This window comes from Paenibacillus sp. MCAF9 (assembly GCF_052114265.1).
Classification (GTDB): Bacteria; Bacillota; Bacilli; order Paenibacillales; family Paenibacillaceae; genus Pristimantibacillus.
The window spans coordinates 1-96,050 of sequence record NZ_JBFREL010000021.1 but is presented as its reverse complement, the minus strand read 5'-3'; the positions used below and the strand labels follow the sequence as shown (position 1 = coordinate 96,050).

Genomic DNA, 96,050 nt, shown 5'->3' with positions numbered 1-96,050 from the left:
TATATTGAATGTACATAGAAACCTTCCTTTCGAAGATGGTTGGGTGGTACCTCCATTTTACCAAAGGTTGGTTTCTTTGTTTTTTACAGATTTCAAAACTTTGAAGAGGGTGCCTCTAAAGCCTATGGCTTTTGGGACACCCTCATTTTACTTTTCTGATCTATCGTTCCCATCATTTCTCCAATTACACTTTTCCATTCAATCATCCACCGACCACAAGTTAGTAGTTGTATCTACTTTCGAGACTGACCCTTATTTTCACTTATGATTTCGAAATTGTCTTCTATAATCAGTCGGTCCAAATTCAGCATATTTTTTAAATTCTTCTTTTAAATAGAGAACATTCGAATATCCAATACATGACGAAAGTGAACTCATAGGGATGTTCCTCTCAGAAAATTGTACTATTGTATCGGGGTTTTTGTACATTTCTTTCAAAATAGTTTGAATATAGTGGAATGGTAGTAGATTTCAACTGAAAGGAGATGTCTGAATGTGAAGGTGTAACGGTTGTTGTACCTATCATCATAATCGGACAAGTCATTAAGGCTAGTATCATAATAAAGGAGATGTCGCTCATGTTAAATATCCTTGATTTTGAATTTGAAGAGGTCCCTATCGGAGGAGGGTCTTTGCCCTTGGCTGTAAATGCAGGGGCTTTCGAACTGCCACTAACTGAAATTTGGCTTAGTGTCACCGGCTCTAATCAGTATATCTTCATGTACTCTACCATTGGATGGCAAGCACAAATCACCACTACGTCTATTGCTCCCGAGCTTGTCTTCCGCATTCGGCGCGGCGGATTTGGAACGAATTCTCCGATTGTGTTTCAAACATCGGATTCTGCTTTGCTAATTGGAAACACGGCTATCAGTATGAATATTGGAATGACTACAGCATTTGATCACACGGAGCTCCCACCAACGTCAGTAATAGGAGTAGCACAACAATATTTCTTAACCGTTCAGAATATAGGAGTTGGCAATGCTTCCATTGTCGGTCCTGTAAATTTAACAGGGTTTGTATTAGGATAATTGAAGAATACAGCCAATGAAACCACCATAGTCTACAATAGAGGAGTTGTGATTTAAATGCTCAATATCCTTGACTTCGACAAGGAAGAAATTCCAATTGGTTCAGGGTCGCTCCCTTTAAATTTAACCCCAGGCCCCGAACTTGCCTTGACTTCAATATTTCTCAATATTTCCAGCACAAACGTCAACTTATTAATATCTGCTACCGTAGGATGGGAAGTACAGCTGCTGAATCAAACCATCATACCTGAACTCATCTTCCGAATTCGCAGTGGAGGTTCGGGATCGAGCTCCCCCATCGTCTTTCAGATACAAGATTCTCAGTATTTACCGGACTTCCAACAATTCATTATGCCTATCAACTTTAATACTTCATTTGATCATTCTGAGAATCCTAGCCCATCAATCGTAGGTAGTTATCAACAGTATTATTTGACTGTTCAACAAATTGGCATCGGAAATGTATCAATTATTGGTCCTGTCAATTTAACTGGCATGATTCTCGGTTAAAAGCAGGTTCACCGATGTAATCTGAAAAAAGTGAGGAATAGACCTATGCCAAGTATTTTGCAATATGCTACACAGGAAGTTCCCGCAGGCGGCGGATCGTTGCCCCTAGGACTAACGCAGGGGGTTGAGATTCATTTAACGTCAATATGGTTAACAGCCACAAGCTCAACGAACCAGCTTCAATTCTGGGGAAATGTCGGTTGGGCGTTACAACTTCTCAATCAGGCTGTATCTCCCCAACTAACTTTCCGTATTCGTACGGGAGGATTCAGCCCAACAGATCCTATCGTATTTCAAACCACGGACTCCGAGCTATTTCCTGGTAACATGGGCTTTATAACTCAGGTATCATTTAACACTTCCTTCACTCATACGCAAGTACCAAATCCAACGTTAATTGGTGTCGCTGTACCCTACTTTTTGACCGTTTCCTATTTTGGCCTCGGAAACGTGGCCATTACCGGACCAATAAACCTTACAGGGCAAGTTCTAGGATAATAGAAGAAAACAACTTGTTCCTACAGTTTGTAGGTGACAAGTTGTTTTTCTCCATATATAAAATCTACCATGAGGAGGACATCTATTTGACGAACATACCGGTTACTATGGGTGCGCAATCACAGCAAGAGCCTTCCATAACCGTTAATACTTTGAACAACTTAACCGTCATTGTTACATCTAGCAGCATTTCTACAGGAACTTCCAGAATCAATGTATATGTGTCGCAGGATGGCGGGAATACGTACCCCTCCACTTTGACGCTGCCATTGCCCCCTGGTTTTACTACCCAAGGCAATGCTATTGGCACCTATGGATATCGTAATACTTTTATGATAGCCTGTACCGAGCTGAACCTTAATCCGGTCATGGATTCCTCCATCGCCGTCTATACTTCTAAAGATAATGGCGTTACTTTCTCCGCCCCGGTCATTACATGTGAAGGCTTTGGCCAGCAAATATATAATGATAAACCCTTCATTCAACTCGATAACTCTAACGGAAGTCCTTATCTCGGTCTGGCACATGTTGGCTTTACACGATATTATGACAATTTCGCCACCTCAGGCACTTTTTATCAACGTTCTCTCGATCTAGGACAAACGTGGTCGATTCCCATTCTCTTGTCAAATCAAACGACAGGAACCGCCGTATTCGGCACGAATGTAGCAATAGGACCAACGGGACAGGTCTATGTAGCATGGGCGCAGTATGCACCAGGTAATCCTCAATTCCTCATTCGACGATCCGATGATGGAGGTGCGACCTTTAATCCGATTGTTGTAGTATCGAATATTTCCCTCGTCCCAAGTCCCCTTCCCGTACCCGGATTCGCTTTCCGCGTCTTGACCAGCGCCTTTCTTGCGGTAGATATTTCGGCCAATCTCGGCCAAGGAATACTATACGCCGTTTGGCAAGGTTATCAGACTGGTTTTTCGCACATCTACTTATCGAGGTCAACCGATCAAGGAAATACTTGGTCGACACCGATTCAAGTGGATGACAGCCCCACTGGTACGCAAAATTTTTATCCGAATATTGCGGTTTCTCATAGTACGGGACTCATCCAAATTGTGTATTACACTAATCGCGTCGACTCCAGTATGCTTGATGTTTATGGCACAACTTCAGGAGATGCAGGCGCCACTTTTGCTGTTAATACCCGCCTATCAGACACTTCATTTGATCCTAACGCAGATCCGAGCTATGGGGAGCCTTGTACGTCTTTAGGCGACTATATTGATGTTGCATTCTCATATCCCGACAGACAGATTACGGTATGGACAGGCATGATCAACAACATACAAAATATTATTTCAAACCTATAACCTAAATAAGCTATTTGCATTAGCTGGAATCTTGGTACCCGGAGCAACGTTCATAATACCGGCAGGTTTGTCATCCACATGGAGGGGCGTAATATATGCCGCTCCATTATTATTTCTGCTGTCAAATTGGCTATAACCTAAGGTATGAATACATATTCCAATCCCTTTTTTATGCATATGATGAATCAAAACGTCATAGTGGGGAGTTGTGTTATGAAAGCTTTGGTTACAGGAGGTGCAGGTTTTATTGGTTCCCATCTTACAGATATGCTTATCGATAATGGTGATGAGGTACACATTATCGACAATCTTACAACTGGATCAATAAAAAATGTAAATCCTGCAGCAACATTGCATATTGAAGATATAAACAGCGATTCATCTTCTCAAATCATTCAAACAGTTAAGCCGGATGTTGTGTTTCATATGGCAGCTCAGGTTGATGTTCAACGGTCGATAGCCGACCCTGCATTCGACGCTAACGTAAATATCGTTGGTACCGTGCGGCTTATTCATGCTTGCAAGCAAGCTGGCACAGGTAAAATCATTTTCTCCTCTACTTCGGCCGTATATGGTGTCTCAAAAAAAGAACGTGCATCGGAGGATGCATTACCTTCTCCGATTTCCTATTATGGTTTATCCAAACATGCAAGCGAGTGCTATATTCGACTGTTTCATGAATTGAACGGCATTAACTACACGATATTACGTTATAGCAACGTATACGGTCCTCGTCAAACTGCAAAAGGTGAAGGTGGCGTTATTGCCATATTTATGAGCAACCTGCATAAGGGGCTTCCACTTTTTGTGCATGGCAGCGGCAATCAGAATCGCGATTTTATTTATGTGCAAGATGTTGTCGAGGCAAATATAGCTGCGAGCCGTCAAGGGAATCAAGAAACGATCAACATAAGTACAGCCTTGCCTACTTCGATTAATAACTTAGTGCATAGGTTAAATATGATTCACGGCTCAGCCATAGATGTTGCACATGGCCCAGAGCGGCCAGGTGATATTATGGACAGCTGTCTCGATAATTTGAAAGCTGAACAACTATTGGGTTGGCGGCCGAAAGTTAGCTTAATCGAAGGATTAACACAAACATATGAGTATTACCGTAAATAATAGGCTAAAGCGGCGATCGTTTCTCGGCATTCAGCCAAGAATCGATCGCCTCTTTTTTATTCATTTCATGGCAACAAGAACCGTTGTAAAACCATCCTCACGGCCTATAATAAGCTCATACGTCTCATTATCTTGTGTACATACCTGTACAATACGAAAACCACAATCCGTCAACAAGCTAGACAATTCATTAGGTCGATAATGGCGATAATGGTGAGGATTCACACCTCCAAGAAAGTATGGGTTATTCAAATGTGGAATAACCTTTTCATTAGGCGCTGAGATAAGAAGAATGCCGTTTACGTTAAGAGAATCATAAAGCTTCAGAACAAATGATCGATCATCCTTCATATGCTCAACGGTTTCGAAGCAGGTAATGACATCGAACTTTTGGATAGGAAGTTCTTCCCGAAACGATCCAGACAAGTCGCTTTTCACATAGACAGTATTGTCGCAGTAGAAATGGTCAATCGCCCAATTTAATGCATGATCCGATCGATCCACCCCAACAGCAAGTATACAAGCTGAGTTTTTAGCCACGTAATGAGTGCCATACCCCGAGCCGCAAGCAGCATCCAATACAAAATCTCCACTGCGAATAAAGTTCAATGCAAAATGATATCGATAATGATGATCCATCATAACATCATTAAAAGAAGTCGCATACATTCGTTCCATCTTCGTAATTTCGTCATCCATATCCTTTCCTCCAATAACCAAAAGAATCGAACCTGCTAGTCTATTTAATTACTCCGCTTGAGAGTATTGTTTCACTGCTATTAAAATCAAACTTTTGAACAGGTACATCTATCCGTGTCAGCAATTCGAAACTATGAATCTACTATAATGTATTATTCAATTGAACGAGAAAGGAGATACGCAAATGGCTCAATTGATTGATTTTGCTTCGCAAGAAGTTCTTATCGGCCAAATGTCGCTTCCTCTTAATTTACCAGTTGGTACAGAAGTTCTGCTCACTTCAATCTTTCTTAATATCGCCAATGCCAATGTGCAAGTAGAACTGACTGCTACGGTCGGCTGGGAAGCTCAACTATCTCTGCTGCCCCTTGTTCCTGAAGTCACCTTCCGTATCCGGCGTGGTGGATCCACCCCAGCTAGCACACTCATCTTTCAGACTACAGATTCTGTTTTTCTCGGAGCTGGCAATTTAATACCGATATTGACTTCAGACTTGACTACATCCTTTCAGCGTTCCAACACTCCTGATACTCCTGCAATTGCGGGAACTTATCAACAGTATTTTTTAACGGCACAACTGAGCGGCACGGGCGGGGCGACAATTAATGGACCCGTTACATTATTAGGAACAATTATCGGGTAAATAACGATTAAAAAGGAGTTGATAGTATGGCATTTTTGGTGGATTTTGCATCTCAAGAAGTGCAGCAAAACACACAGTCATTACCTTTATTGCTTGCTGCCGGTACCGAAACGTTATTAACATCCGTATTTCTTAATGTCACGAGCACAAGCAATAAATTAGTATTACAAGCTACGGTCGGTTGGCAAGCTGAATTACTTTTGCTTCCGATTGTACCTAAACTCACATTCCGCATCCGACGCGGGGGGTCTACGGTGGCATTCCCTGAGGTCTATCAAACAACAGATTCGGAATTTTTAGGCACAGGCGGGTTAACCACGAACATCATAACAACAACATTAAATCACGTAGAATCACCTGATCAAAGCCTTGTCGGCACGTTTCAACAATACTTTTTAACTGTACAAAGCAATGGGATAGGAACAATTACAGTTGTTGGTCCGGTTACGTTAATTGGTTCAACGATTGGCTTCTAAATATCAGGATTATTTATTATGCACATGGAAAGGAGTTGATAGCTATGGCTGTAATCATTAACGACTATCAGTATCAAGAAGTTCCGGCTGGAACGGGGTCTCTTCCCCTTACCATTTCTCCCGGTTCGGAGTTACTGCTCACTTCTATCTTTCTTCAAATTACGAGTATAAACAACCGGATCGAATTAAAAGCAACCATCGGCTGGGAGGCGCAATTGCTCATCCTGAATATCGTACCGAAACTGCTCTTTCGCATTCGACGCGGTGGAACGAGTGCCCCTGCGACGGTTGTCTTCCAAACGACTGATTCCGCATTTTTAGGAACCGCAAGTGAAGGTCCTTGGGTACCGCTCGATTTTACGACTTCGTTCCAACACACCGAGACGGCTATTCCTGCTATCGTTGGCACATTCCAGCAATATGCATTGACCGTTGAACATATCGGTCAAAACGTTGCTACTATTACCGGTCCAGTTCATCTGGACGGTACAGTCCTTCTATAAACCAATAGGTTGATACCCTTTCGTTTCGATATTAAGCAGCATGGCGAATTGATTTTCGGTGAGCTGAAAATCAATTCGCTATTTTTAAATATCTTCAAAAATGTTCTGTGATCCCGTTCGCGTGTCCATCCAGACAATGATTGATGAGCCAGTTGCTTTTACAATTAGGTCGTTATAATCACCTATCGACGGTGTCGGGGTTCCTATTGACGGATCCGCATTCGGATCGAAGGAGACGCTTGTCACGCGAAGGTTAGGCGCAAACGAAGAGCCGGCATTGTTTGACTCCGCTAAAAAAACATCCAATAATGAGCTGCTGACACGGTTCGTATAGTACATCACCTTCACCCCGCCATTATCACGCGATACCGTTAAATTGGGTAAAAAGTTTTGCGTTCCTGCCGGGCTATCATCTACTTGAATTGGCGTTGACCATGACATGCCTTTGTCAGTCGACCGAGAGAGGAATATGTGTGAAGAACCGGTGCGGTTGTCTTGCCAGACGGCATAGACGATGCCTTCTCCGTTAAATGGCGAGATATCGACGGCCAAGTAAGCAATTGTCAATACACGAAAACCAAAGGTTGGTACTGGGAGAGGGGTAGGGACTAGTGAGACTGTCGATATGGAAATAATAGGGCCGTACGTCACTCCCCCATCGTCTGATCTGCGCATAAGAAATTGCGGCGTACCAGGCCCATATTGCATCCACCCGGCATAAATTTCACCTGCAGGTCCAATGGCGACACTCGCGCCAAAATTCGATACATTTTGAACTTGATTTGTTAATAGAAAGGGTGTAGACCAAGTCAGCCCTTGATCAAGTGATCGAGTAATCATAGTTTCCGAGCTTTTAAAATTGTTGAAATAACGTGTAAATGCAATATATGCTTGACCCAGATACGGACTACCATTCGACGTATCCATGCATATCAAAGGCTTATCGTTATATACAGCAGTACCAAATCCTCGATTTACAATAATTGGACTTGAAAAAGAGGCACCATTGTCTGTCGAGCGGTACACGATAATGGACGAGTCCTGTACCGGGTTCACATTTAAAGCTGTTGCAGCAACAAGAAACAGATTAGGATAACCGAATGCAGCTACAGCATCACCTGATGCCGCGAACCCGATTGGAGGAGCCATCAGCATCTGGGTGTATGAAGTCCCGCCATTGATGGATTGGTAGATCGTCGTCATGTTATTTCCCGATCGCAAATCATTCGTTGTCACGATGACTGTAGATTGATCCAGTGAATTCAGAGCGATGGAAGGTTCTTGTTGCGGGCCTGATGGAGTTATTTGTATATTTGCCATGAAATCTCTCCTTTCAATTCGTTATTTTTATTTTTCTTGATACAGAACGGAACCAACAATATGATCATCAACAATTGAAAAGGAATGAGGGATATGCATATTGTACGTTTCTCGCAGCGTAGCGCTTATCCACGCACCATGCCTTCCAGCATGCTTTGGAGGATGGCTTATTTTTCGCACACGCTTCTTATTTAAAAGCTCTTTATAGAGACGTGTGGTCAACTGCTCCATTGTTTTAAGGGACCAATGCTTCATTCCCCACTTGTAGCCGTTAGCAGCCAGCTTACTGCGAAGCTTATGATCCTCAAGCAGTACATTCAAGCAATATGACAATTCGTCACTATTCCCTGCTTTTGCTACTAGACCCGTATGATAATGCTTCACCATTTCTGGAATGCCGCCAGCATTGGAAACAACGAGCGGCTTTTGAGCAATTTGCGCTTCCATGACCGTAAACGGATGATTATCATTCAAGCTTGCGAGCACGACGATATCAGATTGATTAATCAATGACGGGACGTCGTTTCTGCTGCCCGTAAATATAACGTGACTAACTAAGCCCAAGCGGTTTGCTTTCAACTCTAACTCTGACCGAAGGTTTCCGTCACCAATGAATAAGCATATCCAATCATTTCTTATTTGTTTGAGTTTATAAAGAGCATCTAGTAAACAGCTGTGCCCTTTCACTTTATCGAACCGCGCCGGACAAACGATGACATTCTCAGCATCAGGTATCATTAAGCTGGAGATTTCATTCATTCGTTGCAAATAAAGCTCTACGTTCATCCCATACGGGATAACCTCCATATGCTGGGAAGGTACCACATATCCAACGAGCGTATCATGAAGCCATTTGGTCGGAACAATAGCCAAATCGCTTGAGGTTGCTCCATAATATTCCCGAGCGCATGCATATTTCCAAATCGAATCGGACGGCATTTTTCCTTCGAGCGATATCGAGAAGTCCGTTGCAAGGCACCCATGGATTGTACTTATTAAAGGTATCTCTTCCGGTTTAATTTGCCATATTGCCCGGGAAGAAATAACATCCTGCGTATGAATCAAATCATATTTTCCTAGTCCAAAATAAGCTGCGGCAATCGCATAAGAGCAGAATTCAATTTCCTCTTCAACGATCCAAGGATCAATTTGCGATTGATAAGGAGCATAAATCGCTCTTATTTCTCCTTCGATGAGTTGCTTGAAGAGCCCTTTCTCTACCCGCTGGCCAGTATTAACCATATAATAGCTTTGCTCATCCGGATGCCTAGCGAACACATCCACCTCGTGGCCCAGTTGCTCCAAGCTCGTTTTTAAATCTTGAATATAGACCCAAACTCCTCCGACATGCGGGAGCAACCAGTACGTAGCAAGCAGTATTTTCAATTTACACCACCTCGCTTAACTTGAAGTGCCTTTGCGTACAGCCGCACAGTCCGATCGCTCATCGTATCCAAAGACCACTCTTTTAGTCCATAAGATCTGGCTTTATTGGCCAGTCGTTTCCCAAGAGAATGATCATTGAATAATTCGGAAATTTGTCTGCATAACAAATCCGCTCTTCCAGCTGGAACTAATAAACCGTTCTTTCCATGAGATATCATTTCCGGAATTCCTCCTACTGCTGAAGCAATGATCGGTTTTCCGGCTACTTGGGATTCCATGACTGTAAAAGGCAAATTATCATGAATACTTGGCACTACAACATAATCCGCTTCCTTTAGCAGAGCCGACATATCGTTCCGATGCCCAAGAAACTGGACATGCTGCTGAAGATTATACTGGATCTTCGCTTGTTCAAGGCTTTCGCGCAGAGGTCCGTCTCCGATCAACCAACAAACCCAATCCGAACGCTCCTGTAGAAGCAATGAAAGTGCATGCAATAAAACGTCATGGCCCTTCACCTGATCTAAGCGTGCCGGACAGGCCAGAAGCTTCACCCTGTCCGGTTTAGAGACAGTCAATCCATTTGTGGATTTACGCAAAAAAGATAACGTATCGAATCCGTATGGGATGACATCCATTTGTTTATCATGCATATGCCCAGTCGACTCATACTGTTGCTTAAGCCATTTTGAAGGGAAAATATTCCAATCCGCTACCATGCTTCCATAATAATCAAGTGCATTGCCCCATTGCTCTGCCTTAGTATCGTCAGAAATAATACCTTGATGTTTCCACTCAACCGCCAATTTCCCGTGAAGGGTTACAATGAGGGGAGTACTACGCGGTTTTATTTCAGATACACCGATTGCAGAGATGACATCTTGCGCATGAATTAGATCATAATCTTTTAATGAAAACTCGGATAATGCTTGCCTGAAAGCGATTCGCTCACCTTCCATTGCTGCCAGCCATGAATTGTAGTTCAGTGATTTCTCATTGAACCGAATTCCGATTTGCTGCATGATCGGAGCCAAAACCGCTTGCTTATCAATTGACTTACCTTTATCTACAATGTGGTAATTGAGTCCAGTTTCATTATGCGAGAGGATATCGACCTCATATCCCCTTGCTTCGAGTCCTTTCCTGAGTGCCAATACATAAGTGGATACTCCGCCTGTATAGGGTACACACCAATAGGATACAAGTGCAATTTTCATCCGTCACTCCTCTTTCGACCAAATGGAATTGTACTCACATATGATTTCGATACCAGTCTATTGTTTTCAAAAGACCTTCTTCCAGCTTCATGGAAGGTTTGTAGCTGAGCAAAGTTTGTGAGCGTGTCAAATCCGGTTCTCTTGCCGGTATATCCTCATAACCCGATCCATATGCTTCATCATACGTTTTGGACACAATCGAAGATGTCGAATCGCTAAGCTTAACAATGAGTGTTGCAAGCTCACCAATCGTAATAGAGCGGTTCGTACCGATATTGAATGCAAGTCCGTTAGCTTCCGGCTTGAGTGCTGCTAAAGTCCCAGAGATCGTATCCTCTACATAAGTGAAACAACGTTTTTGAAACCCATCTCCATAAACCTCAAGTAGCTCTCCCTTCAAAGCTGCCTTAATGAATTGTGCTACAACACCGCCATATTGCGAATTTGTTTGCCTAGGTCCGTATGCGTTGAAATACCGAAGCACGGTAACTGGCAGTCCCTTTTGGGCATAAGCAAAGCACATATGCTCATCCAGCGACTTCGCCGTTGCATAGCACCAACGATGAACAGATGGGGCACCATAGATACGTCCGGACATTTCGTGAAAAGGCAGCTCCTCATTTTTTCCATATATTTCGGATGTTGAAGCAAAAATGACTTTGACATGGCGCGGATATGCTAATTCAAGTACATTGCGTGTACCGTCAATGTTGCCTTCTATAACTTTAATGGGATCATCTACCGTATTTTTAACGCCTAGAACAGCCGCTAAGTGGTAAACAACATCAGCTTTGGCAATCAATTTCTTCATCACCACTCGATCCATTACTGAGCCTTGGATAAGTGTGTGACGTTTATGGTTTTGGAGATGAGATAAAAATTCCGGCCGCCCATTCGAGAAATCATCTATTGTCCAAACGGTGTGGCCTTCCTCCAGCAAACGCTCAACTAAATGTGAGCCGATAAAACCTGCGCCACCAGTTACTACTATTTTCATTGAAATCCCCCCCTTTTAAAGTAAGATGACGTTTTTACGGTCTGCGACTTTGCTTGTAGCATTGCGTGTATCTATAACAACAGGTGTGTGTTTCACAAATAGCTCGTAAGGAATATTCGAATGATCCGTTAAAATTAACGTACAATCAATATTTCTCATATTTCGTGCCGTAAGCGGGACTGCATGAAGCACCGTTTCGCCAATTTTCAGTTCATTTACATACGGGTCAAAATAATCTACCTTAACTCCTGATTCTAGCAGTTGCTCTATAATGTGCAGCGCGATGGACTCTCGCATATCATTTACATCTTTCTTATACGTAACCCCGATGACAAGCACATTGCATTCGTTTAGCTCTTTAGGACGCAATGTCTTTGCAACTCGTTCTACTATTAAACTAGGCATATCCTCATTTACCTGACGGCAAAGCTCAATAAAAGGCAGATCAATATGGTGTTCCCTCGACTTCCACAACAAGTATAATGGGTCAACCGGTATACAATGTCCGCCAACGCCAGGACCTGGATAATATTTCGTAAAACCATATGGCTTTGTACCTGCTGCCTCGATCACTTCCCATAGGCTTATATCCAGCTCCTCGCATATCTTCAACAGACTGTTCATAAAGGAGATATTCAAATAACGCTGACTGTTCTCGAGCAGCTTCGTCATTTCGGCAACGCGCGGTGAAGACACAACGACCATGCGTTTAAACACTGCTTCATATACTTCCTTGGCATACGATGTGCATGATGGCGTTACGCCTCCGACAACTTTGGGGATATGCTCCAATTCCCATTTCGAACCGGGATCAATTCGTTCTGGTGAATATGCGAGCGAAATTTCTCTGCCTACTAGGAGACCAGTGGATTCTAAAATCGGCTTAAGCAGCTCCTCACAAGTTCCCGGGTACGTAGAACTTTCCAATACAATGAGTTGCCCTCTTCGCAAATGTGGAAGCAAATTTTGTGCAGCTCCAATCACATATTTCAAATCAGGTTGATCATGATCATCTAGCGGCGTAGGCACACAAATGATTATGACATCGACTTTCTCGATGACATTGAAGGTAGTCCCAACATGAAAACTATTTTTACTGAAAAGATTTCGAATTTCGTTTTTTTTATAGTCAGACAAATAGGATTGACGCTTGTTTAACATATTGATTTTTCGTTCATCAGTATCAATGCCATAAACCGTATTTCCTTTCTCAAGAAACAACTCAGCCAATGGCAATCCAACGTACCCTAGCCCAATAATACCAATTTTATAATTAGTAGCATGCTCTTTCACTCTCTCAACTCCTTTGACTAATCTTCTAGCATCATACGAAAATTAATCAAAATCGCATTAGATAAAAGTCTATATTTTACAGAAATAGTAGAATGTCACGAAGTTTATAAGATTTTGAGGATATTGAATTATACCGATTGGATGCAATTATTGATTGACAATCGCCTGTAATGATACGAGAGAAAAATAGGTGGATGTGCGTTAACATTATTGTAATAGACTCATATGATAGTGGAATGACAGACAAATTGACCGGAGGGGAACAAATGCGAATACTAATCGCCTGCAGCTGGTCTCTACCTCATGCAGGTGGCGTAAATACGTATGTCAATCAGTTGTCAAAAGGATTACAGCTCGCAGGGCATCACGTAGATATATTCTCCCCGACGCCGGATGGACAGGGATTCCATGTCCCAGGAAAAAGCTTTTTCATTGATAAAAGCAAACTAACATCTCTTATTGCCGATCAGACTAGTCTCTATATGAATCATTATTTGCCCGGAACTGATCCATGGATAACTAGCACCGAAATTGAGCGGTATTGTATTGAAGCAGCTGCCTTGTACTTCGACTTATCCGATTATGACATTATCCATGCACAGGACATTGTTAGCGCACATGCGTTGTCACGTGTTAAATCTCCTAAAACTCCTTTAGTAACGACAATTCATGGCTGTCTCACCAAAGAGTGGTTTGTTAAGTTGAAAGAATTGGGGTTACTGGAACAAGACACAAATACCCCGCTTTGGCACTATTCGGCCATACGTGAAAATTTGGGTGCAACCGTCAGTGATGTAACAATCTCGCCCTCGCAGTGGTTAAAAGATGTTTTAGTAAATGAATTTTCTGTTCCAGAACATAGTATTACAGTCAGCCATTATGGTTTTGACATTGACGAGTTTCTTCAAAACATGAATCGAGAATCAAATGTTACAAGACCTGCTGAAAAGAAAGTATTTATGTGCCCTGCTCGCTTTGATGTTGTGAAAGGTCAAATCCATCTCATCTATGCACTAGCCAAACTAAAAGAAGAACGTACGGATTGGATTTTTTGGTTCGTAGGAGATGGTTTTCTTCGTGAAGAAATAACGCAAACTGCCAATAATCTCGGTCTTACTGATCACGTTATCTTTATGGGAAACCGCGAGGATGTTCCTGAATTGCTTCGACAAGCTGATTTTGTCGTCCTGCCCAGCATGCAGGATAACCAGCCATTTGCCATTATCGAAGCACAAATTGCAGGCAAGCCAGTCATCACCTCAGACGCTGGAGGTATTCCAGAAATGGTAACCCACTCATCGACTGGACTTGTATTTCATGCTGGAGATAGAGATCAGCTGTTTCATTGCTTAAGATCAGCCTTAGATGAAGATGATTCAACATCACTGATTGAGCTGGCAAATCATGCAAAGAGATGGGGAGAGGAACATTGGTCATTGCATGCGATGACTGAACGTGTCGTCGATTTGTATAATCTCGCGAAAAGCAAGCATCCAGAAATCGATAACGGAATTAGTTTGCAACCTTTACAACCTACACAAATTATACAACCTATACAACCTGTTCAACGGAAGAAAAAGAAAGGAAGAAGTAAATGGCGCATCTTACGAAGAAGAAGATATCTAATCGCATTAAAAATAAGAAAACGAAAAAACAGAAAAAGAAGACTCGCAAAAAGAAGATAATTAAACGAGTGCTTAAAAAAGCACGTCGAAAATCAATACTTTTTAACCTGAGAACACCAGAATTGCTAACTGCTCATAATTTACAGCAGATGATCGATTCCAAATTCTCATCAGCCCATGATATTGAACAAAAAAACATTTGGAATCGTATTCTTCAATTAATGCCTATTGGATACACAATTCCCGATATGAGCATTGTGCAACCGCTTATGAATAAGCGTATAAATTAAGATTCTAAATATAAGTAATTTCTTATTAGAATTAAGAATAGTTGCTGATAGATCGTATGAGCAGACTGCCCTTTAGCTTAATAGAAACAAGGAGCAGCTACCGTAGTAGCTGCTCCTTGCTCTATTTAACCCGTGTAGTTTGGCAACCATTCCGTACAAGTATCTGCACGTAATTGCAGCTCATTATACAGCAACCCGGCATGGTAACCGTCGCAAATATTTATTTCCGAACGAAAAACTCTCCTGTTAGCGGAACGTCGCCCGAGTTTGGTCCGACCATTACCTCAAATTTACCCGGTTCCACAACCCAATCATGGCTTCTAGTAAGTGTACGGAGTTGTCTGTATCCCAGTGTAAGCGTGATGCGCTTTGTTTCGCCTATTTCAAGATGAATTCGCTTAAACCCTGCAAGCTCCTTGACTGGTCTGACCGTACTGCTGAATTCATCCCTAATATAAAGCTGAGCAACTTCCTCACCTGCGACATTTCCCGTATTAGTTACGTTAAACGATACATCCACTGTTCCATCCGGAGCAATTTTCCTTGCTGAAATGTCAAGATCCGAATACGCAAATGTTGTGTAGCTCAGACCAAACCCGAATGGGTACAGTGGGAGCCAGTCCATTTCAACATATTTATGTCCATAGAATGGTGTGCGGTTATAGTATACAGGTAGCTGACCAACCGATCTTGGGAAAGACATCGGAATACGACCAGCAGGATTGACATCTCCGAAAATAACTTCTGCAATAGCATTTCCGCCCTGCTCTCCAACAAACCATGCCTCTATAATCGCGTGCAGATGCTCTGCCTCCCATGTGATCGACATCGGACGTCCGTTTTGGAGGACAAGAACAACAGGCGTTCCTGTTTCATAAATTCTCTTGACGAGTTCAAGTTGTCTGCCTGGAAGATTAAGGTCCGCTCTGTCCAGGTTCTCTCCACTAGTCTGATCGTTGTCACCCACCGCTACAATAGCAACATCCGCCTCTTGTGCTGCTTTAACCGCAGCGTCCATATAATCGTTGCCGAGGCTGTAACCGAGGATTACCCTTACCCCACGTGAATCATTGAGATACTCAACCTTAACATCGTACTCTTCGCCTTCGACAAATTTGAACGCAACCATCTGATTGGAGTCAAGGTCGCCCCAACCGTCAACAAGCAGCGTGCCGTCGATCCACAAACGCATGCTGTCCATGCTGCTGAGTCCAATGTAACCATCCACAGTATCGCACGGTTTAATTTTGCCTGTCCAACGAACGGTGAAGTTATCTGCGTTTACACCGTCAGCAGGTTTTGTGTAAATCCAGTTGAAGTTTATCTGTTTGTCATTTCGCACACAAACAGGATCTCCCTCAAAAGAAAGAGAATTGTAGTACTCACCTACAAGTCCGTCGTTGCCATCATTGTCCTTGAGCCATTTGCCCGGTATAGTCATTAAGTCGGACTCCAGAATTTCGCAGCCCTTGGCGTAGATAACTTCGGTCTTTTCCGAAACAATGTTTTGGATGCCTTTCAAAAGCGTAACCGCATGCTCAGGCACAACTGGGCTGCTGTAATCTCCGTAACGGGGAACATCCGCGCTTGGTCCAATCACTGCAATCTTGCCAATGTTTCTTTTGAGAGGAAGCGTATTTTTGTTGTTTTTCAACAGGCAGATCGACTTTCTTGCAACTTCGAGAGCCATCTGTACGTGCTCCTCACTGTGCACAACTTTCGAAGAAAGTTCGATATCTGTATATGGATTTTCAAAGATTCCAACTGTAAATTTAACTGTAAGTACACGTCCAGCAGCTGTGTCTACTACTTTCTCGTCCACCTCACCTGATTTTACAAGGTCAATAATGCTGTCCTGGTATATATCATGCGGGAAGTCGTAAAGCTGCATGTCAACGCCGGCTTCAAGACCCATTTTGATAGCTTCCCGATTGTTTTCAGCAACAAAGTGCATGGTATGCAGCATGGAGACAGCCGTCATATCCGCTCGTACGAAGCCCTTCATGCCCCACTTATCGCGAAGTACACCAGTAAGCAGCGAATGGTCGCTAGCTACAGGAGTGCCGTCAATAGAGTTATAGGAACACATTGTGTTCATTGCACCCGCTTGAAAAGCAGCCTCAAATACAGGCAGACAGTAAAATGCATTATCATGATGCCCCATCATGGCCGGAGCACAATTGTGTCCTCCCCTAGGAGCACCGTATCCTGTAAAGTGTTTGGGTTCCGACACTACGGCATCGGGTCTTGTAAGGTCATCCGTTTGAAGCCCTCTTACCATGTTCTCCGCGAACATAGACCCTAGATAAGGATCCTCTCCGTATCCTTCTTCCACTCGTCCCCATCGGATTTCCCTAGCTAGATCGAGAACAGGTGCCCAAACCTCATGTATACCAAAGCTGCGCGCTTCGGAAGCGATGACTCTCGCTTGTTTATACCCGAGTTCTGGCTCAAATGTTGATGCGAGTGCTACCTGCTGAGGGAGCACTGTACAGCCTTTCCACCCAAAACCGTGAAGTCCCTCTTCACTAAAGAGTACCGGAATCCCCCATCTTGAATTTTGGATGATATACTCCTGAATTTTATTAGCAGTCTCCGCTTTGGAATTTCGGTTTTGGATGCATCCGATTCCAATTCCAGCAGATACCTTTTCCATCTTTTCGTAGTTAAGCAAATCTGCATTTAAGCCTTCTACTGAATCGGAAATTTCATTTCCAGAATAAATATCAAGCTGTCTTACCTTTTCTTCAAGTGACATTCTCGATATAAGGTCCGCAACTCTTTCTTCAATAGGCAAGCTTGCATTCATATAAGGGTAATGTTGTAAGTCTTTTCTTGTGCTCATTGTTTTCTCCTTTTAGCTCTCTGAGTGCTTGATTCTTTCATTTGTTGGCTAAAGTATCTGTCAAACTTTAAATGAACAAGATCACAAGCCTGAATGGCCATATTGCCCAGCCTGGAATAAGATCATAGCTGTATACCGAATTTCATAATTAAGGTTTTATTCGTAGTCCTGAAGTTGAAACAACTTCTCCAGACTCTAAACTATTAGTCTATTAGTAAAAGCATATTCTTAGATGATAAACTCCCAAACCATATTAGTATTTGAACTAACAAGACTTAATTTTGCACTATGTGGACATGAATGGATAATCGGAGATACAGAAGCAATAGCGAACCATTAGAGTTTCGAAAATCGGCGTACTCAGAAAAAACAACCGTTCCCCTACTAAGTATAGGAAAACGGTCGCCGCTTATTTTACTACTTCTTCTCCTTCTCCCCATGTCGTCACTCGGACGCTAACTAGAGGCTTCGGAGCGCCTTCGAACTTGCAACTAAAAGATAGCGGTTGTCCACCTGTCCTTACGATTGGCGCATCGGCGAAAGCATGAACGGTTTTCAGCAGATTCCAGTTCTGATCATAAATTTTACCGATTCTGTCACCTTCACAAACGAGATATTGGTTCACGAAAACTTCTGTATCAAATGTCATATAAACACCGTTCGTATAAAAAGTTGGACGTTTAATCGAAGCATCTTCGTTACAATATGAAGGAATGACACGCAGCGTAAATTTTAGCGGTTGATCCGCATATCGGTTGAAATGCGTCCAATCTGCTCCCCCTGGCTGGCCTGGCTGCAGCTCCGCCGGGTTGCATACGAGCGGTTTTGAGATATGAACAGGGTATAAATTCCACTTTCCTTCACCTGAAGCTTCCAAATGCCAGTCGCTTTTAAGGTCCTTCAACCGTTCCCGTTGTTCGGATGTGAAGGCGCCGGCTTGTCTTGCTGTCTCCCACTCGCGCACGGATGTAAATACCGACTCGATGTTACCGTTTCGCCCAAGCACCTGCATATCGACAACTAAAGCAAAACCAGCGTTAAAAACACCAGAGTTAGCCATATAGCCATTTGCAAAAACTAACGCTGCTTCACAGTTTTGCCAATCAGCTAGTTCTTCTTCTAGACAACCATAAGGTAATCGGTTGCCTGTCACATGGCGTGATGCACCTGGACTAGCTCCTTCAGTAAGCAAGGTCTCACGCATCGCTTCAAGTATGGCAGGATGCTGGGCGAGTCCAAGATAGTCATTAGAGGACAAATTGAGCAATGTTCGTTCTCCGCGCATCTTATAACCAGGTGATCTGAATACAGAGCTAGTTATACGCAAAGAACGCTCCCTCGAAGCATCAGCCAATAATTCTAGTTCTTCTTCCATCCATTTCATAGTCGGCACCGCCTTAAAGGGCATTTAACTCAATCTCAAAGCCCAAATCCTCAATAATTTGATGATCAGCTGATATGTCTTGGCCTGCTGTCGTTAAATAATCCCCCACAAAGAGTGAATTCACGGCAAAAAGAGATAAAGGCTGCAGCGTACGAAGGTTGACCTCTCGGCCGCCTGCCGCGCGGATTTCTTTAGAAGGGCATATGAAACGAAACAGTGCTAGTACCTTCAACGCTTTCATCGATGGCGTGCGACCTGCGTGTTCTAGTGGTGTTCCCGGTATTGCATTCAGAAAATTGATTGGAATTGAATCCGCATCTAGTTCGCGCAGCGCATAAGCCATTTCGACAATTTCCTGATCTGTCTCACCCATGCCAATAATGACGCCAGAGCAAGGAGACATGCCGTATGTCTTTACTTTTTCCACCGTTTCAACGCGTTGATCATAAGTATGGGTCGTCGTGATGGAAGGGTAGTTGGCTTTACTGGTGTTCAAGTTGTGGTTGTATCGATGTACGCCTGCTTCAGCAAGTCGCCTAGCTTGATCATCCCCTAGAATACCCAAACATGCGCAAATTTTTAGAGGCATCGTTTGACGAATTTCTTTTACTGCAGCCACCACTTGGTCTAGCTCCCTGTTTGTTGGGCCTTTCCCGGACGCAACAATACAATAGGTTCCAGCTTTACGCGCCATCGCTTCACGTGCACCTGAAAGCAATGTGTCTTTATCAAGCAGGGAGTATTTTTTAACTGGAGCCGTCGAAACGATCGATTGCGAGCAATAGCCGCAATCCTCTGGGCAAAGACCGCTTTTGGCGTTGATGATCATATTCAGCTTCACTTTTTTACCGTAAAAATGTTTTCTCACCGTAAACGCTGCTTGCATGAGCAGCAGCAGCTCGTCTTCGGCAGCTTCAAGCACAGCGAGCCCCTCTTCTAACGTTAAGCATTCTCCATGCAATGCTTTTCGGGCAAGCGATTGCCAATCCATCTCTACTTTAATTGTTTTCATCTCTATTATCCTCCCATGGGTTTAACTGCAAGTCCTTATCGCGAACGAGCTCTATTCCGATCATTAGTCCCTTTTGCATGACTTCACCGACATGCTGGCAATCCTTTAGCACTGCGAGCTTTTGCTGGACAAATAACGCCTTTGCTCTTACTCCTTCGATCATATTGCGCTCTTCAAACAGCTTTAGGCTTGCCAAAGCAACGGCACATCCAAGCGGGTTGCCGGTATAGGAATGACCGTGGAAAAATGTTTTCTGCTCTTCGTAATCAGCATAAAACGCTTCATACACTTCGTCAGTTGCAAGTGTCGCTGCTACAGGCAAATACCCACCGGTCAGCCCTTTGCCTATCACCATCAAATCAGGCGAAACATCTTCTAGATCACAAGCGAACATCTCGCCTGTCCGACCGAAACCAGTCGCCACCTCGTCAGCGATGAGCAGTACGCCATACTCACGGCACAGCGCAGCCATCTGGCGTAAACAGCCTGAAGGCATAACGATGATCCCCCCAGCCCCTTGCACGATCGGCTCCACAATAAGTGCCGCAATTTCATCCGACTTAGTCTCAAGCAAATGACGCAATGCCGCTAACGTCTCTTCCATTGCCTGCGCCTCACCGCCTGCATGATGATAAGCATAGGGATATGGAATGGTATAAGAAGAAAATAACATGGGGAGAAAAGTGTCATGATACAGAGGAATGGCACCGACGCTCACCGCGCCAATTGTATCGCCATGGTATGCTTGGTTCATCGTTACAAACTTCGTCTTACCTCGTATCCCCTTGTTATGCCATTATTGAAACGCCATTTTGATCGCGATCTCGACACCGGTTGCTCCTGAATCGGAGTAAAACACTTTGTTTAGTCCTTCCGGTGTAATTTCCACCAATTTTTCTGCAAGCTCAATTGCAGGAACATTAGCCAATGATCACCATCCATTATTTTTAATTGTTAACCTTAAATTTAGAAATTTGGTTAACAAACGGATTTTGCTATTCTAGCAGACCTGCACTCCCCTGTAAAGAGAATTCAAAATGAAAGATTAAAGATTAACTCCGTAAGGAATCAACCGAAAGCCTCATGAATAATAACAAAATATAGAATTATACTTTTGTTCAGCTACTCCAAAAAACACTAAAATAGAAACAACAAAAACCCTTCTGCTCGGATCACAAAAGGGTCGATCTTTTAAATTATGAAATATGATTTATTGTTTTTTTAGCTTGCACATGTGTATGAATAATAAATATTTTCAAGCCCTGTTATAGTTGTCGAACAGACATTTTCCCTCGATCATATGCAAGGATGATCATCGTCGCACTTAAGCCAGCACAGATCATATACATCATAGAATAAGAGGTGAAATCAGATATTGGCCCCATAATAACGCCGCCCAGAGAAATTCCTAAATCAGCCATAGCAATAAAAAGTCCGATTAACATATTGCGGCTCTTCTGCGGCAAAACAAATGTTAAATAGGTTGTTAACGTAGGATAGATGAGAGCCTGAGCCGTTCCCATTAAAATGGAACCCGCATAGAAAAAAACAGCTCCTCCCGTTACAGAAAAGCTCACGCATTGCGCCGCCAATGTCAAAAGGAGCATATTCCCCATCATAAACGATGAATGCCATTTTCCGTCCGATGGAATCTTTTTTCTTAAAGCAAAACGGGCCAAAACAACGGTACCCGCTTGAAGCATTAGATAGATTCCTGCATTGCCGTTTTTTAATTCCGAAGCGTATAAAGGAATAAAGGTGGTAACGGCTCCAAATACCATTGAAGCTACTAACATCAACATGCTGCACTTAAACAAAAATGGATTAGTTACTAACTGACCGAAGGATTTAAACATACTTTCTGACTGCCCTGTCTGATTTGCAGCAGTCTGATCGCTTCCTTGATCCATTTTGGTGCCATAGCCGAACACCCCCGTAAAGATCGCAATCGCAATCATGACCATCGTAAAATAACTCATATCCCCCGTTTGCCAAATGCCCAAAGCCAGAACAGGGCCAAGGATACCCGGCATATACGTAAATAAAGAATAAAGTGAAATGCCTTGGGAGCGATCCTTCTCTGGCAGTGAATCAATGATGCCGATCTGCAATGCCATTGAGAAAAAAGCAGTTGAAACTCCTTGTAAAATACGGGCAATTAAATAACCCTCTAAACCCGTAATCGTATAGAGGATTAGAGCAAAACCATTGACGATAAGAATAATGCGCAGCACTTTTATCGGTCCGTGCATTTGAATAATTCGGCCTGCCCACGGTCGAAAAAACATGGTAGTGAACAAATACGCCCCCATGATTAAACCGATCGTTGTGTTGCTGGCTCCGAGTGACTCTCCACGCAAAGGTATAATGACATTTAATATGGAATTGCCGCTGAAATAAAGAAGAGCCAGCATATACAATCGTATAAAAGGCCAAGATAATGCTCCACTCACAACTTCCCTTCCTCCTAACTTCTGCATGCAAATATCCTATTCTCCAAAACTCATTCAGCTAAAAAGTGATAAGCATCTGCAGCAATTTTTTCGCATATTCCGACTTGACGTCTTTTAATTGTTCGATTCTCACTATTTCTTCAATTTGACCATCTCTAAAAATAAGGACTCTATCGCAAATGTAGGCTGCAGCCTGTATATCATGTGTGATAAATACATAACTCATGTTGTACATTTTTTTTAAATCTTTTAATAAATCAAGCACTTGGGTTTGAACAGATACGTCTAATGAGCTGATTGCTTCATCTAACACAATGCATTTTGGTTCTGTGGAGATGGCTCTTGCAATACATACCCTCTGTACCTCTCCGCCCGATAGTTCATGTGGATATTTATTTCTATAGGATGGATGTAATCCAACTTGATTTAACAGCGTATCAACCATACTATGTTTTTTTTTATACCTTTTTATTGGCTCCATAATGGCTTCTTCGACCGTAAAAAAAGGGTTAATGGACGACTTATAGTCTTGAAATACCGCGCTAATTTTGCCCAAGCGCACTTTTCTATCCCCTACACTCTTGCCATCAAATAAAACACTGCCTCGGTCAGGCTTTTCAATGCCTAATAACAAACGCCCTAAGGTTGATTTTCCGCTGCCGCTCTCTCCAATAATACCGAGACATTCACCCGCTCCACATTCAAAACTAATATCATTCAACACTTTTTGTTTCTTTTTCGAAAAAAATCCGCCTTTTTCATACGATTTATCCACATGATCAATTTTCAGCATGGATCAACCCTCCCCCATGATCAGCTTAAAGTGATTACTCAACGCCATTCTAGTAGACAACAAATATTTTGTATATTCATGCACTGGTTCTGAAAAAACAGCTCGGATGCTCCCTTGTTCGACAATCTCTCCATCCTTCATAACCAAAACGTCATCAGCCATTTTTTTTACAACGCCGAGGTCATGAGAAATAAAGATCATCGAGCAGCCCATTCGCTCACGCAATTGCATAAATTGTTCAATCACTTCAAATTGTGAAATGGTATCCAGACCCGTTGTTGGCTCGTCTGCGATAATAATGTCGGGCTCCAGTACTATTGCGAGCACAATCATAACTCGCTGCAGCATGCCACCCGATAGCTGATGCGGATACTTATTCATCATTTCGATCGGATTGTTCAACATCACGCTTGCCATAGCTTTGTTCATTTTTTCTACAATTTCGTTCGTACTCCAGCCGAAATGTTCATAAAGGGTTTCCTTCAAATGAATGCCGATTACACATGAAGGGTCAAATGCACTCATCCCGTTTTGCATAATCATACATAGCTGCTTTCCCCTTTTTTTCCTCATTTCATGTTCAGAAAGATGATTTAGATGTTCACCTTTAAATACGATTTCGCCGGATTGGCGCAGCCAGGCTTTATTCAACCCCATAATCGACCTGCTGGTGACAGACTTGCCGCTCCCGCTTTCCCCTACTATAGCAAGGCAGCTGCCTTGCTTTAACTCGAATGAGCTGTTATGAATGATCACATGATCCGTTTTCATATCCCATACTTTTAAGTTTTTCACCGCTAATACATTCATGGCTTTAATCTGCCACCTCTTTTTCGCAAAATCTTTTTTTGGTCACGATTCGTTTCTCTTGAAGCATAGAATTAGAGCTCATTAACTGAGGATCGAGTGCAATCTGAAGGGCATCCGACAAGAAATTAAATGCCGAAACGATAATAATAATAGCTATGCCTGGGGCTAACATGAGCTCAGGTCTTGTAAACATAACTTCCCGCGCTTCATTCAGCATCATTCCCCATTCCGCGTCGGGCGCCTGAATGCCTAATCCTAGAAACGAAAACCCTGATATTTGCAAAATCATCGAACCGATCGCGCTGCTAGAGATGACTGTTATGTCCGCAAATGTAACCGGAATCATGTGCTTATAAATAATTTTTACATTGCTGATGCCAGATGCTTTAGAAAATTTGACATAATTAAGTTCGGAATACTGCATCACAGACGTTCTGATTACCCGAGCAAACCATGCCCATTTCATAACAACAAACGCTATCAAAATGTTTTCAAGACCTACGCCTAGAATGCCGACTAACGCCAGTGTCATAACATATAGCGGGAAAGAAAGCATGATATCGCAAATTCTCATAATAAAGGCATCTACTTTTCCTCTAAAGTAACCCGCGATAAAGCCTAATAGAGCGCCTATCCCTATCGATATCGCTAATGCAGCCAATACCCATAAGACACTGGGACGAATGCCATAAATTAATCGGGATAGAATACATCTCCCCAAGTGATCGTTCCCGAGCAGGTATTCCCAGGACGAAGATGCATATCTTACGCTCATCTTGACTTCGTTAGGATCATGCGGGGCAAAAAAAGAGGGGAATAATCCGACAATAAGCGTTGCAGCAATAACGATTAAGGATATGCTGCCTATTTTATCTTCGCTTATGTTTTTTAATCGTTTCATCTAGATCTCCTTCCTCATTTTAGGATTCAAAGCGGCATTTACGATGTCCGAAACGGTATTAAATAATACAAATGCGACTGCCACTATCAGAACATAGGCTTGGATCACAGGGAAATCTCTGCTTAGAATCGATCTTATACTTAAACTGCCTAACCCTGGCCACGCAAAAACATTTTCAACAACGACGGTGCCTCCTAAAATAATCGGGATAGCCATACCGAATATCGTAATAGCAACCTGCAAGGAATTTCTTAATATATGCATCGTAATTTTCTTCTCAGACAAGCCAGATGCCCTGCCATATAGAACATAATCTTCATTTAGATTGCTTATCATCGAGCTTCTGACGTTTCGAAAATAAATCCCTGCATAACTTATCGCAATCATAGTTACCGGCAAAATATAGCTTTTATACGAATCCATTCCGCTCGTAGGCAGCAAATCCAATTTAACGGATATATACCAAATTAAAATAGCTGCAAGCCAGTATGACGGCATGGATGTTAGTAAAAATGAGATGCCCCTTACTGATTTGTCTATCATTTTCCCTTCATTTATTGCACTAAGCACCCCCAATAGGATGGACAAAACAATAACAACGATAGATGAAACCAGCGTTAGCTTTAACGTATTCAGAAAAGCTGGTCCAACTAATGACCAAATCGGTTTTCCTGTAACGTACGAATCTCCAAAGTCTAGATGCAAGCAGGCAGCGACCCAATGTAAATAACGAATGATAAATGGCTGGTTCAAGCCAAGCTCTTCGTTCGTTTGAGCAATTAAAGCATCTGTTATATTGGGTATGCCTTGCGCTTGCAATATCAATTCAGCCGGATCTTGCGGTGAGAGATTAATCAATACAAACGTTATAAACGAAATAATTAATAGAAGAGGGATTGCTAACAATAGCCTTCTGATGATGTACCTTGCCATAAAAAATCTCCTTTCCAAAGAAAATATCAAATGACTCTATCCTTCTTTGCTCAAAATAAAAAGGGAGAAATCCCCCTTTTCATTTTTGAGTTCTATTCAAAGCTCATTCGCTCGAATGGCAGCTCAAATTGTGTTTGTTTAAACGTGATGTTCTTTAAGTCTTTTGGCGCCACAATCGTGACACTGCCATTCGAGATTGGAATAAAGACAGCTTCATCATGAACGATAGTCATAATCTCAGCGTATAATGATTCCCGTGCAGCCTCATCCGTGGATACCATGACCTCATCAATTTTCTTGTAAAGCTCACTTGCTTCCGCAATTCCGCTTGTTGTATGCAAATAAGCATTCTCAGAAGTAAAAGCAGAGATAGTGCTTTGCGGATCATAAGCGAGTCCCCATGTTTGATTGAATAATAAATCATAATCTCCAGTTGATCTTCTTTTGGCAATTGAGGTTGATTCCTCACCGATAATCTCCAATTGAATACCTATCTCCTTCAAAGAGCTTTGAATAAATTCAGCCTGCGTTTTTTGGGAAGAAGAATTACTGTCATAATATAATTGGATTGCTAATGTTTTGTTTTCCTTTACTCTAGCTGCAGCGCCTTTCTCCAGTTTCCATCCTGCACCTTCCAATAGTTGCTTCGCTGCTTCCAAATCATAGTCTCGTTTCTTCAAATCGACATTCGCATAATTGACGTTAGCTGAAAATAGGGAATGGGCTGCTGATTCAGTTCCGTTAAAAATATCCTTACTAATCGTATCTCTATCAATAGAGTGCCAGATGGCTTCACGAACAGCTTTTTCACTTACGGGATGATTGGATTTACTGCTGTTGGCCACGATCATTTTTGTGTTCATCGCTTCACTTCTAACAAGCTGATAATTGCCTGTTTTGATTAATTGTTCCATCGCTTCAACATCGATACTGTCTGCACCACGATCGTCAGTGAACACAAAGTTCACTTCACCCTTTTGCAAAGCTAGGAATGTCGTCTCCCCCGCTGGGAGAACTTTAGAAGTAATTTTTTTAATGTTAGGTGCGCCGCCCCAGTATGCGTCATTTGCTTCAAACGAAGCATACTCATCGGTTTTATGTTCCGTAAGCTTATATGGCCCTGTGCCGTTGTAGCCGTTTACGCCATTTTTCGTTTCTCCATCCATAAAGTTTTTAGGGGAGATGAATACGTACGGCCTAGTCATGGATAATTCAACTAAGGTTGGATAATAGGATTCAGACAGTGTGAGTTCAACTGTATATTCATCAAACGCTTTAACGCTTACTATTTTTGTCGACAGCTTGATCCAAGTATGCTTTTCTTTATTATGTTGTACCGCTTCAATATTTTGCTTTACAGCCTCTGCATTAAAAGGTTCACCATCATGGAACTTCACATCTTTCCTCAAATGAAAGGTATATAATTTTCCATCCTCAGAAATTTCCCATGATTCAGCCAGTAAAGGCATGATTCCCTCCTTTGTGTTTTCGACTAAAGATTCATACAACAATCCTTGTGCTGGCATTGAACCTGCATACAGATGCGGATTCATATCATTAATATCTTTCGCCGATGCATATACAAGTTCTGATTTCTTTTCCTTATTTGTTGAATCCGATTTCGCATCTTTGGCGCCGCTGCAGCCTGCCAGCACAATTGAAAGCATCAGCATGGCTAATACAACAACAAGATAATTTCCTTTTTTCACAATATTGCCTCCTAAAATATATAAGTTCATTATGCTTTCAACATTTACGCTTCTAAATTTTTGCCAATTTCATTGCAGATCCTATTCAAGTCTTCCTCAAAACTTTGAACGGCAAATGCAGCAGATAATCTAACTTCCTTTTGAGATTGAGCAATTTCTTCCAATTTATTCTCATAGGTAAGTATGAATTTATCGATGGTAGGGCAGCTCGAATCTATATATTTTGCAATTCCCTGAATGATTTTCAGACGATAATAATCCTCCTTTGGCATTCTTGGAATATCCAAATCACCTTCCCTATTGATGAACATCTTTCTAATAGGGACTGCAGAAAAGTCGAAATATTTTCCATCCTTATCTGGTTCAGAAAAAGGATCGATCAATAGCGAGGCATAACGGATATACAACAAATACTCTTGATGAATAGTTTCGAATGTGGGGAAATTATCTATATCATGACGTGATAAACTTTCGAGTCGTACCGGATAATTGTCATCCGTCATAAATTTAAGTAAATTAATACCTTTTATATGTAACTTACTGATAATATTCATAATTTCTTTCCAATGGGCCAACATCTCACGAATGAGTAATGGTGTAATTGGCCCTTCAGGATAAATTTTATAAACATACTTTATGGTTTCTCGATCCCCAAAAATCGTGCTTAATGAAACGTCATTCATAAAGAGCGGCGGATGAACATATAACGAAATATTTCTAGTTTCTGCTTCAATCGGTGATTCCATGATGTCTATCGCAATACCTAATTGTTTATATGCTCGACAGAGTTCATCGACATTAGGGGATGGGTAATTTGTGGAGCCTATAAAAACTTTTTTCTTAACCGCTGTCGTTAGAACATGATTTGTGGGTATACCGTCCATCCATCTTGTGTCACCAAAGTAGGTGGAAAAACTAATAATTTCCGTACACGGATTATAATCATTCATATAATGGCGAATTAAGCTATTCGAGCCTAACGTCGGTGAAATTAATAACATACACTTTACTTTCCTTAAAAGCTTAGGATCGATTTGTTTCAACACTTCGATATAGGCATCCGTTGTGACCGCAAATATAAGGGTATCCCATTCACCTGTGATCGTTCCGTACCCTTTAAAAACGTGATCAACAAAACATTCGCCCTCCATAGAACGATGTTTTTCGTTCTGAATGCTTACTCGTATAAGCTGATTGCTCTGTTCAAGCGCTTCAAAAAATGACTCAGAACGAACGGATTCTCTTCCCACAATAGCTAAATGGCAATCCCAATATTTTTTTAGATTCACAGCGAGTTGAATCGAAGCTGGTCCCGTGCCTAACAGCAAAACACGTTCGAAATCACTCATAAAGGCCTTCCTTCCCTTGAACAAGCACATTATGCTTTTTTGTACAATGCAATATCAAACAAATGATCTGGACGTGTTACCTGTTCAACCAACTTCCACTTTTGAGCATTCACCTCTTTCAACGGGAAATTGAATAATGATTTTAATTGTTCTCCATATCTCACTGCCACAACGACATGCTCATTGGTCAATGAATATAGTTGATCCAATATGTCATATTTATTTTCAACGGTTGAGCTAAATATGATATGAGTCGCCTCTGTCGTAAATTCAAGCTTTTCCACCAGTCTTTTCTCTAATCGAATTTTCAAGCCACTGCCAAGTTTCTCCACAACGCTCCGTCCCAGCTCAATAGCTTCATCATCAATATCTAAGCCAACGACTTCCGCTCTAGTGCGCTTCGCAATCAAAATGGGCGTCATCGGAAATGCACCTGAGCCTATTAATAACACTTTTGAATCCGAGGATAGTTGGAAGCTCCCAAATTCTTCTTCGATGCACGATTCTATGTTTTTGAAATAATCGGTTATCTCAGCATTTCCTTCATGAAGCTTTAATGCACGATATTTCTCCATAATCGCAACGCAAAATGCCGATTTTCTTCTCAAATCCACCACAAGTTGAAGAATATCATTGGAATCATAATGTCCAAGTAGATCCCAAGCTTCATGGTTACTTCTGTTTGTTACGAATTTCGAATATTCATCTATTAAATTTTCCAACTCAGAGCTATTGTTAACCGTATGATCATATCGAACTGCTAAACGATCGAATTTATCTGAAAATTCAATTAATTTATTTTGAAAACTCTCCACCTTATTCATTGTTTTCCCCCTGCTATAAAGAATCACTACACTTCTATAAAAGCTTTGCCTTGCGCAACAATTCCAACAGATCCTTCAATTTTAAGACTAGCAAGTACTTCTTTATAGCAATCCGCCATTACTTTAATCGTGCCACCGGGTTGTTTTATTTGTGCAACAACTCCCTTCTTATTTTTCCATGCTAGATAAGCACCCAATGAAGCAGTACCTGAACCGCATCCCCTTTCCCAGATCATACTGTCTAGATGCGGAACATAAATCAGCGGAGCTAATTCAGCAGATTTTGATTTATACAATAAAATGCCAACCAAGCCAGCTTCTAAAGTTGATGCAAATAATTTAGCTAATTCTTGCGCTTTTTCTCGATTCCATTTATCAAATTGCTCAACCTCTATCACAATATGAGTAAACTCGTGGTAACTCACTAGAATAACATCGATATCGCAACCGTCATGTTTAATCGTTCTCTTTTCTATCTTGTTAGGAACTGGCATAGCAACTTGACATAAATATTCATCTGCCATTTTTCTTACCTGGCAAATGATTAATTTATCTGTTCCTGATACCTCTAATCGCATTTCCGCCAAGGCATCCTGATCCAACCCTTTTTCTGACGCAATAAAAGCTGCCAATGACATGCACGCATTACCGCAAAACTCACCTCCAGCCATGATTAAATGTGCATCCGCTTCTTTTTTATTCGATTTTTCGATAAAACCTACTTGCTCTGCATTCACGTTGTCATAGGACATCATTTTTGTTGCAATATGCTTATACTCATCAACAGGATGATTCGATTTAACTAAAATCGTCATATTTTGTGTTGGATTAAATTTAATAAAATCTATTTCCTGTTTCATCACAACTACCCTCAACCCTCCGATTTTTTATTGGTATTCCTTTAATGTGTAGAGTTTCCCAAGCTATAAAGTGTAATGATTACGATATAACATTGTTTAAATGTAATGATTACGATTATCACTCACAGGATTGATTATAGCATGATGTTGAACCGTGTCAATATTGATTTTGGTTTTTTTTGGATTTTCAATACTATTTGACGCTACTAAACAGCGGTTGCACGAAATTTAATGTTTTTCAAAAAGAAAAGCCACCTAAAAAGGCGGCTTACAATCCAAAAGAGTGCAAAAGAATATTTTCCATTCCCCACTCCCAGCTTTAAATCCAACAACAATGGAACAATTCCCACCCATTAACCTTTTTCTTCTGTCCTCGATAGGATGAAAGTGTTCTGATTAACGGGAGCTCTCCCTTGTACATGCTCTTAAAACTCTCTACTGACTTACTATTGTAAATTGTTTTTTATCCAGCTAAGCAGTAACGTTGGTTATTGTGAAGCTTTTCGTCGTACAAAAATTTGTACCAAAATTTTCTTAAAGTTAGTTTTTAACACAGTTTGTTACGTAGCAATATCATGTTGAATGGCTTTACTGCAATCTAAGAAGTCTAACCGCTCTACTTTATACAAATCATAGATCTGTTGCGAATTATTTATCGATTTATATATTTGATGGTTTATATCATTTGCTAATTTGGTGTACGGTAGTTTCTCTATCGCCTTCCTCGATCGAATATTTTGTTTACGGACTTTCAAAAATACCGTTTCGATACTATGTTCAAGGAATAGTTCAGTAAAAAAGGATTCCTTCGCTCGTTGGTTATAACCTTTTCCAAAATAAGGAGCTCCAATCCATGTGGCTAAGAAGCCGCTTTTATTAACAATATCATATAGATCAATAGTACCAATGGGATGTCCATTCTCATTTATAATTGTTCTAGATATACATGTCTCCTGTTCTTCTTCAACAATCAACTGTTTGGTTATGAATAAGTATTGTTCATAAAATTGACAATTATAACGAACGTAAGGAAAAACCGCAGGATCCATCATTAAGTCATAAAGTGAATGGCATTCCTGCAAATCACGTTTTTTTAACATCAAATCTACCACCTAGTCCTTTTATTTCGCTATTTCTAACCATTAAAGTATATAAAAGAACTTCGATGCTTTAATTAAATCTATATGGTCTTTGAGTAAATTCATCGTAGAATTTACTTACGCTTTATCTGCGGCAGAGAATGATGTGAGCTGATCTTATCAGCTTGTCCAAAATCCCTCATTTATAGCGTATCCTTTAGCAGATAGGTCACTAAATGAGCAATAAAAATAGCCACCTGGAAGGGCATGTCATTAAGTTAAGCTTTGAGACAAGATCAGAAATCAAAACGAAATCCGAAGCGGCAGAACGTTTTTGCGAATCAGTGCTTCAACCTCGGGCGTGGGTTCATCATCCCTTGAGAGCAGGAAATGTCTTCAATCTACTTCAAGATAGGGAGGAATGGATTTATTCAACACTAGGTAACCCCCAACAAAAAAAAAGAAACCTATAAAGGCGATGATGCCAATTTAGGTTTGTTTTAATAAAATCCTTATGATGGTTCTTCAAAATCCCAATATAGTTCTGCCTAAAATCAGGAGTAACGGATCAAACCTCCATTCACGTGAATCACTTGACCAGTGACGTACATGGATTCATTTGATGCGAGGTACACAAAGGCTGGTGCTATCTCGAAAGGTTGTGCTGCACGTCCGAAAGGGCTGTTAGTGCCTAAAGTAGATACATGTTCCTTGGAGTAGGTACTAACATTGAGCGGAGTCCAAGACGGACCTGGAGCGACCGCATTTACCCGGATACATTTCTCAGCCAAAGATAGTGCCATACTGCGAGTAAAACTTACTATTGCACCTTTAGTTGCCGAGTAATCAATGACATCCTTGTCTCCTTCGTAAGCGACCCTTGAAGTTGTATTGATGATGGCGCTGCCTTTATCCAAATAAGGCAGCGCTGCTTTAGTCAAATAAAACAAGGGGAATATATTGGTTCGAAAAGTGTTTTCGAGTTGTTCATCGGAAATGTCCATTAAACTGCTTGTAAAAGGTTGAACGGCTGCATTATTGATTAAGATGTCTAGTCTATTATAGTGACTGAGCGTTTCAGCTATTATATTTGGCGAACTGGCTGGATCGCGAAGATCTCTGGGCAGCAGCAGACAGCGAGTGCCAAATTGCTCAACATACTTTTTGGTTTCTTCCGCATCAATATGTTCATTTAAATAAACAATAGCTAGGTCAGCACCTTCTTTGGCGTAAGCGGCGGCAATTGCACGCCCAAATCCGCTATCGCCTCCTGTTATAATCGCAACCTTCCCTTTCAGCTTGCAGCTGCCTACATATCCAGGATAATCAAAAATAGGACGAGGTACCATGAGATACTCCAGACCAGGGACATGATCCTGATGCTGTGGTGGAAATGCTATAGGCTCCTGTACTAACTTGGTTCGATAACCAAGAAAGGGGTACACTGGATAGGAGAATTGCATGGTTTACCTCCTCTGAATATTTGTTTTTGTTTGTGCTAGTTTTTTTAAAAAATACCGCTAGTAAATGAAAATGTTATACTAACTTTTCTTTGAAAGATCCGAGCCACATCTAAACCTATTCTTAATGTAGTATGTTTATTATCAATTCTTTTCAAAATAAGTGCTTTCTTTCGATAACCTCTTATCTCCTCCATCCATTTTCGCAACTACAGACATTCTAATGGATTTCACAACAATGAAAGACAATACAACCGCTACAATAGTAATAATGGCAAAAAAGAAAAGAACCTGTGACACTTGTAATCCTCCTTTATTTAAACTACGGAGAATAGTATAATTTGGCATAAACTAACCTTATTAATTCAAGCACCTTCTAATTAAAAATGACATCATAATTAATACGACTATTGAAATGATCAATGTTTTACGGTTAGTCATTGAAATGCGTATATCGCTGGAAGAAATACTTGCCCTCTCGGCACCTCGGTGCTCATCCGATTAATAGCATATCGATCTGCCAAAAGCTCTGTCCATATTGCATTATTGCGAATTACCGCAATAAGCGCAATCCATTCAATATAACTAAAATAGTACTTCCTTCATGTCCAACAACACCCAAAGGAAGGGGGACTCCCATTATAAAATTGGAAAGAATCAGTGATGTAATCACTAATACTGCAAAAACCAAGTTTTGTTTAACAATCAGCTTCATTCGCCTTCCAAGCACAATGGCTTCTTTAATTTTTTCTAAATCATCATTCATAAGAACCAAATCAGCTGTTTCTAGTGCAACATCACTTCCTGCTACACCCATTGCAATGCCAACAGATGCTGTCGCTAATGCGGGGGCATCATTCACTCCGTCCCCAACCATAGCCACATGGCTATATTCCTCTTTCAAGCGCTTTATCATATCTAACTTATCAGTTGGTAAAAGTTCAGCGTATACAAGATCAATACCTGCCTCACAAGCAATAGCTTCTGCAGTTCTTTTTTGATCGCCGGTTAGCATAGCAACCTGAATGCCAAGCCTCCTTAATTGAAAAATCGTATTTTTAACTTGTGGTCGAATACGGTCCTGCAAGGCAATTATTCCTGCAATTCCTACTGTATTTGCCACTAATATAACCGTTTTGCCTTGCTGCTCTAGTTGATAAATTTGTGATTTAATTGGATCACTACACAAATCGTCATCAAACATCCCTGGCTTCCCAATCCTCCAAAAATCCTCATACATCTTGGCCTGTACTCCCCAACCTGTTAAAGCTTGAAAATCAGTCGGACGTATTAGCGTTACTGACATTTCACTTGCTTTTTGAACAATGGCTTTTGCAATAGGATGAGTAGTTAAAGATTCAATAGAAGCTGAAACTTGAAGCAACTGCGATTCACTAAATTGCTGGAATGGAAAAATGTCAGTCACTAACGGTTTCCCATAGGTCAAAGTACCCGTTTTATCAAAAGCAATCAATTTTATTCCGGATAAATTTTCCAAATGCAAGCCACCTTTCAATAACAATCCTTTCCTAGCGCAATTTGATATTGCCGAAAGCATAGCTGGCATAATCGAAGCAACCAATGCACATGGAGAGGCTACAACAAGAAACACCATTGCACGATAGAAGGTTGTACTCCAATCCCAACCCATTAACCAATAAGGAACTGCGATAAGGATTGCTGTTGAAATGATAATAAACCTAGCATATATTCGCTCAAATTTTTCAATAAATCGTTGAGATTTTGGCATTTCATTTTGAGCCTCTTGGACCAAACGTATAATTTTGGAAAACAATGTTGATTCACTTGATTTAGAGACTTCAACAAACAATGCTCCTTCCCCATTTAACGTACCAGCAAATACTTCATCGCCAACTGCTTTATCAACTGGCATGCTCTCTCCTGTAATGGAGGCTTGATTTACTACAGATTTCCCCTCTTTCACAATACCATCAGCAGGAATTCGTTCTCCTGTTTTGACTACAACCATATCACCGACAGTTAATTCTTCAATTGGCACTTGTTTTTCCTTACCCAAATGAAATAATACAGCAGTTTCCGGTTTCAATTCCTTTAAAGCAGATATATCTCTTGAACTTCTTGCCATTGTAAGTGTCTCTAAAGCACCACTTAATGAGAAGATAAAAATTAATACAGCACCTTCTGCCCAATAACCAATACATGCTGCACCAATCGCAGCCACGATCATTAACAGATTCACATCTAGATCTTTTTTATGAACAAGTGTTAAATATCCCTCTTTGGCTTTTACATACCCACCAACAATATAAGCAAGTAAATAAAGACAAATTGAAATACCTATTGAAAAGTACCCTATAATCCATGCTAATCCAATTAATACGCCACTCACGATTACCGCTGACATTTCACCGTAACGATCGATCCAATGACTAAGCTTCTTTTGTTTAACAGTTTGGTTTCTATTTTCTGTACGTTGAACAGCTTCAATAATTTCAGACATGTAAAACACTCCTTTTCATTGAGAATGATCATTATTTTTACTACCCTTAAAACAGTTCATGCTGCCCCTGGACTCAGGGACAGCATGTTTTGAGAATCATTATTAATGTTGTATTGATGCATAAATTTTGCATCAGGTAAAAACTTTGTTTAGAATCATTATAATTAACACGGATAGAGAAGTAAACTAATTTTTTCGTTCGTTAAATTTTTAGTCAATCATGCAACACTTTTAGAGGAGGGTAATAACATAGTTCATGTAGGCTGCACTTTTAGTGTGCTCCTTTTGCATCTACAAAGGATTATATGCCCAAGCTTAGTTTTCGACGAAGCTGAATAAAATAAGAAGCACATAAAAAAACTTGCAATTAGTTGCCTTGAGGAATAATATTTGGTTATTACAAAAAGAGTTTACCTAGGGAAACATTTAAGCATTGTGAGGGAGTGATGTTACAATGAGTGATCAAGTTAAGCAAGTAGAGGCAGATATGGGATGGCTACGACACAGCTCTAATGTAAGCTTGGAGGAAGTTAACAATTCCATTAGCATTCCAAGTAAAGCAAGATTTTGGCGGAAATTTTTCGCTTTTGCTGGACCGGGATCTTTAGTGGCTGTAGGTTATGTTGACCCTGGAAACTGGGCGACTTCGATTGCTGGAGGAGCACGTTTTGGCTATACCTTATTATCCATTATTTTAATTTCAAATTTAATAGCGATGTTGCTTCAGTCATTGGCTGCAAAATTAGGAGTTGTGACGGGCAGGGATCTAGCCCAGGCAACTAGAGATGCAGTTGGTCTAAAAACCTCCTTTATTCTTTGGATTTTATCAGAGGTTGCAATTATTGCATGTGATTTAGCGGAGGTCATTGGATCGGCCATTGCTCTTAATTTACTATTCGGAATCCCTTTATTACTCGGTATCTTAATTACAACACTGGATGTGCTGCTTTTGTTGCTTTTACAGAAGAAAGGGTTTCGTATTATTGAATCCATCATCCTCGTATTAATGGCGACGATATTCGTTGTATTCGTATTTGAAGTGATTGTTTCAAAACCAGAAGTAACAGCGTTATTAGGCGGTTATGTACCGAGGTTTGAAATAGTTACAAATCCAGAGATGTTGTTTATCTCTTTAGGAATTTTAGGAGCAACAGTTATGCCGCATAATCTTTATTTGCATTCATCCATCGTGCAAACTAGACAATTCAAGCGAAATACAGAAGGACGAAAAGAAGCCTTGAAGTTTTCTATATGGGATTCGAACATTTCATTATTTATTGCCTTCCTAATAAACTCCGCCATTCTGATTCTAGGTGCAGCTGCTTTCCACGGAACCGGTTTGAATGTTACTGAAATTGAAGGAGCCTATGCGCTATTAAGTCCAACTGTAGGTATAGGCATTGCAAGCACTTTATTTGCGGTTGCTCTGCTTGCATCTGGTCAAAATTCAACAATCACGGGAACATTAGCAGGTCAAATTGTAATGGAGGGTTTTATAAACTTAAGAATTTCCCCTTGGCTCCGTCGTATGATTACTCGATTAATAGCAGTCGTACCCGCGTTTGTTGTTACATGGATTGCTGGTTCAAAGGGAACTGGTAATTTACTCTTGTGGAGCCAAGTAGTACTCAGTTTACAATTGCCTTTTGCAGTTATTCCACTCGTATTATTTACTAGCGATAAAAGGAAGATGGGTGAGTTTGCAAACCGAAACTGGGTTAAAGTATTAGCTTGGCTTTCTACTGTGATCATTCTAACGTTAAATATTTTCCTAGTCGCTTACATTGTAATAACCGGTCATGATTTAGGTTAACTTCTGTAACATTATCTTCCGACAGAGGATTCCACTGCCTGCATTTCCGTTCGAGCAAGTGCCCGTGAAAAAGAAAGAACGCGCCCACAACGCTGTGGGCGCTCTCGTTTGATTCTGGCTTTCATCAAAGCGTGTTCAACCATGAACACCTCGTTTAACACCTGTATTTCAAACCCGTTTGGACCCGCTTAGCTGTAACTCTGTGTATCGGTGCAGATCACCGGACAGCATTCTCATTTATTTTTATGACAAGTTCCGCGACCTATTCACTAGTTTCTAGCTATCCCAAAAACTTATGTTTTTACATCCTTTTTATCCTATCCATGCGAATCAGATCCTCATGATCCACGCCAATAATGTCGATTGCATTGACGTTATGTACACGATACGATGTCAACCAGGTATGGCAGGAGTAGTCATACTTTCAAGAAACAAGGTCGAATTAATGACTAGAGTTTCTTCAGGCCAAGTTCGCGCCATAATCCGCCACCCTTGCTTTTTCAACTGCGATTCATCAACCGCTTCGTACATGATTCGCTTCATTCCCTCAGCTGTTCGAACAGCTACTAGAGAATCTGGGGATGTACGTTTAATTTGATTCAGCACCCCAATCTTATCTCTAACGAGACTAGCCACGAATACTCTAGTATAAGAGCTATAATCAAAATCTGATCCATTCTCCAATACAACAGTCACTTTATTCCCTAATCCCATACGCTCGAGCAAAAAGCAAGATGCATCATAGGCCACAGGATCAATTTCCAGGCAGAGAACCTCAACATCCCCGATTAGATGCAAAATAATAGGACTTAGCGGCATCGGGCCACTTCCAACAAAGACAATCCCCGACTTCTCTTTCTGACCATCCGCTCGAGTAATCCGGCGAAGAGTGGACAGCTCCTCACTAACTAATGCCATATAAATGTTCCAGTAAGGCAGCCTTCGAATGTTATCCAAGACGGTATCCTCTGATTTGCTAATGTGAAGAGAATCGCCTAACTCTACTAAAAATTCGGCTTCTGACAACTTATCCTGCAAATTTCGTTGGTTCATTCGAATATATTCGTTGCTAAGAACGGCCTGTACCTCCTCCGGTAAGTAGTGGGAACGTAATTGAAGTGAAAGGCGTCTAATCATATTCGTAACTAATTGATTAGCAGGAGACAGATCAACTTCTTTTTGAAGAAGTTCATTTACTTCACGGATAAAAGCGATAAAGCCATCAACCATTTGTATCCTTGTTGTGTTGCCTGTAAGTAAAATAGAACCAGATGAATAAACATCCATTTACCCATTTCCTCCTTCATTCTCGATCCAATTTCTTACTACAAAATATATTCATATGGTCAAGGTTGTATACGAATATAGGAACGTGGATGGAACAAAGTAAGGGGACGCGAATGTTCGCGTCCCCTACTCACTCAATGTGTGTATGCGGATGGAGACAAACCAAATTTCTTTTAAATAATCTGCTGAAATATAAAGAATTTGTATAACCTACGCTAACGGCAATATCGTGGATGGAGTAATTGCCTGCTTTGAGTAGGTCACTGGCTCTTTCCATACGATAATTAATAACATAGTCAATCGGACGGAATCCGGTATATTTGTGAAAAAAGTCATTCTCTCGATTCATGCAACCAATTAGAACTTGATGTAAGATGCTTAAGAATAATTCCTTGACACGAAGTTTTTCAATCCCTCCAGATGCATGAACATTCTGATGAAGCATGATTAGTAATTCTATCGCTCTTGGATTTGCTCAATCAGAATCGATTACATCAATAGAGCGGCGTAAGAGGTTTCCCTATTTCAAGCAGAACCTCTCGCTGGAATAAAAACCGCCTGAAGGCTGTGACAGCCGGTTCAGACGGTTTGGTTTGGAGAACACGCTTTTCACAGATTACTACCTAAATAATTCCATATTCTCTTGCAGAAACCCGTCCAGCGTTCGGGGCTGTCTGCCGAGTAAACGCATGACATCGTCCGTTGGCCTTTCCGGCACCAACGTAGACATCGTCTGAATTTCTACAACGTGGTTTGCGAGCCAAGGGGGCATGCACCCTTGCTCAGTCAGATTGCGAAGCATCACTTGAGGCTCCACGTTTATGTAGCGAATCGTCTTGCCTAGCAAAGCGGATAGCTTATCCGCGATCTGCGGATAGCTGTAGATCTCCGATCCGGTAAGCCTATAAATACGACCGGCTGCCTCCTGGTTGGTCAGAACTTCAACTGCAACGTCTGCTATATCCCGGCAATCGATGAAATTGCAAGGCGCATCGCCCATGACACCGAAGAAAGCACCTTGAGCTGTAATCGTCGGAACATGGCGCAACAAATTTTGCATGAATGCATAGGGACGCAATACCGTGCGAGTCATACCGGACTCGTCCAAAAACGACTCGATATCGCGATGCCAGCCTGCGACTGCCACGGGCGAGAGCTCCTCGAAGGCTGGACTGGATATTTTGACGATATGCTCGATGCCGGCTTCGGCGGCGAGGCGAATGATCGACATTTCCATCTCGACCTGTTTCGGGCTGTTGGATATGGTCAAGAAGAGCTGCTTCACTCCGGCAAACGCGCGTCGAAGCGATTCGGAATCGGCGGCATCTGCCCCTGCCACCTCGATCGTGGATTTACCTGCATCTCCGAGCCGGTTGCGCAGCATCTCCGGTTCCCTGCTGAGCGCCCGTGCGTTTACCCCAAGATCGGCCAAACGTTTCAAAAGTTCGCTCCCTATCGTGCCTGTTGCTCCAATAATCGCTATCATCTTCTATCTCCTCCGTTTATCGTATCATTTTTTTCCAACGCCTTGCGCCAACGCCATGTTATGATTGTGCTTGCAATCGTGCCGGATAACGGAAAATCGATCCATAAGCGATCAAACCAAATCGAATAGTCGCTCAAACGAACTGAATCCGGCACTTTGTTCGTCACCCATGCGGCGTAAAAGCCGAGCGAAGCGCAGATTATCGCGAACATGACAACGACTAGCAAACGAGGCGGTCCAACAACCCAACGTATGCTTCTCCCCCGTTTGCGCAGCCAGACCCCCAATAGCCATGCAATCAGCGCGGACGTTCCCCCAATTGTGGTTAACGCAGCGATCTGAAGGCTCTTGTCGCCTGTGATCAGTCCCCCGATGCCTGCCATGACGGCGGGCGAAACATAGGCCATCAGTACTTCGCGCCATAGCACAAAACCTTTCAATTCGGAACCTTCCGTTGCAAGGCTATAAGCAGGATCTGTTTTGTGTAAATGCTTCACATTGCTCATGTTGTCACCCCTTTCTTCCATGATTTGCTGCAACTATTTATATCGCCATATAATTAGGCGCCTAACTATATGGCGGTAAATAAGGGCTAGCATGACTAGCCCGTTTTACCCTTTCTTTATGCTACCGTTTTCCTTGGATGCGCCCGGCTCGTCGGACAATGCTGACATGCCTTGCGTCACCCGCCCTAACAAATCGAGAAATACACTGCGCTCCTCGACCGTAAGCAAGCGGACCATCGCTTCCAGTCTCTCGAAGTGCTCTGAAGCCATGTTGCGAAGTTTGCTCGCTCCATTCTCAGTTAAGATGACTGACTTCTGACGGCCATCCGCCGAACTGGTCCGGCGGGATACGTAACCGTCCCGTTCGAGATTGTCAATAAGCCCCGTCACGGTAGCACGCGTTACGCCTAGATGCTCCGCTAATTGCGAGGGCAGTTCTTCGCCCTGGTGATCTTCAAGATCCGCTAATAAACGATACCGACCAGTGGACAAACCGAATCTGGAAAAATGAATTTCCGCGGCATGTTCAAGCTTGGCTCCAGCGGCCATCAGCCTAGACGCGACAAGTACGGCTTGCGCATCGACGTTCAACCCGTAGCGCTCAATCTGACGTTTCGTTTGGACAAGTGAAGGAACAGCTTGACTATCCATCATTACATTTTTATCGTTCGTCATAAATATAGTATGGCACCTAATCATATTTGGGTCAACAATTTTTTTTCGCTGTCATCCCAGCTCCTCTCCCCTTCGTAATTGTCCAGTAACACAAATGGGCGAATGCGCATAGACTAGCGTTGAATATCATGATTCTTTGGCATTGGAGATATGAGAATTGAGCAATACAAAAACAACTAAGGATAAAGCACAGCAATTTCCCATGAAAAAACTTTCACCCGTAAGCATTGTAAGAGAGCTTCCTCCCGTCCGCGGTAATTTAAGGACCTCCTCCTCAAATTCTAAGCCCTCCGATAATCAAATGGGCACAATATCGGCTATCGATGCATGCGTGATGCTTGGTTTTTTCAAGCTACGGGTTGCTCGCGATCAACTTCCGCAAATTTTTTGTTGATATTCTTCAACCCAATGTGGGGCAGCCGCCAACGAGCACTCCGTTCTGGGAAGGATCGACTTTCTCTCAAATCGAGCCTGCCATGGCTTTTCAATTCGGAATTCCAATATTATTAGTTAGAGAGAGGAACTGACGTCAATAATGGCGTTTGGGCTGGGGGAATCACACCTCTCAACATATTTATTGATTGGGATTCCGAGAACCAGTCCGTTAACGATTTCTTTAACAGTGTTCAATGGATAGAGGTCTTTGCAAACTGGGCTGCAGAGGTAAGAGCTAACTATATACTTAGAACGGAACCCTTGTTCAATAATCAACATTAATTAAAAATCCACAGCCTTAATGGCTGTGGATTTTTAAGAATGAAGGTGAACCAAGTGGTTGCAAAACCATAATTCGCCGTAGTGTGGTGATTTCACTAAAACAACATGATTTAATCCGGTCCGTGTTTTGCCCATATGCATTTAATGAGGTAATTTTTCATATAAAACCTGCGGGAGGCACAAATGCTCGTTTCTCCATCTAAGCCAATCTTGGTTTTTGCCCATCATTCGCCAAGGGAGATGTGTAAATCTGCCTCGATTTCGAATAGCTTTTGCAAATATTGTTCATAGAAACATTCTTTAGCCTTTAACAGTTCTTCATTTCCTTGCACAAATTTGTTATCAAAAAAATGCAAATCTCCAAATAGCACCAAACGCATCATTTTATCTCTCCCCTATCTAAATTTGAGTCGATTTCATTATTCGCCAGAAGGTACATCAATTGGCTGATCGATAGGAACCGGAATTCCGAAATTGGGATTACCCTGTTCATCCCATCCGAATTTTTGTGCTCTAGTACTTCGATGCGCACTTCCTGCGCCTGACACTGAAATAGCGTGGTAGATTATCCAATCTTCCTTATCATCAGGTGACTTAACAAAACTATTATGCCCAGGCCCAAACACTTCGTTTTCCAAGCTCTTTTGGAATACTGGACTTTCGGTTTTTATCCAAGATTTTGGGTTCATCAGATCATCCTGTTCAGAGCACGTCAGCAAACCTAGTGAATAGTCATCAGACCAACAAGTGCTAGCCGAGAAAACAAGAAAAATCTTCCCGTTATTTTTCAAAATGACAGGTCCCTCATTAATCGCCATGCCACCTTGCATTTCCCAAGGGTCCGTTGGTGCACTTAGCAGGACGTTTTCTCCTTCTATTGTCCAAGGATTGATCATTTTTGCTATATAAATCGCAGACCCATACTCTGGAAAATGGCCATATCCCGCATATAGAAAAAAAAGACTGCCCATATGTTCAAATACCGTACCGTCCAAGCCTGCATATTCTGTATGAATAAATCCTTTATCCGTCCAGCTTCCTTCAAAAGGGTCATCTTCTTCATTTTCAAGGACGAATATTTTACGAGTGCTGTCCCCGCCCCCATCATTCGCCGTATAATATATATACCATTTTTTGTTAATATAATGAATTTCAGGAGCCCAAAGATTTTTACTTTTGACCCCGGTCTCTTCTGGAATCCAGATTGTCTTTTTGTCACCGTTGGCGATATTCGTAATATTGTCTGATCTCCATAGATCTAGACGCTCTCTTCTTGTAACCATAAAATAATAGGTTCCATCTACGTGTTTATACATCCAAGGATCCGCGCCATGCACTAGTAATGGATTCACAAAAGTTTTGCTCATACGATTCCCCACTCTTCCAAATAATTTGAAGTTCGTTTAGTCAACAGATGAAGATCTATGCTTATAGCAGTAGTCTTGGCCTGTCGATCCATAGACCGCCGTTTCTTTTATTTCCCAACTTCACACTTTTTTGAAAGTAAGCATGGAGTAATGCCTCCTTTTCCTATTTTTTAATACCATGCCTAGATATTTGTGTTCATTATACTTAGGATATTTTAAAAGTTATATATTAAATTTAGTACATAATATATAAGTTATAATAAAGAGTATGAGCTGTTGGTCTAATTGAAGAAATCATCGCAGATTTCGCATTTTCAGTGAATACCTCATTAACCGCTATATATTCCGAGAATGCAAAAAAGACAGCTGATAAGGTTGTTTAAATTAGCATTTCGCTTAATAGGTGTCCTCGGCCGCAATGACAGAAGAGAAGAAATATCTATCCAGAAGGCCCATAGTTTGGGTCTCTTAACACATTGTCCTAGCCTTTTATAAAAGGCTAGTATCATACCAGAATAAACATCCAATCACTAGGTTCTATCAGTACATACTCTACATGGAAATCAATACACAGGGAGGCGAATTAAAAAACACGCATTAACCTAGGTACGATTTTTGTGCTTTTCATTTATTGGTCATCATCGCTTGTGGTTGCAACGTCCACAGTCGCAATTAGAGACACGATGAGAGAAAGCAACGAAATACGTGAAGAAACTATCTGCTTCCTCAACAAAAACAAAGTCAATTAATTGCTTAACCTACATTCGTTAACTCATAAAATATCATTAATAAGCAAGTCCATTCTTTGGGCTCGTTTTCTAATAATTAATGTGAAAGGAGTACTCTAATGAAAAGTAGAAGGAAACTTAAAGTATGGGTCATGACAAATGAATTTCATCCAAATATTGTTGGGGGACTCGGTATTGTCGCAACCAATTTGACTAAAATGCTGAGCAAGCTCGATGTAGAAGTTATGGTGTTATGCTCCAGTGACTCTAAGCAACTTTCGTTTTCGACCCCGAACGGCAGACTGCGAATCGTTAGAATTCCCAAAAACTTACGTTACTATAGTCATTACACTCGAGCATTCAAAGCTAGTACCGTTCTGCGGGCTGCAGTAGCCATGGGCTCCGGCAAACCAGACCTCATTCATGTTCATAGTACAGATTTCGCTGCAGTTGCTTTGGCAGCAAGAAGCTTGTACCGAATTCCTATCATTTATACATGCCATTCAATGGCTTCAAAAGGAATCACTTCATCATCAGGAAAAAACCAAGCCAAACTGTTTCTCACCGCGAAACAGATCGTCGTTCCGAGCAGGTGGCAAGCAAATGAAATCAAGCGGCTGAATCCACGTAAACAAGGCAGTATAACCGTCATTCCTAACGGTGTGAAAGCCAAGTCGAAGCAAACTAAAGGTTCTCCTACCAAATTGCTCTATGTCGGAAGACTCCTTCCTTCGAAAGGCATTAACCCCTTAATCAAAGCTGTTGCTTTGTTATACCACAATCACAAGAATGTTAGTTTAACAATCGTCGGAAGCGGCTCAGTGGCTTATCAAAATAGTCTACATGCCCTTGCAAAGCGATATGGCATTGCTAAACGCATTCATTGGATTAAAAAGAAACCGAACGATGCGGTACAGCGGATGTATGCTACTTATGGGGCCGTTGTTGTTCCGAGCAAAAAAGAGTCGTTCTGCCTTGTCGCGCTCGAAGCGATGGCAAACGGCGTACCACTTGTATCCACATTGTCTGGCGGGCTAAAGGAATTTGTGAACACTCGGAATGCCCAAGTTATTCATTCCGTTGATAGCTCCACTATCGCCGATGCAATTGCAGCGCTGTGGAAAAATCCGGAGAAGAAAAAGCAGCGTCTGACCAACGCCCATTCTACTGCCGCTCGTTATAGATGGCCTTCAATCGCTCGCCGCTACAAATCACTATATATGAAACTGAGGAAGGTGAATTCGCCTTGAGTGAGCAACCGATTTCTAGTATCGCAGAACGATTTGGAATAAAGGCAAGCAGAATAAAGAAAATTCGGAAAGGAGTATATCGGGTTGTAACACCTAGCGGGAAAATATTCAGCTTGAAACGAATGCCAAAGCAGCTGGCGCGTTTACAGTGGACCGACCGAGTACTGCGACGTGTCCAAAATAGCGGACCACTTCTTGCATGGCGCAATCCACAAATGCCAGAAGGACGAAGGCTTTATGTAATCTCACAAAAAGGAGAGCCTTACGTACTTACACCATGGATCTCAGGGAGAGAGCCTTCTCCCCGTTCTTTAAGCGATATGCATGCATGCGGCGTCGCCTTAGCACAATTTCATCTGGCTGGACGTACCGGACTTAAAGGTAAAATCGCTCATAGCAGGATCGGTTCATGGCACTCTACTCTTCGTTATCGGCAACGGAATCTACAAAAAAAGATTACCAAGGCGATTAGAAATGGTTTCAGTCCTCCGATTAACCGCTTTGTACAACAGCACCGCTCGGAAATTTTGCATTATTCGAGCCAAGCGGGAGCGCTGCTGCGAAGCAGCGGATATCGAGCTTATTGCCGTAGTCCGCGCCAAAACGGAGTACTATCACACGGCGATGGAGGGCCCAGCAATTTTATTCTAAATGAAAAAGGAACATATCTTATCGACTTCGAAACGCTGCACGTCGATTTGCGCGCCTACGACCTGTTTCGAGTGATCTATAATTCATGCAAAGATTACAATTGGAATTTCGCGATTGCTAAGGCTATTCTGACAGGTTACCGCAAGGTAGCGAAACTAAGTAAAACCGATTATGAACTTATTCAAGTCTGGTTACGGTTTCCGTACACTACGTACTTGGTGCTATCTCCTTTTGAGAGGTTTCCTTTAACTACAAGCTGGTTGCAATGGGCGCTTGCATCAGAAAGGAAAATCGGCTCGTTCCTGCAAAAACTCGACAATTATGCTGCGAAGCATAGCCAATAAATTTGCGGTAAAACCACTGGTTTGAAAAATAGAGTAGACTCAACAAACGTGATTGCCTCTTTCCCACTCAGGGATTCAACTGCAGAAATATCGGATTCACTTAGATACTTCGTCATCATCAAGTTGGCCATTAAAACAACCACATTACTAATAAGTTTCTTCCCCTTCAGTCTCGCCCTCAATAATAGCAAGGCATCTCTGGCATTAAAATTACACTATCCTGCTTGAGAATCAAAAACGATTGATTTTACCATTTTTGAATTTTAGCACTTTAATTAAAAAAATAAATAATGATATAGCTTATAAACGAAAATAGCGAGTAAACCAATAAGGTCTACTCGCTATTTTTTTCTAATTCATTATGATTCGCTAACTCTACTATATGTTTATGGATAAGTTCATTAACATAAGCTTCTTCCCTCTTATTCATCAAGGTTCCAAGTTTGCTGTTTTCTTGCTTGGCTTTCATCTCTAGTGCTTCCCGCTGTTGACCAGTCAAGAACAATGAAATTTGTCGCTTGCGTTTCTTAATTCCTTATTTTCGTCCAGCACGCATTCGAGCTCCGCATCGATTCTTTTGGTTTTCAATCATTCTATTATCCATCCACTTTTTAATTTAACAATCATAATCCTAATCCGATGGAACAGATCTATATTCGTTTTAATTTTGTCTCCCGCGATAGATACCTAGACTCATCTTCTTCTGATTGCTATGTCCTCACCTCGCTCTACCAATTATTGATACCTCCTCATGGTCAGCTTCACCCGTTATTGCCCATAGCATACGTGCTCTGATCAAGCCATTGATTTCACAATTTCATGAATGCTTCTCACGCCATATTCAAATTCATCTAATAGCCCGAAATATCGTGGATGTTTGACCTCCACAAAGGCGACAATCGAAGGGCCTTTTGAAATATCCGAATAAAAAGGTGGACCGTTCTAATACGATCACAAAAAAATGAAAAAAAAGACGTTGGAATAAAAATATCAAATACTCTATCATTTTATATAGTTTCTTTCTATGTCTAATGGCAGCTGTTACTTTTATATTTTTGCTCTTTACCTCAGCACATGCTCGCCTTCACCTCCACTGTCATGAGTGGAAGCCATTCCTTTATTTTCACTTGTTCCATTTATTCATCCACCTTACCCCTTCACTGCACCAATCGTAATCCCCTTGATAAGATACTTTTGGAAAAAGGGATACATCACCATAATCGGCAGAACTCCGATCACAGCAATCGCCATCTTCACCGTCGTACTCGGCAAGTTAGCTCCAGCCTCACCTAGCTGAGCACTAAACTTGCTCTCCGTCAGAAACTGGATGTCGGTTAGCATTCGATTCAATATGTTCTGTACGCTGAACAGCCTGGAATCAGTCACGTAAATCATCCCATTAAACCAATCGTTCCAGTAAATAATCGTCTGGATCAAACCTACTGTAGCTACGATCGGCATCGATAGCGGCACAATGATTTTCCAGAATATTTTGAATTCTCCTGATCCGTCGATTTGCGCAGCCTCGATCAGTGCCGGGGGAATCGTCGTCATGAAGAATGTCCGCATTAAGAGCACATTAAAGCCATTCATGAGCAAGCCTGGTACAATCAAGGCCAAAATGGTATTTTTAATATCGAAGTATTGGACATAGACCAAGTAGGTTGGTGTAAGTCCGCCGTTGAATAGCAGCGTGAAAAATACAAAAAATGCAATTCCGTTACGTAAAGGCACTCCCTGTCTGGACATTGGGTAAGCAAGCATCGAGGTCATCAGCAGACTTGCTGCCGTGCCGAAGAGTGTAATAAACACCGTGACCCCATAAGCACGAGCGAGCTGCTCCGAGTGATTCCACAGATAGTTATAAGCGCCTAATCCCAATTGATCCGGAAAGAAGGTATATCCCTGCCGCAGAATTGAGCTCTCATCGGAGATCGATGAGATAACAAGCAGCAGGAACGGCAGCACGCAGGCCACCGCCAGGGCCATCATCGGAATATGAAGCCATATTCCCTTGTTGATCGTTTTCATGCTTCTACACTCCAGTCCCAAGCCTTAGAACAATGCGCTGTCCTTGTTGAATTTGCGCACCGCGTAATTCGATAACAGTACAAGTATAAAGCCGACTACGGACTGATACAGCCCCGCTGCCGAAGACATTCCAATATCGCCTAAATTCATTAGTGCCCTGTACACATAGGTATCGATAACCTGTGTCGTATCATTCAGAGCGCCAGAGCCGAGTGGAACTTGATAAAATAGACCGAAATCAGAATAGAAAATTTTGCCGATGGCAAGCAAGGTCATCATGATGATAATCGGATACAATAATGGGAGAGTAATATAGCGAATTTGCTGCCTTTTGGAAGCCCCGTCTAGTTTTGCTGCCTCATAATATTCCGGATCGATCCCGATGATCGCAGCCAGATAGATGACGCATAAGAACCCGGCGCCTTTCCATAAGCTGATAATCGTCAAAATGAATGGCCAATATTGCGATTCGCTATACCATGAAATACCCTCTATCCCCAGACTGGAAAGAATGGTTTTGTTAATAAATCCAGTCTCCATGCTGAGCAGGGAATAGGCCAAATAACTTACGATAACCATCGATATCAAATGGGGCAACAGTAATACACTCTGGTAAAACCGCGACATAAAGCGGCTGCGAATTTCATTCAGTGCGATTGCAATTCCCAGTGCAAAAGCAGTATTTAAGATGATGAAACAAAAATTGTACAATATCGTATTGCGTGTAATGATATACGCATCCTGCGTTTTGAATAAATACTCAAAATTTTTCAGGCCAACCCAGTCACTACCGAGTAGCCCCTTCGCAAAATTGTAATCCTTGAAGGCGATAATTAGCCCGAACATCGGCAAATAATTGTTGATGAGCAAGTAGACAAGCCCCGGCATCATCATGAGCAGCAGTACGTAGTACTTTCGCACATTGCTCTTCCGGCGGGGCCGATAGGTTTGTTCCATATTACTCCCCGCTTCCCTGGCTGATCGCAGATGAACCAATAATGCTAACTGGACCCAGCAAGCCAGAAGGCTCCTGCTGGACGAACTTGGAGAACCAGTCCTGCTGATTCTTCGCTAGTGTATTGGTCACCTCAATAGTCACTTCATTCACTCCTTGCTTCCAATAGCGAGCGATATTCCATACATAAGGCGCACACAGCTTCACACCGACATCCTGACCATTAACCCACACCTGTGCAGTCTCATAAACCTGCCCCAGATCCAGCCATATCGGGTCAATTATTTCACCAGTTAATTCACCAGTTACGACACACTCATACTTCATCGTGCCAGAAAATCTCGGCAACAGGTCGCGTGAGCTCATATTACGAAGCTCCTTCATGGTCCTCCAAGGTGTGAACGTTGGATATTCTTTTGCTGTAGCCAGGGAAATGCTCCACTGGACATTCTCAATCATACGTCTGGATAAAGCACGATCCGCACTGGCATACAGGCTCAGATCTGTCCCAAGTGGAGCACGCTGCCACTGGCCTATTGGTGCCGGTAGACTCCCCTCTTCTCCATCCGGTACACGAAGCAAAATTAGTGATTCATAAGTGCTCAGTCGCAAATCAAGCTGATAGTTCTCTCCTGCCCCTACGCGATCCACCTTGTTAGTGAATGCGTCATAACGAAGCCATACACCAGAGCCTGGGAGCGTAATGCCAGTCTCAATCGGCTGATCTGGATTCTCATTGAACAACATGAGAACTTCCAATTGATCATGACGGTATTGGTAGGCTCGTAGATAAGGCTGTTTGTCCCTGAGCACCAGCTCATTCATCCCTCGGTCGATAAGCATCTCTGCCAGAAGCTTCAATGGGGTTATAGTAACCTGAGGGTAAGCCGCCAGCTTCTTCAGCACTTCCTCGCAAGGTACAGATTGGCTCGCTCTTACTGGCAATGCATCAATGAAGATAATAGACAAACCAGCTGATGCGAGCTCAGTAAGCTTATCCAGCCATTCTATTGGCAGCGCCTCGGCATAAGGTACGATTAGGCAGCGATAGCGTTCTTTGTGCACCGCTAGCTCCCCATCGATAACTTCCGAAGAAACCAAGATATCGATCGGCAGCACATCGCAGTCGATTTGGCTCTGCATCAACTGCTTCACAGGCTCCTGGAACAGCATGTATTCCCCGGACCATTCAGCCTCAGCGTGATATAGCACAGCAGCACTCGCAATATGCTCCCCGTCATTCAACAAGTGGCATACCCGATTCGTATAGTCATTAAGCAGTCGGTAATACCTGAACTGCGGATTATACCCTCTGGCATAGAAGTGCGGCGGGCAATCCCAGTCAGGGAACTCTTTCTGAGAAAAAGCATGCGGCACAAAATGATTGACGCCTCTAACCAGCATATGGTCGGTCAGCCACTTCATCAGCTTCAGCCCTTCCGCCCAGCCGTAAGCGCCGAAGATTTCGCAAAAGGTTCTTCCTTGCTTCCTAGGGTCGATATGTCCCAGTGAAGCGGCTAGTTTGGTCATCCCGTAATGGAAAAAGACGCTGTCTGTCTTTCCGCCCATCCATGAGAAAGACATTTCATCAAACCCGGGTACAATTTGCCATAACACGACATCCAGACCAGACATGTCCTGCCCCTCCAGCGCACGGAAGAAATGCCCTGCTCCGCAGCCCAATCTGGCGTGTACATTATTGTCCTCCATTAGATGGCCGATATAGGCTACGCCGCGTTCTCGGCACCAGTCTCCAATCCGCCTGCTGAAGTGCTCCGCGTACAGCTTGCTCACTACGTTCATGTAGGCGTAGCGCACAGCAAACGTCTGAGGTCCACCCTCATGCCAGAGCAGAGGCAGATGCTGCCGCAGGTTCTGACCGTATTCTGCCTCCAGCAGCATGAGCAAATCGGAGTGCCACGGCAGAGCCATCTTGGCATCGCCAAGACCCGAAGCATAATCGTACGATGCTTTGCTGTTATAGAAGCCAGGCTCATCCGAGAAGAAACCTGCAAATGCGACGCCAAAATCATCCTTGTAGCGTGCGTAATAGGCTTCGTAGATTGTATCGATCAGAATCTGCGTCGATTCCGGCACGATCGGGTTCAAATAATCTTTGCGGCGATCATCCCCGCCTTCCCGGGTGACGACGAACAAGCAGATCGTCCAGTAGCCTTCCGGCACAGGCCAATAAAGAACCCCGTCTTGCACTGAAGCTTCGAGATCTATTGCAATAAACTCCCCATCCAGCTCGCCCGTAACTGGATCACGCCTAGCTGCAGCAGCACCGACAGGTCTTGCTCCGTCTAGCACCGACCAGGGGCGCAGCAGGAATGAAGCTTCAGGATCGGGACCGCGTGCATCAATTCGACGCTCAGAGAGGAACTGCCGCTGGTGTTCCAGCGGCGCGTCCTTCACCTTACCTGCTGCGTGTCCTGTCGGAAAATGATCATCGTCGAAGACCCAAATTTGCATGCCATGCTTCCGGGCTTCATCCATAATGGTGTCCATATCCTTCCACCACTGTGGACCAAGCATATCAGGGTGGGGACGGGATTCCACACATACGGCATGGATGCCCGCTTCCCGTATACGAGCCAGCTCCTCACGAATGACCGCCTCTTCTTCTCCGCGCTGCCAGAAGAACGGAAGAATATAATTCCGTTCCTCACCACTTAGCAATTCATGAAGTTTACGACTCATAGCACACCCTCTGCTTTCGCCCATTCATCCAGCTGGCGCTGCTTATCCGCAATAACCTTATCGATTCCTGCGGCCTTCAGCTTCTCAATAAATTGCGGCAACACCTTATCTGGGTCCACAGAGCCTGTTTCCAGAACAAGATAATATTGCGCGATGACATTGGATACTGCCGCTATTTCTGTTTTGACGGACTCCGGATTCATCGTAAAGCCCATCGCCTTGGATTTAATCGCCTGCTCATTAAAATCCTTCATCTTCTGCCAAATATCCGGGTCTTCTCCCTCAAATACATAAGAGAGGAACTGGTTGCCAAACAGCCAGCTCATATTTAAATTGTAGCCGTTCGTCAGCATCGTGACGCCTTCTGGATATTTGATGACATGATCGGACACTTTGACATAATGCTTTCCTTCAATACCCCAATCTAGCAGATTAACAAGCTCAGCATCCCCATACATCAGATCCAGAAACTTCATGGATGCCACCGGATTCTTAGCTTGACGCGGAATCCCCCACATAATGTTCAGCACATGATCTGTCATGGATACAGGATTAGACAAGGTTGCACTAATCATTTCCTTGCCAATGGATCTGGACTCCTGCGCATCAAATCCCGGTTTCAGCTTAGAGAGATAACCAAAAGCTCTATCAGCCTTCATTAATTCGATTTGGCTCGACTTGTTAGTTGCTGAATCTTTCAACGTATAACCCGCTTCATACCAGTTCCTCATCCGTTTCAGGAGCGCAGCATATTCCGGAGACTCGATGCTATTAACAAGCTTCAGACCATTATCGTAGCCTGGTAGCACGCCCATCCCGTTGCTAAGACCATCATGCCAGCTGTAGCTGGTTAGAAAGGAGAAGCCAGCTCCGCTAGGAATTAGTGGCGTAATGTCTGGTTCATTATCTTTAATGATTTTGAGCGCTGCTTCTACATCATCCAGTGTTTTAATCGCACTCGCGTCGATTCCATGCTTATCTGCAAGATCCTTGCGCATTGTAAATCCGTTGGCTGTTGCCAAGTCTCTCACAGGCGTGACGCCGTAAACCTTTCCATCTACCTTACTGGCGTTCAAGTAGTCCGGGTCAAGCGCCTTGCGAATATTTTCTCCATTCTTCTCAAGCAGCTCATCGAGCGGCAACAGCTGTCCTCTGGACACTTGGGAGCTAAATCCAAATGGTGATCCGACGACAATCAGATCCAGCTTCTCATTGCTCGTCAGCATTAAGTTAACCTGCTGGGCATAAGCGCCGTAATTGATTGGCATCAGATTAACCGCTACATTGATTTTTTCCTTTGTAATTTTGTTAATCTCATCTTCTACTGCCTTCATATCCGGTGGCGTGCCGGTTACACTGAGAAAAGCGACATTCAATTCATCGATCTTTTGCGATGCTTCCTCGTCTGTTGTTCCGGGGCTGTTAACCGGATCTTTCGTCAATCCGCCTGAATTTCCGTTCGAACCACATGCGGATATGAGCAGCGATAGACTCACTAAACTTGCGAATAACCATGTCTTCTTGCGCATTTTGTTTTCCCCCTGGCTTGATCATTTGGCTTTCTCTTGCCATTATAGCGGGAAGAGGACCGCATCCTCTGCTTGAGATTCGACCTTTGACTGACGTCATTTCGACTTTGCAAGGGGGGCACCTCGTCCGTGCTGGCGAAACTCAATTGGGCTTAAGCCTGACTGAGCCTTGAACAACTTTGCAAAATGAGAAAAGTTCGAGTAGCCCGTAGCCATCGCCACGGCGCTTACAGGAAGCTCAGAATGAATAAGCAACTGCCTAGCCAGCTTGATTCTCTCCTGCAAAATATACTCTGGAATCGTACAGCACAGCTCTTTTTTAAATAAGCGGGTCAAATAGTCCGGATGCAAGTATACGTGGTTCGCTGTCGTTTCTCTGGACAGATTCTGATCCAGATTGGATACAATATAGCGGGTCGCCCGTTCAATCACATCGCTAATCGAGGACGGATGTGTGGTATTCACAGCCTTCATAATGACATGGGCAAGCCAGCGCTCCAGATCGGTAAGCGAGCGGGATGCAGCTTCCGCCAGACGCAGGCTCTCCTCATCACAGAACATGAGATGTGCTTGAACCCCTTGCTGCTGCAGGTCTGCATGCGCCATTTGCAAAAAATTCTCCTTCAGCGCACGCAAATAATCGCCATCTATTCCCGTTTGATCCCGCAGCCCATGGATGCAAGCTCTCGCTTCTTCCAGCAGCCTCTCCTTCACGCCTTGCCTCATCATCGCTGCCCAGCCACTCATATCTGGCAGAGCTGGAGGCGCTGCTGCAAGACGCTTTGCCTCATTCAGAGCAACATAATGGATTCCGGTCACATTATCTCTGTCTAAATTGTGTAATTGAGCCAGCAGAGCAGGGAGTTCATGTCCTTCTACTGGCCGCCCCCCATAGCAATATAATTCACAGTATAAATGTACACGACAAAACTCAACCAAGCGGCTACACATGATGGCAAGTCCGTTCTCTAGTTGTTCCTGTTCCACAGGCATAATAAGCAACCAAGCGTCATTCCCGGCAGGTACAACGACACTGCCTAACGTAAGCCTTCCCAGCATCTCTTTGCCTGCGTTCTTGAGCCCATATTCCAGCAGCTTCCGATCTCTGACCAGGAAGTCCTGCTGCCAACCACGTATGATCATTAACACTGGCAGAACCAAGGAGTCCGCAGGGAGAGATACTTGCCTTGCCGCCGCTTCCTCTGCAAAAATCTCACTCACTGCCGGAATGGTTTCATTCAGAACATCCAGCCAGAAGCGCTCACGATTTATATCCTGCTGCCGAGACCACCAGTTCTTAACCCGCTGCGCATCCGCCAGTTCTTGCTCGCGCTTCACAGCATCTGCCGCCTTGCACAGTGCGGCTTCCAGCTCTTCCTTGGTCAGCGGCTTCAACAAATAATTGGAGCAGCCCAGACGTACGGCTTCTTGGGCGTAGTGAAAATCCGCATGGCAGGTCATCAGCACAGGAACGGTGCGAATTCCCTTCTCCCGCATCCACTTCAGCAGCTCTAGTCCGCTCCGCTGCGGCATTTCAATATCGCATAGCAGAATATGAATCTCCTGTACCTCAAAAATCCGCTCCGCCGCAGTCGGATTGTAAGCGACATAAACGTTGGAAATACCAAGCTGCAACCAGTCCACCATTTTTTTAACCGCTTTCACAAAATGAATCTCATCATCTACGATCAGCACGTTCAGCAAGGTGTGCTCTCCTCTCCTTCCGGGAATGACTTCATGGGTAAGCGAACTTCGACTCGAGCCCCGCCTGAATGAAGATTAAGAAAGGTAAGGTCGGCTTTTCCGCCATACAATAGCTCCAGTCTGCGCCATGCATTCCAGATGCCATGCCTGCTGCCGTCCTCCCGCTCCAAGTTCCTCTTCTCATTTAAGAGCTGCAGCAGCTCTGGGGTAAATCCTTCTCCGGTATCTTCAATAACGAGTAGAATGCGAGGCAGCTGACCATCTGATTCCAGCTTTCCATGAATCGAGAGCCGGAATGGCGCTTCCAGCGTAAAGGCGTGCTTGATGGTATTCTCCACAAAGGTTTGAATCACAAGCGGGGGAATAGCGAGGTTCAGCAGATAAGATGGCACCTCAATTTCACTGCTCAGCTGATCTGGAAACCGCAGCTCCTGAATACGTATATAATTGCGCATATGCATCAGTTCATCCCCGAGAGAGACGAGTGAGACATGACTACGGAAAATGTAACGGAAATAGTCCGAGAGACAACGTGACATCTCCTGGATTAATTCATAATTGCGTACAGCAGCCAAACTGTGCAGCATGTTGAGGGAGTTTAAATAAAAATGGGGATTGATCGTTGTCTGCAGCTGCCTAAGCTCCGCCTGCTGTTTGCTTAATTGTTCCTCATAAACATGGATTTTCAGTTCTCTGATGTGGGAAAGCATTTGGTTAAAATGATCGTTAACGACGCGAAATTCTTCGGTTGAGGCTTTAGATTCTGGAATCCCTTGCATATGCCCTTCACCGATTCGATTCATGGCAGACAGCAGTCTTCTGATCGGGAGCAAAATCATCTTGCGAAGCAGCACCAAACTTAAGGGAATCAGCAATATTGAACCCACAGAGACAATCCTATTCCAGCTCCAGAGATTGAAAAAACCTTTCAAAATATCTTGCTCCGGTATAAGCGCAACCAGTCGGAAACCACCATGCCGAGATCGTTCACCTACCGTCAGATAACGTTCCGGAACACCTGATAAGCTATATCCACCAGAGGCAAAGCTTAAATCAATTTGTTTTTCGCGAACCACTTCAGCATGCAGCATAGGTTCTCCAGCTTCTGTAGAAAATAGCGAAAAACCGCTCTCGCCTAAATTAATCAGGTTAAACGGAATGAGAAGTGTGTCCGCCTTGACCCAGGCGCCAACATAAGTGTTGGGAGCTGCCTGAAGCAAGCGGAGAATATAATAGCTGCCATCGATCTGTCGTACAAGCCAGTCACGCCCCCCAAGCTCAGACTGTGTGGGGGACGTATTCAGCTTACGGGTAACCTCACCTGATACCGCTACTCTTTCCAGATAGGATGGGCGTGGACTGAATGCTTCTATGAAGCTTGCATCTAGTGTGCTATAAATAAAAAAGCCGTCCACTGCTCCATTACGGGAGTTTTCGTTCCATAGTTGCTTGGACAGTTGTACCTTTAGCAGTGCCGTCTCGGCTTCTGGCTGCCTTCGGTCCAGCAGCAGCAGGTTCGGGTCAGAAGCCACCATGTTTATTAAGAAGCTGTCGATTTCATCGAGAAGCCCATCAATTTGATTCATATAAAGGGTGATAAAGCTCTGATTGCTCTCAGCGACTTGCTTACGTACTACTTGAGCGGCATAATATTGGTTGAAATTGAGCAGCACAATGAGCGGAACCAAAATGGCGGCTACGCCCACAATGAGTTTGAATCGCATCGTATTTCGAAGCTTGCTTCTGCGCTGTGTATTCATTGCCTTTCCCATAGGCTAAGCAGAAAATCCTTATAACGCGCATTCTGCTCCAACTCTTCTGCCTTGGTTGCGTCACCGTTCTGCCGGCAAATCAAGACAGACTTTTGTAAATAAATGAAGTACAAATGTGTAATCATTCGCGTCCGTTCGATCCAAGCCAGCTTCTCATCATTAGGAATTTCGGCTGCGCGCTCAGTGGCAAAAGCACTCATCGACAGGCGTGTCTCCTCGCTGATCAGCTCCTTGAATGCCTCCAGTTCTGCCGGATTCTTGCCCATACTCGCGTAATACACACTAAAGAGCGAATCATAATAGAGAAGGTCTGGCTGGTGATCTCTTAACCACAAATACTTGTCGAGAATGGCTTCAATAGAAGCACGCGGGGATTTAAAATCGAACTCCACCAGCAAGCGTCCGAACATGCGCTTCAGATTATCTACATACACTTCAGTGGCCAGCTCCTCCTTATCCTTAAAATGATGGTACAAGGTACGTCTGGACGCGCCTGAGCGGGTAGCAACGAGTACCAAATCCGCACCCTCAATCCCCTTCTCGCAAAAGGCGGCCAGCGCCGCCTCTTTAATCATTTCTCTGGTAAGCTGCAGTTGTTTCTCTCTAAGCTTCATCATGTGCTCCCCTATCCTGTAGTGCTAAGCTCTTCGGCAGCACTCGTGCTCGCTTCTGCGTCGTTATGCAGGAAGCGTGTGCCTCGAGAGCTGCGTTCTTGCTTGTGAATAATGCTATCCAGCCATTCCACTAATTTCTGCCCTTCCTCCTCTGCATCATAGAAGGCTTGCATCGGCAGCAGCGTATGCGGAGTCGTGTGATTCTCCTTATCATAGCCGTATTCTGTAAGAAAATAATAAAAATTAGGCAGTTGTTCGTCAAGCTGGCGGGTAGCCGCCCGAAACTGCTGGCTCCATGCCTCCAAACTTTGCGGGTCAATATCGTCTCCTTTGCCATTAAGACGGTTCTGGAATGAGGTGAGCACCTTGTCATTAATCGTACAAGCATGCATGAGCACAGCATGAGCAGGCATGGCCTTCGCATTGTGGCGGAACGCCGCCCCAATCATATCTGTCTCCATCGGAAATGCGAACTGGCGAGTGAAATCATTATTCCACTGCTTGTTTACAATACTCGGCCATTGCTCGGAAGCAAGAAAGGAGCTGTCAGAGAGATGATAGATTTCTGCATCTGCATATTGGTTCGCAATGTCACTGGCATAGAAGGCTGAACCAAACCCACCAGCACTGGAGCCTGTAATCAGAAGCTTATCCGGTGTGTCGAAATTAGCATACACCCATTTCAGCGCTTCCTGCACATTATTCCTGCCATTATGACGGATATGCCGCACCTTCTTTCCCTTCTCATCGCTGTAAGTAACTGCAGCGTTGCCGGTATGGAAGTCAGCTGAGGCATAAGGAATGAAGACGACATTCCACTCGGAGAACGGGTTGTCTGGACGTTGATCGAAGATCCCACGGTGCATATTAAAGATGTAGAACGGAATTCGAGCGAAATAATAGCCAAATTGCCCGTACTTGAGATAAGAACGCAGGGACAACGGGATCTTCGCTGTCTCTGCATCCCAGCAGGCCCCGCCCCCGCAGAAATAGACCATCAAATTTCGGCTGCTGCCTTTGCGAGAATACAGGCAAAACGTTGAACCATCCGTGGCCATTGTCTGCTTGCTAAGCTTTACCTTGTTCCACTTGCCCGGTTTCGTATCACGGAAGCTATTCTTTTGGCTTGGTCTTTTGAAAACCTTACGGCTGACAAAGACAATGGAAAGGACTGCCACTGCAACAATAAAAAAGAATGTTCGCTTCAGCCTTTGCATGCTAATTCCCCTCTTCTCTCATAATTAACAGCCTTCAGTCCTTGTGAATGGACACCGCTCCAGCCTTTATTGCGGTACAGCTCCGGATGCTCTCCAGTAAAAGCTGTCGCTGCATCTGAATCATCAGCCAACCGATAACGCAGCCATGCGGTCAAATAACCTCTATGCATGCCGCCCTGCCCCATGCTCTCTAGATGATGTGCCGCCCTCGTCATCGCCATAACAGCTGCTTGGCCTGATCGAACCGCAGCGTAGGCACTCCGATTGGAGGATTTTGGCGAAATCATAAAGTCATGCGTTCCCGCCATAAAAAATAATGCAGCAGTTTGCGTTTCGATCTCATAAATATCCTTGGGTTCACACCACATCTGAGCAGGCAGCGCAATCGTAACCACCGTCTGAAGCGGCTCATCCAGATAATTCCCTGCATTCAGAACCCCTGTGGCGCCTTGGGAATGACCCACTGCACCAATGCGATCGATCAGCAGCTTGCGATAAAAAGGGCTTGCAGGATTAGCATTCTCCTGCAGGGTATAACGGACCGTATCTGCAACTTCCCGGCCTGTGCCCGTATGACGGCAATAGCTGTCGATTACAACAAAGCCCCACGTCGCCAAATGAAGCAGCAGCGCATCATAATTCTCAGGCTGAGCATCCGAGCCATTGCCCCAAACAATAACAGGACAAGCTTCGTCCATCTCATCCGGGCAATAGATTTTGTATTGCGGATTCCCATCCTCTGCCTTAATTACCACACTTCTGCTACGATACAGCCCTGGTTCGCCATAACGCTGCTCCACAGGTTCTGGCTGATAGCGGTAAAGCCACCTTCGTAATTTAAGCGGATACATGACTAGCAGATAGACCGGAATTAAAATCCACTTTACCCAGGTGCGGGAAGCTGGCTTCTCTGATGTTATCATCCGTGCTTGCCATCCTCTCATTTTCATTTCGCATTACACCAAGATTACTTACTGCACACCGTGTGTAATGAAAGTATAATAAAGGACACTGCCACTGTCAATGCAGGATTTGTGTAGTTGCGAATTGTAGTGGCTAGGGACGAAAATAAGGGCAGAAAAGTGCAGCACTTTAAGGCTTTTGTGTGGGTAAAAATCGGGTAGGAGGCTACCCATTAGTTGAGTAGCCGACCTTTTTTACAAAGGCGGTTTTTATCTGGTCGGATTCAACATTTGGATTTAACATAGCTTTTTTATAAGGAGTAAAACATAGTCATCACCGTAATGTACTGTTTTGTCGACGATTCCAGTTCCATAGGATGTATCTCCATTTATTTTAAAATTCCAATAGTATGGCTAGTAAATAGCATCTGTTTTAGCTTATGTTTTTCCCAGTTTGAAATCGGCTGCATTAAGAGTAAATATTAATGAACATTCGATATGCCTTCATAATAACAAGGCTGTTATGAGTTCTTTATCACAAAAAAAACACCCCGAAGGGTGGTCCGCATTACAATCATCATTCTATTAACATTTTTAGACTCTAACATTGGAGATGGAGACTGCTTGTTGAAAGACATTTATAAAAAAATAAGCCATATAGAGTTGTTATACTCACATACGGCACAAAACGATTTAATAGTACTAAAAAATATGGACTATATCTCTTTGGTAGGTAAAAACAAATGGCCGTCATCAAAAAGATTTTCATTTTGGCTCCAGTGCCTATTTAACCTTCCAAAAGCTTCCTTATCAGATAAAGATAACACTTTAATCATTTCTCCAGCAAATAACACCCATCCTTTACGGTTACTTTTTAGATACAATATTTTTTAATATAATTGATTTTATCCATCTTAACTAATCTACAATTGGGAACAAGAGGGCTTATTTTAATCTGCATGTCCAGTTTATTTAATAATGGCGCTAAACGATCTCATTCTTTTTCATAGATAGTAAACTCTAAACCATATTGATAGATTCCATTTTCTATTTCTTGTTGCCAAACAATACATCCAATTACAAGTGGTATTTCGGCAACTGGCTGGCATGGCTTATTGCTCTTTCTTCCAATCCAGTTCGACCAGTTTGGACTGCAAGAAGGCAATGTTCTGCTTCGCGTACCAGTCTGGATCGGATTGACGTGAATGGAACCCGATTTCCGACGTAAGATAGCCTTTGTAGCCGACGTCCTTCAATGCGTGGAGTACGCCATCGAAGTCGCAGCGTCCATGACCTGGCGGAAGCCGGTCGCTATCGGAGAGATGAATATGATGAAGCTTATCGGCCATGCGGTATACATAATCGCTCGCAACTTCATTGCGGTACAATGCGTGGAACGTATCAAACATGAGCTTAACGTTATCCTGACCGGACTGCTCGCTTAGGAGAAGCGCGTCATCCGCAGATTCGATGAGGTTGCTGTCAGTCGGCGTCGGTTCAACGACTATAGTAATGCCAAGCTCCTTCGCGTATTGCGCCACATCGACGAGCGCTTCTAGACTGTAGTCCCATGCCTGCTTCTTCGAGGTTCCGTATACGGCCCAGCCCGCCAAGTAAATGACGGTCGGACATTCCCAATCATGAGCCAAACGCAGCACTTCTTTGTAGTGATTAACCGTATACGCTCTTTCTTCAGCAATCGGCGAGCTTGGATTATGGCCAGGACCGCCTCCCGGAGCTGGCAGCAGCGATGAAACACTCAGCTTTTCCTTCTTCAGCAGCTGGAGAATATCTTTGCGGCGCTGTACGGACACATGATCGGGCCATGCATGCGGGCTAGCGCAGCCGATTTCGATGCCGTCGTAGCCAAATGAAGCAAGACGATGAATGACTTCTTCTAACGGGTAAGAAGGTACCCAAACCGGAAAGCTGCTGTACACCCATGTATTAAACGAAATCCCTTTCACACTGAACACAACCTCTCTATTTTATATCATCCATGGACGGATTAGTATTAGTCCCAGATAAACACGGCTTTCTCCGTTAATCTCTCATCGAACATCCGGAATGCGGTCGCAGCTTCATCCAGCTTAAACGTATGCGAAACGAGTTTCTCGACAGGCAGATTACGCTCGATGATGAAGCGTGTAATTTCGTCGTACTCGAAAATCGGGAAGTACCAAGAGCCCATTACCGTGATTTGCTTGCGGATCAGCTGATTGCTTGGATTGATCGTCAGCTCCCGGCCCTCGCCGATAAAAGCTGCACGGCCGTGCGCACGCAGACTGTTCAATGCTGTGTTTTGAGCAAGCGGACTGCCGGAGCAATCTATCGCCGCATCCGCCCCGCGGCCTTTCGTAATTTCCATAATGCGTTCGAGCACATTTTCTTTGCTATTAATGACGTGATCCGCCCCCAGCTCCTTGGCCAATTCAAGACGTTCATCCAGCATGTCGATCGCTATGACAGTTGCGCCTAAGCCCTTAGCAATCATGACACCCGCTCCACCCATCGGCCCTAGACCGAAAATAACGAGTGTGTCTCTGCCGTTAATGTTCATTCGCTTCTGTGCGTGGTAAAGCGTACCGACCGCATCGGTGGAAACCGCCGCGACGAGGTAGCTCATCTCATTCGGAATACGCATGCAGTTCTCTTCTGGAACTACGACGTAATCCGCATCACCGCCATGTGTATCGAAGCCGATGCATTTCCATTCCGGACAAAACATCTTATAGCCGCTCTTGCAATGCTCGCACTCGCCGCAGCCGATCGCCAAGTAAACGGCAACGCGATCGCCGATCTTGAAGCGTGTAACCCCGTCTCCCGTCTGTGTAATTTCTCCGGCTGGCTCGTGACCAGGATGGATGCAGCCAGATTTCGTTGATTCTCCGCCTACGACGGGGTTGCTGCCGTAGTAGAGGCTCATGTCGCTGCGGCAAATTGCCGATGCCTTCATCTTAATGAGAACCTCGCCGCTGCCCGGAATTGGAATTGGTACTTCTTTCACTTCCACTTGCTTATCACCTGGAAAAACAACCGCTTTCATCGTCATCTCTGTACCCTCCGTTATTGTTGAACTTGAACCCAGCACTCGTCTTTATGGCTCTTAAGAATCGCTTCCATAATACACATTGATAGATGTCCGTCTTCGAAGGTCGCGAAGTTCGCCTTGTCCTTTAGCGGGTCTTTGCCTTCCCGAATAAATGTGTAATATTGCAGCATCATGTTCTTCACCGAATCGGGCCAGCCTTCCGTATGCCCGCCAGGGTGATGAATGGAAGGTCTGGCTTCTTCGAGGAACAAAGCCGGATCTGCCATCAGCACCTCGTTGAAGCGATCACGATGGCCTATCCATAAACTAGCCGGCTCCTCCTGCTTCCAATAGGCGGATTTGCGGCTGCCATTCAATTCAAAGCTAAGCGCATTCTTCCGACCGGCGCTAACCTGGGATACTGTAAAGGCTCCCTTGCTTCCATCATCAAAGCGAATAAGGACCGATGCATAATCCTCCGTATGGACAGGAATATCTTCGTATTTCGAAATCTGCTCTCCCTTGCTTACGCCGAAAGTGATCGCTTGGGATACGGGCTTCTTACGTATTGGATGCACCGTCCATAGATCGGCGAATACTTGCTTGATTTTCTTGCCTGTCACATATTGAACGGTGTCGCACCAATGGGAACCGATATCCGCGATAGCCCGCGACCTGCCGCCAGTTTTGTCATCTAACCGCCAATTGTAATCCGTTTCATACAGCAGCCAGTCCTGCAGATAGCTGCCGTGTACCGCATTGATCCTGCCGAATTCCTCCTGCTTCACCATTTCGGCCAGCTGCTTCATCATTGGATATTGCCGGTAGTTAAAATTAACGCCGTGAACGACCCCATGCTTACGTGCCAGTGCCAGCAGTTCCGAAGATTCGGAGCTCGACATGGCTAGTGGCTTCTCGGACAGTACATGCTTGCCTGCCTCGATGATTTCCCGATTGATCTGATTATGCAGATGATTTGGCGTACAGTTGTGTACGACTTCAATGTCAGGATTGCGGAGCAAATCCTTGTAATCACCGTAGGCAAGCGGCACGCCAAGCTGCTCCGCTTTGATCCTGGCGCTCTCTTCACCGTTCTGGGCCAAAGCTATAACTTCTACGAATTCCAGCCTGCGTACTGCTTCGATGTGGGCCGGTCCAATAAAACCGGTACCGATAATACCTGCTTTGATTTTAGCTTTCATTTTTTGACCGCTTTCTTGCCGAATACGACGGCCAAGATGATAATGAGACCCTTGATCATCATTTGTTGACTGACATCCAGGCCCATGATAATGAGACCGTTGTTAATTGTACCGATCATAAGCGCACCTACTACGGTCCCGATAATCGTTCCGACACCTCCGAACAAGCTGGTGCCGCCGAGAATGACGGCTGCGATGACGGACAGCTCATCGCCCTCGCCGAAAGAGAAGCGGCCAGCATTCATACGTCCGGCATAGAGAAGTCCTGCCAAACCAGCCATCACACCCGTGCCAAGGAACACCAGAAGCTTGATGCGCGCAGTCTTCACGCCGGAGAACTTAGCCGCATTCTCATTACCGCCGGTTGCGAGCGTCTGTCTGCCGAACGAAGTTTTGCGCAAGAGTACATGCGAGAAGATGGTGAACACAACGACCCATAATAGCAGCACTGGAACTGGGCCGATATCGCCTGAGCCGAATATGAAATTAAAATGATTATTAATGATCGGAATCGGCGCCGTGTCCGTGATCCACATCGCCATGCCCTTTACGGCACCCATCGAACCTAACGTTACTAAAAAGGAAGGAATAGCCGCCTTTGTTATGAGCAGGCCGTTTATAAGACCGATCGCAAGCCCCGTGCCGACGCCGGCAACAAGTGCGCCGATAATTCCTAAGCCTGATTGAAGGGCTAGCGCGCCCGTTAATGAGGATAAAGCGGCGATCGAGCCCACCGACAGATCGATTTCACCCGTACTAATAACAAAAGTCATCGCGAGGCCCATCAATGAAATAGTTGCCGTTTGCCGCACGATATTGAGCAAATTACCCGATGTCAGAAATCCGTCATCGAACAACGTAGCTGAGAAATAAATTAAGACACCGATGAAGGCCAGATAAACGATGTAGTTGCGCCATTGAAAGCCTTTTATCGATCCGGTCAGGGTCGGTTTGGTTACATTAATATCCCTGGATTGCATATTGCAGCTCCTCCTCTGATTGAATATCCTTGCGCTTCATCTCCCGTTTGATCTTGCCATCGTGCATGACGAGCACGCGATCGCTTAGTGCAAGAAGCTCAGGGAGCTCTGAAGATACAACGAGTATCGCTTTGCCGTTTGCGGCCATTTCGCGGACAATATCGATAATTTCAATTTTGGCGCCAATATCGACGCCGATCGTCGGTTCGTCCAGCAGCAGAACGTCCGGTTCCGCGGCAAGCCACTTGGCCAGTACGATCTTCTGCTGATTACCGCCGGATAATAGGCCGCTTTGCTTAAAAATGTTGTCGGTCTTGATGTTTAGCCTTTCAACGAGACGCTTGCTGATCTCATTGGATTTCTTGTTGTCGACCAGCATCCCTTTTTTCACTTTGGAGAGAATCGGGAGGATCATGTTATCACGGATACTGTGCTGCAAAACTAGTCCCTGCATCCGGCGGTCTTCAGGAATTAAGGCAATCCCCGCATCGATCGCTTGCCTTGCGCTTCGAATCTTCTGCTTCTTCCCGTTTACATAAACTTCGCCGCTGTCCATCGGATCAATGCCGAAGATCGTACGCAGCAGCTCTGTTCGTCCGCTCCCCATGAGTCCAGCCACGCCGATGATTTCTCCGGGCTGGATTTTCAGGCTGACATTGTCCACCTTCGTTCCCGCTGTGACGTTCCGAATCTCGAATACGGGCGGCACATCGGTAGCATAGTCGCGTTCGACCCACTCAAACGCTTTGTCGAACTCCGCGCCAACGATATGCTGAATGACCGAATCAAGCGTCGTTTCCTTGATAATTTCTGTCGTGATTTTACGGCCATCCCGCAAAATAGTAATGCGGTCACAGATTTGAAAAATTTCATCCATGCGGTGGGAAATATAAATGATCGCGTAACCCTTTGCCTTAAGCTGATTAATGAATTTAAACAGCACTTCCGTTTCCGTCTTCGTCAGTGATGAGGTCGGCTCGTCCATGATGAGAACCTTCGCTTCCTGCGACAAGGCCTTTGCGATTTCGGTCATTTGCCAATATCCGACTCCGAGCTCCTGTACAACATCGGACGGTTTTATATCAACACCTAGTTCTTTGAGCAGCTTTTCGGTCTTGCGCGCATTGTCTTTGTCATCGAGCAGCCCCAAAGAGGTTTTGGCTTCACGGGTTAGATAAATATTCTGAGAAACGGTTAGTGTCGGAATTAAACTAAACTCCTGAAAAATCATCGATATTTTATTCGCTCTTGCATCTTCGTAGCTTTTAATGCTAACCGGCTTTCCTTCGATCACGATGTCTCCTTTGTCGGCCGTGTAGACGCCGGTAAGAATCTTCATGAGCGTCGACTTGCCGGCTCCGTTCCCGCCCATTAGAGCATGAACCTCGCCTTGTTTCACGGAAAAGCTAACATCATTCAGAACTTTAATGCCATTAAATGCTTTAGAGATATTTTTCATTTCGAGAATGGGTTGTTCCACTGCACTCACCTTCTTTATTTGGAGGCCGCCAATGAGCAGCCTCCGTAAATTGGGATGTTTATTTCTTCATTGCATCCTGTACACTTGCCGGTGCGTCTGCGCCATAGATCAGCTTCCAGTTTTCCAGCACATTTTCTTTGGTTACTTTGATAGCTGGCGATGCGACATAGGCAGGGGCTTCCTTGCCAAGCAGAGCATATCCGGACAGAATGGCTTGCGCTACGCCTTGGTCATATGGAAGCTGTGCGCCAAGACCACGAACGATGCCGTCGGAAGCGATCGATAATGCTACGTTAGTACCAAGGTCGACTGTAGTAACAATCAGATCGCTCCGCCCCGCCGTTCTTGCTGCCGCCATAACGCCCTCTGCCGGAACGTCCCAAGGGGCGAATATACCGTTAATATCCGGGTTTCTTGTCAGCATAGCCGATGCGACTTCCTCGCCTTTGTTCGGATCAGTAATACCGCCTTTTGCAACAATTTCAATATCTGGATACTTTTCTTTAATACGTGCTTCGAAGGCGTCTGAACGGTTCTTTGTCACGAAAAAGTTCACATCATGAAACACGATGCCGACCTTGCCCTTCCCGCCTAGCTTCTCCGCCATAATATCTGCGGCTAACGCACCGTTACCGTAGTTGTCGCCGGATACTATACTGATATAATCCTTGCCAGGTACAAGCCCTTGCGCCGCACCATCCATGAACACCAGCTTCACACCTTGATCGACGGCTTTCTTGTATGCGCTTGCGGTGGATACAGCATCGACAGGTACAGAGATCATAATATCTGGTTTTTTCGCCAAAACCGTTTCAATGTCGTTTACCTGCTTTTCAGCCTTAAACTGGGCATCTGTTACCGCGACAACTTCAATACCCATTTTCTCGAACGTATTTTCCATTGCGCCTACAGCAGCTGTCATATAGTCGGTACCGGAATAATGCATGACAATCGCAGCCTTAAACTTCCCGTCCTTGATCTTCTTCAACTCATCTTCAGAGAGCTGCAGGCTCTTTGCCGATACCGCTTTCTCACCGTTTGGCCCAATGTCTTGAACCGGCAGATCGGGGATATTCGGATTGATCGTCAGCGGTCCGGATGCCGTGTAGCCCTCATGAATCTTCGGCGTTGCCGCCATGTTCTTTCCGGTGTTTCCGCAGCCGACAAGCGTCATGCCGCATACTAGCAGCAAAGCGAGCGATGATGTTAATCTTCTCTTCATATTCAGACCCCTTACTCTTTATAAATTGTTGATCGAATCATTCGCATCAGACGAACAATCGATTACCTTGAGTATAGGGCAAACCGGATTAGCGAAGTAGACGATGAATTTAACCTGCAGGGGGGAATTTTTTAGTGGTGTTATCTCCCGAATATAAAGAAGAGCCGTGCGATGTTTAAATCGCACAGCCCTCCAATTGGTCAAGACAAAGCATCTTTCCCGTCATTAGTAGCCACTTTCTTTCATTAATTTACCAACCTTAGCAGCTGCGTCATCAAGTGCCGTCCTTGCATTCTTCTTCCCAGTCAAATACTGTTGCACAGCCGTTTGGACGGTCTCCGATATTTGGTCGTAATTCTTGATCCGCGGCCTTCCTACACCAATGTTCAAGGATCGGCCGAGCACCTCGTAATACTCGCGTACAGACTCTTCAGGTACAGTCTTGGCAGCCGCATAAGCCGACTTCCGGGTCACGTGCTGCCGAAACCGCAAGTAATCGCGCTGTACGTCTGCGCTGGTCAAATAATTTGCCAATTGATAGGCTTCTTCCTTATGCTCCGAATACTTGTTTATAGCTAATCCCCACGAGCCGAAATGGGGCCCGCGCACTAGTGTACCGCCGTGCTCCACGCCTGGAAGCATGAAATAACCGACCTGCCCTCCGTGCACTTTCGGATGGAGCTTCATATCATGGACGTTCATTCCCATGGCAGCTTGTCCAAAACCAAAAGCGATCTCGACCTCATCCCACGTATAGGAAAGAACGTCTGGCGAGGTCACTTTGTCCTTGAGTATCCAGCTTCCGTAAGTCTCCAGCGCCTTCACTCCACTTTCGGAATTGAATACGGGATCGAGGTTCTCATTGAACAGCTTCCCACCGAAAATGTGTAAAAACGATTTGAAGTCGACAAAATTGGCTTCATGCTTACCGGCCATCAAAGTCGTTCCGTACATATCAATCAACCCATCTTGATTGTTATCGCGGGTAAAGAACTTGGCAATGTCCTCATATTCGTCCAGAGTGGAAGGGATGCTGAGTTCACGATGAAACCTTTTCTTGAATGCGACCCGATTGGCCTCATTCTCGAATAAATCTTTTCGGTAGCTGACGGTGAGCACGTTCGACTGGATCGGCAAGCTCCAAACATCGAAACCTGCTGCCGTTATGCTATCCAGATTGACCGTATCCATTGCAAGCGGCGCCCTTTGCGGCATGTTCTTGTCATAGACCGACGTGTCCAAAAATAATTTAGCGATGAAATCGTCGATTTCCGTGGTCGATGCCGTTTGTTGGATATAAGGAGTTATCGGTTCCAGATACTGAATGATTTTCGGCATCCATGGGGTATCAACGGCAATGAGGTCATATTCGCTACTCATCCGGGACAATTCCGTAAACACCTTCTCCTGCAGACTATTATACGGAAACGTGCTTATTTCGACGTCGATCCCCGTCTGCTGCTCGTAATTCTCGGAAGCGTTAATGACCGCCTCGGAGCCCGCTTCTACCGTTGCATATAAAACCTTCAGCATAGTGGCGGAAGATTCGACCGGCTGCTCTGAACGATAAGAGCTCTCTCTCGAACATCCAGTGCAGCCAATCGCGAACATGAATAGGATAAACATATAAATCCTTGGTCTAACCATCGTGGCGCTCCTCTCTTCCTTTCTTACTCACTTTCGTCCGGTATGGTTAAGATACCATTCTTCTTCCTAAACTCCGACGGTGAATAACCGAACTCCTTCTTGAACAGACTTCTAAAGTACGCGTAGTCGGCATACCCGATATCTTCCGATATTTCATTTACTTTTTTGCTCGTGTTTAGCAAGAGTGCGCTTGCTTGCTGCATTTTTCTGCGAGTCAGAAACCGCACGAAGGTGATGCCCATTTGCTGTTTGAACATGCGGCTTAGCGTAACCGGATGGACATTTACCGCTTCCGACACCACCTCTAGGTTTATGTTCATGACGCTCGAGCTCTCGATTATCTGCAACGCCTGCTTAAACCAGTCACTTGCTTGCGGTATATCGCGTCCTTGCCGCTCGAGGTTTTTAAGCGCCTTGACGCCGTTTAGAAGCATATGACGAACCCTGTCCTTCAAATCGTTCCACGTATGATATCGCCCGACCCATTCGCGCCAATAATATAGCGTGTCTTCATCCACCAGGATCACATCATTCCTGCCAAGACCTTCATCCAACACGGCCATCAGATGTGCACATTCCTTCTGAAGATTATCGTAAGTTACATTCGTCAAACATTCAAACCATGCATCCAAAGCGACCTCCAGCTCCGAAATCTCGCCGGTTAGCGCTTGATGGACGATTTGCTGACTATGCTTCGCGGCTTGTTTTGCCCACTCCTTCTGATTGGCACGAATTCCGGAAAGAGGAGAATCGTTCGTCTGAAAAAATCGGAGCTCCTTCATATTACGGATTTGCGAATGCAGTACGGGTAAAAAGAGTTTCCGCTCTCTGAAGCCGCTCTTCGTTTGCTCCCAATCCACTCTCACGACGATGCCTACCAGGTCGGAATCCAGTGTCACTGTTAGAAGAATATCTTGAGGAGAGTTATAATGATCCAATAGCACTGAGCGATCCCCGAGCTCGATATGCTTCCATTCCCGCTCGTCAAACCACAGGCTGACATTAAAAGGCTGCACCTGCTCCAAGGAAACATGCGGAATCGGCGAGACGCTCAGAAGCTGGCTTAGTTCCTTCATAAAGGCCTGCTCCATCTTTCCTTTCACCTTGAGGACGATATCCGACAGTTCTCCGCGATCCGCCGGCTTGAGCAAAAAGCCGGTGGCTCCGAGCGTGAGCGATCTCCTTGCATATTCAAAATCGTCATACCCTGATATAATGACCACAGAAATAGCGGGGTACTTCTCACGTAATCGCTGAAGAATCTGCAGTCCGTCAAGCTCCGGCATTCGAATGTCGAGAAAAACTAGATCGGGTTGTATAAGCTCAATTCGCTTCAGGGCTTCGTATCCAAACTCCGTATTAAACACTTTATCATGGGGAAAAAGCGCCGTCAGCTTTTGAATAATGCTGACCCGCACCTCACTTTCATCGTCAACGACACAGATTTTCATAATAAATCCAGCTCCTTCATGCAATCCTAAATCGAAGCTTATACAGGTAATGAAGCGAACGAGGGGGGAACTCGTATATGTCCTTATATATATTTTTGAAGAGTATCGTACAACGCTTATCACTGAAGTTCAAGTTATTCGTGCTGCTTATTCTGATTTCGATTATACCCATATCCTTGGTTAGTTATAGTTCAGAGTTCTTTATGTTTCGCTCTAGCACGGAGTATTCGGCTTCGATTTCATCGCAGTATGTCGAATTCGTCTCCAAAGAGCTGTCTGATTATTTGCAAACCTTGAACGAGTCTTTCGACGGTCTCTTTATTAATGCAAGCTTCCATAGCTTCCTTGATACCCCTGCCGACCAATTAACCGAGCAGGCCAATGAGATGATGCGTTTTCGGCCATTAGTCCGGAACTCGCTGCAATTTCACCCCGAGGTGCTCGGTGTTCTATACGTCGACCTCATTGGGAAAGTATATTTCGATTCGTACCAGAAACAGTTGAACCCCGCATATTCGTTCGCAGCCGACCATCCCTATAAAGCTTCATTTGCAAGCAGCAAGCCGGAGCTCACTGCGCCGCATTTATTGCCTTATATTTTGTATAGCAAAGCGAATGTATTCTCTTACATCAGACCGATTCTGGATACGGACACAGGCCGAACAGAGGCCTTGTTCATCATAGAAATTCATGAAGAGAAAATCAAGAGCATGCTGAGCAGCAATCAGAAGGACAAGGAAGGGCAAGTCATTCTGTACCGCGAGCAAGACGATACGACTGTGTCCGAAACGCCATTAACCGCTGGTCTGATGCAAGATTTTCAACAAGCCAGTCTCGAAGCATCCGGGGCGAGCAAGCAGCTTCTGTTCACATCCAGCGGGCGGGAATACCAGGCGATCTATGACGATCTTCCCGGCAGCAAGTGGAAGATCGTATGGATGGCTCCGCTTAGCAGCATTAACAAAGGGGTTCGGCAAACATATCAGCTGACGCTTCTGATCGCTGCGCTCAGCCTGGTAATCGCCTTGATTATCGCCTTTCCTGTAATGAGCGGGATACTTAGGCCCTTGTACAGGCTGAAGAAAGGGATGCAAAGCTTAGGGCGCGGCGTCTACGTCCCGGTACCGATGAAGCACCACTATGATGAAATCGGATTCTTAATCCATAGCTACAATCAAACGCTCGACAAGCTTCAGTTCATGGAGCGCGAAGTGTATCAGGCCAACATGAAGGAGAAGGAACGCGAGCTGCTGCAGCTGCAGGCCCAGATCAATCCTCACTTTCTGTTCAATACGCTTGAGACAATCGAATCCTACGCGGTCAGGAACAATGGCGAGGCCGTCGGTGATATGGTGCAGTCCGTCTCCCGCATGATGCGATACACCATTCGCAGCGACGATGGATGGGCCACGCTGAAAGAGGAAATGGCGTACATCCGCAATTTCCTGAAGATCCATTATTATCGTAACGGCAAAGACGTTCACGCCCATTTCGAGATCGCTCCCGAGCTTCTCGATTTTCCGGTCATGAAGCTCAGCATTCAGCCCTATATCGAGAATGCGATCAAATATGGTTGGAGTCCGTATATGGGCACCGATGAATTTCAGCTCACCGTCAAGGTTCGTGCCCAAGCGGACGCAATGACGATTGTGATATGCGATACGGGAACCGGGATATCCGCGGACGTGCTGGACAGGCTTAGGCAGTTGATTCAAGAAAAAGGGGCAACCAAAGATCCTTATTTCCGTAAGCATACCGGCATTTTCAACACGTTCCGCAGATTCATTCTGGTCTATGGGGAACAGGTTCGATTTCATGTCGAGAGCACGCCGGAGCGAGGCACCAAGTTTGAATTTCAAATTCCCTATGAACACCAAAACCGTGGTCCGGCTTAGGCGTTCCGCGTTCGCAGTACGGTTCAAGAGGAGATTCAGGGAACGTAACAAGGCAACACGAGGCAGCCATAGGCTACCTCGTGTTTGATTACGCGTCCTGAACTGTCACTGCTGCGGCCGTTGTCTGCTGCGGGTCGACCGTTTTTACCCATCTGCCGCTGCTTGCGGATTCCAGGATCGCATCGGAAATTATATGGATGCGATAACCGTCATGGAAGTTCGGAGAGACGACCGTATCGTTGACGATGGCGGATATGAAATCATGTGTTTCGATGATTTTCGTCTCACCATAACCAATTCCGAGAGCCGGAATCGGCCACAGCTCCGCACCGTTTGGATGGGCAGGACCGATATAAATCGTACGGAATCCGCGTCTGTCGTCCGGGTCATCCGAGAAGCAGACCTGAAGCTCGTCACGCCGTTCGTAATTGAAAGCGATGGAACCTTTGTCGCCATGGATTTCGAAGGTCAGGAAGTTGTTTCGTCCCCAGGCATTGCGGGTCGCTTCGATGCTCCCGACAGCGCCGTTCTCGAATCGAAGCAGGGTGCTTATCTCATCGTCCACGTCGACGACCGCTCTTTGCACGTCGCTGGATGACTTCACCGTACCCAGCTTATCCGCGGAGCCGGAGGATACCGGACGCTCTTTAATCCACGTGTTGGCCGTTCCCATCACTTCGGTAATTTCCCCGACCAAATAACGGGCGAAATCTATCACATGTGTGCCGATATCCCCAAGCGTGCCCGAACCGGCTACGTCCTTGCGGAAACGCCAGGACAGCGGCGAATCCGGATGCGCCGACCAGTCCTGCAAATAGGTGCCCCGGAAGTTCAAAATCTTGCCGATCGCACCTTCCTCAATATATTTCTTCGCAAGCGTGACGGCAGGCGTCCGTCGATAGTTAAACGCCACCATATGCTTCACGCCGGCTTCGTTCACCGCATCCAGCATCTGCTTTGCTTCTTCCGTCGTCCGGGCAAGCGGCTTTTCGGAGATAATATGCTTCCCTGCTTTGGCCGCGGCGATGGCGATTTCGGCATGCGTATGATTCGGCGTGACGATATCGATGATATCGATGCTTGGATCTTCGATCACCCTTCTCCAATCGGAGGAGTACGAATCGAAGCCGTAGCGGGCAGCCGCCTCTCTCGCCAGCTCCTCATTGATATCGACTACCGTTTTGCGGAACGGAATGGCAGGCGCGGGCCAGAAAAACATCGGCATTCCCGCATAAGCCAGCGAATGCGCCTTCCCCATGAAACCTCCGCCAATCATCCCTACGTTTAATGTGCGCATTGTATTCTCTCCTTTACTGATACGATTAATGGATCAATACCGAGACTAGTTCTTTTACAACAGTGGAAGAATTACTTTGCCATATCTTGAATCGCTGCAGGTGCATCCGAATGGTAAACGGTTTTCCAGGATGCCAGAATGTTCTCCTTATTTACCTGCAACGACGGCACCGCTACGTACGCCGGCGCTTCTTTTCCCAACAAGGAATACGCCGCTAGAATCGCTTCCGCAACACCTTGATCGTATGGCAGCTGGGCGCCAAGTCCTTTGATCATGCCGCCCTTGGCAATGTCCAATGCCACGTTCGTGCCAAGGTCGATCGTCGAAATCGCCAGATCGTTTCGGCCAGCGGATCGTGCGGCAGCGAGCGCGCCTTCGGCCGGTACATCCCACACAACGAACATGCCATTCATCTTCGGATGCTTCGTCAACAGTGCTGCAGCGACTTTCTCGCCGTCGTTGGGACCCACGATTCCGCCTCTGTCTACGATTTTGATGTTGGGATACTCGTCTTTGATCGTTTTCTCGAACGCCTCGGTTCTTTGCTTCGTGACGAAGAAGTCCGCATCATGGTAGATCACGCCGACATCACCTTCCTCGCCGATCGCTTTCGCCAGAATATGTGCGGCTTCTACGCCATTGCCGTAGTTATCGGCAGAGACCACGCTGATGTAATCTTTGCCGGCTTGAAGTCCACTTGCCTTGTTGTCCATAAACACGAGCTTTACGCCTTCATCGGCGGCTTTCTTGAAAACGCTCGCCGTCGAGACCGCATCGACCGGAATACTGACAAGGATGTGCGGCTTTTTGGCGAGTATCGTTTCAATGTTGGCCACCTGCGTTTCTGCTTTGAAGTTCGCATCTGTCGTGGCCACGATTTCGATATTCATCTTGGCGAACGTATCCCTTAGACCATTCAACTGCGCCTTGGACCAGTCGTTACCAGCATAATGCATCGAGATAGCTGCCGTGTAGTTACCGGACTTTATCTTTTTCAGCTCTTCTTCCGTCAATTGCAGCGTTTTGGCGGAAACGGCACTCTCACCGTCCGGCCCTTTGCTAAGAATTTCTTTATCCGGCAGGGCTTGATTAATTGTGAGCGGTCCGCTGGCTTCCGCAGATGATGCCCCGTCAGTTGCTGTCGTGTTACTTGCCGCACCGTTAGCTTCGGCAGCTGCATTCGAAGCGCCGCTGGTGTTTCCGTTGTTCGTACCGCAGCCTGCCAGAGCCAAGCTGCAAACAAGCATAAATGCTACCATTACAGAATTACATTTTCTCATGGCCAATTCCCCCAGTTTGATGATGAATGCCAAATCAATTCAAGCCTTCGGTCTTCGATACTCCGCCGCATTCATAGATCGGACGCCGTTAAAGTGACTCAACCCTCCTCTGCAAGTTCAAATAATTTCGGAGCCCTGCTTGTCTTTGCTGCCAACTGAATCTGTAAGCGTGTCCATTAAAAGTATAGAAGGTTCAAGCGGGGAAAACTGCAGAATAATTTAACATAAAGTGAGAATTTTTTAGCCTTCACGACTTTGGGTTTTAAGCGTGTATACATTTTATTATCCATCTCATCTTTACTATCATCACCGAAGGAAAGCTCCTTTTGTTTTAATAAAAAACAAGGAGCAGCTGATGCCGCCCCTTGTTCATTAGATTGAATTTACCTAATAGTTGAGTGAACGTTATTTTTTAAAACGAAATTTAGCTCTCCATAATTAATGAAATTGCTGCTGCGAATGCAAATGAAAAAAGTAATATCAATATATACTTATCTATGTGTTAGGATTTAAATATTCGTTGATGGAGAGTACATGAATAAATTTCCGAATCATCTACATGACCTATTCCGAATTCAGAGCGCCTCTATCATTAGCAAAGCCTTCAAAATCTTTATTTATTTTATCTGACATGACATTCTTATTCAAACCTAATCATTTTTAAATAAGAAACTCAATCCTCTAGGGCAGTTCGTAAAGATGATCTGTACAACCTAATTCAACAGCTCCAAGAACCAAATTAGAAATAGCTTTTAACGAGCATTGCTTTTAACGCATAAAAGGCCGAAATCTGCACCTCTCTATTTATACGAATAATGCCAATGAAGAAATTAAGAAGTATTCGGGTTGGGGCAGTTCACCACAGGAATACCGGTGTATTAAAATAAAAAAAGCTGCGATAATCCCACACTTATTTGGGGTTATCGCAGCTTAATCCGTTTCTTATACCTTGGAAAAAACCTCTTTATATTTGTTAACGAACACATTCGAATCAAGTTATACACCATACCGAATATTGTTAACCTTTGTATTTGTTAATGAAAAGTTTTGAAAGATTCGTTCTCCACCTTTTCCTATTGGCGCTTGCGCTACAAGTCCCACCTTAATTGTCTTATCGACTGGTAAGCTAAAGAATCGCATCATATCAAACTTAACCCCATCCAACGAATAATGGAATGAAAATGAATTATCAACTCTTGCAACCTGTAACCATACATGATTACCGTTAATGTTACACCCGTTAGCGTCATCCGAATGATGATTCATGACAACACTTACTACAGCATGTGTACCAAAATCTGTCTGTTCGAAGCATGCTTTAGCCCACACCTGGAGATCTTGCATAACCATAATGGTCGCCGCATCGTAAGTATCCCTGAAATCATGAGAAACCTGAACACGCATCACAAAATCGCCAGTAACTTCTTTGTAATAAAATGGTGCATTGCAAAGATTTTCCGGTGTAATTCCTGTTTCGGAAACGGCTCCATTATTACAGAAGAAATCACTTTCTGCAGGGGCTTCAATAATCAGTTTGTCATTTTCATAGGTTGCCTTGCTTTCATTAATCCACTTAAAATCGTCAAATATTGATTTTCCCATTTGAGATTCTCCTTTGTTTAGATAAAATATGATGCAAATTACTAGTTTAAAGTTGCTGATTGGTTAAATAGATAGCACCATTTTAAGCTGAGACAACGATATATTAACCTAATCAATCCTTCACACTAGAAAACCGACTTGTTTGACAGGTAGATTAAACCGTTTTTAATTAACCTAATAATTCACTAGTAAGAGTTGGACTTTACAATTGATGATTACTTTTCAACATTTTTGAGATGGAACTAAACGATTCATCGAGGTAGGAAGTCCCAACTGTTATCTGTGTTGATTATAATAATTAAAATAGCGGCCAATCTCTCTTTGCAATTATATCAAACTTTTTCCATCTTTAACAATTAACATTATCATATATATGGCCGATGATAGACTCCTGAGGAGCATTACATCATTTGAATTGACTGTAGGTTTATTTGTATCTGTATACATCAAGGATAAGCGATACTGCTCTGTTGGATCATTCTCTGCTCTACCGCTATAAACCAAACTAAACCAGTTATGACGGACACGTATCTTAGATGTTTACACAGAGCAGTCGCCCCAAGCTATGAACCCGCTTGAGGCGACTGTATTTTATTTATTTCAATAAGGTTGGAACCGCCAAGCTAACAAAATCGGTCAATTCACGGTCAAAGTGATCCTGAACAAACACTATCACTGTATAGGATAATTGTTCAGAATCTTTGAAATCAAAGAAAGCAGCGAACTATTTAACAGTATACAATCCAAATAACAATACTTCTTATTCGCCTTTTTCCATTCCAATTGGCATCATCATGCCATTATCCATCCCCATCATTGTAACGCTGCTCGATTCTTCTTCTCCGTCTGCCAAATATACCTCAGTTCCAAATGCTGGCTCAGCATAAGGGAGGTTTGTATTTCCGCGGACGAGAATTTGACGGTAATTCCCTGAATGACCTTCGAATCCGTCATGGTCCCATGGAACCCAAGAACGTGCATTGCAATAATGGCATACAAATGAGCGACGGTAGCGATCCTGGGTACGATTCGGATAGGAGCGATGAAGTAGATGCGAATGGAAAAATAGAACATCTCCTGGACTTAGCCGAACGGGTATGGCAGGAGGATAGTTTGCGACAACCTTAGATAGCGTATTCACATTATCGTCCAAATGGCTCACATTCTGCACACCATTCAAATCCTCGAATGCATCCACCGCGTGCACATTTCCTCCTCCAACACCATCAGGAGGATATATGGGTTCGTGGTTCGAACCAGGTACAACCCATAAGCAGCCATTTTCTTCATCTGCTTCCTCTAAGGCGATCCACGCTCCGATTAACGTATCCGGATGCGTCTTAATATAGCATGCATCCTGATGCCAGCCTTGACCGCCTTTTCCAGGAGGATTTAAGAAAAGCATGGACTGAAGGGCGTATACATCCGGCCCGACCAATGCCTCTGTAACATCGACTATTCGAGGGTTAAGCATGCCCCTCTCCGCTGCTCCGCTGAAACGAGACATCATGTGAATTCGTGTCGCCTTTGCAAATTCCTCCTTGAGAGGGTCCTTGCTATCACGATCTGCCTGATTATCTAGCTGAAGGCTATTAAGCCTTGATTGCTCTGCTAATTCATATAACTCGTCGATGTCTTCTTTTGACAATAAGTTTCTGACAATTAAGTAGCCTTCTCTGTGATAGTGGGAATAATCCTTCACGCTTACTAAATAGCGGTTATCCCTCGCACGTGATTTAGGTATATAAAACTTCCCCATAACCCGTTCACTCCCTCGATTTATATGCCTACCCCCTAATTTTAGCGTGATGAGGCAGCACTCTCCATAGTCTAAAACCGGCAAATGATGTGTTTATTTGATCAAGGAATTCACCAAAATATTTCGATTTAAAGGATAAGGCGTGTACGGGTCCAATACGGATACCGTGTGGCGAAATAAGGGATCCTGACACCTTTTTATGTAATCCGATGCCGTTATTCCACGAACTTTTTTATACATTTTTGAGAAATGGTGTTCATCACCGAAGCCTACCGAATAGGCAATCTGTTTCACTGTGCCGGTGCCCCTCATCATCAATATCTCAGCACGCCGAAACCGTAATTCGAGCAGCATCCGTTTGGGGGACATGCCCGTGGTAGCGACAAACATTCGTGTGAAGTATTCATGTGACCAGCCCGATATCGCTGCGATTTCTTCAATCTTTACGGGATCGGTCAAATGCTCTTCCATATAGGTAATCGCGTGTTGAACAGGAACAGGCAAGGGAATCGCTTCCCCTTCCGCAACTTGTGAAGAAAAGGACGATAGTTCTTCTAGAGAGGCGGAAATCAAAACGGCAAGCCTTCTCCGCCAATACGCAGGCTGGTGATTCGCAATCCAAAGTATTTTCTCCATTAAGCCTGTTACGAGCATATGGCGCCCTGCCAGGAACATATGCCCTTCTCGGAGCAAGGCCACGAATCGTTCGTCCGCATTCCGCAGTGAGGCATAATCAAAATGCACAAACAAATGCCGTACGTTTTTTTCCGGCGCGAACCGGTAAGTATGCCGTTCACCTGGGCGTGTGAATATGAAGCATGGCTCATTAAGAACAAATAGGCTTCCGCCTATCTCATATTCCGTTTGGGTACCATCTGGAAAGTAGACTAATTCGAAATCGTCAATTCGCCTGGGCCCGAGCACAAACCCAGCTTGGATGACAAAGTCTCCTGCGTTATGGACTAAGGGCAATTGAAAGGTCTCTTGCTCTTGTTCACTCAAATTCATCAACTCCTTCCATATCCAATATGTACAGTCAAAGGAATTATTTTATTAGTCCCTTCGCTAGAAGATATCATATTTCCCCTCCGAACAGTATGTATGGAAAAACGAAGCCATATCTTTCCCTCCACTCAAACAAAAAAATGGACATCTTCGTTCCTAAGAAACGGATGCCCACATGTATTGTGTAACAATATATAAAAATACTAAGAATTATAGGTTCGACAACGTAGGAGAAATATGTGGCTCGCGGGCATCGCTGTACGATAAGGAAACGGATGGAGGTCTCTTAGGTCTCAACCCGTTTTTTATGTTCGGTTTAACCTTTTATGCCGGACAGTGTTACCCCTTCAATAATATAACGCTGTCCGATCATATAAACGACCAATACCGGGAGCAGAGCGATTGAAGCACCAGCCATCATCAGCGTCCAGTCCGTCGCATACATGCCTCGGTATAGATTCAGCATCATAGGTACCGTAAATTGCTCCGGGCTGTTGAGAAAGATAAGCGGATAAAAGAAATTGTTCCACATCCCGAGAAACGTGAATATGCCGAGTGCTGAAAGCGCAGGCTTGACAAGCGGAAGCATGATGCGCGTATATATCGTAAAGCGATTGGCACCATCCACAATGGCTGCTTCTTCCATTTCCTTCGGAATGCCTCTAAAAAATTGGCGGAGCAGAAAAACGCCAAAGGCATTTAACAAGGCAGCAGGCACGATGATCGACTGATGCGTATCGAGCCAACCGAAATTTTTCATCATCAAGTACAGCGGGATGATTGTCACTTGTCCGGGCACCATCATCGTTGCCAGAAACAATATGAACAACGGTTCCCGGAATGGGAACCGGATTTTGGCGAAAGCGTATGCAGCCATTGAGCATGTGATCAGCTGCGCGAATACGACGATGACATTAATATAGAAGCTGTTAAAGTAAGCTCGCCCGAAAGGCAAGGCCGTCAACGAAGTTTTGAAATTGGACCATACGAACGGTTCTGGAATCCATTTAGGCGGAACGATGAATACTTGGGACAAATCTTTTAGCGCGCTGAGTATCATCCATAGGAAAGGCAGCCCCATGACGCAGGCCCCAATGATCAGCACGACATGAAGCACCATCGTTGAGGGTTGAAGCTTTTTCGGTTTCATGAGTTTTCTCCTTCCCGGTCATCCTTATTCTTCGTAATGAACCCAACGTTTGGATATTTTCATCTGCAGCAAGGTCAGCGTCAAAATCATCGCAAACAGCGTGACAGCGGCCGATGTGCTTGTACCGAAGGTAAAATCGACAAATGCCGAGTCATAAATGTGGTATACAAGTGTATAACTGGCTTTTGCCGGTCCACCCGAGGTCATGACAAAGGATTGATCAAACACCTGGAAAGATCCAATCACGGACATTATGGTGACAAAAAATGTAGTCGATGACAACAAAGGAACCGTAATATGCCGCAGCTGCTGCCATTTGCTGGCGCCGTCAATTTGTGCAGCCTCGTAATATGTCGCAGATATTCCCTGTAATCCGGCAAGGAAAAGCACCATACTGCCTCCAAGTCCCATCCATATGCTAAGCAGTGCAATGGAAGGCATTACGAACCGCGTGTCTGTCAGCCAACGGGGACCTTCAATGCCGAACCAATCTTTTAAGTATAAATTAATCAACCCGAAATCCGCGTTAAAGAGCCACATGAAAACGACTGCTACAGCTACGGACATCGTAATGTTAGGCATAAAATAAATGAGCCGGTAAAGGATCTTTCCTTTTACTTTATTTAAGCCAATAGCAACAAGCATCGCCAGAATGATGCCGGTCGGTACGGTGAGAACGGTATAATAAAGTGTGTTAACAAGCGCGATTCTAAAATCGGGATCTTTAAACTGCCCCACGAAATTGTCCAGTCCGACAAAGGTCCGTTCACCGAAGCCGTCCCAGCTCATTAGACTGATGGCGAAAGCCAATATAAGCGGAATCAACGAAAAGATAACCAAACCGACCATTTGCGGAAAGATGAAAAAATATCCCCAAAGGCTGTCCACCGTCTTCGTCCTCATGAAGTGACGTTTCGTATCTGTTTGGTCTATTGACGGAGAGGGCCCATTATTAACGGCCGTTTTCATATCGATGTAAGCCACCTTTCTTCTATTATAGTAAGAAGGAAGGGATTTCCGAATGTTCGAAAGGTCCCTTCCATTTCCTTGTGAAAGGACTGCTGGCTGCTTATTTTTTTCCTTTGTATTCCTCAATCTTCTTGTTTGCCAATTCCTCGATTTCCTTCATTGCTTTATCCAAATCCTCATTTTTCAGCCAAAGCGCCTCAAAACGGGAGTTGATGTCATTACTCAGACCGGGAATACCCGCTTCAAACGGAGTTAATGCATAGCCGACTTCACGAGCGTCCAGGAAAAACTGTGCATGCTCAGGAAGGTTCCCTTCAAGCACTACTTCATCTGCTCCCGATACCGAAGGAACGGCATTGCCGCCTCCTTGAAGACGATAGGTTTGACCTTCCTTATTGACGAATTCCGACAAGAAGGTGTACGCCGCCTCTTTATGCTTGCTTGTCTTATTCAGTACCATATAGGCTGTCGGGATACCTGCGGGCTCGATTTTGTTGCCGGTATTTGTCGGCCAGGTGACGATATCGTACTCGAGGCTATCGTTTTTCTTGAACAGCGGCAGGTACCAGCGTCCTGCACCGACAAAGCCAACCTGATTAGACATAAACATGGCATCGCCGCCTTGTCCTTTTGGAAGCGTGCCGGCAAATGTAATGTTTTTAGTCTGGATGTTATCATATAAGAATCGGAATGCTTCGACTGCTTTCGGATCCGTGTAGCCGATATATTTGCCGTTGTCGTCATACACCTTTCCACCGTTAGAGGTTACCCAACTGTGTGTGCTGTTCCATGAATTATCAAGTACGTAACCATATTTGCCGCTTTCGCGGATTTTATCGGTCATTTCCTTAAAGGCATCCCAGCTCCACTTACCCTGTTCCTGCAAATCGGCGGGCATTTCAGTAATGCCTGCATCCTTTAAAACCTTCTTGTTATACCAAAGCACCATCGGGTTATTGTCTACCGTGGCCCCATATATTTTACCATCGCGCTCAGCGGCTCCCCATAGGCCAGGAAAGAAATCCTCCTTCTTAACTGCGCTTCTTGCATCATCCATTAACGGTGTGAGTTCCTCGATGCTGCCGTTTTCAATCAGTTTAACAATAAAAGCATCACCGGCATAGAAAATGTCTGGTGCCGTTCCGCCACTCAATTGCGTTAAGATTTTTTGATCGTACTCCCCCGGGATCGGGATTAACTCCGCTTCAATTTCAGGATGCTTCTTATTAAAATCATTTGTGAAATCTTGAAACCTAGTTAATTCTCCCGGATTTCCCCATGTAGCCCACTTGATTTTTACTTTCCCCTCTTTTGGACTGTTTGTTCCGGCTTCTTCTCCATTAGACATTCCGTTGTTGCCACCACCGCTCGTTCCGCAGGCTTGAATCAAAGCAGACACAGCAATAATCATGATGAGTAGAGACCATTTGAGCTTTTTCATTCTCTTTTTCCTCCCTCAAGATATCTAATTTTCTTTTACAAATATTTTGTAAGCGCTTTAATTATAGTTTATTGTCAAAGGGGGTTTGAACGGTTTATATTCCGAAAGAGTGTCTTGTTTTCCGCAATTAACATGATTTTATTTTCGCAACAAACCTTGAAATTCGGCTGGAGATACACCTACGATCTTTTTAAATTGCTTGCTAAAATATTTTACGTCGTTAAAACCAGACTGCTCGGCTACCTCATACACCTTGAGCGATGATCCTTGCAGCAGCTCCTTCGCTTTCTTTACGCGCAAGGCGATCAGGTGGTCGATGAAGTTCTCTCCTGTCACACGTTTGAACATTTCGCTGAAATAATTCCTGCTAACATTTACCGCATCAGCCACTTCCTGCAGGGAGATCGATTCCCTATAATGGCTCTTGATATAGTCAGCGGCCTCCATTACGATCCTTTGATGCAATGTTTTATCCGGCCGCGGAGAGTCTTCACCGCCCACGATTGTTTGGTAGCCATCTTTTACATGTTGAATGACCTCAGTGACATAACCCAGCCTACCGAGCTCCCGGATTTTCCGGATGATGGAAGAATCTGCGTCTTTGAATACGGCAAACAGGCTAAGCAATTCCTCTGCCTCCTGCAGCACTTCCTCTTTCGATCGATATTGCGGTAACCAATGCTTCATGATTTCATTTATTATTTGTTCTGATCTGGAATGAAAGCCCATCGTTAACGACTCTTTGAGATCGTGTAAGGCTGCCGCAAAAGGATAGGGCGATGCCGAAAAGGTATCCGTTTGCTCCTCGGCAACAATCAAACGACACGGTCCGAGGAAGAAACCGACCGCGAGCATTTTTTTCGCCTCCATGGAGGCATTCTGAAGTTCAAGATAATTCTCATAAACGACGCTGAGTCCTATGGATACTTGCAGTAGGTGCGACTCGGTATGCTGCGAAAACTGCTCGATAAGCTCATAAAACGTGGCATGCAGGTTTGGGTGTACAGGAAGAGCAGCCAAAAGCAAGTCCGGACGAAGCATGACCGACACATAGGAACCAAATGCTTGATAGAGTACCTGTTTGAGCACTTCTCCCAGCTCCGTTAGGAGATCATTCCTTTCAGCATCCGTTTTGCCAAATACGTTGATCCCCAATGCGGCAATACGGTAGCTTTCTTCCGGGCATTCTGTCTTTATTCGTTCGATAGCAGCCAAGTCACCGCATAGCGCTTTGTAGAATGTCTTCTCCAGCATTTTCTGCTTATTAGCGAGCTGTTGGTCTTCAAACTGCTGAACGATTTGTCTGTTCTCGCTTTCTTCCTGAAGCTTTTTTTTCATTTGATTCAGAACCGTTATGAGTGAATCCGAATTAAGTGTCGGCTTCAAGATGTAATCGCTGGCCCCTAACCGGATTCCTTCCCGTACATATTCGAAATCATTATGACAGCTGAGCAGCAACACCTTGACCCAAGGACATAATTCTTTAGTCTTGCGCGTGAGCTCGAGTCCATCCATCACAGGCATAGCAATGTCGGTGATCAATATATCAATCTCTTGATTCTGAATCCATTTCATTGCGTTTTGCCCGTTTGACGCTTCACCAACCAATGTAAATCCGTGTCTCTCCCAATCAAAAGTGGTACGAAGCCCGATTCGCGCTATCTTCTCGTCATCAACCAATAGCACTCTGTACATAGGTTTCCTCCTTAGAATTGGCAATCGTAATAAGCACCCGTGTCCCTTCGTTTTTGATGCTTGAGATGCTGAGGCCGTATGTACTTCCGTAATATAACTGAATGGTCTGATGAACATGATTCAGACCGATATTGGTCATCCCTTTATTGCTGCGCTCTTTATCGTTCATCTGCAATTGATGAAGCCTTCCCTCATCTATTCCGATACCGTCGTCGGTTATTTTGACCACGATATTTTGTCCGGTTTGTTCGACTTCGATATCAATCGATCCATCTGCATCCTTTGGAGCGATCCCATGGAAAATGGCGTTCTCGACGATGGGCTGAAGCAGCATTCGGGGAATTTGAATTTTTTTGAACTCGTCCCGGCAATGGATATTTAAGCTGATTTTGTTATCATAGCGGTATTCCTGAATGATCATATATTTCTGGAGCAGTTCAAGCTCTTCCCCGAGCGGAATGAAAACGCCATTCCGTTCAAGACTGCCTTCCAATAATTGAACCAGCGTAGTGACGGCGTTGTCGACATCATTGGTCCGGTTTAATTTAGCCATCCACCTTATCGAGTTCAGCGTATTATAAAGAAAGTGAGGGTTAATCTGATAGCGGAGCGCTCGAACCTCCGCCTTTTTTTTCTCTGATTCCTCCTTGGCGATTCGGGCGATTAACAGATCGATCTGTTTGATCATTTTATTGAAGCTGCGGCCCAGCTGCCCAATTTCGTTCCGGCCGACGCTCTTGCTCCGGACGCTCAGGTCGCCGTTCTCTCCTTTACGCATCAATCGGCTCAGATTAACTAACGGATTACCGATTTTACGGGTAACGAAATACCCCATTCCTATTGCCGAAAGGATGCAGCAAAGTGCAATCCACATCGTGAATTTCCGGATACTAGCCGAATCGGCTGTCAGTTCCTCGAGAGGTACAACCCCAACCACATCCCAGCCATTGTACAGGCGTTCAGGAATCACCAGCGTGCTTTTGTTGTCTTTGTTATATTCCGTCGCTTGCGAAGGAAGGATGAGGTTGGACTCTTTTCCATACTGCTTGGAATCCGGATGATAGAAATAACGGTTCTTGTCATTGGTGACGTAGATGTAACCCGTATCCCCAAATTGAACGCGGTCAAGCTCATCGATCAGAACCTGGCCCATAATCTCAAAGAACATCACGCCGATAATGTCGCCGGTTTCCCAGCTTCGTATGGCGCGGCCAAGGCCGAATACAGGAAACCCCATTTCCGTTTTCTTTAAATATGAGTTTTGAGAGAGTCCGAACCATACGCTATTGCCGTTTGCTTCCAATATCGCTTTATACCAGTCGGAATCCCATTGATCCAGAGACACCAAGGAGTCCGAGCTTAATACCGAATTGTTGCGGTTCACATCGAATATATAGATATCGAGGATTTCTGACGAATTGATCATGATGGATGTTAGGATGTCTTGTCCATCTTGAATCTTGAGCGTGGTTTCATATAACTTCTCTTTCGATTGTTCCTTCAAAATATTGTGGATGACCTTACTGTTTAGCAGCATCATAGACGAATCATCAAGCTTTTTGAAATAAAGGTTCAGCTTGTCACTCACCTGTGTAATAGTAAGCGAGGCTACCTTACTGACTTGTTCCTCTACGATAGAGGAGGATTTATGGTAAGACAAAAAACCCATGACCAGAACGGGAAGCGTCATGCCGATAAAGCAGAACCAAAAGAGTTGGGCTACAATGGAATGAAAATGACGGAAACGCATGGTCGTTCCTCCTTTATATTCAACATTAGTTTGCTGAACTCTATATTACTCAAACTATAACAGCGCTTACAATAGTTCATATTAAAAAAAATAGATTATCTTCAACTCTTTCTCTTTTTTTATGAAGGTGCATTTTGTAATAATCAATGCCCTTGAACCATAAGGTTTTCTGAGCATATCAAAGAAACTTCACCCTGACTTGGAGAAGTTTTCAAGTAATTGACAGAACTCATAATTAAAAAAATAATTCCTAAAAAGTTACAGAGATACATTTCAAATGGGGGGAATAGCGGTGATTTATTTTTTTACGTCCTTGTATAGGAATAATGAGGTTTTTTTCAAAAAAAACACCCCGAAGGGCGGCCCGCACTCATAACACAAACATAATGAGCTTTAAAAAATCCCCAATAGATGTCGGGGATCTAATTACGTTTATTTTTATGCGTCTGAAAACCAACCTTACATTAAAGCTTCGAAGAATAAATATACGATGAATTGGCATTTTCAACCGTAGGCTTGTTTCAATTCCATCACAATTGGCAAGATCCATCAAGAATGTCCTTTATTATGGAAAATTACTCTGTTTAACATAAACACATTTCCTATTTATACAAGCAAAAAGAGGAGCTGCTGAAGCACGCTCCTCCACTATCGTACCCATTAGCATAATAAAATGAGCATGCCACTGTAGTGTCTGCTCATTCATGTGTGTTTTTCAACTATCGTTACCCGAGATTTGAATAGAAACAGGGGTTGAGGCTTAATATCATAAGTAATCTGACCCAAGCCATACCTGGTAGATAATGCGACTGTTGCGCTTTCAGAGTCGTTTCAGAGTGTGTACTCCACCAACTACGTCATGTCCTTAAGACGCTGGAAAGCTGAGGGCGGCGACTCGTCTTCGAGGCGATGGCGGATCAGGGCGGCACACTCTTCGGAACTAAGCACCGAGGTGTCAACCTCCAGATCATAGATACCAGGCATATGGACAGCCTGCTGCCACAATCTCACCGGCTTTGGCACAGATCCGTCCTCATCGTAGCCGGAATTCCAAGTAGCGATCCTCCGCTGCATAACAACCTCTAATGGGCATCGCACACCCACAAACAAAACCGGCATTCCACTCAGAGTCCGGGCACAGCTGGGAAGAATCCCCCGCGGGATCGAATAAGCATCGTGGTGACCGACATCAACTACAACATTCAGCCCCAGGCGGCTGTGCGCAGCAATAGCCTCATACATGGCTTGATAAAGGGTCACAATGAGTGGCTCAAGGTCGGGGCGTTCCCCACCTGGCCGAAGCCCAATCCCTGGCCGGTAGCGTTCAGGGGTCATCTGCATGAACCGGTCGACTCCCATGTTCATCCACACACCCTCGAAAGTATTCTGAATCACAGTGGCAATACTGGACTTCCCTGACCGCGGAGTCCCGTTTAAAATAATAATCTGTCCGGGCTCATCTACCTGTAACATTTGCTCCCCCCTTGATTGTAATGAATAAAAGTTCCTGGTCTAAACCACAAGACGCTGGAAAGCTGAGGGCGGCGACTCGTCTTCGAGGCGATGACGGATCAAGGCGGCACACTCTTCGGAACTTAGCACCGAGGTGTCAACCTCCAGATCATAGATACCAGGCATATGGACAGCCTGCTGCCACAATCTCACCGGCTTTGGCACAGATCCGTCCTCTTCGTAACCGGAATTCCAGGTAGCGATCCGCCGCTGCATGACAACCTCTATTGGGCATCGTACACCTACAAACAAAACAGGCAATCCACTTAGGATCCGGGCACAGCTCGGAAGAATCCCCCGCGGAATCGAATAAGCATCATGGTGCCAAACATCCACTACGACATTCAGTCCCAGACGGCTGTGTGCAGCAATGGCTTCATACATGGCTTGATACAGGATCACAATGAGAGGCTCAAGTTCAGGGCGTTCCCCACCTGGCCGAAGCGATATCCCAGGCTGGTAGTGTTCGGGGGTCATTTTCTTGAACTGACTGCCCCCAACGTTCATCCATACACCCTCAAACATATTCTGGATCGCGATGGCAATGCTTGACTTCCCAGCCCGCGGATTGCCGTTCAGAATGACTATTTGTCCGAGTTTATCTTCTTGTGACATGCGTTTCCCTCCATTCAATGATTTCTTTCATACCGTGAATGTTTTTTCCATCTTTGGAAGTTACAATATAGATTGTAGCAACTATACGGCTAATGGAATAGTCTGTAATTTTAATAATAAGGCGTAAAATTGAATTAGAACATAATCTTATTTTGTTGTGCTATTCTGCCCGTCCATATTATGGTTCAACTAGATATATCCTTACGCCGCAGCCATTGTCAGATTGGTACTTAATAAGCAAAAAAACCACCCCGAAGTGTGGTCCGCACTCATGATGAATATTTATTCATATTAGAACGCTGCTCATTAGCGCAGTGAGGCTGCCGTTACATGCCTGCAGCCTCGTCTTGGTTATTGTTAAGCTAAAGTTACCTGTTAGTTTAATACCATATTATTGCATTATATTTTAATCCATTTTGTTAACTGTTGTTCACTTACAGCGACACTCTACGCTGTCGGACATTATCGGTTAAAGGTCTTCCGGCTTAATAAATTTCACCTCTGGATACATGTCGTTCGGACCCTGAATCAGATTTCCACCTGCTCCTTTCAATTGCTTATTAAAGAAATCGAGTACATATTGATTTACGATGCTTGATCCTCTTTTACCATTTATATCTCCTGTTATTCCAGTCAGTTTAATCAACTCAGAATAGAATTGAAGGTCCGTGAAATTGAAGTGTTGGGTACCTTCTACATAAATCGCACTTCCCCCCTGATTGATAACATTTTTAATAATGTGCAGCTCATCTGAAAGTTGTTTATTTATTTCGTTATCCGAACTTTTATCATTTTTAAAATCTACTAACCAGTCTTTAAAACTTCCCGATCTAATAAACATAAAAGGCTTGTTTATAACATCTCTATTTTCCACTTCAATTAGTGACCCGTCCATATTGATCCCGGCCTTGATTCTATGATCTAAATAAGTTGTATTAAACGCCGTTGCACCCCCAAAAGAATGCCCCATCACGCCTATGTTTTTTAAATCTATTTTCCCTTTAAATTGACTTTCGATTGCACCTGAATTTAGCTTTTCAATTTGGTTGATTACAAACTCTACATCTTGTGTCCATATTTTCCCAATTCTTCTGCGTTCATCTATTGTTGTCATCTTTGTTTTATAGTCCGTTACACGGCCATCCGGAAAAATGGTAGCAAAGGTGCTATACGTATGATCGATTGTGACCACGATAAACCCATGACTAGCCAGATTCTCGGCCTGTGATGCATGTAGAACTCTACTGGTTCCCATTCCGTGAGAAAGCAGTACCAAGGGATAAGGACTTGTGGAAGGTAATATTTCTACATTATCATAAGAGTTGGTTTTACTATACTTCCAGTAATCGAACACAAAATCGGGAAGGTTTAAAGAATTAGAGTATGTCTGAATATACTTTTTGAACATTTCTTTATCTTTTGGAAAAAGAGCTTCTCTCTTGTTGTTATTGCTCTTTTCAGTAGGGTACCAAACTTGAACCATTAGTTCCCTCTTATCGCTTTGATCTTCAGTTAAGACTTCATCTCTGTTCTGATCCGTAAATTGAAAAGTTTGAGTACCCACTTTCACTGGACCATCAAGCTTTGGCAAATGAAAGACAGGCAAGTATAGAGACAAACTGGTAGATACAACAAGTAGAATGACGATTAGGGAAGATAAACTATATTTCAATGGCTTCCCTATTTTTAGATTCACCATCTTTTTTGATTGCCTGAGTAAAACGATGAGTATGAAAAGAGCCGTCATAATATATACCAAAAGCAACTGCCATCTGTATCCCTCAACAAACAACTGAACTACAAATATAACGCCACTTCCTATACACAAAACCAGTCCTGCTTTCTTTGCACCTCTTTTCATAAACAATAGATCTACGAGTAAAGCCAAACAGGATAGAACTAAAAGTATCTCAAATAATCTCATTTGAATTCCTCTCTTTCTTTACGAACTTTTACAGGTTATTTACTTCGCTTCGTTCATGAATGCGCTCAGCTATTTCTTTAAATTTGGTATGGTATAAATAATGTGATTATTTGTTAATGTTAAGTCAATCGCCACAACATTATATTATGGAGATAGTTTCATCAATGAGCAGCTTAATTTCAAGCGATGGTGCAGTTGTTCCATGACTTGGAAGATGTACGTTTCCCGTCTACACATACGTGCTGGCCGTAGGGCTCTATCTTTATCGCCTACGAATTGCTAATGATCACATTCGTGATATAAAAAACACCTAGAAACAGAACAATGGCGATTACGATTGCTCCTAGTATTTTAAGTATAAAGTTTCGTACTTTCTTGGCCCTCGATCCATTCTATGTTTTCTTTTCCTCTGGTTGTGTCACTCTCATCTCCCCCTGTCTTGAACTGTTTGTTGGAATTGCTTCTTTGATGCTAATGAAATCTTAACCAATGAATATGTATTCCCCATGACGTCAATATGAACTGAATATGAACAAGCAAATAAATTAATAATAGAATCCTGTATTAGCTTCTCGTGCTCGGGAATCCATCTGTCCGTTGCCGGGCGATTCGCTTGGATAAAGAAAATAACTCACACTTTCCGATTCAATCATTCTTCGAACCAACAACGCGTATTCATCCTCGTTCCCCTATGATTTACCTATGATTAGGCCAAGCAGTAAGTTGAGTCCATATAATTGTGTAAAATGAAGAACTTCATAAAAAGTAAGCCATGAAGTCAATACTCATCTAGAAGAAGTTGCCTAGACCATCCCAGAGGTGAGTATTTATTCATGGCTAAATATCAGGTTACACTAGATCACCAATTATTAAACCAGTTGTTTATCGGAGAATCTCGAGACGCAGGCGTAGCCGCCTTGCTCGAGACAGTTTTGAATCAAGTATTGAAGGCACAAGTAACAGAACAATTAGCAGCTGAAGATTATGAGCGTACGCCTGACAGACAAGGACAATGAAATGGCAGCTATTCGAGAAGCTTGACGACACGTGTGGGCAGTATAACCTACAGGTTCCAAGGTTTCGAGATAGCAAATTATCGACAGAGCTTTTCAAACGCTACCAATGCAGTGAACAGGCGCTTGTACTCACAATGATGGAACTTGTTGTTCAAGGTGGATCCACTCGTAAAGTAGCACGTGTGACGGAAGAACTCTGTGGCAGTTTCAAAAACAGCAGCACCTGCACCTTAATGTATAATGCGATTACATGCGAATCATTTTATGTTTCGCTAGTTTTCGCTTTCATAGCCCCATTTTTTTATTTTCTACAACCTTGTTCCATTATGTTTGTCATGTACAAAAGAATAACGTTCAGAATCTAAGTGAATATGCCTATTTAAGGGGAAAACGATTCTCCATAAAGTGAGATTAATTAAATAACCCATAAGAAATGCGCGCCTTTGAACGAGGCGAGTATTTTTTGTTTTGACTGCTTTAAAACATTAAAACAGGTAAGTAATCTTTAGAATTTCTTCAGAAAGTACCTAGGTAGGAACTAAGTATTTTTTTCTATACTGATGTTGTCCTTATCAGGGCGCACACAAGTCATTTTCACGAAATGGGGAGCTTACGTGGATCAAATTATGACAATGATAAGCCAATATGGTTACATTGTACTTTTCTTAGCCTTCTGTTTGGGACCTTTTGGGATTCCAGTTCCAAATGAGGTGACGATTATCGCCGCTGGGATTATGACGTCTCATGGAGTTTTGCACCCCTTTTACACCTTTGCTTCTATTCTATTTGGAATGACATCCGCCGTGACGTTAGGGTATTGGATCGGCAGGCTAGCAAGTAAATACGGTTTCCTTCGAAAATTGAGCCATTTCGGAGGATATAAGAAAGCTGAACAATTTTATATAAGGCATAGTGGTACAGCTTTGTCTTTAGGCTATTTGATTCCTTTAGTTCGATACTTCGTTAGTATTTTAGCCGGTGTAAACAAAGTTCCTTTTAAACGAATAATTTTCGTCTCCTATCCAAGTGCTATTTTATGGATCGGCACGTTATACGGTGTCAGCTTCATTTGTGGAAATCAATTAGTCCAAATATTTCAATGAGGTGATAAAATGATAAATAATCATTCACTGCTTTTTTTAAAAAAATTCATTTTTAATCCTAAAGATGTTGGAAGCGTCATTCCGAGCTCGAGTTTTTTGGCGAATAATATGGTTGCAGCGGCAATGTGGGAGCAAGCTGAAACCATTGTCGAAATCGGTTCAGGTACTGGTGCAATTACACAAGTAATTGCAAATCGGGTAAAGTCTGAAAGCAAAGTTATTTTATTTGAAAAAGATGAAGAGATGGGTCAAAGGCTTCAATTGGATTTTCCCCAGTTCATTAGGGAAAGTAATGCGTTAGAGTTAGTTTCCAAACTTAAGAAGCACAATATCCAAGAAGTCGATTATATCTTTAGTGGATTGCCGTTTTACAACTTTTCCCCAGTGATGCGTAACCAACTGATTTCGCAGTGCAAAGAAGCGCTGAAACCATGTGGTAAATTTATTGCTTTTCAGTATTCATTGCAGATGAAAAAAATGCTTTCAGAGCATTTTGAGATTGAAAGTATTTCTTTGGTCCCCTTGAACATCCCCCCCGCGTTTGTTTATGTTTGTAAGAAACTGAAAAATTGAAAAAAATTAATCTAGGGAGAGATTGAATTGGGTGTAATTTTAGTCGTAGATGATGATTCGGAAATAAGAGACGTTATTCATGTTTACTTACGTAATGAAGGATATTCTGTCATTGAAGCTAAGGATGGAGCGGAAGCACTCGATGTGCTTTCGCAACGGGAATTGGATTTAGTCATTTTAGATGTAATGATGCCACGAATGGACGGTATTAAAGCATGCATGCACATTCGAGAGCGATATGATGTCCCAATCATTATGCTCTCTGCGAAGGAAGGAGATATTGATAAGATCATGGGGTTATCGACAGGAGCGGACGATTATGTAACGAAGCCATTTAACCCAATGGAATTAATCGCCAGGGTGAAAGCGCAGCTAAGAAGACAAAAAATACTCGCAGGGAAGGATGTTCCACACACTCAAATAACCATTAGAGAGCTCGTTATTGATATTGCAAAGCACTTTGTATCGATCCGAGGACAAGAGGTCATGCTAACACCACTTGAGTTTTTAATTCTAAATCTACTTGCGGCTAATCCAGGACAAGTATTTAGTGCTGATACTATCTATGAATCCGTATGGAAAGAGCGTGTGGGCTATTCAGACAATACTGTCATGGTTCATATACGAAATCTGAGGGAGAAGCTTGAACTCAATCCCAAAAAGCCAGAGTACATCAAGACGGTGTGGGGTGTTGGTTATAAAATGGACAAATAAACGATTTAAAATTAAACATAGCATAAGATATTCCTTTCTCGGGGCAACGCTCCTGACCATAGTGATATCCTACATTCTTAGCTTGTATATTGTGGGGTTGATTGGGCAGTTGATCGATTCGATCTCATCAAAAGGAAAGCTTGAGTATATTCCGTTTCTAATCATTGTATCGCTCACGGTTTTCATATTGATCTTTCTCTTTTCATTCTACATGCTAACGAAGCGAATTATTAAATACTTTTCGGTCCTTTCGGAAGGGCTAGGTTTTATCTCACATGGTAATTTCGAGTATAGGGTTCCCGTTCGTCGCGAGGATGAATTGGGCATATTAGCCAAAAACATGAACAAAATGGCTGAGCAACTCGCATCCCAAAAAATGAAAGAAAAGGACGTTGAAGATTCTAAAATGAATCTCATCACAGGCGTTTCTCATGATCTTAGAACTCCACTAACGAGTATGATTGGCTATTTGGATTTACTTCGTAATAGATCCTTCTTAGACGAGAACGAATATGATCGGTTCGTAAACAATGCTTTTAGCAAAGCACAGCAACTGAAAATACTTATTGATGACCTATTCATTTATACGCGATTGTCTTCTGGAGATATGATATTGACGAAGCAACCTGCGGATATGCACAATCTTTTGGAGCAAGTGCTGTTTGAGTTTGTGCCAATTGCCGAAGAGCATCATGTAGTTGTTAGGCCACAGATAAGTATTCAGAAGGCAGCCGTCAATATTGACCCTGAACAAGTGGCTAGGATCTTAGATAATCTGCTGATGAACGCTCTTAAATATTCAACGACTCCTAAAGTCATCGATATCCACTTAACCTCGAATGAGTCATCAGTTTACTTAACCGTAGCAAATAAGGGAGAACATATTACGAAAGAACAGGAGGCCAAACTCTTCGATCGCTTTTACAAGACGGAAAATATGGAGCATAACAAACATCTTCAAGTAGGTGCTGGCTTAGGCCTTGCAATTGCAAGACAACTTGCAGAACACCAAGACGGTCGCCTTACACTAGCATATGATAATGGTCATTATGCATTCACGTTAGAACTTCCCCTGCTTACTATAAAAAAGAATTGAATTATTCAGGACAACTTGAAGAACAACAGATAGCATTAATGTTGTTATACTGTTCCATATGTGCACGTCTCCACTTTACCCTAGCGATTCTCGCTCCCATGTCGGGGCGGGTCATAGCCCTTTCATTCCTTCGTCACTGGATCGTCTACACTAAGTTAGACAGAAAAAATAAGGGCTAGTAGAATGAAGGGAACAGAGAAGGAGCGAATCTACTATGCCAAAACCAAGACGTGCATTTACTGCCGAGTTTAAGAAGCAGATGATCCAGCTCTACGAGAGTGGAAAATCAAGAGCAAACATCATTAAGGAATATGATCTGAGTGCTTCTGCATTTGATCGTTGGATCGTACAAAGTCAGAAGACAGGTTCCTTTAAAGAAAAAGATAATCGCACAGAGGAAGAGAACGAACTCCTAGCTTTACGTAAAGAAATTCAACGTTTGAAAATGGAGAACGATATTTTAAAGCAAGCCGCGCTGATCATGGGACGAAAGTAAATGTGATTCGCAATAATGCACACAAGTACTCGGTATCAGCAATGTGCGCAGTCCTA

The 96,050-nt window shown here is 43.8% G+C and carries 77 protein-coding genes and 4 pseudogenes; 19 read left to right on the top strand and 62 right to left on the bottom strand.

What is annotated here, in order from left to right:
* Positions 1–638: 638 nt before the first annotated feature.
* The 5 genes from AB4Z45_RS24170 to AB4Z45_RS24150 all read left to right on the top strand — a co-directional run bounded on the left by AB4Z45_RS24170 (position 639) and on the right by AB4Z45_RS24150 (position 4,495).
* Positions 639–1,034 carry a hypothetical protein gene (locus tag AB4Z45_RS24170; RefSeq protein ID WP_441912149.1) on the top strand — a complete coding sequence of 132 codons (396 nt, stop codon included), beginning with the start codon at positions 639–641 and terminating at the stop codon, positions 1,032–1,034.
* A 57-nt stretch (positions 1,035–1,091) separates the two neighbouring features.
* Entirely contained in the window at positions 1,092–1,544 is a 453-nt protein-coding gene (locus AB4Z45_RS24165; protein WP_441912148.1) for a hypothetical protein, read from the top strand.
* A 45-nt stretch (positions 1,545–1,589) separates the two neighbouring features.
* The gene (locus AB4Z45_RS24160; RefSeq protein WP_441912147.1) at positions 1,590–2,042 is read left to right on the top strand and encodes a hypothetical protein; all 453 of its coding nucleotides are present in this window, start codon (positions 1,590–1,592) and stop codon (positions 2,040–2,042) included.
* Between the two features lie 86 nt (positions 2,043–2,128).
* Entirely contained in the window at positions 2,129–3,370 is a 1,242-nt protein-coding gene (locus AB4Z45_RS24155; protein ID WP_441912145.1) for a sialidase family protein, read from the top strand.
* A gap of 213 nt (positions 3,371–3,583) precedes the next feature.
* Positions 3,584–4,495, top strand: a complete 912-nt coding sequence (locus AB4Z45_RS24150) for an NAD-dependent epimerase/dehydratase family protein (protein ID WP_441912143.1) — start codon at positions 3,584–3,586, stop codon at positions 4,493–4,495.
* Between the two features lie 60 nt (positions 4,496–4,555).
* Here the strand turns inward: AB4Z45_RS24150 and AB4Z45_RS24145 are convergent, their stop codons facing one another.
* Positions 4,556–5,194, bottom strand: coding sequence for a class I SAM-dependent methyltransferase (locus AB4Z45_RS24145; protein WP_441912141.1), 639 nt, complete (start codon positions 5,192–5,194; stop codon positions 4,556–4,558).
* Positions 5,195–5,378: 184 nt separating this feature from the next.
* Here AB4Z45_RS24145 and AB4Z45_RS24140 point away from each other — a divergent pair, with 184 nt between their 5' ends.
* The 3 genes from AB4Z45_RS24140 to AB4Z45_RS24130 are packed head-to-tail and all read left to right on the top strand — an operon-like array spanning position 5,379 to position 6,816.
* Positions 5,379–5,837, top strand: coding sequence for a hypothetical protein (locus tag AB4Z45_RS24140; RefSeq protein WP_441912140.1), 459 nt, complete (start codon positions 5,379–5,381; stop codon positions 5,835–5,837).
* A 26-nt stretch (positions 5,838–5,863) separates the two neighbouring features.
* Entirely contained in the window at positions 5,864–6,313 is a 450-nt protein-coding gene (locus AB4Z45_RS24135; protein WP_441912138.1) for a hypothetical protein, read from the top strand.
* Between the two features lie 44 nt (positions 6,314–6,357).
* The gene (locus AB4Z45_RS24130) at positions 6,358–6,816 is read left to right on the top strand and encodes a hypothetical protein (RefSeq protein WP_441912136.1); all 459 of its coding nucleotides are present in this window, start codon (positions 6,358–6,360) and stop codon (positions 6,814–6,816) included.
* An 84-nt stretch (positions 6,817–6,900) separates the two neighbouring features.
* Here AB4Z45_RS24130 and AB4Z45_RS24125 read toward each other — a convergent pair whose 3' ends face one another.
* From AB4Z45_RS24125 to AB4Z45_RS24105, 5 genes are read right to left on the bottom strand one after another with little or no spacing between them, the layout of a single operon-like run.
* The gene (locus AB4Z45_RS24125) at positions 6,901–8,136 is read right to left on the bottom strand and encodes a sialidase family protein (RefSeq protein ID WP_441912135.1); all 1,236 of its coding nucleotides are present in this window, start codon (positions 8,134–8,136) and stop codon (positions 6,901–6,903) included.
* Between the two features lie 27 nt (positions 8,137–8,163).
* Positions 8,164–9,522, bottom strand: coding sequence for a glycosyltransferase family 4 protein (locus tag AB4Z45_RS24120; protein WP_441912133.1), 1,359 nt, complete (start codon positions 9,520–9,522; stop codon positions 8,164–8,166).
* Positions 9,519–10,739: a glycosyltransferase family 4 protein gene (locus tag AB4Z45_RS24115; protein WP_441912131.1), complete on the bottom strand. Its 1,221-nt coding sequence runs from the start codon at positions 10,737–10,739 to the stop codon at positions 9,519–9,521. The genes AB4Z45_RS24120 and AB4Z45_RS24115 overlap by 4 nt, the downstream gene beginning before the upstream one ends.
* 34 nt (positions 10,740–10,773) lie before the next feature.
* Positions 10,774–11,736, bottom strand: a complete 963-nt coding sequence (locus AB4Z45_RS24110) for an NAD-dependent epimerase/dehydratase family protein (RefSeq protein WP_441912129.1) — start codon at positions 11,734–11,736, stop codon at positions 10,774–10,776.
* A 15-nt stretch (positions 11,737–11,751) separates the two neighbouring features.
* Complete coding sequence (locus tag AB4Z45_RS24105; RefSeq protein WP_441912128.1) at positions 11,752–13,029, bottom strand: nucleotide sugar dehydrogenase; 1,278 nt, start codon at positions 13,027–13,029, stop codon at positions 11,752–11,754.
* 266 nt (positions 13,030–13,295) lie between these two features.
* Between AB4Z45_RS24105 and AB4Z45_RS24100 the strand changes: the two genes are divergently transcribed.
* Complete coding sequence (locus AB4Z45_RS24100) at positions 13,296–14,714, top strand: glycosyltransferase family 4 protein (protein WP_441912126.1); 1,419 nt, start codon at positions 13,296–13,298, stop codon at positions 14,712–14,714.
* A gap of 450 nt (positions 14,715–15,164) precedes the next feature.
* Here the strand turns inward: AB4Z45_RS24100 and AB4Z45_RS24095 are convergent, their stop codons facing one another.
* From AB4Z45_RS24095 to AB4Z45_RS24015, 17 genes and pseudogenes are all read right to left on the bottom strand, one after another.
* On the bottom strand, positions 15,165–17,789 hold the full coding sequence (locus tag AB4Z45_RS24095) for a glycoside hydrolase family 3 C-terminal domain-containing protein (RefSeq protein WP_441912125.1): 2,625 nt from the start codon (positions 17,787–17,789) through the stop codon (positions 15,165–15,167).
* A gap of 409 nt (positions 17,790–18,198) precedes the next feature.
* The gene (locus AB4Z45_RS24090) at positions 18,199–19,173 is read right to left on the bottom strand and encodes an aminotransferase class I/II-fold pyridoxal phosphate-dependent enzyme (RefSeq protein ID WP_441912123.1); all 975 of its coding nucleotides are present in this window, start codon (positions 19,171–19,173) and stop codon (positions 18,199–18,201) included.
* A 13-nt stretch (positions 19,174–19,186) separates the two neighbouring features.
* Complete coding sequence (gene bioB, locus AB4Z45_RS24085) at positions 19,187–20,185, bottom strand: biotin synthase BioB (RefSeq protein WP_441912121.1); 999 nt, start codon at positions 20,183–20,185, stop codon at positions 19,187–19,189.
* Between the two features lie 34 nt (positions 20,186–20,219).
* Positions 20,220–21,113: pseudogene (locus AB4Z45_RS24080) on the bottom strand (aminotransferase class III-fold pyridoxal phosphate-dependent enzyme); the annotation flags it as partial.
* 337 nt (positions 21,114–21,450) lie between these two features.
* Complete coding sequence (gene cntE, locus AB4Z45_RS24075; protein ID WP_441912119.1) at positions 21,451–22,638, bottom strand: staphylopine family metallophore export MFS transporter CntE; 1,188 nt, start codon at positions 22,636–22,638, stop codon at positions 21,451–21,453.
* Positions 22,639–22,696: 58 nt separating this feature from the next.
* Entirely contained in the window at positions 22,697–23,431 is a 735-nt protein-coding gene (locus AB4Z45_RS24070) for an ABC transporter ATP-binding protein (RefSeq protein ID WP_441912117.1), read from the bottom strand.
* Between the two features lie 3 nt (positions 23,432–23,434).
* Complete coding sequence (gene cntD / locus AB4Z45_RS24065; RefSeq protein ID WP_441912116.1) at positions 23,435–24,241, bottom strand: staphylopine uptake ABC transporter ATP-binding protein CntD; 807 nt, start codon at positions 24,239–24,241, stop codon at positions 23,435–23,437.
* A gap of 4 nt (positions 24,242–24,245) precedes the next feature.
* On the bottom strand, positions 24,246–25,142 hold the full coding sequence (cntC, locus tag AB4Z45_RS24060; RefSeq protein ID WP_441912115.1) for a staphylopine uptake ABC transporter permease subunit CntC: 897 nt from the start codon (positions 25,140–25,142) through the stop codon (positions 24,246–24,248).
* The gene (gene opp1B / locus AB4Z45_RS24055; RefSeq protein WP_441912114.1) at positions 25,143–26,075 is read right to left on the bottom strand and encodes a nickel/cobalt ABC transporter permease; all 933 of its coding nucleotides are present in this window, start codon (positions 26,073–26,075) and stop codon (positions 25,143–25,145) included.
* 92 nt (positions 26,076–26,167) lie between these two features.
* On the bottom strand, positions 26,168–27,784 hold the full coding sequence (cntA, locus tag AB4Z45_RS24050; protein ID WP_441912112.1) for a staphylopine-dependent metal ABC transporter substrate-binding lipoprotein: 1,617 nt from the start codon (positions 27,782–27,784) through the stop codon (positions 26,168–26,170).
* A gap of 44 nt (positions 27,785–27,828) precedes the next feature.
* Positions 27,829–29,133 carry an opine metallophore biosynthesis dehydrogenase gene (locus tag AB4Z45_RS24045; protein WP_441912110.1) on the bottom strand — a complete coding sequence of 435 codons (1,305 nt, stop codon included), beginning with the start codon at positions 29,131–29,133 and terminating at the stop codon, positions 27,829–27,831.
* 29 nt (positions 29,134–29,162) lie between these two features.
* Positions 29,163–29,957, bottom strand: coding sequence for a class I SAM-dependent methyltransferase (locus AB4Z45_RS24040; RefSeq protein WP_441912109.1), 795 nt, complete (start codon positions 29,955–29,957; stop codon positions 29,163–29,165).
* Positions 29,958–29,983: 26 nt separating this feature from the next.
* Positions 29,984–30,817: a diaminopimelate epimerase gene (locus tag AB4Z45_RS24035; protein WP_441912155.1), complete on the bottom strand. Its 834-nt coding sequence runs from the start codon at positions 30,815–30,817 to the stop codon at positions 29,984–29,986.
* Between the two features lie 560 nt (positions 30,818–31,377).
* Entirely contained in the window at positions 31,378–31,917 is a 540-nt protein-coding gene (locus AB4Z45_RS24030; protein WP_441912107.1) for a GNAT family N-acetyltransferase, read from the bottom strand.
* A 533-nt stretch (positions 31,918–32,450) separates the two neighbouring features.
* Positions 32,451–33,359, bottom strand: a complete 909-nt coding sequence (locus AB4Z45_RS24025; RefSeq protein ID WP_441912106.1) for an SDR family oxidoreductase — start codon at positions 33,357–33,359, stop codon at positions 32,451–32,453.
* A 141-nt stretch (positions 33,360–33,500) separates the two neighbouring features.
* Complete coding sequence (locus AB4Z45_RS24020) at positions 33,501–33,656, bottom strand: hypothetical protein (protein ID WP_441912105.1); 156 nt, start codon at positions 33,654–33,656, stop codon at positions 33,501–33,503.
* Positions 33,657–33,909: 253 nt separating this feature from the next.
* Complete coding sequence (locus AB4Z45_RS24015) at positions 33,910–35,838, bottom strand: heavy metal translocating P-type ATPase (RefSeq protein ID WP_441912103.1); 1,929 nt, start codon at positions 35,836–35,838, stop codon at positions 33,910–33,912.
* Between the two features lie 454 nt (positions 35,839–36,292).
* On the opposite strand from AB4Z45_RS24015, the gene AB4Z45_RS24010 reads away from it, so the two are divergent.
* Entirely contained in the window at positions 36,293–37,651 is a 1,359-nt protein-coding gene (locus AB4Z45_RS24010) for an Nramp family divalent metal transporter (protein ID WP_441912102.1), read from the top strand.
* A 393-nt stretch (positions 37,652–38,044) separates the two neighbouring features.
* On the opposite strand, the gene AB4Z45_RS24005 is transcribed toward AB4Z45_RS24010, so the two are convergent.
* From AB4Z45_RS24005 to AB4Z45_RS23975, 7 genes are all read right to left on the bottom strand, one after another.
* Positions 38,045–38,938, bottom strand: coding sequence for a nicotianamine synthase family protein (locus tag AB4Z45_RS24005; protein WP_441912100.1), 894 nt, complete (start codon positions 38,936–38,938; stop codon positions 38,045–38,047).
* Between the two features lie 130 nt (positions 38,939–39,068).
* Entirely contained in the window at positions 39,069–39,215 is a 147-nt protein-coding gene (locus AB4Z45_RS24000; RefSeq protein WP_441912153.1) for a hypothetical protein, read from the bottom strand.
* A 342-nt stretch (positions 39,216–39,557) separates the two neighbouring features.
* Entirely contained in the window at positions 39,558–40,424 is an 867-nt protein-coding gene (locus AB4Z45_RS23995) for an SDR family oxidoreductase (RefSeq protein WP_441912099.1), read from the bottom strand.
* Positions 40,421–40,930 (bottom strand): hypothetical protein, encoded by a 510-nt coding sequence (locus tag AB4Z45_RS23990; RefSeq protein WP_441912097.1) that lies wholly within the window; start codon positions 40,928–40,930, stop codon positions 40,421–40,423. The genes AB4Z45_RS23995 and AB4Z45_RS23990 overlap by 4 nt, the downstream gene beginning before the upstream one ends.
* Positions 40,931–41,035: 105 nt before the next feature.
* The gene (locus AB4Z45_RS23985; RefSeq protein ID WP_441912096.1) at positions 41,036–41,605 is read right to left on the bottom strand and encodes a MarR family winged helix-turn-helix transcriptional regulator; all 570 of its coding nucleotides are present in this window, start codon (positions 41,603–41,605) and stop codon (positions 41,036–41,038) included.
* 941 nt (positions 41,606–42,546) lie between these two features.
* The gene (locus AB4Z45_RS23980; RefSeq protein ID WP_441912094.1) at positions 42,547–42,705 is read right to left on the bottom strand and encodes a hypothetical protein; all 159 of its coding nucleotides are present in this window, start codon (positions 42,703–42,705) and stop codon (positions 42,547–42,549) included.
* A gap of 36 nt (positions 42,706–42,741) precedes the next feature.
* Entirely contained in the window at positions 42,742–43,689 is a 948-nt protein-coding gene (locus AB4Z45_RS23975; protein ID WP_441912093.1) for a glycoside hydrolase family 43 protein, read from the bottom strand.
* Between the two features lie 847 nt (positions 43,690–44,536).
* Between AB4Z45_RS23975 and AB4Z45_RS23970 the strand changes: the two genes are divergently transcribed.
* Positions 44,537–45,667, top strand: coding sequence for a glycosyltransferase family 4 protein (locus AB4Z45_RS23970; protein WP_441912091.1), 1,131 nt, complete (start codon positions 44,537–44,539; stop codon positions 45,665–45,667).
* Positions 45,664–46,662, top strand: a complete 999-nt coding sequence (locus tag AB4Z45_RS23965; protein ID WP_441912090.1) for a phosphotransferase — start codon at positions 45,664–45,666, stop codon at positions 46,660–46,662. The genes AB4Z45_RS23970 and AB4Z45_RS23965 overlap by 4 nt, the downstream gene beginning before the upstream one ends.
* A gap of 334 nt (positions 46,663–46,996) precedes the next feature.
* Here AB4Z45_RS23965 and AB4Z45_RS23960 read toward each other — a convergent pair whose 3' ends face one another.
* From AB4Z45_RS23960 to AB4Z45_RS23875, 18 genes are all read right to left on the bottom strand, one after another.
* Entirely contained in the window at positions 46,997–47,131 is a 135-nt protein-coding gene (locus AB4Z45_RS23960; protein WP_441912089.1) for a hypothetical protein, read from the bottom strand.
* 680 nt (positions 47,132–47,811) lie between these two features.
* Positions 47,812–48,693 (bottom strand): carbohydrate ABC transporter permease, encoded by an 882-nt coding sequence (locus AB4Z45_RS23955; RefSeq protein WP_076265488.1) that lies wholly within the window; start codon positions 48,691–48,693, stop codon positions 47,812–47,814.
* A gap of 24 nt (positions 48,694–48,717) precedes the next feature.
* Positions 48,718–49,650 carry an ABC transporter permease gene (locus AB4Z45_RS23950; RefSeq protein WP_441912087.1) on the bottom strand — a complete coding sequence of 311 codons (933 nt, stop codon included), beginning with the start codon at positions 49,648–49,650 and terminating at the stop codon, positions 48,718–48,720.
* A 1-nt stretch (position 49,651) separates the two neighbouring features.
* Positions 49,652–52,351: a glycosylhydrolase-like jelly roll fold domain-containing protein gene (locus AB4Z45_RS23945; RefSeq protein ID WP_441912086.1), complete on the bottom strand. Its 2,700-nt coding sequence runs from the start codon at positions 52,349–52,351 to the stop codon at positions 49,652–49,654.
* Positions 52,348–53,880 carry an ABC transporter substrate-binding protein gene (locus AB4Z45_RS23940; RefSeq protein WP_441912084.1) on the bottom strand — a complete coding sequence of 511 codons (1,533 nt, stop codon included), beginning with the start codon at positions 53,878–53,880 and terminating at the stop codon, positions 52,348–52,350. Before AB4Z45_RS23940 ends, AB4Z45_RS23945 begins: the two co-directional genes overlap by 4 nt.
* A 96-nt stretch (positions 53,881–53,976) precedes the next feature.
* Positions 53,977–55,575 (bottom strand): response regulator, encoded by a 1,599-nt coding sequence (locus AB4Z45_RS23935; RefSeq protein WP_441912152.1) that lies wholly within the window; start codon positions 55,573–55,575, stop codon positions 53,977–53,979.
* Between the two features lie 2 nt (positions 55,576–55,577).
* Positions 55,578–57,344, bottom strand: a complete 1,767-nt coding sequence (locus AB4Z45_RS23930; protein ID WP_441912082.1) for a histidine kinase — start codon at positions 57,342–57,344, stop codon at positions 55,578–55,580.
* Positions 57,341–57,973: a TetR/AcrR family transcriptional regulator gene (locus AB4Z45_RS23925; RefSeq protein WP_441912080.1), complete on the bottom strand. Its 633-nt coding sequence runs from the start codon at positions 57,971–57,973 to the stop codon at positions 57,341–57,343. Before AB4Z45_RS23925 ends, AB4Z45_RS23930 begins: the two co-directional genes overlap by 4 nt.
* An 8-nt stretch (positions 57,974–57,981) precedes the next feature.
* A complete protein-coding gene (locus tag AB4Z45_RS23920; RefSeq protein ID WP_441912079.1) occupies positions 57,982–59,187 on the bottom strand; it encodes a pectin acetylesterase-family hydrolase in 1,206 nt (401 codons plus the stop codon).
* Positions 59,175–60,110, bottom strand: coding sequence for a poly(ethylene terephthalate) hydrolase family protein (locus AB4Z45_RS23915; protein ID WP_441912078.1), 936 nt, complete (start codon positions 60,108–60,110; stop codon positions 59,175–59,177). Before AB4Z45_RS23915 ends, AB4Z45_RS23920 begins: the two co-directional genes overlap by 13 nt.
* A 1,091-nt stretch (positions 60,111–61,201) precedes the next feature.
* The gene (locus AB4Z45_RS23910) at positions 61,202–62,056 is read right to left on the bottom strand and encodes a sugar phosphate isomerase/epimerase family protein (RefSeq protein ID WP_441912076.1); all 855 of its coding nucleotides are present in this window, start codon (positions 62,054–62,056) and stop codon (positions 61,202–61,204) included.
* Between the two features lie 47 nt (positions 62,057–62,103).
* Complete coding sequence (locus AB4Z45_RS23905; protein ID WP_441912075.1) at positions 62,104–63,141, bottom strand: zinc-dependent alcohol dehydrogenase family protein; 1,038 nt, start codon at positions 63,139–63,141, stop codon at positions 62,104–62,106.
* Positions 63,142–63,155: 14 nt separating this feature from the next.
* Positions 63,156–64,322 (bottom strand): Gfo/Idh/MocA family protein, encoded by a 1,167-nt coding sequence (locus AB4Z45_RS23900; protein WP_441912073.1) that lies wholly within the window; start codon positions 64,320–64,322, stop codon positions 63,156–63,158.
* Positions 64,319–65,302, bottom strand: a complete 984-nt coding sequence (locus tag AB4Z45_RS23895) for an ABC transporter permease (protein ID WP_441912072.1) — start codon at positions 65,300–65,302, stop codon at positions 64,319–64,321. Before AB4Z45_RS23895 ends, AB4Z45_RS23900 begins: the two co-directional genes overlap by 4 nt.
* A complete protein-coding gene (locus tag AB4Z45_RS23890; protein ID WP_441912071.1) occupies positions 65,283–66,782 on the bottom strand; it encodes a sugar ABC transporter ATP-binding protein in 1,500 nt (499 codons plus the stop codon). The genes AB4Z45_RS23895 and AB4Z45_RS23890 overlap by 20 nt, the downstream gene beginning before the upstream one ends.
* Before the next feature lie 58 nt (positions 66,783–66,840).
* A complete protein-coding gene (locus AB4Z45_RS23885; protein WP_441912070.1) occupies positions 66,841–68,004 on the bottom strand; it encodes a substrate-binding domain-containing protein in 1,164 nt (387 codons plus the stop codon).
* Between the two features lie 225 nt (positions 68,005–68,229).
* Positions 68,230–69,651, bottom strand: coding sequence for an ABC transporter substrate-binding protein (locus tag AB4Z45_RS23880; protein ID WP_441912068.1), 1,422 nt, complete (start codon positions 69,649–69,651; stop codon positions 68,230–68,232).
* A 23-nt stretch (positions 69,652–69,674) separates the two neighbouring features.
* Positions 69,675–71,102: a response regulator transcription factor gene (locus AB4Z45_RS23875; protein ID WP_441912066.1), complete on the bottom strand. Its 1,428-nt coding sequence runs from the start codon at positions 71,100–71,102 to the stop codon at positions 69,675–69,677.
* A 77-nt stretch (positions 71,103–71,179) separates the two neighbouring features.
* On the opposite strand from AB4Z45_RS23875, the gene AB4Z45_RS23870 reads away from it, so the two are divergent.
* Complete coding sequence (locus tag AB4Z45_RS23870; protein WP_441912064.1) at positions 71,180–72,997, top strand: cache domain-containing sensor histidine kinase; 1,818 nt, start codon at positions 71,180–71,182, stop codon at positions 72,995–72,997.
* A gap of 88 nt (positions 72,998–73,085) precedes the next feature.
* Here AB4Z45_RS23870 and AB4Z45_RS23865 read toward each other — a convergent pair whose 3' ends face one another.
* The 14 genes and pseudogenes from AB4Z45_RS23865 to AB4Z45_RS23800 form a co-directional block, all read right to left on the bottom strand.
* Positions 73,086–74,294, bottom strand: coding sequence for a Gfo/Idh/MocA family protein (locus AB4Z45_RS23865; protein ID WP_441912062.1), 1,209 nt, complete (start codon positions 74,292–74,294; stop codon positions 73,086–73,088).
* 71 nt (positions 74,295–74,365) lie between these two features.
* The gene (locus AB4Z45_RS23860; protein WP_441912150.1) at positions 74,366–75,574 is read right to left on the bottom strand and encodes a substrate-binding domain-containing protein; all 1,209 of its coding nucleotides are present in this window, start codon (positions 75,572–75,574) and stop codon (positions 74,366–74,368) included.
* A 996-nt stretch (positions 75,575–76,570) separates the two neighbouring features.
* Positions 76,571–77,176, bottom strand: coding sequence for a DUF1349 domain-containing protein (locus AB4Z45_RS23855; protein WP_441912060.1), 606 nt, complete (start codon positions 77,174–77,176; stop codon positions 76,571–76,573).
* Positions 77,177–77,936: 760 nt separating this feature from the next.
* On the bottom strand, positions 77,937–78,935 hold the full coding sequence (locus AB4Z45_RS23850) for a phytanoyl-CoA dioxygenase family protein (protein WP_441912059.1): 999 nt from the start codon (positions 78,933–78,935) through the stop codon (positions 77,937–77,939).
* A 93-nt stretch (positions 78,936–79,028) separates the two neighbouring features.
* On the bottom strand, positions 79,029–79,937 hold the full coding sequence (locus AB4Z45_RS23845; protein ID WP_441912057.1) for a helix-turn-helix domain-containing protein: 909 nt from the start codon (positions 79,935–79,937) through the stop codon (positions 79,029–79,031).
* Between the two features lie 319 nt (positions 79,938–80,256).
* Positions 80,257–81,090, bottom strand: coding sequence for a carbohydrate ABC transporter permease (locus AB4Z45_RS23840; protein ID WP_441912056.1), 834 nt, complete (start codon positions 81,088–81,090; stop codon positions 80,257–80,259).
* A gap of 24 nt (positions 81,091–81,114) precedes the next feature.
* On the bottom strand, positions 81,115–81,993 hold the full coding sequence (locus AB4Z45_RS23835; RefSeq protein WP_076266068.1) for a carbohydrate ABC transporter permease: 879 nt from the start codon (positions 81,991–81,993) through the stop codon (positions 81,115–81,117).
* A gap of 166 nt (positions 81,994–82,159) precedes the next feature.
* A complete protein-coding gene (locus AB4Z45_RS23830; protein ID WP_441912055.1) occupies positions 82,160–83,500 on the bottom strand; it encodes an ABC transporter substrate-binding protein in 1,341 nt (446 codons plus the stop codon).
* Between the two features lie 138 nt (positions 83,501–83,638).
* On the bottom strand, positions 83,639–85,195 hold the full coding sequence (locus tag AB4Z45_RS23825) for a response regulator transcription factor (RefSeq protein WP_441912053.1): 1,557 nt from the start codon (positions 85,193–85,195) through the stop codon (positions 83,639–83,641).
* Positions 85,173–86,945, bottom strand: coding sequence for a cache domain-containing sensor histidine kinase (locus AB4Z45_RS23820; RefSeq protein WP_441912052.1), 1,773 nt, complete (start codon positions 86,943–86,945; stop codon positions 85,173–85,175). Before AB4Z45_RS23820 ends, AB4Z45_RS23825 begins: the two co-directional genes overlap by 23 nt.
* An 852-nt stretch (positions 86,946–87,797) precedes the next feature.
* On the bottom strand, positions 87,798–88,418 hold the full coding sequence (locus AB4Z45_RS23815) for a chloramphenicol phosphotransferase CPT family protein (RefSeq protein ID WP_441912050.1): 621 nt from the start codon (positions 88,416–88,418) through the stop codon (positions 87,798–87,800).
* A 39-nt stretch (positions 88,419–88,457) separates the two neighbouring features.
* A complete protein-coding gene (locus AB4Z45_RS23810) occupies positions 88,458–89,072 on the bottom strand; it encodes a chloramphenicol phosphotransferase CPT family protein (RefSeq protein WP_441912048.1) in 615 nt (204 codons plus the stop codon).
* Between the two features lie 469 nt (positions 89,073–89,541).
* Positions 89,542–90,996, bottom strand: a complete 1,455-nt coding sequence (locus AB4Z45_RS23805) for an alpha/beta hydrolase family protein (RefSeq protein WP_441912046.1) — start codon at positions 90,994–90,996, stop codon at positions 89,542–89,544.
* 157 nt (positions 90,997–91,153) lie between these two features.
* Positions 91,154–91,418 (bottom strand): annotated as a pseudogene (locus AB4Z45_RS23800) (alpha/beta hydrolase); the annotation flags it as partial.
* 411 nt (positions 91,419–91,829) lie between these two features.
* Between AB4Z45_RS23800 and AB4Z45_RS23795 the strand changes: the two are divergent.
* The 6 genes and pseudogenes from AB4Z45_RS23795 to AB4Z45_RS23770 form a co-directional block, all read left to right on the top strand.
* A pseudogene (locus AB4Z45_RS23795) lies at positions 91,830–92,236 on the top strand (transposase); the annotation flags it as partial.
* A gap of 390 nt (positions 92,237–92,626) precedes the next feature.
* Complete coding sequence (locus AB4Z45_RS23790; RefSeq protein WP_441912045.1) at positions 92,627–93,115, top strand: DedA family protein; 489 nt, start codon at positions 92,627–92,629, stop codon at positions 93,113–93,115.
* A gap of 9 nt (positions 93,116–93,124) precedes the next feature.
* A complete protein-coding gene (locus AB4Z45_RS23785) occupies positions 93,125–93,688 on the top strand; it encodes a class I SAM-dependent methyltransferase (RefSeq protein WP_441912043.1) in 564 nt (187 codons plus the stop codon).
* 27 nt (positions 93,689–93,715) lie between these two features.
* Positions 93,716–94,402, top strand: coding sequence for a response regulator (locus AB4Z45_RS23780; protein WP_441912041.1), 687 nt, complete (start codon positions 93,716–93,718; stop codon positions 94,400–94,402).
* Positions 94,403–94,511: 109 nt separating this feature from the next.
* A complete protein-coding gene (locus AB4Z45_RS23775; RefSeq protein WP_441912040.1) occupies positions 94,512–95,498 on the top strand; it encodes an ATP-binding protein in 987 nt (328 codons plus the stop codon).
* Between the two features lie 214 nt (positions 95,499–95,712).
* Positions 95,713–96,050 (top strand): annotated as a pseudogene (locus AB4Z45_RS23770) (transposase); the annotation flags it as partial.

What these genes read in the sequence shown, in the direction of transcription:
- AB4Z45_RS24100 (WP_441912126.1), top strand. Translation starts at nt 13,296, where the DNA reads ATGCGAATACTAATCGCCTGCAGCTGGTCTCTACCTCATGCAGGTGGC.
- bioB (WP_441912121.1), bottom strand. Translation starts at nt 20,185, where the DNA reads ATGAAAACAATTAAAGTAGAGATGGATTGGCAATCGCTTGCCCGAAAA.
- AB4Z45_RS24125 (WP_441912135.1), bottom strand. Translation starts at nt 8,136, where the DNA reads ATGGCAAATATACAAATAACTCCATCAGGCCCGCAACAAGAACCTTCC.
- AB4Z45_RS23930 (WP_441912082.1), bottom strand. Translation starts at nt 57,344, where the DNA reads ATGAATACACAGCGCAGAAGCAAGCTTCGAAATACGATGCGATTCAAA.
- AB4Z45_RS23960 (WP_441912089.1), bottom strand. Translation starts at nt 47,131, where the DNA reads ATGAAAGCCAAGCAAGAAAACAGCAAACTTGGAACCTTGATGAATAAG.
- AB4Z45_RS23925 (WP_441912080.1), bottom strand. Translation starts at nt 57,973, where the DNA reads ATGATGAAGCTTAGAGAGAAACAACTGCAGCTTACCAGAGAAATGATT.
- AB4Z45_RS23885 (WP_441912070.1), bottom strand. Translation starts at nt 68,004, where the DNA reads ATGAAGAGAAGATTAACATCATCGCTCGCTTTGCTGCTAGTATGCGGC.
- AB4Z45_RS24140 (WP_441912140.1), top strand. Translation starts at nt 5,379, where the DNA reads ATGGCTCAATTGATTGATTTTGCTTCGCAAGAAGTTCTTATCGGCCAA.
- AB4Z45_RS23940 (WP_441912084.1), bottom strand. Translation starts at nt 53,880, where the DNA reads ATGCGCAAGAAGACATGGTTATTCGCAAGTTTAGTGAGTCTATCGCTG.
- AB4Z45_RS24090 (WP_441912123.1), bottom strand. Translation starts at nt 19,173, where the DNA reads ATGAAATGGATGGAAGAAGAACTAGAATTATTGGCTGATGCTTCGAGG.
- AB4Z45_RS24025 (WP_441912106.1), bottom strand. Translation starts at nt 33,359, where the DNA reads ATGCAATTCTCCTATCCAGTGTACCCCTTTCTTGGTTATCGAACCAAG.
- AB4Z45_RS23975 (WP_441912093.1), bottom strand. Translation starts at nt 43,689, where the DNA reads ATGAGCAAAACTTTTGTGAATCCATTACTAGTGCATGGCGCGGATCCT.
- AB4Z45_RS23820 (WP_441912052.1), bottom strand. Translation starts at nt 86,945, where the DNA reads ATGCGTTTCCGTCATTTTCATTCCATTGTAGCCCAACTCTTTTGGTTC.
- AB4Z45_RS23825 (WP_441912053.1), bottom strand. Translation starts at nt 85,195, where the DNA reads ATGTACAGAGTGCTATTGGTTGATGACGAGAAGATAGCGCGAATCGGG.
- AB4Z45_RS23985 (WP_441912096.1), bottom strand. Translation starts at nt 41,605, where the DNA reads ATGACGAACGATAAAAATGTAATGATGGATAGTCAAGCTGTTCCTTCA.
- AB4Z45_RS24005 (WP_441912100.1), bottom strand. Translation starts at nt 38,938, where the DNA reads ATGGATGTTTATTCATCTGGTTCTATTTTACTTACAGGCAACACAACA.
- AB4Z45_RS23810 (WP_441912048.1), bottom strand. Translation starts at nt 89,072, where the DNA reads ATGTCACAAGAAGATAAACTCGGACAAATAGTCATTCTGAACGGCAAT.
- AB4Z45_RS23895 (WP_441912072.1), bottom strand. Translation starts at nt 65,302, where the DNA reads ATGCAATCCAGGGATATTAATGTAACCAAACCGACCCTGACCGGATCG.
- AB4Z45_RS23830 (WP_441912055.1), bottom strand. Translation starts at nt 83,500, where the DNA reads ATGAAAAAGCTCAAATGGTCTCTACTCATCATGATTATTGCTGTGTCT.
- AB4Z45_RS24040 (WP_441912109.1), bottom strand. Translation starts at nt 29,957, where the DNA reads ATGAATAAGGTGGAGAGTTTTCAAAATAAATTAATTGAATTTTCAGAT.
- AB4Z45_RS23785 (WP_441912043.1), top strand. Translation starts at nt 93,125, where the DNA reads ATGATAAATAATCATTCACTGCTTTTTTTAAAAAAATTCATTTTTAAT.
- AB4Z45_RS23850 (WP_441912059.1), bottom strand. Translation starts at nt 78,935, where the DNA reads ATGGGGAAGTTTTATATACCTAAATCACGTGCGAGGGATAACCGCTAT.
- AB4Z45_RS23835 (WP_076266068.1), bottom strand. Translation starts at nt 81,993, where the DNA reads ATGAGGACGAAGACGGTGGACAGCCTTTGGGGATATTTTTTCATCTTT.
- AB4Z45_RS23945 (WP_441912086.1), bottom strand. Translation starts at nt 52,351, where the DNA reads ATGAGTCGTAAACTTCATGAATTGCTAAGTGGTGAGGAACGGAATTAT.
- AB4Z45_RS24010 (WP_441912102.1), top strand. Translation starts at nt 36,293, where the DNA reads ATGAGTGATCAAGTTAAGCAAGTAGAGGCAGATATGGGATGGCTACGA.
- AB4Z45_RS24165 (WP_441912148.1), top strand. Translation starts at nt 1,092, where the DNA reads ATGCTCAATATCCTTGACTTCGACAAGGAAGAAATTCCAATTGGTTCA.
- opp1B (WP_441912114.1), bottom strand. Translation starts at nt 26,075, where the DNA reads ATGGCAAGGTACATCATCAGAAGGCTATTGTTAGCAATCCCTCTTCTA.
- AB4Z45_RS24130 (WP_441912136.1), top strand. Translation starts at nt 6,358, where the DNA reads ATGGCTGTAATCATTAACGACTATCAGTATCAAGAAGTTCCGGCTGGA.
- AB4Z45_RS23955 (WP_076265488.1), bottom strand. Translation starts at nt 48,693, where the DNA reads ATGAAAACGATCAACAAGGGAATATGGCTTCATATTCCGATGATGGCC.
- AB4Z45_RS23990 (WP_441912097.1), bottom strand. Translation starts at nt 40,930, where the DNA reads ATGAGCAATGTGAAGCATTTACACAAAACAGATCCTGCTTATAGCCTT.
- AB4Z45_RS23860 (WP_441912150.1), bottom strand. Translation starts at nt 75,574, where the DNA reads ATGAGAAAATGTAATTCTGTAATGGTAGCATTTATGCTTGTTTGCAGC.
- AB4Z45_RS23900 (WP_441912073.1), bottom strand. Translation starts at nt 64,322, where the DNA reads ATGAAAGCTAAAATCAAAGCAGGTATTATCGGTACCGGTTTTATTGGA.
- AB4Z45_RS23970 (WP_441912091.1), top strand. Translation starts at nt 44,537, where the DNA reads ATGAAAAGTAGAAGGAAACTTAAAGTATGGGTCATGACAAATGAATTT.
- AB4Z45_RS23905 (WP_441912075.1), bottom strand. Translation starts at nt 63,141, where the DNA reads ATGACGATGAAAGCGGTTGTTTTTCCAGGTGATAAGCAAGTGGAAGTG.
- AB4Z45_RS23870 (WP_441912064.1), top strand. Translation starts at nt 71,180, where the DNA reads ATGTCCTTATATATATTTTTGAAGAGTATCGTACAACGCTTATCACTG.
- AB4Z45_RS24030 (WP_441912107.1), bottom strand. Translation starts at nt 31,917, where the DNA reads ATGTTAAAAAAACGTGATTTGCAGGAATGCCATTCACTTTATGACTTA.
- AB4Z45_RS23805 (WP_441912046.1), bottom strand. Translation starts at nt 90,996, where the DNA reads ATGAGATTATTTGAGATACTTTTAGTTCTATCCTGTTTGGCTTTACTC.
- AB4Z45_RS23865 (WP_441912062.1), bottom strand. Translation starts at nt 74,294, where the DNA reads ATGCGCACATTAAACGTAGGGATGATTGGCGGAGGTTTCATGGGGAAG.
- AB4Z45_RS23920 (WP_441912079.1), bottom strand. Translation starts at nt 59,187, where the DNA reads ATGCAAAGGCTGAAGCGAACATTCTTTTTTATTGTTGCAGTGGCAGTC.
- AB4Z45_RS23980 (WP_441912094.1), bottom strand. Translation starts at nt 42,705, where the DNA reads ATGATGCGTTTGGTGCTATTTGGAGATTTGCATTTTTTTGATAACAAA.
- AB4Z45_RS23915 (WP_441912078.1), bottom strand. Translation starts at nt 60,110, where the DNA reads ATGATAACATCAGAGAAGCCAGCTTCCCGCACCTGGGTAAAGTGGATT.
- AB4Z45_RS23875 (WP_441912066.1), bottom strand. Translation starts at nt 71,102, where the DNA reads ATGAAAATCTGTGTCGTTGACGATGAAAGTGAGGTGCGGGTCAGCATT.
- AB4Z45_RS24070 (WP_441912117.1), bottom strand. Translation starts at nt 23,431, where the DNA reads ATGCTGAAAATTGATCATGTGGATAAATCGTATGAAAAAGGCGGATTT.
- AB4Z45_RS24115 (WP_441912131.1), bottom strand. Translation starts at nt 10,739, where the DNA reads ATGAAAATTGCACTTGTATCCTATTGGTGTGTACCCTATACAGGCGGA.
- AB4Z45_RS23840 (WP_441912056.1), bottom strand. Translation starts at nt 81,090, where the DNA reads ATGAAACCGAAAAAGCTTCAACCCTCAACGATGGTGCTTCATGTCGTG.
- AB4Z45_RS24110 (WP_441912129.1), bottom strand. Translation starts at nt 11,736, where the DNA reads ATGAAAATAGTAGTAACTGGTGGCGCAGGTTTTATCGGCTCACATTTA.
- AB4Z45_RS24035 (WP_441912155.1), bottom strand. Translation starts at nt 30,817, where the DNA reads ATGAAACAGGAAATAGATTTTATTAAATTTAATCCAACACAAAATATG.
- cntC (WP_441912115.1), bottom strand. Translation starts at nt 25,142, where the DNA reads ATGAAACGATTAAAAAACATAAGCGAAGATAAAATAGGCAGCATATCC.
- AB4Z45_RS24160 (WP_441912147.1), top strand. Translation starts at nt 1,590, where the DNA reads ATGCCAAGTATTTTGCAATATGCTACACAGGAAGTTCCCGCAGGCGGC.
- AB4Z45_RS23995 (WP_441912099.1), bottom strand. Translation starts at nt 40,424, where the DNA reads ATGATAGCGATTATTGGAGCAACAGGCACGATAGGGAGCGAACTTTTG.
- AB4Z45_RS24145 (WP_441912141.1), bottom strand. Translation starts at nt 5,194, where the DNA reads ATGGATGACGAAATTACGAAGATGGAACGAATGTATGCGACTTCTTTT.
- AB4Z45_RS24095 (WP_441912125.1), bottom strand. Translation starts at nt 17,789, where the DNA reads ATGAGCACAAGAAAAGACTTACAACATTACCCTTATATGAATGCAAGC.
- AB4Z45_RS23815 (WP_441912050.1), bottom strand. Translation starts at nt 88,418, where the DNA reads ATGTTACAGGTAGATGAGCCCGGACAGATTATTATTTTAAACGGGACT.
- AB4Z45_RS23880 (WP_441912068.1), bottom strand. Translation starts at nt 69,651, where the DNA reads ATGGTTAGACCAAGGATTTATATGTTTATCCTATTCATGTTCGCGATT.
- AB4Z45_RS24045 (WP_441912110.1), bottom strand. Translation starts at nt 29,133, where the DNA reads ATGAGTGATTTCGAACGTGTTTTGCTGTTAGGCACGGGACCAGCTTCG.
- AB4Z45_RS23855 (WP_441912060.1), bottom strand. Translation starts at nt 77,176, where the DNA reads ATGGGAAAATCAATATTTGACGATTTTAAGTGGATTAATGAAAGCAAG.
- AB4Z45_RS24015 (WP_441912103.1), bottom strand. Translation starts at nt 35,838, where the DNA reads ATGTCTGAAATTATTGAAGCTGTTCAACGTACAGAAAATAGAAACCAA.
- AB4Z45_RS24150 (WP_441912143.1), top strand. Translation starts at nt 3,584, where the DNA reads ATGAAAGCTTTGGTTACAGGAGGTGCAGGTTTTATTGGTTCCCATCTT.
- AB4Z45_RS24000 (WP_441912153.1), bottom strand. Translation starts at nt 39,215, where the DNA reads ATGGAAAGAGCCAGTGACCTACTCAAAGCAGGCAATTACTCCATCCAC.
- cntD (WP_441912116.1), bottom strand. Translation starts at nt 24,241, where the DNA reads ATGAATGTATTAGCGGTGAAAAACTTAAAAGTATGGGATATGAAAACG.
- AB4Z45_RS23950 (WP_441912087.1), bottom strand. Translation starts at nt 49,650, where the DNA reads ATGGAACAAACCTATCGGCCCCGCCGGAAGAGCAATGTGCGAAAGTAC.
- AB4Z45_RS24135 (WP_441912138.1), top strand. Translation starts at nt 5,864, where the DNA reads ATGGCATTTTTGGTGGATTTTGCATCTCAAGAAGTGCAGCAAAACACA.